Origin of the sequence: Streptomyces sp. NPDC048644, from assembly GCF_043199105.1 — a bacterium.
In the GTDB taxonomy this organism is placed as follows: domain Bacteria; phylum Actinomycetota; class Actinomycetes; order Streptomycetales; family Streptomycetaceae; genus Streptomyces.
The window spans coordinates 1-86,024 of record NZ_JBICVO010000022.1 but is presented as its reverse complement, the minus strand read 5'-3'; the positions used below and the strand labels follow the sequence as shown (position 1 = coordinate 86,024).

General features: G+C 71.2%; 83 protein-coding genes and 1 pseudogene. 58 read left to right on the top strand and 26 right to left on the bottom strand.

Annotated features, from left to right (window positions below; genetic code table 11):
* The first annotated feature begins 899 nt into the window (after nucleotides 1-899).
* The 4 genes from ACGFNI_RS33095 to ACGFNI_RS33080 all read left to right on the top strand — a co-directional run bounded on the left by ACGFNI_RS33095 (nucleotide 900) and on the right by ACGFNI_RS33080 (nucleotide 5,206).
* Nucleotides 900-1,889, top strand: a complete 990-nt coding sequence (locus ACGFNI_RS33095; RefSeq protein ID WP_393689028.1) for a malate dehydrogenase — start codon at nucleotides 900-902, stop codon at nucleotides 1,887-1,889.
* 395 nt (nucleotides 1,890-2,284) lie between these two features.
* Complete coding sequence (locus ACGFNI_RS33090; RefSeq protein ID WP_393689026.1) at nucleotides 2,285-3,943, top strand: hypothetical protein; 1,659 nt, start codon at nucleotides 2,285-2,287, stop codon at nucleotides 3,941-3,943.
* Nucleotides 3,930-4,301 carry a hypothetical protein gene (locus tag ACGFNI_RS33085; protein ID WP_393689025.1) on the top strand — a complete coding sequence of 124 codons (372 nt, stop codon included), beginning with the start codon at nucleotides 3,930-3,932 and terminating at the stop codon, nucleotides 4,299-4,301. Before ACGFNI_RS33090 ends, ACGFNI_RS33085 begins: the two co-directional genes overlap by 14 nt.
* 260 nt (nucleotides 4,302-4,561) lie before the next feature.
* The gene (locus ACGFNI_RS33080; RefSeq protein WP_393689023.1) at nucleotides 4,562-5,206 is read left to right on the top strand and encodes a hypothetical protein; all 645 of its coding nucleotides are present in this window, start codon (nucleotides 4,562-4,564) and stop codon (nucleotides 5,204-5,206) included.
* A gap of 49 nt (nucleotides 5,207-5,255) precedes the next feature.
* On the opposite strand, the gene ACGFNI_RS33075 is transcribed toward ACGFNI_RS33080, so the two are convergent.
* Nucleotides 5,256-5,462 (bottom strand): DUF5988 family protein, encoded by a 207-nt coding sequence (locus ACGFNI_RS33075; RefSeq protein ID WP_393689021.1) that lies wholly within the window; start codon nucleotides 5,460-5,462, stop codon nucleotides 5,256-5,258.
* A gap of 171 nt (nucleotides 5,463-5,633) precedes the next feature.
* Here ACGFNI_RS33075 and ACGFNI_RS33070 point away from each other — a divergent pair, with 171 nt between their 5' ends.
* Nucleotides 5,634-6,782 carry a DUF5954 family protein gene (locus ACGFNI_RS33070; protein WP_393689020.1) on the top strand — a complete coding sequence of 383 codons (1,149 nt, stop codon included), beginning with the start codon at nucleotides 5,634-5,636 and terminating at the stop codon, nucleotides 6,780-6,782.
* Nucleotides 6,783-6,819: 37 nt separating this feature from the next.
* Here the strand turns inward: ACGFNI_RS33070 and ACGFNI_RS33065 are convergent, their stop codons facing one another.
* Nucleotides 6,820-7,650, bottom strand: coding sequence for a hypothetical protein (locus ACGFNI_RS33065; protein ID WP_393689018.1), 831 nt, complete (start codon nucleotides 7,648-7,650; stop codon nucleotides 6,820-6,822).
* A 189-nt stretch (nucleotides 7,651-7,839) separates the two neighbouring features.
* Between ACGFNI_RS33065 and ACGFNI_RS33060 the strand changes: the two genes are divergently transcribed.
* From ACGFNI_RS33060 to ACGFNI_RS33035, 6 genes are all read left to right on the top strand, one after another.
* Nucleotides 7,840-9,342, top strand: coding sequence for an aldehyde dehydrogenase family protein (locus ACGFNI_RS33060; RefSeq protein WP_393689016.1), 1,503 nt, complete (start codon nucleotides 7,840-7,842; stop codon nucleotides 9,340-9,342).
* A gap of 206 nt (nucleotides 9,343-9,548) precedes the next feature.
* Complete coding sequence (locus tag ACGFNI_RS33055; RefSeq protein WP_393689014.1) at nucleotides 9,549-11,117, top strand: GMC family oxidoreductase; 1,569 nt, start codon at nucleotides 9,549-9,551, stop codon at nucleotides 11,115-11,117.
* The gene (locus tag ACGFNI_RS33050) at nucleotides 11,117-12,256 is read left to right on the top strand and encodes a glycine betaine/L-proline ABC transporter ATP-binding protein (protein WP_393689012.1); all 1,140 of its coding nucleotides are present in this window, start codon (nucleotides 11,117-11,119) and stop codon (nucleotides 12,254-12,256) included. Before ACGFNI_RS33055 ends, ACGFNI_RS33050 begins: the two co-directional genes overlap by 1 nt.
* Nucleotides 12,256-12,423, top strand: a complete 168-nt coding sequence (locus tag ACGFNI_RS33045) for a hypothetical protein (RefSeq protein WP_393689010.1) — start codon at nucleotides 12,256-12,258, stop codon at nucleotides 12,421-12,423. The genes ACGFNI_RS33050 and ACGFNI_RS33045 overlap by 1 nt, the downstream gene beginning before the upstream one ends.
* Complete coding sequence (locus ACGFNI_RS33040; protein WP_393689008.1) at nucleotides 12,420-14,414, top strand: ABC transporter permease; 1,995 nt, start codon at nucleotides 12,420-12,422, stop codon at nucleotides 14,412-14,414. The genes ACGFNI_RS33045 and ACGFNI_RS33040 overlap by 4 nt, the downstream gene beginning before the upstream one ends.
* Nucleotides 14,415-14,416: 2 nt before the next feature.
* A complete protein-coding gene (locus ACGFNI_RS33035) occupies nucleotides 14,417-15,427 on the top strand; it encodes an ABC transporter substrate-binding protein (RefSeq protein WP_393689007.1) in 1,011 nt (336 codons plus the stop codon).
* A gap of 91 nt (nucleotides 15,428-15,518) precedes the next feature.
* Here ACGFNI_RS33035 and ACGFNI_RS33030 read toward each other — a convergent pair whose 3' ends face one another.
* Genes ACGFNI_RS33030 through ACGFNI_RS33020 form a run of 3 tightly spaced genes read right to left on the bottom strand, consistent with a single transcriptional unit; the run spans nucleotide 15,519 to nucleotide 16,820 of the window.
* Nucleotides 15,519-15,731 carry a DUF397 domain-containing protein gene (locus tag ACGFNI_RS33030; RefSeq protein WP_393689005.1) on the bottom strand — a complete coding sequence of 71 codons (213 nt, stop codon included), beginning with the start codon at nucleotides 15,729-15,731 and terminating at the stop codon, nucleotides 15,519-15,521.
* Between the two features lie 52 nt (nucleotides 15,732-15,783).
* A complete protein-coding gene (locus tag ACGFNI_RS33025; protein ID WP_393689003.1) occupies nucleotides 15,784-15,993 on the bottom strand; it encodes a DUF397 domain-containing protein in 210 nt (69 codons plus the stop codon).
* Nucleotides 15,990-16,820, bottom strand: coding sequence for a helix-turn-helix domain-containing protein (locus ACGFNI_RS33020; RefSeq protein ID WP_393689036.1), 831 nt, complete (start codon nucleotides 16,818-16,820; stop codon nucleotides 15,990-15,992). The genes ACGFNI_RS33025 and ACGFNI_RS33020 overlap by 4 nt, the downstream gene beginning before the upstream one ends.
* Nucleotides 16,821-16,931: 111 nt before the next feature.
* Here ACGFNI_RS33020 and ACGFNI_RS33015 point away from each other — a divergent pair, with 111 nt between their 5' ends.
* Together ACGFNI_RS33015 and ACGFNI_RS33010 are read left to right on the top strand one after the other, a co-directional pair.
* Nucleotides 16,932-17,309 (top strand): hypothetical protein, encoded by a 378-nt coding sequence (locus ACGFNI_RS33015; RefSeq protein WP_393689001.1) that lies wholly within the window; start codon nucleotides 16,932-16,934, stop codon nucleotides 17,307-17,309.
* The gene (locus ACGFNI_RS33010; protein WP_393689000.1) at nucleotides 17,306-17,794 is read left to right on the top strand and encodes a hypothetical protein; all 489 of its coding nucleotides are present in this window, start codon (nucleotides 17,306-17,308) and stop codon (nucleotides 17,792-17,794) included. The genes ACGFNI_RS33015 and ACGFNI_RS33010 overlap by 4 nt, the downstream gene beginning before the upstream one ends.
* A 151-nt stretch (nucleotides 17,795-17,945) precedes the next feature.
* Here ACGFNI_RS33010 and ACGFNI_RS33005 read toward each other — a convergent pair whose 3' ends face one another.
* Nucleotides 17,946-18,236 (bottom strand): hypothetical protein, encoded by a 291-nt coding sequence (locus ACGFNI_RS33005; RefSeq protein ID WP_393688998.1) that lies wholly within the window; start codon nucleotides 18,234-18,236, stop codon nucleotides 17,946-17,948.
* A gap of 375 nt (nucleotides 18,237-18,611) precedes the next feature.
* A complete protein-coding gene (locus ACGFNI_RS33000) occupies nucleotides 18,612-18,866 on the bottom strand; it encodes a hypothetical protein (RefSeq protein ID WP_393688996.1) in 255 nt (84 codons plus the stop codon).
* Nucleotides 18,867-19,413: 547 nt separating this feature from the next.
* Between ACGFNI_RS33000 and ACGFNI_RS32995 the strand changes: the two genes are divergently transcribed.
* The 6 genes and pseudogenes from ACGFNI_RS32995 to ACGFNI_RS32970 all read left to right on the top strand — a co-directional run bounded on the left by ACGFNI_RS32995 (nucleotide 19,414) and on the right by ACGFNI_RS32970 (nucleotide 23,867).
* Nucleotides 19,414-20,607, top strand: coding sequence for an alpha/beta hydrolase family protein (locus tag ACGFNI_RS32995; protein ID WP_393688994.1), 1,194 nt, complete (start codon nucleotides 19,414-19,416; stop codon nucleotides 20,605-20,607).
* A 239-nt stretch (nucleotides 20,608-20,846) separates the two neighbouring features.
* A pseudogene (locus tag ACGFNI_RS32990) lies at nucleotides 20,847-21,112 on the top strand (hypothetical protein).
* A complete protein-coding gene (locus tag ACGFNI_RS32985) occupies nucleotides 21,093-21,611 on the top strand; it encodes a DUF6879 family protein (protein ID WP_393688993.1) in 519 nt (172 codons plus the stop codon). Before ACGFNI_RS32990 ends, ACGFNI_RS32985 begins: the two are co-directional and overlap by 20 nt.
* A gap of 3 nt (nucleotides 21,612-21,614) precedes the next feature.
* The gene (locus ACGFNI_RS32980) at nucleotides 21,615-22,463 is read left to right on the top strand and encodes a helix-turn-helix domain-containing protein (protein WP_393688991.1); all 849 of its coding nucleotides are present in this window, start codon (nucleotides 21,615-21,617) and stop codon (nucleotides 22,461-22,463) included.
* A 91-nt stretch (nucleotides 22,464-22,554) separates the two neighbouring features.
* Entirely contained in the window at nucleotides 22,555-22,692 is a 138-nt protein-coding gene (locus ACGFNI_RS32975; RefSeq protein ID WP_393688990.1) for a hypothetical protein, read from the top strand.
* Nucleotides 22,693-22,862: 170 nt separating this feature from the next.
* The gene (locus ACGFNI_RS32970; protein ID WP_393688988.1) at nucleotides 22,863-23,867 is read left to right on the top strand and encodes a methyltransferase domain-containing protein; all 1,005 of its coding nucleotides are present in this window, start codon (nucleotides 22,863-22,865) and stop codon (nucleotides 23,865-23,867) included.
* A gap of 66 nt (nucleotides 23,868-23,933) precedes the next feature.
* Here ACGFNI_RS32970 and ACGFNI_RS32965 read toward each other — a convergent pair whose 3' ends face one another.
* Genes ACGFNI_RS32965 through ACGFNI_RS32955 form a run of 3 tightly spaced genes read right to left on the bottom strand, consistent with a single transcriptional unit; the run spans nucleotide 23,934 to nucleotide 25,641 of the window.
* Nucleotides 23,934-24,668: an isocitrate lyase/phosphoenolpyruvate mutase family protein gene (locus ACGFNI_RS32965; protein ID WP_393688986.1), complete on the bottom strand. Its 735-nt coding sequence runs from the start codon at nucleotides 24,666-24,668 to the stop codon at nucleotides 23,934-23,936.
* Nucleotides 24,665-25,147, bottom strand: a complete 483-nt coding sequence (locus ACGFNI_RS32960) for a carboxymuconolactone decarboxylase family protein (RefSeq protein WP_393688984.1) — start codon at nucleotides 25,145-25,147, stop codon at nucleotides 24,665-24,667. The genes ACGFNI_RS32965 and ACGFNI_RS32960 overlap by 4 nt, the downstream gene beginning before the upstream one ends.
* A 5-nt stretch (nucleotides 25,148-25,152) precedes the next feature.
* Nucleotides 25,153-25,641 carry a carboxymuconolactone decarboxylase family protein gene (locus ACGFNI_RS32955; protein WP_393688982.1) on the bottom strand — a complete coding sequence of 163 codons (489 nt, stop codon included), beginning with the start codon at nucleotides 25,639-25,641 and terminating at the stop codon, nucleotides 25,153-25,155.
* Between the two features lie 47 nt (nucleotides 25,642-25,688).
* Here ACGFNI_RS32955 and ACGFNI_RS32950 point away from each other — a divergent pair, with 47 nt between their 5' ends.
* The 7 genes from ACGFNI_RS32950 to ACGFNI_RS32920 all read left to right on the top strand — a co-directional run bounded on the left by ACGFNI_RS32950 (nucleotide 25,689) and on the right by ACGFNI_RS32920 (nucleotide 33,134).
* Nucleotides 25,689-27,194 (top strand): PLP-dependent aminotransferase family protein, encoded by a 1,506-nt coding sequence (locus tag ACGFNI_RS32950; RefSeq protein WP_393688980.1) that lies wholly within the window; start codon nucleotides 25,689-25,691, stop codon nucleotides 27,192-27,194.
* 96 nt (nucleotides 27,195-27,290) lie between these two features.
* Nucleotides 27,291-27,668 carry a hypothetical protein gene (locus tag ACGFNI_RS32945; protein ID WP_393688979.1) on the top strand — a complete coding sequence of 126 codons (378 nt, stop codon included), beginning with the start codon at nucleotides 27,291-27,293 and terminating at the stop codon, nucleotides 27,666-27,668.
* A 7-nt stretch (nucleotides 27,669-27,675) separates the two neighbouring features.
* Nucleotides 27,676-28,866, top strand: coding sequence for a glutathionylspermidine synthase family protein (locus tag ACGFNI_RS32940; RefSeq protein ID WP_393688977.1), 1,191 nt, complete (start codon nucleotides 27,676-27,678; stop codon nucleotides 28,864-28,866).
* Nucleotides 28,867-28,922: 56 nt separating this feature from the next.
* Nucleotides 28,923-29,585, top strand: coding sequence for a hypothetical protein (locus tag ACGFNI_RS32935; protein WP_393688975.1), 663 nt, complete (start codon nucleotides 28,923-28,925; stop codon nucleotides 29,583-29,585).
* A 233-nt stretch (nucleotides 29,586-29,818) separates the two neighbouring features.
* Nucleotides 29,819-31,090, top strand: a complete 1,272-nt coding sequence (glyA, locus tag ACGFNI_RS32930) for a serine hydroxymethyltransferase (protein ID WP_393688973.1) — start codon at nucleotides 29,819-29,821, stop codon at nucleotides 31,088-31,090.
* Between the two features lie 231 nt (nucleotides 31,091-31,321).
* Nucleotides 31,322-32,335, top strand: coding sequence for a tryptophan--tRNA ligase (gene trpS, locus ACGFNI_RS32925; protein ID WP_393688971.1), 1,014 nt, complete (start codon nucleotides 31,322-31,324; stop codon nucleotides 32,333-32,335).
* Nucleotides 32,336-32,552: 217 nt separating this feature from the next.
* Nucleotides 32,553-33,134 carry a 2'-5' RNA ligase family protein gene (locus ACGFNI_RS32920; protein ID WP_393688969.1) on the top strand — a complete coding sequence of 194 codons (582 nt, stop codon included), beginning with the start codon at nucleotides 32,553-32,555 and terminating at the stop codon, nucleotides 33,132-33,134.
* Between the two features lie 25 nt (nucleotides 33,135-33,159).
* Here ACGFNI_RS32920 and ACGFNI_RS32915 read toward each other — a convergent pair whose 3' ends face one another.
* Nucleotides 33,160-33,915, bottom strand: a complete 756-nt coding sequence (locus ACGFNI_RS32915) for a decaprenylphospho-beta-D-erythro-pentofuranosid-2-ulose 2-reductase (protein ID WP_393688967.1) — start codon at nucleotides 33,913-33,915, stop codon at nucleotides 33,160-33,162.
* A 439-nt stretch (nucleotides 33,916-34,354) separates the two neighbouring features.
* On the opposite strand from ACGFNI_RS32915, the gene ACGFNI_RS32910 reads away from it, so the two are divergent.
* On the top strand, nucleotides 34,355-35,347 hold the full coding sequence (locus ACGFNI_RS32910; protein WP_393688965.1) for a YihY/virulence factor BrkB family protein: 993 nt from the start codon (nucleotides 34,355-34,357) through the stop codon (nucleotides 35,345-35,347).
* Nucleotides 35,348-35,425: 78 nt separating this feature from the next.
* Here ACGFNI_RS32910 and ACGFNI_RS32905 read toward each other — a convergent pair whose 3' ends face one another.
* A complete protein-coding gene (locus ACGFNI_RS32905) occupies nucleotides 35,426-36,868 on the bottom strand; it encodes a D-alanyl-D-alanine carboxypeptidase family protein (RefSeq protein WP_393688963.1) in 1,443 nt (480 codons plus the stop codon).
* Here ACGFNI_RS32905 and ACGFNI_RS32900 point away from each other — a divergent pair.
* The 5 genes from ACGFNI_RS32900 to ACGFNI_RS32880 all read left to right on the top strand — a co-directional run bounded on the left by ACGFNI_RS32900 (nucleotide 36,867) and on the right by ACGFNI_RS32880 (nucleotide 41,111).
* Entirely contained in the window at nucleotides 36,867-37,148 is a 282-nt protein-coding gene (locus ACGFNI_RS32900) for an SCO4848 family membrane protein (protein ID WP_393688961.1), read from the top strand. The genes ACGFNI_RS32905 and ACGFNI_RS32900 overlap by 2 nt on opposite strands.
* A gap of 315 nt (nucleotides 37,149-37,463) precedes the next feature.
* Nucleotides 37,464-37,775, top strand: coding sequence for a hypothetical protein (locus ACGFNI_RS32895; RefSeq protein ID WP_393688959.1), 312 nt, complete (start codon nucleotides 37,464-37,466; stop codon nucleotides 37,773-37,775).
* Between the two features lie 56 nt (nucleotides 37,776-37,831).
* On the top strand, nucleotides 37,832-39,223 hold the full coding sequence (locus ACGFNI_RS32890) for a hypothetical protein (RefSeq protein WP_393688957.1): 1,392 nt from the start codon (nucleotides 37,832-37,834) through the stop codon (nucleotides 39,221-39,223).
* Between the two features lie 115 nt (nucleotides 39,224-39,338).
* A complete protein-coding gene (locus ACGFNI_RS32885) occupies nucleotides 39,339-40,532 on the top strand; it encodes a S8 family serine peptidase (RefSeq protein WP_393688955.1) in 1,194 nt (397 codons plus the stop codon).
* A gap of 63 nt (nucleotides 40,533-40,595) precedes the next feature.
* Nucleotides 40,596-41,111, top strand: a complete 516-nt coding sequence (locus ACGFNI_RS32880) for an FBP domain-containing protein (protein ID WP_393688953.1) — start codon at nucleotides 40,596-40,598, stop codon at nucleotides 41,109-41,111.
* Here ACGFNI_RS32880 and ACGFNI_RS32875 read toward each other — a convergent pair.
* Complete coding sequence (locus ACGFNI_RS32875; RefSeq protein ID WP_393688951.1) at nucleotides 41,108-42,067, bottom strand: TetR family transcriptional regulator; 960 nt, start codon at nucleotides 42,065-42,067, stop codon at nucleotides 41,108-41,110. The genes ACGFNI_RS32880 and ACGFNI_RS32875 overlap by 4 nt on opposite strands.
* Before the next feature lie 167 nt (nucleotides 42,068-42,234).
* The gene (locus ACGFNI_RS32870; protein WP_393688950.1) at nucleotides 42,235-43,074 is read right to left on the bottom strand and encodes an alpha/beta fold hydrolase; all 840 of its coding nucleotides are present in this window, start codon (nucleotides 43,072-43,074) and stop codon (nucleotides 42,235-42,237) included.
* 183 nt (nucleotides 43,075-43,257) lie between these two features.
* Here ACGFNI_RS32870 and ACGFNI_RS32865 point away from each other — a divergent pair, with 183 nt between their 5' ends.
* Together ACGFNI_RS32865 and ACGFNI_RS32860 are read left to right on the top strand one after the other, a co-directional pair.
* On the top strand, nucleotides 43,258-43,671 hold the full coding sequence (locus ACGFNI_RS32865; RefSeq protein ID WP_393688948.1) for a MerR family transcriptional regulator: 414 nt from the start codon (nucleotides 43,258-43,260) through the stop codon (nucleotides 43,669-43,671).
* A gap of 195 nt (nucleotides 43,672-43,866) precedes the next feature.
* Entirely contained in the window at nucleotides 43,867-44,670 is an 804-nt protein-coding gene (locus ACGFNI_RS32860) for a hypothetical protein (RefSeq protein WP_393688946.1), read from the top strand.
* Here the strand turns inward: ACGFNI_RS32860 and ACGFNI_RS32855 are convergent.
* From ACGFNI_RS32855 to ACGFNI_RS32835, 5 genes are all read right to left on the bottom strand, one after another.
* Nucleotides 44,654-45,427, bottom strand: coding sequence for a succinate dehydrogenase iron-sulfur subunit (locus ACGFNI_RS32855; protein WP_393688944.1), 774 nt, complete (start codon nucleotides 45,425-45,427; stop codon nucleotides 44,654-44,656). The genes ACGFNI_RS32860 and ACGFNI_RS32855 overlap by 17 nt on opposite strands.
* A complete protein-coding gene (sdhA, locus tag ACGFNI_RS32850; RefSeq protein WP_393688942.1) occupies nucleotides 45,427-47,181 on the bottom strand; it encodes a succinate dehydrogenase flavoprotein subunit in 1,755 nt (584 codons plus the stop codon). The genes ACGFNI_RS32855 and sdhA overlap by 1 nt, the downstream gene beginning before the upstream one ends.
* Before the next feature lie 23 nt (nucleotides 47,182-47,204).
* Entirely contained in the window at nucleotides 47,205-47,684 is a 480-nt protein-coding gene (locus tag ACGFNI_RS32845) for a succinate dehydrogenase hydrophobic membrane anchor subunit (RefSeq protein WP_393688940.1), read from the bottom strand.
* A 9-nt stretch (nucleotides 47,685-47,693) separates the two neighbouring features.
* Complete coding sequence (sdhC, locus tag ACGFNI_RS32840) at nucleotides 47,694-48,074, bottom strand: succinate dehydrogenase, cytochrome b556 subunit (protein WP_037678497.1); 381 nt, start codon at nucleotides 48,072-48,074, stop codon at nucleotides 47,694-47,696.
* 180 nt (nucleotides 48,075-48,254) lie between these two features.
* Complete coding sequence (locus ACGFNI_RS32835) at nucleotides 48,255-48,881, bottom strand: 2-oxo-4-hydroxy-4-carboxy-5-ureidoimidazoline decarboxylase (protein ID WP_393688938.1); 627 nt, start codon at nucleotides 48,879-48,881, stop codon at nucleotides 48,255-48,257.
* Between the two features lie 377 nt (nucleotides 48,882-49,258).
* On the opposite strand from ACGFNI_RS32835, the gene ACGFNI_RS32830 reads away from it, so the two are divergent.
* The 5 genes from ACGFNI_RS32830 (at nucleotide 49,259) to ACGFNI_RS32810 (ending at nucleotide 55,413) form a co-directional block, all read left to right on the top strand.
* A complete protein-coding gene (locus ACGFNI_RS32830) occupies nucleotides 49,259-51,007 on the top strand; it encodes a glycoside hydrolase family 20 protein (RefSeq protein ID WP_393688936.1) in 1,749 nt (582 codons plus the stop codon).
* Nucleotides 51,008-51,377: 370 nt separating this feature from the next.
* Nucleotides 51,378-52,226, top strand: a complete 849-nt coding sequence (locus tag ACGFNI_RS32825; RefSeq protein ID WP_393688934.1) for an RNA polymerase sigma factor — start codon at nucleotides 51,378-51,380, stop codon at nucleotides 52,224-52,226.
* Nucleotides 52,226-53,245 carry a hypothetical protein gene (locus ACGFNI_RS32820; protein ID WP_393688932.1) on the top strand — a complete coding sequence of 340 codons (1,020 nt, stop codon included), beginning with the start codon at nucleotides 52,226-52,228 and terminating at the stop codon, nucleotides 53,243-53,245. The genes ACGFNI_RS32825 and ACGFNI_RS32820 overlap by 1 nt, the downstream gene beginning before the upstream one ends.
* A 319-nt stretch (nucleotides 53,246-53,564) precedes the next feature.
* The gene (locus ACGFNI_RS32815) at nucleotides 53,565-55,175 is read left to right on the top strand and encodes a methylmalonyl-CoA mutase (protein WP_393688930.1); all 1,611 of its coding nucleotides are present in this window, start codon (nucleotides 53,565-53,567) and stop codon (nucleotides 55,173-55,175) included.
* A gap of 25 nt (nucleotides 55,176-55,200) precedes the next feature.
* Nucleotides 55,201-55,413: a hypothetical protein gene (locus ACGFNI_RS32810; protein ID WP_030981280.1), complete on the top strand. Its 213-nt coding sequence runs from the start codon at nucleotides 55,201-55,203 to the stop codon at nucleotides 55,411-55,413.
* A gap of 31 nt (nucleotides 55,414-55,444) precedes the next feature.
* Here the strand turns inward: ACGFNI_RS32810 and ACGFNI_RS32805 are convergent, their stop codons facing one another.
* Nucleotides 55,445-56,146 (bottom strand): FadR/GntR family transcriptional regulator, encoded by a 702-nt coding sequence (locus tag ACGFNI_RS32805; RefSeq protein WP_393688928.1) that lies wholly within the window; start codon nucleotides 56,144-56,146, stop codon nucleotides 55,445-55,447.
* A gap of 133 nt (nucleotides 56,147-56,279) precedes the next feature.
* Here ACGFNI_RS32805 and ACGFNI_RS32800 point away from each other — a divergent pair, with 133 nt between their 5' ends.
* Nucleotides 56,280-56,789 carry a gluconokinase gene (locus ACGFNI_RS32800; protein ID WP_393688926.1) on the top strand — a complete coding sequence of 170 codons (510 nt, stop codon included), beginning with the start codon at nucleotides 56,280-56,282 and terminating at the stop codon, nucleotides 56,787-56,789.
* A gap of 44 nt (nucleotides 56,790-56,833) precedes the next feature.
* Nucleotides 56,834-58,246 (top strand): GntP family permease, encoded by a 1,413-nt coding sequence (locus ACGFNI_RS32795; RefSeq protein ID WP_393688924.1) that lies wholly within the window; start codon nucleotides 56,834-56,836, stop codon nucleotides 58,244-58,246.
* 211 nt (nucleotides 58,247-58,457) lie between these two features.
* Here the strand turns inward: ACGFNI_RS32795 and ACGFNI_RS32790 are convergent, their stop codons facing one another.
* Nucleotides 58,458-60,044 carry a DUF2079 domain-containing protein gene (locus ACGFNI_RS32790; protein ID WP_393688922.1) on the bottom strand — a complete coding sequence of 529 codons (1,587 nt, stop codon included), beginning with the start codon at nucleotides 60,042-60,044 and terminating at the stop codon, nucleotides 58,458-58,460.
* Nucleotides 60,045-60,243: 199 nt separating this feature from the next.
* Nucleotides 60,244-61,827 carry an FAD-dependent monooxygenase gene (locus tag ACGFNI_RS32785; RefSeq protein WP_393688920.1) on the bottom strand — a complete coding sequence of 528 codons (1,584 nt, stop codon included), beginning with the start codon at nucleotides 61,825-61,827 and terminating at the stop codon, nucleotides 60,244-60,246.
* Nucleotides 61,828-61,865: 38 nt separating this feature from the next.
* Between ACGFNI_RS32785 and ACGFNI_RS32780 the strand changes: the two genes are divergently transcribed.
* Nucleotides 61,866-62,558 (top strand): TetR/AcrR family transcriptional regulator C-terminal domain-containing protein, encoded by a 693-nt coding sequence (locus ACGFNI_RS32780; RefSeq protein WP_393688918.1) that lies wholly within the window; start codon nucleotides 61,866-61,868, stop codon nucleotides 62,556-62,558.
* A 21-nt stretch (nucleotides 62,559-62,579) separates the two neighbouring features.
* Here the strand turns inward: ACGFNI_RS32780 and ACGFNI_RS32775 are convergent, their stop codons facing one another.
* Genes ACGFNI_RS32775 through ACGFNI_RS32765 form a run of 3 tightly spaced genes read right to left on the bottom strand, consistent with a single transcriptional unit; the run spans nucleotide 62,580 to nucleotide 66,108 of the window.
* Nucleotides 62,580-63,785: an acyltransferase family protein gene (locus tag ACGFNI_RS32775; protein ID WP_393688916.1), complete on the bottom strand. Its 1,206-nt coding sequence runs from the start codon at nucleotides 63,783-63,785 to the stop codon at nucleotides 62,580-62,582.
* Nucleotides 63,782-65,131 carry an alpha-2,8-polysialyltransferase family protein gene (locus ACGFNI_RS32770; protein WP_393688914.1) on the bottom strand — a complete coding sequence of 450 codons (1,350 nt, stop codon included), beginning with the start codon at nucleotides 65,129-65,131 and terminating at the stop codon, nucleotides 63,782-63,784. Before ACGFNI_RS32770 ends, ACGFNI_RS32775 begins: the two co-directional genes overlap by 4 nt.
* Entirely contained in the window at nucleotides 65,131-66,108 is a 978-nt protein-coding gene (locus tag ACGFNI_RS32765) for a glycosyltransferase family 2 protein (protein ID WP_393688912.1), read from the bottom strand. Before ACGFNI_RS32765 ends, ACGFNI_RS32770 begins: the two co-directional genes overlap by 1 nt.
* Before the next feature lie 187 nt (nucleotides 66,109-66,295).
* Here ACGFNI_RS32765 and ACGFNI_RS32760 point away from each other — a divergent pair, with 187 nt between their 5' ends.
* From ACGFNI_RS32760 to ACGFNI_RS32695, 14 genes are all read left to right on the top strand, one after another.
* Nucleotides 66,296-67,648, top strand: a complete 1,353-nt coding sequence (locus ACGFNI_RS32760; RefSeq protein WP_393688910.1) for a DUF6716 putative glycosyltransferase — start codon at nucleotides 66,296-66,298, stop codon at nucleotides 67,646-67,648.
* A 53-nt stretch (nucleotides 67,649-67,701) separates the two neighbouring features.
* Nucleotides 67,702-69,012, top strand: a complete 1,311-nt coding sequence (locus ACGFNI_RS32755; RefSeq protein WP_393688908.1) for a cytidylyltransferase domain-containing protein — start codon at nucleotides 67,702-67,704, stop codon at nucleotides 69,010-69,012.
* Nucleotides 69,013-69,092: 80 nt separating this feature from the next.
* Nucleotides 69,093-70,025, top strand: a complete 933-nt coding sequence (locus ACGFNI_RS32750) for an N-acetylneuraminate synthase family protein (RefSeq protein WP_393688906.1) — start codon at nucleotides 69,093-69,095, stop codon at nucleotides 70,023-70,025.
* Between the two features lie 127 nt (nucleotides 70,026-70,152).
* On the top strand, nucleotides 70,153-71,247 hold the full coding sequence (locus ACGFNI_RS32745) for a hypothetical protein (protein WP_393689034.1): 1,095 nt from the start codon (nucleotides 70,153-70,155) through the stop codon (nucleotides 71,245-71,247).
* 159 nt (nucleotides 71,248-71,406) lie between these two features.
* Nucleotides 71,407-72,663, top strand: coding sequence for an amidohydrolase (locus ACGFNI_RS32740; RefSeq protein WP_393688904.1), 1,257 nt, complete (start codon nucleotides 71,407-71,409; stop codon nucleotides 72,661-72,663).
* 279 nt (nucleotides 72,664-72,942) lie between these two features.
* Nucleotides 72,943-73,809 carry an oxaloacetate decarboxylase gene (locus tag ACGFNI_RS32735; protein ID WP_393688902.1) on the top strand — a complete coding sequence of 289 codons (867 nt, stop codon included), beginning with the start codon at nucleotides 72,943-72,945 and terminating at the stop codon, nucleotides 73,807-73,809.
* Nucleotides 73,806-74,150 carry a hypothetical protein gene (locus tag ACGFNI_RS32730; protein WP_393688900.1) on the top strand — a complete coding sequence of 115 codons (345 nt, stop codon included), beginning with the start codon at nucleotides 73,806-73,808 and terminating at the stop codon, nucleotides 74,148-74,150. The genes ACGFNI_RS32735 and ACGFNI_RS32730 overlap by 4 nt, the downstream gene beginning before the upstream one ends.
* Nucleotides 74,151-74,425: 275 nt before the next feature.
* Nucleotides 74,426-75,457, top strand: a complete 1,032-nt coding sequence (locus ACGFNI_RS32725) for a BMP family protein (RefSeq protein WP_393688898.1) — start codon at nucleotides 74,426-74,428, stop codon at nucleotides 75,455-75,457.
* Between the two features lie 136 nt (nucleotides 75,458-75,593).
* The gene (locus ACGFNI_RS32720; RefSeq protein ID WP_393689032.1) at nucleotides 75,594-77,225 is read left to right on the top strand and encodes an ABC transporter ATP-binding protein; all 1,632 of its coding nucleotides are present in this window, start codon (nucleotides 75,594-75,596) and stop codon (nucleotides 77,223-77,225) included.
* Nucleotides 77,222-78,379, top strand: coding sequence for an ABC transporter permease (locus tag ACGFNI_RS32715; RefSeq protein ID WP_393688896.1), 1,158 nt, complete (start codon nucleotides 77,222-77,224; stop codon nucleotides 78,377-78,379). Before ACGFNI_RS32720 ends, ACGFNI_RS32715 begins: the two co-directional genes overlap by 4 nt.
* Nucleotides 78,376-79,656, top strand: coding sequence for an ABC transporter permease (locus tag ACGFNI_RS32710; protein WP_393688894.1), 1,281 nt, complete (start codon nucleotides 78,376-78,378; stop codon nucleotides 79,654-79,656). The genes ACGFNI_RS32715 and ACGFNI_RS32710 overlap by 4 nt, the downstream gene beginning before the upstream one ends.
* Nucleotides 79,657-79,709: 53 nt before the next feature.
* Nucleotides 79,710-80,054, top strand: coding sequence for a cytidine deaminase (locus ACGFNI_RS32705; RefSeq protein ID WP_393689030.1), 345 nt, complete (start codon nucleotides 79,710-79,712; stop codon nucleotides 80,052-80,054).
* A gap of 105 nt (nucleotides 80,055-80,159) precedes the next feature.
* Nucleotides 80,160-81,437: a thymidine phosphorylase gene (locus ACGFNI_RS32700; protein WP_393688892.1), complete on the top strand. Its 1,278-nt coding sequence runs from the start codon at nucleotides 80,160-80,162 to the stop codon at nucleotides 81,435-81,437.
* A 97-nt stretch (nucleotides 81,438-81,534) separates the two neighbouring features.
* Nucleotides 81,535-82,128, top strand: a complete 594-nt coding sequence (locus ACGFNI_RS32695) for a Uma2 family endonuclease (protein ID WP_393688891.1) — start codon at nucleotides 81,535-81,537, stop codon at nucleotides 82,126-82,128.
* Nucleotides 82,129-82,208: 80 nt separating this feature from the next.
* Here the strand turns inward: ACGFNI_RS32695 and ACGFNI_RS32690 are convergent, their stop codons facing one another.
* Entirely contained in the window at nucleotides 82,209-83,513 is a 1,305-nt protein-coding gene (locus ACGFNI_RS32690; protein ID WP_393688889.1) for an MFS transporter, read from the bottom strand.
* A gap of 62 nt (nucleotides 83,514-83,575) precedes the next feature.
* Here ACGFNI_RS32690 and ACGFNI_RS32685 point away from each other — a divergent pair, with 62 nt between their 5' ends.
* Both ACGFNI_RS32685 and ACGFNI_RS32680 read left to right on the top strand, forming a co-directional pair.
* Nucleotides 83,576-84,634, top strand: a complete 1,059-nt coding sequence (locus ACGFNI_RS32685) for a LysR substrate-binding domain-containing protein (RefSeq protein ID WP_393688887.1) — start codon at nucleotides 83,576-83,578, stop codon at nucleotides 84,632-84,634.
* A 196-nt stretch (nucleotides 84,635-84,830) separates the two neighbouring features.
* Nucleotides 84,831-85,214, top strand: a complete 384-nt coding sequence (locus ACGFNI_RS32680; RefSeq protein WP_393688885.1) for a hypothetical protein — start codon at nucleotides 84,831-84,833, stop codon at nucleotides 85,212-85,214.
* The last annotated feature ends 810 nt before the right edge of the window (nucleotides 85,215-86,024 follow it).

The window sequence follows — 86,024 nt, the reverse complement described above, 5'->3', positions numbered from 1 at the left end:
TGGGGGGGTGGGGGGGGGGGGGTGGGGGGGGGTGGGGGGGGGGTGGGGGGGGGGGGGGGGTGGGGGGGGGGGGGGGGGTCTGGGGGGGGGGGGGGGGGGGGGGGGGGGGGGGGGGGCGTGGGGTGGGGGGGGGGGGGGGGGGGCGGAGGGGCCGCACCGGGTCGTCTCCTCGACGCATGTGCCCTCGGGTACGTGTGAAGAGGCTGCCGGTGTTGGCACCTGTCGCTGCGGGGAGCGACCCGGTGCGGCCCCTCCGACCCACCGGGCCTCGTACGCGGCTGACTGCCGGTGGGCTGGCCCTGTCCTCGCCTCGCCCTTCGGGCCTCGTACGCGGCTGACCGCCGGTGAGTCCCATCTCCTGCGTCTCGCCCTACGGGCCTCGTCGGTGGCTGTGGGGCGGTGCCCCTGCCCCTGCCCCTGCGTCTCGCCCTTCGGGCATCGCGTTGGGAGGGGGCTGTTTTCGGCTGGGTGGGGGGGAGTTCACGGGGGTGCGTGTGGCTGGGATTCGACTGTGGGGCGGGGGTTGGTGAATTGCGGGGGGATTGCTCTGGCGGATCCCGGGCATGCGGAGCATTAACCCCCCACGGGTGTGGCACAACTCGGCGGTCGCCTGCGCTCCCCCTCCATCTGCGGGCGACCGCCGCACTTTTGGGTGAGGTGGCAGGGGGCGTCTCCGTTGGCGGAGCGTGGTGGGGGCGGCCGTACGGGGCACCGGTGAGGTGTTCCACACCGGCCCGTGGCCTGTGCCGGGCGGGGGTCCGATAGCCTGACCGACAGGTCTCTCGATACCAAGAGAACTCGATGAGACCCGCTCGATGGGCAGGACACCCACCGCCACCCATGGTGGTCCGGGGGCTTGCCCCCGGAAACCTCCAGAAAATATCGCGCAGGAGATCGCCATGACCCGCACTCCCGTCAATGTCACCGTCACCGGCGCCGCCGGCCAGATCGGTTACGCACTCCTCTTCCGCATCGCATCCGGTCACCTGCTCGGCGCGGACGTGCCGGTCAAGCTGCGCCTCCTGGAGATCCCCCAGGGCCTGAAGGCCGCCGAGGGCACCGCGATGGAGCTGGACGACTGTGCCTTCCCGCTGCTTCAGGGCATCGACATCTCGGACGACCCGAACGTGGCCTTCGACGGCGCCAACGTCGCCCTCCTCGTCGGCGCCCGCCCCCGTACCAAGGGCATGGAGCGCGGCGACCTGCTGGAGGCCAACGGCGGGATCTTCAAGCCGCAGGGTGCCGCCATCAACGCGCACGCCGCGGACGACATCAAGGTCCTGGTGGTGGGCAACCCCGCCAACACCAACGCGCTGATCGCGCAGGCCGCGGCGCCGGACGTGCCGCGTGAGCGCTTCACCGCGATGACCCGCCTCGACCACAACCGTGCGCTCTCGCAGCTCTCGCAGAAGACCGGCGTGCCGGTGAGCGAGATCAAGAAGCTCACGATCTGGGGCAACCACTCCGCGACGCAGTACCCCGACATCTTCCACGCCGAGGTCGCGGGCAAGAACGCCGCCGAGGCCGTGAACGACCAGGCATGGCTGGCCGACGAGTTCATCCCGACCGTCGCCAAGCGCGGCGCGGCGATCATCGAGGCCCGTGGCGCGTCCTCCGCCGCATCGGCCGCCAACGCCGCGATCGACCACGTCCACACCTGGGTCAACGGCACCGCCGATGGCGACTGGACCTCCATGGGCATCCCGTCGGACGGTTCGTACGGCGTCCCCGAGGGCCTGATCTCCTCGTTCCCCGTCACCACCAAGAACGGTGCGTACGAGATCGTCCAGGGCCTGGAGGTCAACGACTTCTCGCGCGAGCGCATCGACGCCTCCGTCAAGGAGCTGTCCGACGAGCGCGAGGCCGTGCGCGGTCTCGGCCTGCTCTGAGCCGTACCCGCTGCCCGTAGCCGAGGGCGCAGCAGCCACGAGCCCGCATGGTCCGCGACGGACCGTGCGGGCTCGGCTGTTTTCGCGGCACACGTTCCGACAACCCGCTGGCACGGGCCGTCCTCCTCCCTTATGCTGCGCCTTCCGTACCGCGCTCAGTTGCCGGGATCCGCACGGGCAACAAGGCCGCGGGACCGGCCTGTTGGCGCTTTGGGGGAGCGGTGACACCACAGACGAATGTGCCTCGGCAGGGTGGGGAGCCGGCCGGGCCGGGCAGGGATCCGGCGGGCGCCGGCGGTATAGCAGGGCAGCCGCCGCCACCGGCCGTGCCGCCGCAGACCGCGGTTCCGCCGGGTGCCAGTGAGGCGACCCGGTTGTTGTGTGCCGGGACGTATATGGATGACGCGTTCCGTGATGCCGTCATCGATGAGCTGTACGTCCATGAAGAGCGGTTCGCCGCGCCTTCCTTGGGCATCGACGCGGCGCGGGTGCTGGCGCATGCGCTGCGTGCCCGGCGGATACAGCTCTGCTGGGCGGGGGCCGTCCTGCTGTTGTGGGTGGGGGCCGTTCTCCTGTCGCAGGGGCTCGCCGCGCTCTACTTCGTTCCCGTCGTCCTGATGGCGCTGGCCCGTTTCGTGCGGCGGGCGCCGGTGCCGCAGTGGCTGTCCCGCCCTGTCGCCTTTCTGCTGCGCTGGTACGGCCGGATCAGTCTGGCCGTCACCCTGCTGACGTTTCTCTTCGCGGCGTTCGGCGGGTCGTTCCAGCTGATGGGGGGCCTTTCGGACCTCTTCGGCTGGTCGGACGAGGACAGTTACGGCACCTACAGCTCGGCTGGTGACTTCGCGTGGACCGGCGATGGGATGGGCGCCTCCGGGTACGGCAGCGGTCTTGCGCCGGTCTGGATCGCGCTGCTGTTTCCGGTGGCGGTCGCCGGCATCGTCGGTCTGCAACGCGGGAAGTTCGCCAGGGTGCTGGCCGCCGAGCTGTCGCGTGCGGAATTCCCCAACCTGCTGCGTGATCCGGCGGAGGGGTACACCGGCGCGCGGTTCCAGCGGCTGCGGGAGCGGGTGCGGGCCGAGCAGCACGGGCCGCTGGTGATGTACCGGCCGGCCGAGCCGTTCCGCGGCGCCGGTACCGCCTTCCGTACCTGGTCGCTGTCGGTGGAGCTGCGTCCCCGCAAGGACCGCGAGGTCGAACCGCTCGACAACAGCGCCATCCTGGCCCGTATCGTCCCGCTGGTCGCGGCGCTGCGGGTGCCTTCGCCGCACGGCTCGCCGCAGGCCCAGGCCGCGGTCCGGGACCGGCTGCGGGAGCTGGAGATGGACGAGTGTGTGTTCCTTCCGGCCGAGGGGCTGCCGCACCGCGGCGCGGCGCCGTACGCGCCGGCGGCGTTCGAGGAGCACCGGGCCGCCGCGGTGGAGGAAGGCGGCGAGCCGCGGCGGCACTTCCTGCGCATCCGGGTCGGCGGCTGGAACGAATCCATCGTCACCACGGTGTTCGTGCGGGTGCACACGCAGGGCGGCATGCTGATGCTGGAGGTCGCGCCCCATGTGCTGTGGTCGCTGCGGCAGTTGTTCCAGGACGCCGACCGGCTCGCGCACCAGTACCGCCACCTCAATCCGTTCGGCAAGGCGGTCTGGGCGCTGACCCGTACGCCGCAGGCCGCGGGGCGCGCGGTGAGCACACTGGCGCGCGGCCTGTGGTCGGTGTGGCGGCTGGCGACCGCCGGGTACGGCGCGGCGCTCCCGGACGGCCCCGCCGCGTCGGTGCGCGAGCTGGGCACGGACGAGGAGGCGTCGCTCTTCCAGGAGATGGACGTCGCCCGCTATCTGCGGACGATCGAGCAGCGGGTGGCGGCGGGGGTGACCACCGCGCTGCGCGAAGCCGGTTACGAGACGGACGAGTTCGAGCGGCGGGTCGTGCATGTCGCCGAGGGCGGTGTCTACGTCGAGTCGGCGCAGGGCGCGGTCGGCATCGGCGATCACAACACCATCACGAATCACGCGCAGCGCGGTAGCACCACGACGGAAGGGGCCAGGGGTGGCAACGGCTGACGAGCAGGGCGGCGGCATCCACATCGGAAGTGTCCAGGGCGCCCTGGCCATCGGGAACAACAACACTGTGACGCAGTACGGCGGCGGGGCCGCGTCCGTGGACGCGGCGCAGGAGGAGTTGCTGCGTGCCGTCCGTGCGCTCCGTGCCGATCTGGACAGGGTGGTGGAGAGCCCGCAGACCGTGGCGCTCGGCAGTGAACTGGCCGACACGGAGGCGGAGATCGCGGACAGCGGGGCGGCCGGGCCCGGTCGGCTGGCCCGGCTGCGTACGGCGTTGACCGACGCGAACGCCGTCGTCGGGCTGCTGTCCTCCGGCGCCGCGGTCGGCCAGGCGGTCGCCGCGCTGGTGGGAGGGTGACGGTGAACGGCGGTCCGGCCCGCTGGAACAGTGAGACGCAGAGCTGGGAGGACGGGGGGCCTCCTCCGGCGGCGTATACGGGGCCGTTGCCGCCCCGGCCGGTGTTCGCCCCGACAGCGACTGACGTGACGTCAGGAACGTTTCCTGTCGGCGGTGTTGCGGAGCCTGGCGTTCCTTCTCAGGAGCCGATGCGTAATTTGCCGGGCACGGTGGGGGATGAGGGGGCGCAGGCGGGCGGTGCTGCTCGGCCGCGTCGTTCCGTGCCCCTCATCGCGGGCGCGGCGGTGGCCGTGATCGCGCTTGCGGCGGGCGGGAGTTGGCTGTTGTGGGGGCGGGACGAGGGCGGCGCGGCCGTCGCGGGGCCGCCGGCCGTGCACACGTCGGCCGCGCCGCCGGTCACGGAGGCTCCCGGGACGACGGCCGGGCCGCCGTCGTCCCCGGCCGCGTCCTCCGAGGTCCCGGAGGGCTTCCGTCTCATCCGTGACGCGGAGAAGGGCTTCACCACCGCCGTTCCGGAGTACTGGGAGCGCAGCAAACGCAAGGACGGGGTGTTCTACACGTCGAAGGACGGCAGTCGGCTGGTGCAGATCTTCGAGATCGAGGAGCCGGACATCACGCCGCGGCAGGCTCTGGAAGAGGCGTCGAAGGGGCTGGCGGGCAATCCCGGCTACGAGGAGATCGCGCTCGGGCCGCTGGAAGGGCCCGCGCCGGGCTCAGCGGCGGCCCAGCTGGTCTACGCGTACGACAGTGAGCGTGCCGGCGGGCGCGTCAAGGTGGTGGACTGCGCCTTCACGGCCGATGACGGCCGTCAGTTCGCGGTGCTGGTGCTGGCTCCCGAGGACGCCTGGCCGCAGCAGGAGGACACCCAGCGGGTCGCGCTGGAGGCGTTCCGGCCGGACGCCTGAGTGCGGGAGGCCGGGGGAGCGGGGCGCCCGAGGGGTGGGCGCCCGGCTGCTACTCCGCGATTTCGGTGCGCTCCCACCACTCGTAGACGGGCAGCCGCCCCTGGGGGGTGTTCTGCTGCCGGCCGGTCGCCCGGAAGTGTTCGTAGCCGCCGCGGAACGGGATCTTCAGCTCGGTTCCGGGCGGGTCGAGCGGAACGATGCGCTCCGGCAGTTCGTCGGGGCCGCCTTCGAGCACTGCCTGCGTCGTGTCAGTCATGTCCGAATTGTCTTCCCGGCGTGCCTGGCTGCGGGCAGCGGCACGCCGACGGGCGGGCGTGACGGCGCACGGCCGTCGGCGTGAGCCGTGCCGGGCGCCGATGCCACCCCGACAGGTGGTTTGTCCGCCGATCAGCGCCGTACGGAGGCGGGTCGTGCACACACTGCGTGCATGACGGAACACGGTGAGGAAGTACCCGCGTACCGGACCATCAGGGTCACCGCACAGGACGGCCCGGTGGCGGCGTTTTCGGAGGAGGAGGCATGGCGGGCGCGGGAGCGCTATCCGGAGATTCTCGGCACCGGCGGGCCGGTCTTCGGGTGCGTGCGCGAGCGTGAACTGGGCGGCTGGGAGGTGCTCTCGTTCGGCGCGGGCGGACCGCAGGAGGCCAGGGACGGCATGGCGTCGCTGTTCCGGCGGCTCGCGCAGGTGGCGGGGGCGGCAGGGGACGCGGTGGGCGAGCGCGACTGCCTGGCGGCGGCGGGCCGGCTGGACTGGGAGAAGCTCGACGAGCTGACCGTGCTGGGGGACCGCTACCGGGTGGTGCGGTGCGAGGAGTTCGTACGGATGGGGCCCGACGGGCCCGAGCCGCCGCGGCCGTCGGACCCGGATCCGGCGGCGCCAGGTGAGGCGCACCGGGTGCCCGACCGCGCCAAGGGCTTCGTGCTGGATCCGGCGGTCGGCACGGGCATGTCGGAAGGCATCCTCAAGCTCGACCTGCTTCAGTTCGTGCAGGCGGAGGGCGCGGTGCCGCCGGACGTCCACCGTGACGCACAGCTCGCGGCCGATACGCATCCGGGCGGGGTGCTGCTGCCCGCCGCCTTCATGATCGCCGAGCGGGCCGACGGGGAGTGGCAGGCGCATACCGCCTCCTGCGGGACGCCGCAGGCCGCCAGGGACGCGCTGACGATGTGGCTGCGGGTGCTGGCGCCCGTGACGCTGAAGCTGAGCGCGGCGGAGCGGGACGCGTACGAGCGGGCGGGGAACCGGCTGGACGAGCGGCCGGGCGACGACGTGGTGATCGAGGGCTGGCCCGGCCGCTTCAAGGTGGTCAGGGTCGAGCGGCTGGTGCGGATCGGCCCGGAAGGGCCCGAGGGCCCGCGGCCTTCCGACCCGGACAGCGAACTGCCCGCCGCGCAGCAGGCGAGGCAACTGCGCGAGCAGGGGCTGCTGGGCGGCGAGGGCGGCGCGGGGTGCGGGCCGCGGGACCGTTGGGACGACCCCGCGGGGCGCACCGGGCACGAGCACGTCAGGCGTCGACCGGGGGGTGCGGAGTCCGGCGCGGACAGGACTGAGCGGGCGGACCGGTCGGAACCGTAAGGGAGTTGGGCCGCTGCCCCGTGCCGGGGCCGCTCGGTCAGGTGCCCTGTGACGGCTCCTGGGTCTCGCCGGGCAGCTTCCCCTTCAGGGTGGAGATGGCGAGGCTGTCGGCGGGGGACGGGGTGGTGGCGGCGACCGGCACGCCGTAGTTGCTCAGGAGCAGGGTCGCGGTCTCGTGGTCGATCTCGGTGGTGAGCCTGCGGGGGTAGTGCTTGCCCTCGATGGCGACGTAGAGGGTCTGGGTCGCCTGGCCGCGCTTCTTGATGACGGGCAGCACCCGGGTGCCTTCCTGGACGGTCGGCTTGCCCTTGCTGAGGGTCAGCTCGGGCGTGGGGCTGGCGCCGGGCGAAGGGGGTGTGGACTGCGGGTGTTCGGGGCCCGCGGTCTGCTTCTGGAAGGCGGCCAGATCGCAGGGCGCGGAGAGGGCGGACAGCATGGTGTCCGACGTGGTGCCGTGCAGGTAGCGGCCCTTGACGCGGGCGATGATGTCGGCGGCGGCGTCCGCGGGCAGCTGGCCCTTCCAGAAGGCGTCGTCCGGCTTCATCCAGATCTGCTTGCCGTGCTTGATGATGTCCACCCGGCCGTAGACGCCCTTGCTGAGGGTGCCGATGCAGTTCCCCGAGCGGTCGAGGCTGAGGTCGAGCTTGGTCTCGTCGACGCTGGTCTGGGTGCGCAGCCGCAGGGACGTCGCCGCCAGCAGTTCCTTCCGGGACGCGTCCGAGATCTGCTGGGCCGTCTTCCCGGCGAGGTCGCCTTCGTCGCCCGGGTCGTCCGCCACCGCGACACCCGTGCAGGCCACCCCGCTGAAGAGGGCTGCGCCGCAGGTCAGCGCGGTGAATTGAGTTGCGGTACGGCGTCTGCTGGTCATCTCGGCACCTCCGCACCGACGAGGGCGTACGGCTATTCAGCGTACTTTTCCGGACATTCGACCGCACATTGAGTGACTCGGGTCACTTTCCATGAATGTTTGGGCATAAGCAAGGGGCTTTCGGGGAGGGGTCCTCGTTGCTGGTGTGAACCAGTGCGAACAAATCGGTAAGCGGAAGGCAGAACAGACGTGTCGGCAATCGAGACCATTCACGTAGACGGGGTGTGGCGGGCCGCCGCATCCGGCGCCACGCGGGAGGTCCTCGACCCCGCCGACGCGACCGTCATCCAGCTGGTGTCCGAGGGTGGTGCGGAAGACGCCGACGCGGCCGTCGCCGCCGCCCGCCGCGCCTTCGACGAGGGCAGCTGGCCCGGTACGCCCGTCGCGGAGCGCTCCGCGCTGCTCCGCCGCGTCGCGGACCTGCTCCAGCGCGACCGCGAGGAGATCGCGCTCATCGAGAGCCGCGACACCGGCAAGACCCTGGAGGAGGGCCGGGTCGACGTCGATGACGTCACCAACGCCTTCCGGTACTTCGCCGACGTGGTGATGAACGAGAGCGGCGGCCGGGTCGTCGACGCCGGTTCGGCGGACGTGCACAGCGTCATCGTGCACGAGCCGGTCGGCGTCTGCGCGCTCATCACGCCCTGGAACTACCCGCTGCTCCAGGCCAGTTGGAAGGTCGCCCCGGCCGTCGCCGCGGGCAACACCTTCGTCATCAAGCCCAGCGAGGTCACCCCGCTGACGACCGTGCACCTCATCAAGCTGCTGGCCGAGGCCGGTCTGCCGGCCGGGGTCGCCAACATCGTCACCGGCGCCGGGCTTCCGGTCGGCCAGCGCCTCGCCGACCACCCCGACGTGGACCTGTTCTCCTTCACCGGTGGCCTGGTCAGCGGCACGAAGGCGGGCGCCGCCGCGGTCTCGGGCGCCAAGAAGATCGCGCTGGAGCTGGGCGGCAAGAACCCCAACGTCGTCTTCGCCGACTCCTGCGCCACCGAAGAGGGCTTCGACACCGCCGTCGACCAGGCGCTGAACGCGGCGTTCATCCACAGCGGCCAGGTCTGCTCGGCCGGTGCCCGGCTGATCATCGAGGAGTCGGTGCGCGACCGCTTCGTCGCCGAACTCGCCCGCCGCGCCGAGAAGATCAAGCTCGGCCGCGGCACCGAGGACGGCGTGGAGTGCGGCCCGCTCGTCTCCCAGCAGCAGCTCGACAAGGTCGAGGCGTACGTCGCCTCCGCGCTCTCCGAGGGGGCCCAGCTGCGCTCCGGCGGCTCCCGCCCCCAGCCGTCGGACGTGCGGCCCGCGAGCGGCTACTTCTACGCGCCGACCATCCTGGACGGCTGCCACCGCGACATGAAGGTGGTCCGCGAGGAGACCTTCGGCCCGATCCTGACGGTGGAGACCTTCACCACCGAGAACGAGGCCGTCGCGCTCGCCAACGACACCGAATACGGCCTGGCAGGCGCGGTGTTCTCCGGCGACACCGCGCGTGCCCGCCGGGTCGCCGCCCGCCTGCGGCACGGCACCGTGTGGATCAACGACTACCACCCCTACCTCCCGCAGGCGGAGTGGGGCGGCTTCGGAAAGTCCGGCATCGGCCGGGAGTTGGGCCCCACCGGCCTGGACGAATACCGCGAGAGCAAGCACATTTACGAGAACCTCCGGCCCGAGCCGGTGCGCTGGTTCGCCGGCTGACCATCCGTGACCGGCGGCGGGCGGGCCCCTGACCCGCCCGCCCGCCGCCCGGCATCCCGGCCGCCCCCGCGGCCCGAGCAGCACGCCCGCCCCTTTCCCCGCGGGCCGTGCGCAACTCCCCCCGTACGCCCCCGCTTGCAGCACCCGCCCTCACCGGCATCGCAGTACCGCAGCAGCTCACGCACTGTGCACGAAGGAGCACCCCCATGCCCCCCTCTTCCCCCGCCTCCCGCACGATCCAGGCCGACTACGTCGTCGTCGGCGGCGGCACCGCAGGATCCGTGATCGCTTCCCGGCTGACCGAGGACCCGGACGTCAGCGTCGTCGTCATCGAAGGCGGCCCCACCGACATCGACCGCGAGGACGTGCTGACGCTGCGCCGCTGGCTCGGCCTGCTCGGCGGCGACCTCGACTACGGCTACACCACCACCGAGCAGCCGCGCGGCAATTCGCACATCCTGCACAGCCGCGCCAAGGTGCTCGGCGGCTGCTCCTCGCACAACACGCTGATCTCCTTCAAGCCGCTGCCGTCCGACTGGGACGAGTGGGAAGCGGCCGGCGCGGCCGGCTGGGGCGCCAAGGACATGGACCCCTACTTCGGCAAGCTCCGCAACAACATCGTGCGGGTCGCCAAGAAGGACCAGAACGCCATCGCCACCGACTGGGTCGAGGCCACCAAGAGCGCACTCGGCGTCCCGGAGGTCGTCGGCTTCAACGACAAGCCCTTCGACGAGGGTGTCGGATTCTTCGACCTGTCGTACCACCCGGAGAACAACAAGCGTTCCTCCGCTTCCGTCGCCTACCTCCACCCGCACATCGAGGCAGGTGACCGCCCCAACCTCACGCTGCTGCTGGAGACCTGGGCGGACAAGCTGGTGCTTGACGGCAACCGCGCCAAGGGCGTGCACGTGCGCACCAAGGACGGCGAGGAGATCTACGTCGAGGCCGGGCGTGAGGTGCTGGTCTGCGCCGGTGCGGTGGACACCCCGCGGCTGCTGATGCACTCCGGTATCGGTCCGCGCAAGGACCTGGAGGCGCTGGGCATCGACTGCGTCCTCGACCTGCCGGGTGTCGGCGAGAACCTCATCGACCACCCCGAGTCGGTCATCGTCTGGGAGACCAACGGGCCGCTGCCCGGCAACTCCGCGATGGACTCCGACGCGGGCCTGTTCGTCAAGCGGGATCCGGAACACAAGGGCCCCGACCTGATGTTCCACTTCTACCAGATCCCGTTCACCGACAACCCCGAGCGGCTCGGCTACGAACGCCCCGAGCACGGCGTGTCGATGACCCCCAACATCCCCAAGTCCCGTGCCCGCGGCCGGGTTTACCTGACCTCCGCCGACCCCGAGGTCAAGCCCGCCCTGGACTTCAGGTACTTCGAGGACGAGGACGACTACGACGGCAAGACCCTCGTCGACGGCATCAAGCTGGCACGCAAGGTCGCCCAGGCCGAGCCGTTCGCCAAGTGGCTCAAGCGCGAGGTCTTCCCCGGCCCCGAGGTCACCGACGACGCGGAGATCAGCGAGCTGGTCCGCAAGGCCGCGCACACCGTCTACCACCCCGCCGGCACCTGCAAGATGGGCGCCGAGAGTGACGAACTGGCCGTCGTCGACCCGCAGTTGAAGATCCGCGGGCTGGCCGGCATCCGGATCGCCGACGCCTCCGTCTTCCCGACGATGCCCGCCGTGAACCCGATGATCGGCGTGCTGATGGTGGGGGAGAAGTGCGCCGAACTGCTCCAGGAAGCCCCGGCCAAGGGAGGTGATGCGTGATGGCGCACTCGTCCGCCGACACATCCGGCATATCCGCGTCCACCGCCACCGCTTCGAAGAGCAAGGAAGACACCAAGAGCGGCGAGAGCCGCGAGGTCGTCTTCTCCGCCCGCAACCTGTGGAAGGTCTTCGGGCCCAAAGCGGACCGCATCCCCGATGACGCCTCGGTCGCCGGTCTGAGCGCGCAGGAGCTGCGCGAGCAGACCGGCTGCACCGCCGCCGTGCGGGACGTCTCCTTCGACGTCCACAAGGGCGAGGTCTTCGTCGTCATGGGGCTCTCCGGCTCCGGCAAGTCCACCCTCGTGCGCTGCCTGACCCGGCTGATCGAGCCGACCAGCGGCACCCTGGAGATGGACGGCGAGGACGTCATCGGCATGGACCGCACCGCGCTGCGCGAACTGCGCCGCCGCCGCGCCTCCATGGTCTTCCAGCACTTCGGCCTGCTGCCGCACCGCACCGTCCTGGACAACGTCGCCTACGGCCTGGAGATCCAGGGCATGGGAAAGGCCGAACGCCGCGCCAGGGCCGCCGAGATGGTGGAGAAGGTCGGCCTGGCAGGGCTGGAGAAGCGCCGCCCCGGGCAGCTCTCCGGCGGTCAGCAGCAGCGCGTCGGTCTGGCCCGCGCGCTCGCCGTCGACCCCGAAGTCCTGCTGTTCGACGAGCCGTTCAGCGCCCTGGACCCGCTCATCAGGCGTGACATGCAGGAGGAGGTCGTCCGCCTGCACCGCGAGGAAGGCCGGACGATGGTCTTCATCACGCACGACCTCGCCGAGGCGCTGATGGTCGGCGACCGGATCGCCCTGATGCGCGACGGAAAGATCGTCCAGCTCGGCACGCCCGAGGAGATCGTCGGCTCCCCCGCCGACGACTACGTCCGCGACTTCGTCCGCGACGTCCCCCGCGAGCAGGTCCTCACCGTGCGCCGCGCGATGCGCCCCATCGAGGACGGCGAGAGCGGCAAGGGCGAGGAACTGGCGCCCGACACCCTCATCTCGGACGCCATCGAAGCCGTCGTCCGCTCCGGCGACGCGGCCCGCGTCGTCGAGGACGGGCGCTGCCTCGGCGTCGTCGACCACGCCTGCCTGCTGGACGTGGTCGCCCGCATCGACCGTCCCCAGCCCGACGGGGTGGCCGCCTGATGTATCCCGCCACCCCCCACGGCGGTGCCCTGCGCGCCGTCCGCGTCCCCCGCGACCCGGCCCCCGCGGCCCGGCTGCGCATCGCACTCAAGCGCCACTGGCGCGAGGCCCAGCGGGCCGCCGCGATGAACGTGCTCGCCGGCACGGTGAAGCGGGGCCGCGCATGAGTTCCGCCGCCACCACCACGCCGCCGGGCTCCCTCGGCGGCGCCACCGCGGGCGGCCCGCTGGCCGCCATCCGGCGCCACCGCGGCCTCGGCAAGCTCCTGCTGCTGGCCGTCGCCGCCGCGGTGCTCGCCCCGCTGCTGCACGCCCAGTGGCCCGGCGGCCTGTGGCCCACCGAGCTGACCGTCGACGTATCGGGGCCGCTCGGGAAGACCAGCGACTGGATCATCGACAACCGCGACAGCCACCCGCTGTTCGTCTACTTCCTCGGCCACCTCTCCAACGCCGTGGTGATCTCCGTACGCGGCGTCTACCTGCTGCTGCTCGCGCTCGGCTGGACCGGCGTCACGGCCGGCGTCACCCTGGTCGCCTGGCGCGTCGCCGGGCTCCGCATCGCCGCGACCGCCCTGGTCTCCTTCCTCGTCAGCGGTCTGCTGGGGATGTGGGTGCCGACCATGCAGACGCTCGCGCTGATGATCGTGGCGGTGATCGCCTCGGTCGTCGTCGGCGCGGTGCTCGGCCTGGCCGGAGGTCTGTCGGACCGCATCTTCAGGCTGCTGCGCCCGGTCCTGGACACCATGCAGGTGCTCCCGGCCTTCGCCTACCTCCTGCCCGTCGTGCTGATCTTCGGCATCGGCGTGCCGGCCGCGCTGCTGGCCACCGTCGTCTACGCGGCACCGCCGATGGCCCGGCTCACCGCGCTCGGCCTGCGCGGCGCGGACGCCGGGGTGCTGGAGGCCGTCGCCTCGCTCGGCGCCACCGGCCGCCAGCGGCTGCTGACCGCCAGGCTCCCGCTGGCCCGCAAGGAACTGCTGCTCGGCCTCAACCAGACGATCATGATGGCGCTCTCCATGGCCGTGATCGCCTCGATGATCGGCGCCGCCGGTCTCGGCGACCGCGTCTACCAGGCGCTCGCCTCCGTCGACGTCGGCACCGCGCTCGCCGCCGCCGTCCCGATCGTGCTGCTGGCCATCGTCATGGACCGCACCACGGCCGCCGCCGGTGAACGCCTCGGCTCCGACGCGCAGGCGTCAGGACCCGCCCTGCTGCGCGGCTGGCGCGGCTGGACGGGTGTCGCGGTGGTCACCGTCGTGCTCACCGCCGTCGGCCGGCTGGCCGGGTCCGAGGTCTGGCCCACCGGCTGGACCGTCGCCATCGCCCGCCCCGTCAACGACTTCAAGGAGTGGATGGTCGACCACCTCTACTCCGGCGTCCCCGTCATCGGCGGCACCGCCGACTGGGCCGCGCACTTCACCGACTGGGTGCTCAACCCGCTGCGGGACGGCCTGACCGCCCTCCCGTGGTACGCCACGCTGTTCATCGTCGCCGCGCTGGCCTGGCTCATCGGCACCTGGCGCACCGCCCTGACCGCCGTCATCGCGATGGCCGTGATCGGTGTGCTCGGCGTCTGGAAGCCGTCCATGAACACCCTCTCCCAGGTGCTCGCCGCGCTCGTGGTGACGCTGGTGATCGGCGTCGGCGTGGGCATCCTCGCGGCCGGCAGCAAGCGGATCGAAGCGATCCTGCGGCCGATCCTCGACGTCATGCAGACGATGCCGCAGTTCGTGTACCTGATCCCGGTCGTCGCGCTGTTCGCCGTGGGCCGCGCCCCGGCGGTCGCCGCCGCCGTCGTCTACGCGCTGCCCGCCGTCATCCGCATCACCACCCAGGGCCTGCGCCAGGTCAGCCCCGCCGCGATGGAGTCGGCGACGTCCCTCGGCGCGACCCGCTGGCAGATCCTGCGCCAGGTCCAGCTGCCGCTGGCCCGCCCGGCGCTGCTGCTGGCCGTCAACCAGGGCGTGGTCCTCGTCCTCGCCGTCGTCATCATCGGCGGTCTGGTCGGCGGCGGCGCCCTCGGCTACGACGTCGTCACCGGCCTTGCCACCGGCGATCTCGCCCTCGGCCTGGTCGCGGGTGTCGCCATCGTCTGCCTTGGCCTGATGCTCGACCGGGTCACCCAGCCGACGGAACGCCGCACCGGGAAGGGAGCGTGACCATGTCCCGCACGCATACGCGAACCCGTACCCGTACCCGGGCGAAGATCCTCGGCACGTCGCTGCTGGCGGGGGCGACGCTGCTCGCGCTCTCCGGCTGCGGCAAGGCCGACATGACCAAGCAGGCGTCGCCGTTCGCCGCGGCCAAGGGCACCAAGTCCGTGACCCTGTCCGTACAGACCTGGGTCGGTGCGCAGTCCGACGTCGCGGTGGCGAAGTACCTGCTCGAAAACGAGCTGGACTACCACGTCGACACCGTCCAGGTGGACGAGATCCCCGCCTGGGACGCGCTCAGCCAGGGCCGCGTCGACGCCATCCTGGAGGACTGGGGCCACCCCGACCAGGAGAAGCGGTACGTCCAGGACAAGAAGACGATCACCGACGGCGGGCCCAACGGCGTCACCGGGCACATCGGCTGGTTCGTCCCCAAGTACTGGGCCGACAAGCACCCCGAGGTCACCGACTGGAAGAACCTCAACAAGGTCGCCGACCAGCTGCGGACGTCGGAGAGCGGCAACAAGGGCCAGCTGATGGACGGTTCGCCGTCCTACGTCACCAACGACAAGGCGCTGGTGAAGAACCTCGATCTGAACTACGAGGTCGTCTTCGCGGGCTCCGAGGCGGCGCAGATCACCCAGATCCAGCAGTTCGCCAAGGAGAAGAAGCCCTTCCTGACGTACTGGTACGAGCCGCAGTGGCTCTTCAACCAGGTCCCGATGGTCGAGGTCAAGCTCCCGAAGTACACCGACAGTTGCGCGGAGAAGGGCGCGAAGGACCCCAAGTCCGTCGACTGCGCCTACCCGACCACCCCGCTCAAGAAGTTCTTCAACACCGACTTCGCGAAGAGCGGCAGCGAGGCTTCGCAGTTCCTGAAGTCCTTCAAGTGGACCAAGGAGAACCAGAACGAGGTCTCCGAGATGATCGCCTCCCAGGGCCTCTCCGCCGACGAGGCGGCCAAGCGCTGGGTCGAGAAGCACCCGGACGTCTGGAAGCCGTGGCTGCCGAAGAAGTGACCGTCGGCGGCGGCCGGTGAACGTGGCTGGGGCGCGGCCCGTATCCCTTAAGGGGGATGCGGGACCGCGCCCCGGTTGCGTTTCCGGCGGGTCAGACGGTGCCGAGCTGTCCGTCCTTGACGCCTGCCACGAAGGACGCGAACGAGCCGGTGGGGAAGGCGAGGGCCGGGCCGTGCGGGGACTTGGAGTCGCGGATGGGCACGACGCCACGCGAGGCGACGAGGTTGGCGGCGACCTCGATGCACTGGCCGCCGTTGCCGCTGTAGGAGGACTTGTACCAACGGGGGGATTCGGTCGGCGTCACGGGGGTGTCCTTTCGTGCCTGCTCGATCACGGCGATGGAGGTGAGGCGCGGGTCAGACGGTGCCGAACTGGCCGTCCTTGACGCCTGCCACGAAGGAGGCGAACGAGCCGGTGGGGAAGGCGAGGGCCGGGCCGTGCGGGGACTTGGAGTCGCGGATGGGCACGACGCCACGCGAGGCGACGAGGTTGGCGGCGACCTCGATGCAGGCGCCACCGTTGCTGCTGTAGGAGGACTTGAACCAGCGGGGGGATTCGGTCGTCACGGGGTGCCCTTTCGTACCTGCTCGATCATGGCCACGGATGCCATCTGGGAGAGCGCTTCAGCCTGTAGCTGATGGTAGGCCGTCAACAGGGGCTGCACGAACCGCATATCTCGCTCCAACCTGCCTTGTTGTGCGGACTCGGCGTAGGCGAGCTGGGCCCGGTCTGACAGCGTCAGCAAGTGCACCGGTAGGTCGAACGCCCTTCGCTCACCGAGATCGTAGGGGGCCACTTGGACGACCGTAGAGGGCAGTTCAGCGAACGCGGCGAGCCGTTCCATCTGGGCGGCCATGATTCGCTGGCTGCCCACCACGCGCCGTATGCAGCTCTCGTCAAGAACCACGTAAACCAGGGGCGCGGGAGTCCGGTCCAAGGACGCCTGCCGTCGAGCAAGGAGCGTCAGTCGTTCCTCTGCCTGCTGTTCCGTGATCGCTCCGCGTCGCACAGCGCCCGCGGTGATGGCCGTGGCGTACTCCGACGTCTGGAGCAACCCCGGAATGATGCCTAGCTCAAAGAGCCTGATCTCTGCCGCGCGTACCTCATGTGCAACGAACTCCGGGAATCCCTCAAGTATCGCGGTGTGCCATACAGCCCGCCCCTGACGCTGCAGCTGATCACCCGTCCCGAGCGCCCTGTCAGCACTCGCCGCGAAGCGGGGAGTTGGAGGGCGTCGGCCAGTTTCGACGGCGGAAATGTGCGTGCCTGAGCACCCCATGCGCTCCGCCAGCTCGTCCTGTGTCCAGCCGTGCTCGTCCCGCAGCGCACGTAGCAGCTGCCCGAAGCGCGCACGGGGTGACCTTTCGGGATCCAATTCCTTGCGGTTGACCATCCGGAATACCAACTCCCCGCTCATCCGGCGCAAGTTGAAGACAGCCCGACTGTAGGCCACGGTGAGTTGCCCCGGTAGTGGAGTCACTACCAAGAGTTAAGGAGGGCTCCTATGACCGAAAAGGCTTGCTCTGCCCTGGCGGTGCTCTACATCTGCGCCGCCCGTAGGGGTGTCGTCGCTGGAGTGGCTGAGGAGCGGGCGGAGCAGGAGGGTCGTGAATTCGCTGCCGCGCGCGGCCTGAAGATCGTCGCGGTGGTCACGGACCCGTTCGGCGATCCCGTCCCCCAGCAGCGCAGCGGGTGGCTGCGGGTGCGGGAAATGGCCGAGCGGGGTGAGGTGGGGGTGGTCATCGTCCGGTGGCCGAACGCCTTGTCCGTCGAGCATGAGCGGCGGTATCCGGAGCTGAAGCACCTCCGCGACTTCGGGTGCCAACTGCTGTTTTCCTGGGAGCCGTTGGCGGATATGGCCGGTCTCGGGGCCACCCGGTGACCCGCTACACCGAACAGGCCGTCACCCTGCGCCTGTTGGACGCCGCGGACGTGGCGCGCATTCGCATCGACGCCATCGGTGAACGCCAACTCCTCGCCCCCGACGGCATTACGCCCCTGTACCCGGGAATTCCACTCGGCACCGCTGAACCGCGAGTGGTGTCACGTATCTCGGAACTGCTCTGGAGGAGCCGCTATCTCAGCCCCAGCCGGCCGACCACGGCGGCCCGGCCCCCTGCCTCGGCACTGGAGGCCGAAGGGGTCATGGCGGCCCGGATGCTGCGCGACTCCCTGCTCGGCTTCGGCTATGCCGTCGAGGTGTGGGGCGCTGCCCGCCGCGACGGGGCGCCCCACGTGATGATCGACCGGCCGTTCCCGGCCGCGGCGGCTCAGCAGATCGCGGCGGCGCTCAACGTCTACGACCGGCTGGTGCCGGTGACGGATGACGCGCCCAGGCGGCCCCGTGCGGGCCGTGCGTCGCGATGACCATGGGGGCAATGGATTCGCTGCTGAATTCCGTTCGTGAATCTCGAATTCGTGACCCTGAAATAGGATTGCCGGGCCGGTGGAGCGCGCTCTGTTTCGAGTGCCCCAACCGGCCCGGCCCGCATTCCGCGTGCGATTCCGCGGAATATCCCTAGCCTGAGATGACGTCGAAGGGTATGGTGTTGGTCTGCCGGTCGCGTGATCCCTTCAGGAAGACCTGACCGCTTCCGACCGGCCACGCATTGGGAACCGTCGCTGTGGCCTTCGAGTTCTCGTTGGGCACGGGTGTGGCCGGAGTCGGGTATTCCTTCCCGGCCAGGATGTACACCGCCGTGGTTACCGAACCCAACTCTTTCCCGGTGAAGTTGATCCCCTTGCCGTGGGTGGTCTCATCCGGGGTGATGTCTTCGAGGGCCATGATTTGCTTGGTCGTGACTGTCATGAGCGCTACTCCTTTGTGTGCGCTTCCTGCATTGCGCAACCAAGGCTAGGGCGCCCCTGTGAGCCCAGCAAATGCCCAGATTTCTCAACGAATTTGTCGCCCGCATGGCCTACTCATTTCCGGCCTCGGTGGTGACGTCTGAGGGAGAGCGTTAAAATAAACGGCAATCTGCATTGATTCGATTTCAACGACCTCGCGCAAGCCCCGCCGGGATCTCCCGAGCCAGGCCGGCCACCGTCGTCATCGCCCGACGCCGCACCCCAGTGCGGAGTGCGACGTCTGTGCGCCCTGTCCGGCGGGCCAGACCCGCCCTTCGGACTCGACTCGGGCGGTGTGGGGCAGGTCCCCTGCCGCGACCTGCCCCACGGCCTTGGGTCAGCCCGTACGCGTGCCGCGGTATGCCACCGGGCCTTCGCCGGGGAACTGGGCAGTTCCCTGGAAGTTGCTGCCGCCGTCGAAGAACGTCACCGAGCCATTCCCCTCGTCACCGCTCCAGGTGACCGTTGTCCCCGTCGAGGGAGCGCCGCTCCCGGGGACGACCTCGTTGCGGTTCACGATGCTGAGCTTGAGCGGCGCGTCCGGCTGCCAACCGCCGCCCCCCGTCTGGATCTCCGTGTTGTACGTGGCCATGAGCTTCTCCTTGCTCCGTGGGCGATCGGGTGCCTGTCACGCACCCTCACCATGACGTTCACCTCATCCAACTCACGTAGTCTCAAAGTGAGTTGATTGCCATGCCAAACCACGCCTGTGAGGGATTCGCGCCGCACAGCGAAGAGGCGGGTTGACGAACGCCTCAACTCCGAGCGCCCACTCAGCTCCGAACACGAAGTTTCACCAGTCCAGGACGGGCGCTCCTGCCACAGACGCATGCCCCGGACAACACGCCGCGGCGGCCCGCCGCAGCTTCCCCCGCCCAGCCCTTTTCCCGCTCCCGCTCGGCCCTCTCGCATATGAACTCGCTTATAAAATCCGGCAGTTCCTCAACGTCCAGTCACCTCGGCAGCGGCTCCGGCGCCGACCGCTCAACCGGATCTGCCATGCCTTGACCAGCGACCGGCAAGCCCAAAAGGAACGATGCCTTAGGGGACCGTTGCCCAAATCCCCCGTGCTCTCAGGTGAAACCCTTACAACCCTGAGGGGACGTCAACTGCCGTACGGGCAGCCTACGGTCCTGCCCATGACCGGTACTCGTCGCACCGCCACCGTGGCGGCACTCCTGTTCGTGCTGCCGCTGTCCGTCGCCGCCGCCCCTCCCGCGTCGGCTGCGTCCACCGTCCCCGCCTCAGCCACCGCGCCTGCTCGGCCCACCGCGTCGGCGGGCGCCCACGTCGCTCTCCCGCGCCCGACCGGACCGTACGCGCCCGGCCAGGAGATCTTGCACCTCGTCGACCAGGACCGGCCCGACCCGTGGGTTCCGGCGGCGGGCCCGCGCCAGTTGATGGTGTCGATGTACTACCCCGCCAAGGAGGGGACGGGCGGTCCTGCCCCGTACATGACCCCCGAGGCCGCCAGACTCATGCTGGACGTGAAGGTGCCGGGCAACACCACTCCCACCGAGGTGGTCACCGGCACCCGGACGTGGGCCGAGTCCCACGCACACCCGCAGCCCGGCCGGTACCCGCTGGTGGTGCTCTCTCCCGGCTTCACCATGCCGCGCACCGAACTGACCAGCCTCGCCGAGGATCTGGCCAGCCGCGGGTACGTCGTCGCGCTCGTCGACCACACCTACGAGAACACCGGGACGACCTTTCCCGACGGCCGGACGCTCACCTGCGTCATGTGCGACAAGCTGAAGACGCCGGAGGAGTGGGCGGCCCTGAACGAGAGCCGGGCGAAGGACATCTCCTTCGTCATCGATCAGTTGACCACCCACCGGCACCCGGCCTGGCGCTACGCCGGTCTGATCGATCAAGACCGGATCGGCATGGCCGGGCACTCGGTCGGCGGCTCCGCAACCGTCCCTGCCCTGCTCACCGATGACCGTATCCGGGCCGGAGCGAACCTGGACGGCACCATGGACGTCCCGGTGCCCGCCACCGGACTCAAGGGAAAGCCGTTCCTGATGATCGGCCACCCGCTGGGCGACGGCCGCGAGGACCCCAGCTGGACGGAGAGCTGGGCCAACCTCGACGGCTGGAAGCGCTGGCTGACCGTCGCCGGCTCCCACCACGCCACCTTCACGGACACCCCGCTGCTCTTCGACGAGATCGGCTTCCCTGAGCCCCCCGGCACCACGATCGGCGCCGAGCGCGGGGTGCAGCTCACCCGGGAGTACGTGGCGGCCTTCTTCGACCTGCAACTGAAGGGAATCGACCAGCCGATCCTCAACGGTCCGACCCCCGAGAACCCGGAGATCAGCTTCCACCCGTAGCCATTGCCGTCACGCGTCGCTGTGCGGGGCCGCCGGAATACTGCGCGACGGCCTCAAGTCGCGCCCTTGATTCGATTTCAACGACCTTGGGCAAGCTCCGCCAGCACCTACTGCGCCAAGCTGAGCCAAGGAGTTGGGGAAGTTCGACTCTCAGGCGCCCAGGTCCTCTTGTGCTGATCAGCCGCAGGGGCGATCGTCGAGCAATCGGGCGCAATCGGACCGACGCAGGGGGAGAGCTCATGAGGTTGCGTTTCCTGGGAATCATCCCGAACACCGGCAAGGACGACTCGCCCACTATCTGCTGGACGAGGACACCGGGGATCTTCTGATCCAGTCGTACAAGGCCACGGAGGACGAAGTGAAGGCGTGCCAGGAGATCGGGTCAATCCCCGGCCATGGCACGGACGTTCCGGATCACGAGACGATCGTTCGACTGCCCAAGGTCCTGATCCAGTACATCCCGCGACCGGACGGAGACGCCGCAGATGAGGCCCCCGGCACGTGAGCCCCTGTCTCAAGCCCGAAGGTCCGCGATCCATCTGGAAGTGCGCGACCACTACCACAGCGAGGACCCGGACTTCCTTGCCTGGCGAGAGGGGCGCCGTCAGTTCACCCCGGACAACCAGGTGGAGTGGTGGGAGGGGTGGCACGACGCCGTACACGCCGCGGTGTCCCGAGGTGTGGCCGTCCGTCGTGCCCGCGTCGTCTCCGAGCCGCTGACCGAGTATGTGCGCTGGGAATACGACTACGCCGTGACTAACGTCGCCGCTGGGGAGCAAGTCCGTTGGCTGCCCCGGCGCAGGGCCAAGGATCTTGCGGTACCCGCCGTGGACTTCTGGGTCTTCGACGCTGAGTTGGTGCTGTTCCACCACTTCGGCGGGGACGGCACGTTGATCGAGCGTGAGTACGTCACAGACGCGGCGTTGGCTGCTTGGTGCGCCGATGCTTTCGATGCGATCTGGGAGCGGGCTACGCCGCACGAGGAGTACAAGCCGGTCCAGTGAGTCATGCCTCAATCAGCATCATTCAACGTCCAGCAAGCCCGACAGCTCCTTGCTGACCTCCTACGGGAGTTGGTCAAGGATGCCGGGCTCGACGGCAAGGATCTGGCCACGCTGTGCGGCTGGTATCCGTCCAAGGTGTCCCGGATCTCGACAGGTAAGGCCAAGCCCAGTGAGGACGACATTCGGGCGTGGTGCCGGGCGTGCGGCGCCGAGGACCGGACAGAGGACCTGATCGCCTCGCTGCGGGCTGTCGAGGGCACGTGGCTGACGTGGCGGCGGCTTGAGCGTGCCGGACTGCGACGGTCCCAGGAGGAACGCCTACCGCTGTACCAGCGCACGCGCCGGTTCCGTGCGTACAGCTCTTGGGCTCTTCCCGGCCTCCTCCAGACTTCTCAGTACACCGAGGACGTGCTTCGGACGATCCAGCGGCAACGGGTGCCGCTCGACGATGTGGACGACGCCGTTGCCGCCCGTATGGAGCGTCAGCGTGTGCTGACTGAGGGGCAACGACTGTTCGCGTTCCTGATCGAAGAGCCCGTTCTCCGAAACACGCTCAGCACCGGGGAGGCGCAAGAAGAGCAGCTGGAGCACCTGCTCACCGTGAGCGGTCTACCGAACGTCAGCCTCGGTGTGGTCCCGGTGACCCAGCAACGCCGCCAACTCCCGGTTGAGAACTTCTGGATCTACGACAGCGCCCAAGTCAACGTTGAGTTGGTGTCCGGCTATCTGACGCTGACGCAGCCCAGTGAGGTGAAGGCGTACGCCGAGACGTTCACGACGCTGGCCGGCATGGCGGTCTACGGGGCGGAGGCGCGCGCGCTGATCACGAAGGCTAGTGACTCGCTCGGGTAATCCGTGCGCAATTAGGCGCAATCGGCTAGGAGTTGAGATTCCGCTGTCCCTAGCGTGGTCGCTACCAGGGAGAGACAACGGAGGTAGCGATATGCGCAGGTGGTGGCTGACCAGGGCGACCGGGGGCAACCCGCAGGACGACAGCGACAGCGGGAACAAGCACGGCGGGGGTGGCTCCGACGAGGGTGGCAACACCAACGACGGCCAGGGACCGGCGGACGGCAAGTGACCGAGCGCGCCGCGAAGGAGGCGGGCCCCAAGGGGCTCGCCTCCGGGCTCATGGGAAAGGGAGCCCTCACGAGCGATTGGCTCCCTGCGTTCGAGGCGGTACCACGCCATCAGTTCATGCCTGACGCCATCTGGCCCGGCCGTGCCGGTATGAATCGCCAGAGTGACCGCGTGCTCCGCAGTGAGGAGCCCGACTCCTGGTGGGAGGCCGTCTACCGGGATGCGCCGATCACGACCCAATGGGATGACGGCGCGTACAGCGGACCCGGCAAGGGCAAGTCCCCGTCCAGCTCCAACTCCATGCCTGCGATGGTGTTTTCGATGCTGGATGCCCTCGGCGTCGAGCCCGGACAGACCGTGTTGGAGATCGGCACCGGGACCGGTTGGAACGCCGCGCTGCTGTCGCACCGGCTGGGCGCTGAAAGCGTCGTCAGCGTCGAGGTGGACGAGGCCAGCGCGGAGGGCGCACGTACGCGCCTCAACCTCGCAGGGTTCCGTCCGTTGGTGCACGTCGGCGACGGGGCGCAGGGCTACCCGGAACGGGCCCCGTACGACCGGCTGATCGCTACCTGTTCCATCGGCAGCGTGCCCCTGGCGTGGCGGGATCAGGTACGGCCAGGAGGCGTCATCGTGACTCCGTGGGGGCCGACGTATGGCGGGGAGGCGGTAGCGCGTCTGGCGGTCGCTGAGGGCGGTACGGCGTCCGGTCCGTTCATGGGGTCGTCGGCGTTCATGCGGATGCGGGCTCAGCGCAAGCAACTGCCGCCGACCGGTGCCTACCTGGACGGCAGGGAGTGGCCCGGTACGGGCGGCCGGTCCGATACCACGCTGTCCCCGGATGACGTGGGCGACTGGGTGCACATGTTCGCCATCGGGGTGCAGATCCCGGACCTGTTCTGTCGAGTCGAGTGGGGCGAGAACGGCGCCTACCGGCTGTGGCTCATGGACACGGGCGTCACGTCCTGGGCGACAGCGGACTACGAGAAGGGGCACGAGGCGTTCCCGGTCGTCCAGTCCGGGGCCCGGCGTTTGTGGAACGAGCTGGAGCAGGCGTGGCGCTGGTGGGCCGACGTCGGCCGCCCTGGATTCGACCGCTTCGGGCTCACGGTGGACGGCGACGGCGAGCGGGTGTGGCTCGACTCCCCGGACAACCCGGTACCCCTCCGGGCCGCGTAGCCGCTCCCTCAGCCGGCCCCCACCGGGAGGCGGGGTGGCGGCCTCCCAGCCGGCCGCCGCCCCCGCTCACCCCTCCCCGTCCAGCCCTGCAAGCACCTCCTGCGCGAGGTCCGCCACGGCTGCCGTCGCCCGGCGCTGCAATCCCGGGCCGAACGTCACGCGGGCGGCGCCCAGGGTGCCCAGTTCGCGGGGCGAGGGGCCGTCGGGAGTGGCCAACGCGTTGACGGGGAGGCCGATTTCGGTGGCCAGGGTGGCCAGGAGTGCGGGTGGGGCGAAGATCGGGTAGACGCAGTCGGTGCCTGCTGCCGCGTACAGCCGGCCGCGGCGTGCCGCCTCCTGCGTGTCCTCGGCGCCGTGCAGATAGGTGTCGATCCGGGCGTTGATCACCAGCGCGTCGCCCGCCTCGGCCCGTACCTGGGCCAGCAGGTCGGCCTGTTCCTGCGCGTCGCGGAGCGAGCCGGAGGCGTGGTCGGTGTCCTCCAGATTGCAGCCCACCGCGCCCGCGTCCGCGAGCCGCGCCACCAACTCGCGGGCGGGCAGCCCGTATCCGGCTTCTACGTCCGCCGATACGGGGACGTCCACGGCCCGTGCGATCCGGCCGATGGCGGCGAACATCTCGTCCGGTGGCGTCTGCCCGTCCACGTAACCGAGTGAGGCGGCGATTCCCGCGCTGGGGGTGGCGAGCGCGGGGAAGCCGGCGTCGGCGAACGCCTTCGCACCGGCCGCGTCCCAGGGGCCCGGCAGGACCAGCGGCAGCTTCGGGCCGTGGTGCAGGGCGCGCAGCGTGGCGGCGCCGCTCATGAGGCCGCGCCCCGGGAGGGAGCCGCCGCACCGGGCAGCAGGCCGCCGACGGGGGTGCGTGCCGCGACGTTCAGCCGGTTCCAGGAGTTCATCATGGTGATGACGGCGATGAGGTGGGCGAGTTCGGTGTCGTCGAAGTGGGCGGCGGCGCGGGTGTAGACGGCGTCGGGGACGAAGTCGTCGGTGAGGTGGGTGATGGCTTCGGTGAGGGCGAGGGCGGCCTGTTCCTTGTCGGTGTAGTAGCCGGTGGCCTCTTCCCAGGCGTTGAGGAGGTGGATGCGTTCTTCGGTCTCGCCTGCTTTGCGGGCGTCCTTGGTGTGCATGTCGAGGCAGAAGGCGCAGTGGTTGAGCTGCGAGGCGCGGATCTGGACGAGTTCGACGAGCGCCGGGTCGATGCCCTTCTTGGCAGCCTTGGTGAGGGCCAGCATCGGGGCGTAGAGGTCGGGCGCCGCCGTCATGAGGGAAAGCCGTTCGGTCATCGCGCTCACACCTGCCCCGGGGTCCGCCGGGTGGTCACGCCGAAGCGGTTCCAGGCGTTGATGGTGGTGATGGTGGCGATGAGGTGGGCGAGTTCGGTGTCGTCGAAGTGGGCGGCGGCGCGGGCGTAGACGGCGTCGGGGACGAAGCCGTCGGTGAGGTGGGTGACGGCTTCGGTGAGGGCGAGGGCGGCCTGCTCCTTTTCGGTGTAGTAACCGGTGGCCTCTTCCCAGGCGTTGAGGAGGTAGATGCGCTCCTCCGTCTCGCCTGCCTTGCGGGCGTCCTTGGCATGCATGTCGAGGCAGAAGGCGCAGTGGTTGAGCTGCGAGGCGCGGATCTGGACCAGGGCGACGAGCGCCGGTTCGAGGCCCTTCCTGGCCGCCGCGTCCAGCGCGATCATGGCCTTGAAGACTTCGGGCGCCAGCTCGGCCCAGCGCATCCGGGGGCCGCTGTGGTCCGGTGTGGCGGGCGCTGTGGAAGTGGTGTGGTTCGTCATGCTGACGACGCTACGACCCCAGTGGCGCAACTGTATGGTCCACTTCCATGGACAAATCCTGGGCCACTTTCGGGCGCGACCTCCACCTGGACCTCACCGGACCCGGCGGACTGCGGGCCGGCCTGACCCGCGCCCTGCGCGAGGCGGTACGCACCGGGCGGCTCGCCCCCGGCACCCGCCTGCCATCCACCCGCTCGCTCGCCGCCGACCTCGGCATCGCCCGCAACACCGTCGCCGAGACCTACGCCGACCTGGTCGCCGAGGGCTGGCTCAGCGCCCGCCAGGGCTCCGGCACGCACGTCGCCGACCGCGCCCAGCCGCACGCCGTACCCGCCCGCCGCCCCGCGGGCCCTGGCCACCGCGCCGCCCCGCGCTTCGACCTCACCCCCGGCACCCCGGACGTCTCCGCCTTCCCCCGCACCGCCTGGCTGGCCGCCGCCCGCCGCGCGCTGACCGCCGCGCCCCACGAGGCGTTCGGCTACGGCACCGCCCGCGGGCGCCCCGAGCTGCGCGCCGTACTCGCCGACTACCTCGCCCGCGCCCGCGGCGTACGCGCCGACCCCGAACGCATCGTCGTCTGCGCCGGATTCATGCAGGGCCTCGCGCTGGTCAGCCGGGCACTGCGGGCGGCCGGCGGCGGCCCCGGCAGGGCCGCGGGGCGGCGCGGCGCGGCGGACCGCGGGCCCGGCACCACACCGGACGGCTGGCGGCCAGGCGACGGCACGGTGGCCACCGAGTCGTACGGCCTCGACTTCCACCGCCATGTCATCGGCCGCGCCGGACTGCGCACCGTCCCGCTCACCGTCGACGCGCACGGCGCCCGCACCGCCGAACTGGCCGGTCTCGACGACGTCAGGGCGGCGCTGCTCACCCCCGCCCACCAGTTCCCCACCGGCGTGCCGCTGCACCCGGGGCGCCGGGCCGAAGCCCTCAACTGGGCGGCGGAGCACGGTGCGTTGATCCTGGAGGACGACTACGACGGCGAGTTCCGCTACGACCGGCAGCCGGTCGGCGCGCTCCAGGGGCTCGACCCCGACCGGGTCGTCTACATGGGCACGTCGAGCAAGAGCCTGGCGCCCGCGCTGCGGCTGTCGTGGATGGTGCTCCCCGACCGTCTCGTCGACCCGGTGCTCGCCGTCAAGAGCACCGGCGAATGGCAGTCCGGATCCCTGGACCAGCTCACCCTCGCCGAGTTCCTGTCGTCCGGCGCCTACGACCGCCATCTGCGCGGCATGCGGCTGCGCTACCGGCGCCGCCGCGACGCACTGGTGGCCGCGCTCGCCGCGCACGCCCCGCACGTACGGGTCTCCGGCATCGCCGCAGGACTGCACGCAGTGCTCGAACTCCCGCCCGGCACCGAGCAGTCCATCGTCACCGCCGCCCGCTGGCAGGGCCTGGCACTGGAAGGGCTCAGCCGCTTCCGCGACCCGGCGGCCACCGAACCCGCCCGCGACGGCCTGGTCGTGGCCTACGGACGGCCGCCCGACCACTCCTTCGCCGGGGTCCTGGACGCGCTGCTGCGGGCACTGCCACCGGAACCGCAGGCGGACTGAGGGGCATCGGACCGGCTGGCTAGGCTGGTTCCGTTCGTACGATCGTTCAACGCGGTTGCCGTCCTTCGGCACCGTTCACGGGGGAAAGGCAGAACATTGGCCGAGAAAGCACGCCGCAGGCTGCGGTCCAGCACGGTGATCCTGGGCGGCATGGGCGCGCTGGCCGCCGCCCTGACCTCCTGCGGATCCGAGCCCGACAAGCGCTGCGTGGACCGCAACAGCTACGACGCGGTCCAGGGCTACCGCGTCGTCGGCGACCGGCACTGCAACGCCGGCGGGACGACGGGAACCACCGGCGGCAACGGAAGCAGCGGCAACGGAAGCGGCGGCGCGCGCGGCAAGGCGCGGGTCGACGGGCAGTGGTACTACGGGCCGGAGAAGTCCAGCGGCTCCTACGCGGGCCAGGGCACCTTCAGCAAGGCCCAGGCCGTCGACCGCGGCGGCTTCGGCTGCTCCGGCACCGCCGGCGGATGAGGCGCACATGGAACGGCACACCCTCACACCCCGCCCCGGCTGGCAGCAGACCGTCGAGGCACAGGGGGTGATCTACCCCCTCACCCGCTACCCGGACGACTCGCTGCGCCCGTACTGGGACGAGAGCGCCTACTACTCCTTCACGCTCCCCGAGGTCGAAGCCCTGGAGGAGGTCGTCGACGAACTGCACGCGATGTGCCTGGCGGCGGCTGCGCACATCGTGGAGCGGGAACGCTTCGCCGACCTCGGCATCGATGACCCGCGGCTGGCCCGTCTCGTCGCCGAATCCTGGCGCCGCAGGGGCGAACTCCCGTCCGTCTACGGCCGGTTCGACCTGCGCTACGACGGCACCGGCCCCGCCAAGATGCTGGAGTACAACGCCGATACGCCGACATCGCTGGTCGAGGCGGCGAGCCCGCAGTGGTTCTGGATGGCGGACCGCTTCCCCGGCGCCGACCAGTGGAACTCGCTGCACGAACGCCTGGTGGCGGCCTGGAAGCGGCAGGCGGCCCTGCTGCCGCCCGGCGCGCCGCTGCACTTCGCACACTCCGCGGGCGACGAGTTGGGCGAGGACCTGATGACCGTCGCCTACCTGGAGGAGACGGCGCGGCAGGCGGGCCTGGAGACGGTGGCGATCTCCATGGAGGACATCGGCTGGGACCGCCTCTCCGGCCGCTTCGTCGACCAGCGGCTGCGGTTCATCCGCGGCTGCTTCAAGCTCTACCCGTGGGAATGGCTGGCCACCGACGCGTTCGGGCCGCACGTCCTGGACACCCTGGACAACGGCGGCGGCACCGGCTCCACCCTCTGGATCGAGCCCGCCTGGAAGATGCTGCTCTCCAACAAGGCGCTGCTCGCCGTCCTCTGGGAGCTGTACCCCGGGCACCCGAACCTGCTGCCCGCCTACCTCGACGGGCCGCGCGAGCTGGCCCGTTCGGCGGGCTACGTGGCCAAGCCGCTGCTCGGGCGGGAGGGCGCGGGGGTCACCCTGCACCCGCCGGGCGCGGAGCCCGTCCTGCGCGGTCCCGAAGACCCGTGCTGCTACCAGGAGTTGGCGCCGCTGCCGGACTTCGACGGCAACCGCGTGGTGCTCGGCGCCTGGGTCGTCGACGACGAGTCGGCGGGTCTCGGCATCCGGGAGTCGGCCGGTCCTGTCACCGACGAGTACGCCCGCTTCCTGCCGCACGTGATCCGCTGACCGGAGGGCGGGACCGTGCCGCCCCGCCCCCGGTCCGGCAGTGGGAGACTGCCGAGATGACGACGACGCAGCTGATCGCGGTGGCAGGCAGCAGCCCAGGAGTCGGGAAGTCGACGCTCTGCACCGCCCTGGCCGGGCACCTCGCCGCCACCGGCGCGGTGGTCGACCACTTCGAAGAGGCCGACATCCTCACCCGGCCCGCCTTCCGCCCGGTGGCCGACGAGTTCGCCGGCGGCAGCGGCTCCGTACGGCCCGCGACGCTGATCGACGCCACCCGGGCGTACGTCGACCGGGCCCGCGCGGACGGCACGGACACCCTGGTGACGGATGCGCTGCTGCCCTTCGTGCCCTCCCTGGTCGCCTGGGGCCACCGCGAGCCGGAGATCGCCGCCTTCCTGGCCGAGCTGGCCGGGGCCATCGCCCCCGCCCGGGTCAGCGTCCTCTACCTGCGCGACGACCCCGACGCTGCGCTGCGCCGGGCCGTCGAGCGCGAGGGGCAGGAGTGGGCGGACTGGTACGTCGGCAAGCTCGGCGGCTCGCCCGGCACCCGCGCCGTCGACAGCCTCCAGGCCGCCGCCCGGCACCTGCGCGAGGAAACCGAGCTGACCCTCAGGCTGCTCGCGGCGACCCCGTGGGACGTCCAGGTCGTGGACGTCGCCGGGCGCGACGCGGACGAGGTGGCGGCGACCGCCGGCGCGCGGCTCGGCCTGGACGGATAGGGCCTGTCGTTCGGGTCAGGTCGTTCGGGTCAGGTCCTCGCAGGTCACGGCGCGAACCCGGGCAATCGGCCCCCGCTCCCTTACCCCGCCGGATAGAATCGGCGCCGCGTGCCGCGACTGGCGTACGGGGAATCGACCCCGAGGGAGCGGTGCGCGGCGCTATCACGAGGTGTCGCCCCGCCTGGGCACCCCGGGAGCACGACCGGAACCGACCGATCGCCCCGGAGGACGCCATGACACCGCCCCTTTCCCACCCCGCCCTACAGGCCGCCGACCCCGAACTCGCCGCGCTGGTGGGCGCCGAGGAACAGCTCCAGGCCGACACGCTGCGGCTGATCCCCAGCGAGAACTACGTGTCGGACGCCGTGCTGGAAGCCACCGGCACCGTCCTGCAGAACAAGTACAGCGAGGGCTACCCCGGCCGCCGCTACTACGAGGGCCAGCAGCAGATCGACCGCGTCGAGACGCTGGCCGTGCAGCGCGCCAAGGCCGTCTTCGGCGTCGAGCACGCCAACGTCCAGCCGTACTCCGGATCGCCCGCCAACCTCGCCGCGTACCTCGCCTTCGCCGAGCCGGGCGACACGGTGCTCGGCATGGCGCTGCCGATGGGCGGCCACCTCACGCACGGCTGGGGCGTCTCGGCGACCGGCAGGTGGTTTTGCGGCGTGCAGTACGGCGTACGGCCCGGCACCGGCCGCACCGACCTCGACGAGGTGCGCGACCTCGCGCTCAAGGAACGCCCGAAGATCATCTTCTGTGGCGGTACGGCCGTCCCGCGCACCATCGACTTCGCCGCCTTCGGCGAGATCGCCCGCGAGGCGGGCGCCGTCCTGGTCGCCGACATCGCGCACATCGCCGGTCTCGTCGCGGGCGGCGCGCACCCGTCGCCCGTACCGCACGCCGACGTCATCTCCACCACCACCCACAAGACCCTGCGCGGCCCGCGCGGCGCCATGCTGATGTCCCGCGCCACCCACGCCAAGGCCCTCGACAAGGCCGTCTTCCCCGGCCTCCAGGGCGGCCCGCACAACCACACCACAGCCGCCATCGCGGTCGCCCTGCACGAAGCGGCCACCCCGGACTTCCGCGACTACGCGCACGCCGTCGTCGCCAACGCCAAGGCGCTCGCCGACGCCCTGCTCGCCCGCGGCTTCGACCTGGTATCCGGCGGCACCGACAACCACCTCGTGCTGATCGACCTGACGTCCAAGGACGTACCGGGCAAGATCGCCGCCAAGGCGCTGGACCGGGCCGGCATCGTCGTCAACCACAACACCGTCCCGTTCGACCCGCGCACGCCGTTCGACCCCTCCGGCATCCGCATCGGCACCCCGTCGCTGACCTCCCGCGGCCTGGGCGCGGACCGGATGCCGCTGGTCGCGGAGTGGATCGACCGCGGCGTACGGGCGGCGGGCCGGGGCGACGAGGACGCCCTGGCCGCGATCCGCGCCGAGGTCGCCGAGCTGATGGCGGCCCACCCGGCGCCCGGCCTCCCGGTGGGGTGACGGCGGGCCGGGCGACGGCGGTGACGTGCCGCCGTCGCCCGGTGACGCCGACGGGGCGCGCCGGACGACCGAGCGGGGCCGTACGACGCTCCGGCCTGATCCGCACGCGCGCCCCCGAGCCCCCGACTCCGCGCCCCCGCGCATCCGTTCCGGGGCCCCGGCGCTTCGGTTGCCCGTCCTCATCCGCCACCTCGCGCGGGGCGGATTCCCGGACCTGAGACAATCGGTGGCATGGCTCTAGATCGTCCGCGTGTGCTCTCCGGAATCCAGCCCACCGCCGGCTCCTTCCACCTCGGGAACTACCTCGGCGCGGTCCGCCAGTGGGTGGCCCTCCAGGAGTCGCACGACGCCTTCTACATGGTGGTCGACCTGCACGCGATCACCGTCCCGCAGGACCCCGCCGAGCTGCGGCAGAACACCCGCGTCGCGGTCGCCCAGCTGCTCGCGGCCGGTCTCGACCCGGAGCGCTGCACCCTGTTCGTGCAGAGCCATGTGCCCGAGCACGCGCAGCTCGGCTGGGTGATGAACTGCGTCACCGGCTTCGGCGAGGCGTCGCGGATGACCCAGTTCAAGGACAAGTCCGCCAAGCAGGGCCAGGACCGTACGACCGTCGGCCTGTTCACGTACCCGGTGCTGATGGTCGCCGACATCCTGCTCTACCAGGCCAACCAGGTCCCGGTGGGCGAGGACCAGCGCCAGCACCTGGAGCTGACCCGCGATCTGGCCGACCGCTTCAACACGCGGTTCGGCGACACCTTCACGATCCCGAACCCGTACATCGTCAAGGAGACCGCGAAGATCTTCGATCTTCAGGACCCGTCGATCAAGATGAGCAAGTCGGCGTCGTCGCCGAAGGGCATCATCGACCTCCTCGACGAGCCCAAGGCCACCGCGAAGAAGATCAAGAGCGCCGTGACGGATACCGACACCGTCATCCGCTTCGACCGCGAGGCCAAGCCCGGCGTCAGCAACCTCCTCACCATCCTCTCCACCCTCACCGGCACCGGAATCCCGCAGCTGGAGAAGGACTACGAGGGCAAGATGTACGGCGCGCTCAAGACCGACCTCGCCGAGGTGATGGTCGACTTCGTCACACCGTTCCGGGACCGTACGCGGGAATATCTCGACGACCCCGAGACGCTGGACTCGATCCTGGCCAAGGGCGCCGAGAAGGCCCGCGCGGTGGCAGCCGAGACCCTCGCCGCCACCTACGACCGGCTCGGATTCCTGCCGGCCAAGCACTGAGGCGACCGGCATCGTCCGGCCGCGCCGCCGCCCGGGGCCCCCGCCGCAGGGGGCCCCGGGGCCCGCGACAACAGGACAAAGGGCGCTCCCGCGCGGTGCGCCCACACGTCACACTGAACAACGGTGCGCGCTCTCGGCAGAGCGCGGCGCACCACCGCCGTGCGGCACCCCGGCAGGGTCCGCGCGACGCCACCGAAGCACCCGGAGGGAGAACGCAGTGGGGACCGTAACGCTGGGCGTTTCGATCGCGGTCCCGGAGCCCTACGGCAGCTACCTCCAGAGGCAGCGCGAGGGCTTCGGGGACGTTGCCGCACACGGCATCCCCACCCACATCACGCTGCTCCCGCCGACCGAGGTCCCCGAGGACGCGCTGCCCGCCGTCGAGCGGCACCTCGCCGAGGTCGCGGCCGGCTGCCGCCCGTTCCCGCTCCGCCTGGAGGGCACCGACACCTTCAGGCCGCTGTCGCCCGTCGTCTTCGTGAAGGTCGTCGAGGGCGAGGCGGGCTGCGCGGACCTCCAGGCCAGGGTCAGGGCCGCATCCGGGCCGTGCGCCCGGGAGCTGCACTTCCCGTACCACCCGCACGTCACCGTCGCGCACGGCATCGCCGAAGACGCCATGGACCGCGCCCAGGCCGGCCTGAAGGACTTCAGCGCCACCTGGACGATCGGCGGCTTCGCCCTCTACGAGCAGGGCGCCGACGCGGTGTGGCGCCTGGAGCGCGAGTACCCCTTCGGCCCCCGGCAGGCTTCGGTGCCCCGCCAGGCCGACCTCTCCAGGCCGCCCGCCCCGTCCTGCTGACGGACGGCGCCCGGCCGGACCCGCGTCACAGCGACAGCTTGCGGAACGTCCGGCGCGGCACATGCCGCAGCGCCGACATCACATAGCGCAGCACGCCAGGCACCCACACCATCTCGGCGCGCCGCCACAGACCGGTCTCGACGGCCTCGGCGACCGCGTCCGGCGTCGTCGACAGCGGCCCTGACCTCGACCCGAGCGTCAGCCTCGTCCGTACGAAACCGGGCCGGACGATCATGACGTGCACGCCGGAGCCGTGCAGGGCATCGCCGAGCCCCTGGGCGAAGGCGTCAAGACCGGCCTTGCTCGACCCGTAGATGAAGTTCGACCGCCGGGCCCGCTCGCCGGCCGCCGACGACAGCACCACCAGCGCGCCGCGGCCCTGGCGGCGCAGCGCCCGCCCGCAGACCAGGGCGGCGGAGACGGCGCCGGTGTAGTTGGTCTGGGCGACCCGCACCGCCTGCGCGGGATCGGCCTCGTCGCGGGGCTGGTCCCCGAGTACGTCGAAGGCCAGCAGCACCATGTCGATCCCACCACCGGCGAAGACCTTGCCGAGCGTCTCCTCGTGCGCCGCGGTGTCCAGCGCGTCGAACGGCACCGTACGGACGCCGGCGCCGAGCGCCCGCAGCCGTACCGCGGACTCCTCCAGGGCGGGCGAAGGGCGGCCGGCCAGCCAGACGGTACGGGTGCGGCGGGCGGCGAAGCGGAGCGCGGTGGCCAGCGCGATCTCGGAGGTGCCGCCGAGCACGAGCAGGGACCGCGGATTGTCGAAGACGTCCTTCATGGCGGTGCTTCCTTCGCGGGGAGGGGCGACACGGGGGGCCGCGTCAACTGGGTCTGCGAGGGCGGTAGTTGGACGTGTTCCGGGCGGCCGGCCGGCCGCCCGGGGGTTCCGGTGACACACCCGTGACCGTAATGCGGGAAGTCTCCCGATTCGCTCCCCTGGGGCGACGCCCGGCCGCCCCTCGCCGAAAAGGGTGATTATTGCGCTGTACGGGCTAAATGGACGGAAACTCGCCCGTGGTGTACGGAAGTTGAGGGGCGATGCGCCGCGGGCCGCTGCCGTGGCCGACGCGGGAATCGGCACCGTACCGGCCTTCCGGCGGCGATTCCCGGGTAGGCGGAGGCTAATGTTCCGGATCACTCCGGACGCCGGCGGGCCGAGCAGACGGCGTACGGCCGCCCGGCACGGCGCACGAAGCACGACGCAAGAGGGGAAGGCCATGGACTGGCTGAGCAGACTTCCGGTGATCGGACCGGCCGTGACCTGGCTGATGACCACCCACCTCTGGCGCGCCTACGAGCGCATGCAGCGGGTGCACTGGACCCGGCTGGCCGCCGCGATCACCTTCACCAGCTTCGTCGCCCTCTTCCCGCTGCTCACCGTCGGCGCCGCGATCGGCGCCGCGGTCCTCAGCACGGGCCAACTCCACACCCTGGAGGGCAAACTGGCCGAGCAGATCCCCGGCATCTCCGGGCAGCTCGACCTGGCGGGCCTGGTCGACAACGCCGCCACCGTCGGCGTCATCGCCGGTGCCGCGCTGCTCTTCACCGGCATCGGCTGGATCGAGGCGCTGCGCGACTGCCTGCGCGCCGTATGGGAGAAGTCCGACGACGGCGGCAACTTCTTCCTCAGCAAGCTCAGGGACGGCGTCCTGCTGCTCGGCCTCGGCGGCGTGGCCCTGCTCTCGGTCGCCTGCTCCGCCTTCGCAGCCGCCGCCGTCGGCAAGGTCGCCGACGCGCTCGGCCTCGCCCAGGGCAGCGCCGGCAGCGTGCTGCTCTCCGTCGCCGGCTTCTGCACCGCCGTCCTCGCGGACTTCCTGCTGCTCGCCTACGTACTGACCAAACTGCCGGGCGTCGAACCCCCGCGCCGCACCGTCGCCCTCGCCGCCCTGATCGGCGCGATCGGCTTCGAAGTGCTGAAGCTGCTGCTCAGCGGCTATCTGCAGGGCGTCGCTTCGAAGAGCATGTACGGCGCCTTCGGCACCCCGATCGCCCTGCTCCTCTGGATCAACTTCACCGCGAAACTCCTGGTGTTCTGCTCCGCCTGGACGGCCACCCAGGACCGGACGAGCGAGGGCGCCGAGCGCGAGGCCAGGGAGAGGGAGACGACGGCGCCCCAGGACCCGCCGGGCGGCGGCGCCCACGCGGCCCCACGGGAGCCGGGGAGCGGCCCGGCCCGGCCGGGGAGCGGACGCCCCACCGCCGACGGCTGACGACCCCGACGGCCCACCCGGGCCCGGCCGTTCGCCCGCCCCGCCGCCTGCCCGCCGCCTGCCCGCCGTTTCCCGCTCTCAGCCCCGCGCGCGCCGGGAGCGGTGGCGCACCCCGAGGGCGACGGCGCCCAGCACGATCAGCACGCCGCCGGTGACCCCCACCGCCGTCCAGACGCTCCCCGAGCTGTCCCCGGCCTCCAGCGCCGCCCGGGTCGTGCCGTTCTTCCCGTTCTTCCCGTCGCCGTCCGCGCCCTTGCCCGAGCCCGCGGCCGTCGCGTCGCCCTCCTCGCTGCGCGGCCCGACGAGCCGGCCGACCGGCTCCACCTTGCCCGCGGCCGAGAAGCCCCAGTCGAAGAGCTGGGCGGTCTCCTTGTACGCCTCGTTGTGCTCCTTCTTCTCCGGGTTCATCACGGTGACCAGCAGCTTGCGCTCACCGCGCTGCGCGACGCCGGTGAAGGTCGATCCGGCGTTCGTCGTCGAACCGTTCTTCACCCCGGCGATCCCCGGATACGGCTTGATGTCGTAGTCGCCGCTGAGCAGCCGGTTGGTGTTCTGGATCCCGAACGAGGCCCGCTTGCCGTCCTTGCCCTTGTCGCCGGGGAACTGCGCGCTCGCCGTCGAGCAGTACTCGCGGAAGTCGGGGTTCTGCAGCCCGGCACGGGCGAACAGGCTCAGGTCGTACGCGCTGGAGACCTGGCCGGGTGCGTCGTACCCGTCCGGCGTGACCACGTGCGTGTCGGTGGCGTTCAGTTCCTTCGCGTGCTTCTGCATCTCGGTGACGGTCGCCTGCGTGCCGCCGTTCATCGCCGACAGCGTGTGCACCGCGTCGTTGCCCGACCGCAGGAACACCCCGAGCCACAGGTCGTGGACGGAGTAGGTCAGGTTCTCCTTTATGCCGACGAGGCTGCTGCCCACGCCCATCCCCGCCAGGTCGGCCGGTTTGACCTTGTACTTCTCGCTCTTGGGGAACTTCGGCAGGACCGTATCGGCGAACAGCATCTTCAGCGTGCTGGCCGGCGGCAGCTGCCAGTGCGGATTCTTCGCCGCCAGCACCTCGCCGGACTCGGCGTCGGACACGATCCACGAACGCGCCGTGATGCCGTGCGGCAGCTTCGGCGCCCCGTCCTTCAGCTGCACCTGCACGCCGGGCGCGCTGAGCCGCTCCCCGCCGACGTGCGACATCTTGGCGGGCGGCGCGGCGGCCTTCGGCGGGGCCTTGCCGTCACCGGGCGCGGCATACGCGGTCCCGCCGGCCAGCACCACGGGCGGCACCACCAGAGCCGAGGCCGCGAGCACGGCGGCCACCCGAGCGGACAAAACCGTACGAAGGGGAGGAACTATCCGTACTCGCCCGCCTGCTCGCGCAGCGGTGGACGCAGTGACGGATGCGGACGTGGATGCGTGGGAGGTCGTCGGCACGTCGGTGAACGTACCCGCCCGCCGCCCGGCCACCGGCGGCACCCCACGCAAACGCGCCCCTGCCGACCGCCGGCCGGCACCGCTGCCCATACTGGAACCCATGAAGCTCTCTCGCCCCGTGTCCTGGTTCCTGCTCGCCTTCGGGGTGTGGAGCTGGTTCATCTGGATCACTTTCGTAAAAAACCTCTGGCAGGACGGCAGCGGCCTCGCCTTCGACGACGCGGGTGACCCGACCGCCTACTTCTGGGTCCATCTGCTGCTCGCGGTGACGTCCTTTCTCTTGGGGACGGCGATCGGCGTGATCGGGTTCCGCGGCATCCGTGCGCTGCGCACCACTCCGCCCACCTCCTCCGCCACGCCCCCCTCTTCCCTCTCGTCCTGACCCCCGGGCAGGGCAAGTCGCGCGCCCTTCGCCTTGCTTGCCCTGCCCGACGCTCGGGCGGCTCACGCTTCCCTCGCACTCCCCGGCGGCGCGGAGTGCGTGAGGCGTGGAGAGGCTGCTGTGGCCTTGGTAACGATGCGCCTACGAAGTGTGTCGCGATCCGGGGGTAAATCGGACACATCCTGACTTTCGACCTTGCTTGTTGGGGGCTCAACTCCCTAGTCTTTATTGACTTTACGGTGCTCTTACTGCTGAAGCTTCGCTGGGCGGCGTGGGGGTAACGCGCGGGGTGTGCGGGGAACGGGGAGAGTTGTCATGGCTGAGCAGTTCAGGGTCGATCTTGACGAGTTGGACGCAGTGGTACGCCAGCTCAAGCGCCTTCAAGGTGACATGGATGAACCAAGCCAAAAGGTCAAATACAGCACAAGCATCCCTAAGTCGGCATTCGGGGAAAATTTCATCGAATGCGGCAATTTGGCCGACGCTCACGACGGCATGCAGGCATACATGACGCAGGTCATCAATGCCCTGCAGGACCTCATCACCAAATTCGGCGAGAAGGCGGAAGCCAGCCGGGGTGCGTACGAGGACCAGGAGCACACGACCACGACTTCGATGAATGGCTGAACGTCGCCGCGGGGGCTCAAGCGCGGAGATGGTGATGACGGTGAAGGGGGGCCTGCATGGTTGACACCAGGCAGGAGTACGAGAGTGCCAAAGCGATGGAACGGCAGCGGAAAGAGGAGGAGCGGGGCAAGCGGCTCGAGTCCTTCAAGGGGCAGCATGTCACTCCTACCTCTCCGTCGGACTTCCATCACCACGGAATCAACGCACTACGCGCGATGATCGAGAGCGCCAACCCTGAGGCGATCGAGACATCCGGAACGCATTGGCGTGCCTCCGCTGACCGACTGGCGGGCGAGGACGGTCACGGTGGCATACGCAAGGCGTTCATGGCTGCTGTTGACCACGCTTCGGCGCACTGGGAGGGCTCTGCCTCTGAAGCGTTCCGCAGGGAGGCAGGCAAGGTCCTCGAAAAGGTGGACAAGACATATCGCCATGCGCGAATCGTCGAACGCACCTTGATCGGCACCCGGGAGAGCGGATCCCAAGCCGGTGTCGCGCACAACCTTCGCAAGGCCAAGGAGGCCATGTCGAAGATTCACGACCCCGGCAAGCTGGACAGCGCCCTGGACTCGAGCGGCGACGACAGCCAGTTCAAGCAGGACATGGCGAACCCGAAGATGGATGCTCGGCGGGCGCTGGAGCTCAACAGGGACAGCCTGTCCCTGAGCAAGGAACGCCAGGTTGAGGCTGTTGTCGTCATGGACGAGCTGGCGTACAACTACCAAGGCAATGCAGCGGTTCTCGAGGAGGGGACCGACCAGGGAGGTGTCTCGGGGGACTGGCCCAAAGAGCCTTCCACGAGGCCGGCGCAACCTCCGGTGCACATGCCTGTGACAGGCGGTACACACCCGCGCCCCACGGCGGCAGGGCGGGGCGCGTCCAACGGGGGTGGCGGCCACGCCGTGCCCCCCGGCTTCGACGGCCCCAAAATCAGTCGGCCGGAGCTGCCGGTGCACACCGGGCTCGACAGTCTGCAGGGCGGCACTCTCGCGCCGCCGGGTGATGGGGGCGTCGGCGGCGGAATGCAGGGTGGTGGGAACCACGCAGGCGGTAGCGGTGGCGGAGGAGGGTTCTCCGGAGGAGCTGTCCCGCCGGGAGTCATCGGCATGCCGGGCGTCGGTGCGACGCGTGGCGGCGGTTCCGGTGGGATGAAGGGTGGCGCGGCAGGCGGCGGTGCGGCTGCGGCCGGGCGCGGTGGCGCGCAGGCCCGCCCCCGCGGAGGCACTCCCGGCAAGCCTGGCGGCCCGGCAGGGGGCGCCAAGCAAGGAGGGGCGGGCCTGCACCGCAGCCGTGGCGGTTCGCAGGCAGGCATGGCTGGTGGAGTCGGCGCCAAGGGGGCGCGCAAAGACGGGAAGAAGCGCACCGGCAAACAGCGTCCCGATTACCTCGTCGAGGACGAGGAGACGTGGGCATCACAACGTAATGTGGCGCCACGTGTCATTGAGTAGCGCGATGGCACCGTCGCACGAAGGACATTGAGGCTCGGCTCCGCACTCTCCGGTGCGGAGCCTTTCGCCAGGCGGAACGCCACCGCTCGGACAGCACAGCAAGAAGGAGCGAAGCATGAGGGCCACCCGAACAGTGCGCGCGACGACGGGTGCTGCGTTGATCGGCGCGTTGGTGCTGGCCGCTAGCGGTACCGCCTCCGCGGACCAAGTCCGCAAGGACCTATGGCCGTTGGAGGCGTTCGGGGCTCAAGAACTCTGGCAGTCCGCCACGGGCAAGGGCGTGACCGTGGCTGTGCTGGACAGCGGTTTCCGGAAGACTCATCAGGATCTGACAGGGAAGTTCGTGCCCGGCGCGAGTTTCACGAACGGGCCGGAGGGTGACGGGTCCGACAAACTCTCCCCGGGCGAAGACATCCGGGACCACGGCACGGCCATGGCCGGGATCATTGCGGGGCATGGGCACGGTCCGGGTGGCGCTGACGGTGTCAAGGGGCTGGCGCCCGACGCCAAAATCATGCCGGTGCCGACATACAAGAACGAAGCGGCAGCGACGCGTTACGCAGTTGATCACGGCGCCGACGTGATCAACATGTCCTTCACGGTCAGCACTCCGTCCGCCGACACCTGCCCAGCGATCCACTACGCGCTGTCGAAGGGGGTCGTGGTGGTGGCCGGTGTCGGCAACGACGGTCTGCCGAAGAAGAATTTCCCGGCGGCCTGCCCCGGCGCGATCGGTGCCGGTGCGGTCGATGAGTTCGGTGAGGCGTCCGACGACAACAATGCCAACTCCACCCTTGACCTTCTCGCGCCCGGGGTGAAGGTACCCGTCGCCATGGGCAAGAGCGACTCGGACTATCGCACCGCGGACGGTAGTTCAGCTGCAACGGCCTATGTATCCGCTGCGGTTGCCCTCCTCAAGGAGAAGTACCCGGACCTCACGCCTGGCCAGATCGCCAACCGCCTCGTGAAGACAGCCGGCCTGGCACAAGCGGAGAAGGACAAGCAGCTCAAGCTTCCGGACGCGCACTACGGCTACGGCTTCATCCAGCCCGGCCCTGCCCTCAGGCGTGACATCGCGGCAGGGCCGGCTGCCGGTCCCTTGCCGATGCCGACGGGGGAGGCACCGCAGAAGACCGTGCTGCCCGGAGACGACAAGGGCTCAGACCCCAACCCCCCCATGGGCGGCAAGCAAGCCACCCTGCTCTACGGCGGCATCGGGCTCGGTGTCGTCATCGTCGCCGGTGTCGTGATCGGCGTGGTGGCCCTGGTGCGGCGGCGGAACGGCCGGGGCGGCCAGTCCTGGGGCTGAGGCGGCCCGGTCGGGGGAAACTCGGGCGACACGTCGCGGGCCCCGCTGTTAGCTTTTTGCGCCATGGACCCCGTTGGTGAAAAAGAGATACGCGCGTCATTCGTGAACTGCTCGAAGGGCGAGGCGAGCCGGATCAGCCTCCCCGTGCGGATGGCGGATCTCCCCTGGGGTGACCTGGACTTTCTCGGGTGGCGCGACCCGGGGGCGCCGGACCGTGGCTACCTGGTGGCGCCGCGCGGGGACGGCCTCATGGGGGTCACGCTGCGAGTGCCGCAGGGTGTGCGGCGGAGCTTCACGAAGACGACGGTGTGTTCGGTCTGTGTGACCGGTCACCCCGGCTCCGGCGTGAGCCTGCTCGCCGCGCGCCGGGCCGGTCCCGCGGGGCGCCAGGGGAACACCGTAGGGGCGTATTTCTGCGCCGACCTCGCGTGCTCGCTCTACGTACGCGGCCGGAAGCGGTCGCAGCTCGCCGCGCGGTACGAGGAGACGCTGCCGGTGGAGGACCGTATCCAGCGCCTGACGGGAAACCTGGAAGGGTTTCTGGACAAGGTGATGGAGGGGGAGGCGGCGAGGGCTTAGGCGCTGCCCGACGCGTCCGGCCGTCGCGGTCCGTCCGACGCGTCCGGCCGTCCGTCCGGCGCCTCCCGCCGTCCGTCCGACGTACCCCGCCGTCCGCCCGGGGATTCCGGGCCTTTGTCCGTCGTCGGCAGCAGGAACTCGGCCAGGACGTCGGTGACTTCGCGTACCAGGGGGCGCAGCACGCGGAAGCGGGAGGCGGCGATGGCACGGGCCACCAAGGGGGAGGTGCGTTCGACCAGACGGCGGGTGCGGGCGCAGTCAGGGGAGCGGTCGTGGACCCAGAAGAGGACCATGCCCATCTGCTGGAGCCAGAGCAACTGCGGTAGCTGCGCGGCGAGTTCGGGGTCGGCCGAGACCTTGGTGCCGGCCAGTACCTGGCGTTGCAGGGCGATGGAGGCGGTGCGTGGCCCCTGGGACTCGTCGGAGAACGGGCTGAGCGGGCTCGCCGGGTCGGCGGCGTTCTTGAAGAACTGTGCGGCGAACTCGTGGTACGGCGCGGCGATGTCGAGCCAGGCGAGCAGTACGCCGCTCAGCCGCCCCGACAGGTCAGTCTCGCGGGCCAGGACGCCCTCGACCGCCGCTGCGTGCTCCTTCGCGATCCGGTCGTAGAAGCCCTGGATGAGGTGCTCCTTGGAGGCGAAGTAGTAGTACGCGTTGCCGACGGAGACCCCGGCTTCCTGGGCGATGGCGCGCATGGTCGTCCGGTCGTAGCCACGCTCCTGGAAGAGACGCATCGCGGTCTCCAGGATGAGTGCTCTGGTCTGCTCGCTCTTGGGGGTGGGGTGGCCGGGCCGGGTGGCTGCCTCCGGCTTCGGCGGCGTGGCCTTCGTCGGCGTTCTGCGGCGTGACCGCTTCGGGGCGGCGGCCGGGTCCGGTGCCTCCGCCGAGCCCGCCGCCCCGTCCCTCTCCTCCGGCCTGCGCCCCTGCCCCTGCCCCGCCGGCGTCTCGTCGCTCACGTCCGGTCCACGCCCTCGTCCACGCCCTCGTCCTGGTCCTCGTGTCGTCATGCGCCCGCTCCGGTGTGCGGGGGCGGGCCTGCCCTGAGCCTATGGCCTTTGCCGCGGCGGGCGGCAAGCCGTGTGCCCGGGGTGTGGGGGCCGGGCCGTACGCCCCGGGCGCGGGGTCACAGGTCCTGTTCGGCGAGGAAGCCGGTGATCAGGGCCGTCCACTCGTCGGGGCGCTCGATCATCGGGAGGTGGCCAGTCGCGATCTCCGCGTACCGGGCGCCGGGGATGTGGTCGGCCAGGTAGCGGGACGCGGACGGGTGGACCAGGGGGTCGAGGGCGGTGGCGATGACCAGGGTGGGTACCGCGATGCCGGGCAGGTCGGCGGTGGTGTCCACGGTGCCGACCAGCGCGGCCTGTTCGGCGGAGCCGGGCGGCGGGGCCGTCGGGTCGTCGTCGAGTGCGGCTGCCAGCGCGGCCGGGGGCAGCGCGTTGAGGTGGTCGGGGGCGAAGGCGGCGAGCGTGCGGGCCTGGGCGAAGCCCGCGTAATCGCCGCGCTCCAGCAGGCGCAGCCACAGGTCGAGCCAGATGTGGATGCGCTGGTCGGGGCGGGCGAGACCGGCGGTGAGCACCAGCCCGCGCACCCGCTCGGGGTGGCGTGCCGCGGCCCGTACGGACACGGCCGTGCCGAGCGAGTAGCCGACGAGGGTGAAGGTCTCCACGCCGGCCGCGACCGCCTCGGCGACGAGGGCGTCGGCGAGCGCGTCCAGGGACAGCGGCCCTCCGGCGCGGGGGGTGGTGCCCGAGCCGGGGTAGTCGGGGGCGACGACGGTGTGCCCGGAGGCGGCCAGCGGCGGGATCAGGGAGGCGAAGTTGTCGGCGATGCTGCCGGTGGCGCCGTGGGCGAGCAGGATGCCGTGGCCGGAGCCGTGGGGCGGTCGGGCCGCGGCCGGCGGGCGGGTGACCGACGTGGCGAGCGGGGAGAGCGGGGATGCCGGGGGTGCGGGAATCTGTGTCATGGAGGGCAGGTTGCCCCCTGACACCGGTGTCAAGGTCAAGTTGCCGGGCGCGCTCTCTCTCGATATGCGGGGAATCCGGTGGAATTGGGGGCGGGGGGCCGGAGCGCGGGAAGGGTGTGTGGTGTGCCGTGCGGCGGATGGAGTCGGGTGTGGGGGAAGTGGCGGCTGTCCAGGGGGGCGGGTGTGCGAGGGCAGGAGGCGTGGCGGATAGGGCAGTTGGCGGACCGTACGGGGGTCAGCGCGCGGTCGCTGCGCTATTACGAGCAGCAGGGGCTGCTGCGCGCCGAACGTGACGCGAACGGCTACCGCCGCTACCGCCCGGAGGCCGCCGATACGGTCCTGCGGATCCGTGAGCTGCTCGCCACCGGGCTGAGTACGGACGCCATCCGCGAGCTGCTGCCGTGCGCGCAAGGTGGCCCCGGCCTCCAGTCGTGTGCGTTCTCCTGCGGGGTGGTGGAGGGTCAGCTCGCGCGGCTTGATGTGGAGATCGCCGAACTCCTGCGCCGGAGGGAGGCGTTGGGACGGTACGCGGGCGTGATGCGCGAACGCCGGGAGCAGGACGAGGCGTTGGCCGCCCGCGCGCTCCGTTCGGCCTGAAACCCGTCGCCGTCCGGTCGGCGCCGGCCTCTCCTCCCTCTGCCGTCCCGCTCGCCCCGACCTCGCCGCCCGCCACGGGAATGACGCGATCCCCGCCTGCGGGTTGCGGAAACCGGCCATGGAGTCGGATCCTCGTGTGCACCGCGCTCGGGGGGAGCGGCGGAGGCCGGACGGCGGGGGGTTGGCGTGCTGCGAGTGCACTTCACGAGGCAGGATCTGGCGCGTACGAGAGTCGCGGACGGGGCGGACCCGCTGTGGGAGACCGCGCTGAGCCTGCACAGCCTGCGGGGCTCCGGGGCCGATCCGGCGCTGGACGCCTGGCGGCAGCACGCCGTACGGCACGGCCCCGGGCCGCTGCGGATCCTGCTGCCCCTGGTGCCGCGGCACGGCTACTTCCCGGACTTCCTCACCCCGTACGCCGGTTCGGAGGGTGTCGAGCCGGGCCTCGAAGCGGTGATGCGGACGCCGCGGCAGCGGCTGCGGGAGGAGCTGGCGGTGCTGGCGGAGAGCCATCCGCTGCCGGTCCTGGCGCGGGATCTGGCGGACGGTGAGCCGGCCGCGCTGCGGCAGCTCGCGCGCGGTCTGCGCACCTATCACCATCTGGCGATCGCGCCCGGCTGGTCGCGGATAGCGGAGCGGGTGGCCGCCGACCTGGCGCTGCGGCAGCACGCGCTGGGGCAGTCGGGCACCGAGGCGCTGCTGCGGACCTTCGGGGCGGCGATGCGCTGGCGTCCGCCGGTCCTGGAGGTCCGCTACCCGGTGGAGCGTGACCTGCATCTGGAGGGCCGCGGACTGCTGCTGGTGCCCTCGTACTTCTGCGACGGGCCGGTGGCGCCCGCCGACCCGGGGCTGCCGCCGGTGCTGGTGTACCCGGCGGGCGCGGACGCGGAAGGGCCCCGCTTCCGTACGGAGCGAAGCGGGGCCCTCCGGGGCGTGCAGACCCGGATCGGTACCGTCATCGGCACCGGAACCGGGGCAGGGGTCAGAAGCGTCGCGTGATCAGCGCGCGCTTGACCTCCTGGATCGCCTTGGTGACCTCGATACCGCGCGGGCAGGCGTCCGTGCAGTTGAAGGTCGTGCGGCAGCGCCAGACGCCGTCCTTGTCGTTGAGGATTTCGAGCCGCTGCTCGCCACCCTCGTCACGGCTGTCGAAGATGAAGCGGTGCGCGTTGACGATCGCCGCCGGGCCGAAGTACTGGCCGTCGTTCCAGAACACCGGGCAGGAGGACGTGCAGGCGGCGCAGAGGATGCACTTCGTCGTGTCGTCGAAGCGCTCGCGGTCCTCGGCGGTCTGCAGCCGCTCACGGGTCGGCTCGTTGCCCTTGGTGATCAGGAAGGGCATCACGTCGCGGTACGCCTGGAAGAACGGCTCCATGTCCACGACCAGGTCCTTGAGGACCGTCAGGCCCTTGATGGCCTCGATCGTGATCGGCTTCTGCGGGTTGATGTCCTTGATCAGCGTCTTGCACGCCAGGCGGTTCTTGCCGTTGATGCGCATGGCGTCCGAGCCGCAGATGCCGTGGGCGCAGGAACGGCGGAACGTCAGGGTGCCGTCCTGGTCCCACTTGATCTTGTGGAGGGCGTCCAGGACGCGCTCCTTGGGATCGATCTCCAGCTGGAAGTCCTGCCAGCTCGCCTCGTCCGAGACCTCCGGGTTGAACCGGCGGATCCGGAAGGTGGCAGTGATCATCTGCGAAGCGGTGTTCTCCGCCGCGTCCAGTGCCGCGGAGTGCTTCTCAAGCGTGGGGCTGCTCATCAGTACTTACGCTCCATCGGCTGGTAGCGGGTCTGCACGACCGGCTTGTAGTCGAGGCGGATCGACTCCGAGCCGTCTGCGCCCACCTCGCGGTACGCCATGGTGTGCCGCATGAAGTTGACGTCGTCGCGGTTGGGGTAGTCCTCGCGGTAGTGACCGCCGCGGGACTCCTTGCGGGCGAGTGCGGACACGGCCATGACCTCGGCCAGGTCGAGCAGGTTGCCCAGCTCGATGGCCTCCAGCAGGTCGGTGTTGAACCGCTTGCCCTTGTCCTGGACGGACACGTTCAGGTACCGCTCGCGCAGCTCGCCGATCTTCTCGACCGCGGTCTTGATCGTCTGCTCGGTGCGGAACACCATCACGTTGGCGTCCATGCACTCCTGGAGTTCCTTGCGGATGTCCGTGACCCGCTCGGTGCCGTGGGAGTCGCGCAGCCGCTCGACCTGGTCGATGACCTGCTGCGCCGGGTTCTCGGGCAGCTCGACGAAGTCGTGGTCGGCGGAGTACTCGGCCGCGGCGATGCCGGCCCGGCGGCCGAAGACGTTGATGTCCAGGAGCGAGTTGGTGCCCAGGCGGTTGGCGCCGTGCACCGAGACGCAGGCGACCTCGCCGGCGGCGTACAGGCCCGGCACGACGGTGTCGTTGTCGCGCAGCACCTCGCCCTCGACGTTGGTCGGGATGCCGCCCATGGCGTAGTGCGCGGTCGGCTGGATCGGGATCGGGTCCGTGTAGGGCTCGATGCCGAGGTACGTCCGCGCGAACTCGGTGATGTCGGGCAGCTTGGCGTCCAGCTGCTCCGGCGGCAGGTGCGTGAGGTCCAGGTAGACGTGGTCGCCCTCGGGACCGCAGCCGCGGCCCTCCCGGATCTCCGTGTAGATGGAGCGGGAGACGACGTCACGGGACGCGAGGTCCTTCATGACCGGCGCGTACTTCTCCATGAAGCGCTCGCCGTCCTTGTTGCGGAGGATGCCGCCCTCACCACGGGCGCCCTCCGTCAGCAGGATGCCCATCCGCCAGATGCCGGTCGGGTGGAACTGGAAGAACTCCATGTCCTCCAGCGGCAGCCCGCGGCGGTAGGCCGCGGCCTGGCCGTCACCGGTCAGCGTGTGGGCGTTGGAGGTCACCTTGAAGAACTTGCCGGTGCCGCCGGAGGCGAAGATGATCGACTTCGCCTGGAAGACGTGGATCTCGCCGGTCGCCAGCTCGTACGCGACGACGCCTGCGGACTTCTTCACGCCGTCGACGTCCTGGAGCAGCAGGTCCAGCACGTAGAACTCGTTGAAGAACTCCACGCCCTCCTTGACGCAGTTCTGGTACAGCGTCTGGAGGATCATGTGGCCGGTGCGGTCCGACGCGTAGCAGGACCGGCGGACCGGGGCCTCGCCGTGGTTACGCGAGTGACCGCCGAAGCGGCGCTGGTCGATCGTGCCGTCCGGGGTGCGGTTGAACGGCAGGCCCATCTTCTCCAGGTCGAGGACCGAGTCGATGGCCTCCTTCGCGAGGATCTCGGCGGCGTCCTGGTCGACCAGGTAGTCGCCGCCCTTGATCGTGTCGAAGGTGTGCCACTCCCAGTTGTCCTCCTCGACGTTGGCGAGGGCGGCGGCCATGCCGCCCTGCGCCGCGCCGGTGTGGGAGCGGGTCGGGTAGAGCTTCGTCAGGACCGCGGTGCGGCTGCGCTTCGTCGACTCGATGGCCGCGCGCATGCCCGCGCCGCCGGCGCCGACGATGACGGTGTCGTACTTGTGGATCTTCATTGGTCGTTACCTCAGCCCCGGCTTCAGGCGATGTTCGGGTCGAAGGTGAAGATCACCAGCGTGCCCAGAAGGACGGTGAACACCGTGGCGGTGTAGAGCAGCATCTTCAGCCAGAAGCGGGTCTTGTCCCGCTGCGCGTAGTCGTTGATGACGGTACGCAGGCCGTTGGCGCCGTGCAGCATGGCGAGCCACAGCATGCACAGGTCCCAGGCCTGCCAGAACGGCGAGGCCCAGCGGCCGGCCACGAAGGCGAAGCCGATCTTGGAGACGCCGCCGTCCAGCACGAGCTGGATCAGCAGGTGACCCAGGACGAGGACGACCAGCACGACGCCGGACAGCCGCATGAACAGCCAGCCGTACAGCTCGAAGTTGGTGCGCGTCGACTTCGGGGTCTTCTTGGTGCGCTTGCGCGGCGGCTCGATCACGGGCGCGGGGTTGTCCACGTCGTAAAGGCTGACGTCGTTCACGGTGGCACCTGCGGGGGAAGTTGTTTCAGCAGACATCTCGCGTCATCAGCTCCCGAACAGCGTGCGCAGGGTGTGCTGCAGCACGGGGTAGAAGGCACCGGCCATCAGCACGACCCAGACGCCCACAACGGTCCACAGCATCTGCTTCTGGTACTTCGGGCCCTTCGACCAGAAGTCCACCGCGATGACGCGAAGGCCGTTGAGCGCGTGGAAGAGGATTGCGGCGACGAGGCCGTACTCCAGCACGTTGACGATGGGTGTCTTGTAAGTCGCGACGACGTCGTCATAGGCCTCGGGAGAGACCCTGACGAGAGCGGTGTCGAGGACGTGTACGAACAGGAAGAAGAAGATGAGGACGCCAGTGACTCGATGAGCCACCCAGGACCACATGCCTTCCCGGCCGCGGTACAGCGTTCCAGCCGGCACGGAAAAACCCTCCGGGAGCGGGGATTGGGGCCTGCCGGCTTCTCTGTCGGTCTGGCCCGGCCGGGTACGGTCCACCGGCCCTGGCCATCGTAGCGACGCGCTGTCGGTTCCTTACGCCGGGGCCCTTAGGTGTGATCAAACAGGCACCAACGGGCTATCACACAAGAGCGAATCGGGATGTTATGGACATTCAGCAGCAAAGCGTGCCAGTCGGCCACGGGCCAGGCGGCGCATCTCGTCCGCGGTGACCGCGCGCTCCTCGTCCGGGTCGTTCCCCAGCCGGGTGCGGATACCGGCCAGCATCTGGTCGAGCTGCTCGTCGTCGCGGTAGCCGTCGAGGCAGATGACGAAGGCGTGCCGGAAGCGTCGCTCGTACTCGGCGTGCGCGGCGCGCAGGGCGGTGTGGGCGGCGAGCGTGCCGGGTCCGGTGGCGACCGGCAGCGGCAGCGGGGCCGCCGACTCGGCGGCCAGCGCCTCGTCCAGATCGGCCGGGGTGAGGTCGTAACACGCCTCGTCGGACGCGGCGAGCAGCGAGCCCAGGTCGGGATACGGCCGGTGCGCGGCGATCCGCGCGACCCACCTGCGGCTGCCGCAGCAGTCCGGCAGCGCGGCCGTGGCGGCGTCCGGCGACAGGGCGTTGAAGGCGGCCGGTTCCCCGGTGTCCGAAAGTGGCAGGGGCGGGCCGGGGGTCTGCGAGGGTATTCCGCGCCGCGGAGCGTGGGACAGGTGCAGCGTCGTCGGCCGGGCGGCCGGAAGGTCACCGGACAGCGTGGGCTCCTCGGACGGGACGGACGGGACGGGGCGCACCGGGTGGGTGCCGGGCGCGCGGCCGGCGGTGCGTCGACGGGTGCGGTGCGGACTGCTGACGGAAGCTGGACGGGCGGCGTACCGATCCCGGACGGGTGCGGAAGCGGAGGTGAGGGCCGTGACGACTGGTGTGCGGCGCGCGACCCCGGTGCGATTCCGGCGGTCCGGGAGCCCGGTGCGCGGGCTGCCGACTGGAGACGCCACCGTAACGACGGCCGTTGGGCACTGTCCGACGGATGCGCGCTTTTCACCCGGATGAGAGACGTTTCACGTAGGCGATGGGTGTCGGGCGGTGTCGTGATCTTGCGTTTCCGCAGTGTGTGCCGTCAACGCCGCGCACTTTCCGTGTCTTCGCCCAGAAAAGTGAGGATTGCACGATGTTGAACCCGAGTCGGCCGAGGCGCCCCGAATGGCCCAACTTGGCGCCGCGGGTGCAGCGGACCCGCAACCAGGGCCCTGACGCACCCACAGGAACGGCGCGCATATCCCGTTCCCCCGGATCCCGCGCCGCCCTCCCCGCCGCCCTGCTGGCCTCCGCGCTGGCGCTGGCCGGCTGCTCGGACGCCGCCGACGCCGATCCCCCCGGCAGCACCGGATCCTCGCCGTCCGCCGCCCCCACCCCCACCTGGAAGGCGGTGACGGGCAAGCCCCGCACCATCCCCGCCGTACGGGACTTCCGGCCGGCCGACGGGCGCGGCTGGCGGCCGTCCAAGGGCGCGCGGATCGTGGTGCCGGCCGGCGAGAAGAGCACCGTCGCCGACGAGGCGCGGCTGCTCGCGCGGGACCTCGGCGGCATCCCCGTCGTCTGGGGCGAGCAGACCGTACGGCCGGGCGACATCGAGCTGAAGCTCACGGGCAAGGGCGGCGGGCTGCCGGACAACGCCCCGGCCCGCTCCACCGCCGACGAGGCGTACACCCTCACCGCCCGCGGCACCCGGCTCACCCTCAGCGCCCCCACCGACGCCGGCATCTTCCAGGGCACCAGGACCGTCAAGCAGGCGGTGCGCGCCGCGGGCGGCCTGCCCGAGGGGACCATCGACGACCGCCCTGACCGGCTCCAGCGCGGCATGCTGCTGGACAACGCCCGCAAGCCCTTCGACGCGCAGTGGATCGAGGCCAGGATCCGTGAGCTGGGCGACCTCAAGCTCAACCAGCTCCAGCTGCACTTCTCCGACGACCAGGGCTTCCGCATCGAGAGCGACACCCACCCGGAGATCGTCTCCAAGGACCACCTGACCAAGGCCCAGGTCCGCCACTTGGTGAAACTGGGGCAGTCCCGGCACGTCACCGTCATCCCGGAGATCGACTCGCCTGGACACCTGGGCGCGGTGCTCGACAAGCACCCCGACCTCCAGCTCCGCAACGCCCAGGGCACCGTGCTGCGCGGCGCCATCGACATCTCCAAGCCCGGATCCGCCAAGATCATCGACGACCTGCTGCGCGAGTACGCCCCGCTGTTCGGCTCGCCCAAGGGCGCGCCCGCCTACTGGCACCTCGGCGGCGACGAGTACCAGGCGCTCATGGTCTCCGACCCCGCGGCCTCGTATCCCGGCCTCGCGCAGGCCGCCCGGAAGAAGTACGGGCCGCAGGGCACCATCGAGGACCTGGCGACCGGCTGGCTCAACGACCGTCAGAAGACGGTGGAGAAGGCAGGCAAGAACCGGATCGAGGCGTGGAACGACGGCTTCTTCCCGGACGCGAAGGTCAAGGCCGACAAGAACCGCACGGTCGGCTACTGGACCGGCAAGGAGATCGGCAAGCGCGACCCCGCGGAATTCCTGCGCGAGGGCCGCAACCTCGTGAACCTCAACGACGAGTACCTCTACTACGTCCTGGGCGAGCCCAACGAGTTCGTCTACCCGACCGGTGAACGCATCTACCGCAGCTGGACCCCGGCGGTGCTGCGCCACACCTCGCCCGTGGACGTGCCGAAGAGCATGACGGGTCCTGACCGCATCCAGGGCGCGCGGTTCGCGATCTGGTGCGACCTGGCCGGATCGCAGACCCCGGAGCAGATCGCACGCGGCATCCGGATGCCGCTCGCGGCGCTGTCGCAGAAGGTGTGGGATCCGCGGACACCCGCGATGAGCTGGGCGGACTTCCAGGCGCTGGCCGACAAGGTGTGAGCGGGCGACGGCCCCGAACCGAGGTGACGCGAGGGACGGCCGGGGCCGCCACCCCCCACAGGAGAGGCCCCGGCCGTCGTTCACGGAGGGGCCGGTGACGGCCCCTATTCGTTACAGCGCCGGACGGCCCGAAAGCGTCACAGGGGGTGTGGGCGGGGGCACCGCTCGTGGTCTGGACGGCGGCAGGTCCCGGCCCGTAACGTGCCACGGCCCGGCCCGGGTGCGAAGCCGATGACCAGGCGGGTTACCGTCAGCGGGAACATCCGGGTTACCGGCGGTTCCGGGGCCACCCCGGCGCCGGGGTGACCTGCGGGGCAGTGAATCAGCAAGGACCGGGCAGCGGACGTTCCGCATGCGACAGGATGGATCCGTGCGAGGGGACGACATTCAGCCGGACGACAGCCGGCTGACCGTTGCCGTGCAAGCGGCACAGGACGGTGACGAGGCGGCGTTCCGCGTCGTCTACCGTGCCGTACACCCCCGACTTCTGGGATATGTGCGGACGTTGGTGGGCGAAGCGGACGCGGAGGATGTGGCCTCCGAATCCTGGCTCCAGATCACCCGCGACCTCGCCCGCTTCAGCGGAGACGCGGACAGATTCCGCGGCTGGGCCGCCCGCATCGCCCGCAACCGCGCCCTCGACCACATACGGATGCGCGGCAGGCGCCCCGCGACCGGCGGCGACGAAAGCGAACTCGCCGATACGCCCGCCGCGTCGGACACCGCGGGCGAGGCGCTCGAAGCCCTCGGCACCGGCCGGACCCTCCGGCTGATAGCCCGCCTTCCGCAGGACCAGGCCGAGGCGGTGGTGCTGCGGGTGGTGGTCGGACTCGACGCCAAGAGCACCGCCCAGGTACTCGGCAAGCGGCCGGGCGCGGTCAGGACCGCGGCCCACCGCGGACTGCGCAGGCTCGCCGAACTGCTCACCGGCGACCCCGGCGACTTCGGCGCGGAGGACGGCGCGGGAGCGGCGGGCAACGGCGCGGCAGCACACACGGACGGCACACGACCCGGCGCGAACGGCACGTCACCCGCCCCGGGCAACGACACGGAACAGCGCGCAGGCACCCCATCCGACCGGCCGGAACGCGGTCCGCGCGGGGGTGGTGGAACGATGGGCGGGGTGCCCGCACAGGGACGAAGACGCCGGGACGGCGTCGCGGAATCGTACGTACCCGGTGTGACGGAAACGGCCGCGCGAACGCAGAAGGACATGTGATGGCCGACGACCGGTACAGCTGGCTCGACGACGATGCCGCGGAGCGACTGCTGCGCGGCGAGCCGGTCGGTTCCACCACAGGCGACGGCTCCAGGGAACTCGCACAGCTGCTGGCCGACGCCGCGGCGGGCCGGGCGGACGCGGCGGCCACGGCGCCGCTGCCGGGGGAGGAAGCCGCCGTCGCCGCCTTCCGCCGGGCACACGCCGGGCCCGTCGGAGCCGGTGCGACGGCGACGGAGGTCCGCCCCGCCCCCGCGGCCGGCCGCCCCGAACCCACCACATTCGCCCGCCCCTTCCGGCGCGGTCTCGCCGTGGCGCTGGCCGCCTGCGCCATCGGCGGGGTCGCCGTCGCCGCCGGCACCGGCGTGCTGCCCACGCCGTTCCGCGGCGGCGGCACCGAACCCGAGCCCGGATCCAGCGTCTCCGCCGCGGTCACCCCCGGCATCCTGGAGAGCGAGGAGCCCGGCACGGTCCCCGAGGGCGGCACGCAGTCACCCGGGACGACGCCCCCCGGCCAGGACCCGACCGACCCGGCGGCTTCGGAGACCCCCGACACCTCGGCGGGCGGCACCTCGGGACCGCCGGCCGATGGCCATACCCCCGGCGACGGCTCCGACGGCGACGGCTCCGACGACGACGGCGCCACCGCGGGTACCGGCAACGGCGGCGGGCACTCCGGCGGGGACGACCGGCACGCCGTCATCGCGTCGCTCTGCCGCAACTACCAGGCGGGCAAGCGCGGCGAGATGGACGCCAACACCCTCCACCGCCTCGAACAGGCCGCCGGCGGCCCGGCCAAGGTCCACGCGTTCTGCCGCGCCTACCTCAAGAAGTACCCGTCGGGCTCGGGCGGCCACGCCGGTGGCGGACAGAACGGCGGCCACGACGAGGACGACGATCACCACCCGTCACCCGGTCCTGGCTCCACCCCAGGTCAGGGCGGGAACGCCCCGGGCCCGAGGCCCTCGGGCAGCACCACGGTTCAGGCCCCGAAACCCCAGGCCCTCCGTACGGTGTGACGTTTTTCCGGCGCCCGGCGCAGTACTGGATGAAGCCGACTGGTCATCGGCTGCGCGCAGGCCCGGGTTCCCCCCGTACCCACGGCTTGGCGCATTCGGCGCGGGCGGGGCACGTTCCCCCGGCCCTGCCCGCGCCCCCCACTTCCCCGGCAGCTCCCGCACCCCGCCGCCCCGGCGCTGCGCCGCGTCGCCCTTGCGGGCAGGCTGGGACATGCGGCCCCGGTACGCCGCCCCGAGGCGCGGGGCCCGCCGCTCCGGCCCCTCGCGGCAGCCGCCGCCCCGTACGGAGCGCCCCGTACGTCCGGCAGGAGGCGGAACCATGGCAGGTGAGTCCGACAGTGTCCGGCACACCGAGAGCGGACTGCCGATCGCGCCGGTGTACGGGCCCGAAGCGCTCGACGGCTGGGATCCGCAACGCCGCATCGGCGTTCCCGGCGGCTACCCGTTCACCCGCGGCGTCCACCCGTCGATGTACACCGGCCGCCCGTGGACCATGCGCCAGTACGCGGGCTTCGGCACCGCGGCCGAGTCCAACGCCAGGTTCCGGCAGCTGATCGCCCATGGCACGACCGGCCTGTCGGTCGCCTTCGACCTGCCGACGCAGATGGGGTACGACTCGGACGCGCCGCTCGCGGGCGGTGAGGTCGGCAAGGCCGGCGTCGCCGTCGACTCGGCCGACGACCTGCGCGCCCTCTTCGACGGCATCCCGCTGGACCGGGTCTCCACGTCGATGACCATCAACGCCCCCGCCGCGCCACTGCTCCTCCTTTACCAACTCGTGGGCGAGGAACAAGGAGTGACGAGCAGTCAGCTCACCGGGACGATCCAGAACGACGTGCTCAAGGAGTACATCGCCCGGGGCACCTACATCTTCCCGCCCGGCCCTTCCCTGCGGCTGACCGCCGACATCTTCCGGTACTGCCGGGCCGAGATCCCGCGTTGGAACACCATCTCCGTCTCCGGCTACCACCTGGCGGAAGCCGGCGCCTCGCCCGTGCAGGAGGTCGCCTTCACCCTCGCCAACGCCATCGCCTACGTCCGCACCGCCGTCGACGCCGGCATGGACGTCGACGACTTCGCGCCGCACCTCTCGTTCTTCTTCGTCGCGCGCACCACCCTCCTCGAAGAGATCGCCAAGTTCCGTGCCGCGCGCAGGATGTGGGCGCGGGTGATGAAGGAGCAGTTCGGCGCGGAGAACCCCAGGTCGCTGATGCTGCGCTGCCACACCCAGACCGCCGGTGTGCAGCTCACCGCCCAGCAGCCGGAGGTCAATCTCGTACGGGTCGCCCTCCAGGGGCTCGCCGCGGTGCTCGGCGGCACCCAGTCGCTGCACACCAACGCCTTCGACGAGGCGCTCGCGCTGCCCACGGACACCTCGGCGCGTCTTGCGCTGCGCACCCAGCAGGTCCTCAGGTACGAGACCGACATCACGGCCACCGTCGACCCGTTCGCCGGTTCCTACGCGGTCGAGTCGATGACCGACGAGCTGGAGGCGGCGGCCGACCGGCTCATGGGGAAGGTGGCGGAGCTTGGCGGCGCGGTGGCCGCCGTCGAGCAGGGCTTCCAGAAGGGCGAGATCGAGCGCAACGCGTACCGCATCGCGCGGGAGACGGACGCAGGCGAGCGGGTCGTCGTCGGCGTCAACCGCTTCCGGCTCGACGAGGAGGCGCCCTACGAACCGCTGCGCGTCGACCCGGCGATCGAGGCCGGGCAGGTCAGCCGCCTTGCCGCCCTGCGGTCCGTACGGGACGGCGCCGCGGTGACGGCGGCGCTGTCCCGGCTGCGGCGGGCCGCCGAGGGGACGGGCAACGTGCTCTACCCGATGCGCGAGGCGCTGCACAGCTCGGCGACGGTCGGCGAGGTCTGCGACGCGCTGCGCGAGGTCTGGGGGACGTATGAGCCGAGGGCTCAGGGCTGTGAGCTGACCTGATCCGGGGTTGCGTCAAACTGGTCCCATGTCGTCACCCCGCCGCGCGTGCCCCGTCTGCACCCGAGAGATCGCCGTCGTCGGCGGCCGTTTCGCCCGTCACGACCCGCCGGGGCGCCGTACGGTGCTGGAGCTGATCTCCTGCCCGGGGTCGCGCCGGATCGCCCCGATGATGGCGCCGGCGGAGAAGCTCTTCGACCCGGAAGAGCCGCCGATCCCCGGGCAGCAGCCGCTGTTCTGAGGCAGGCCAGGAGAGGCGGCAGCCGCCTCGACTACGGTGCCAGGACGTCCAGTTCGGCCATCGCGCCCACCGTGATCTCCCGCGTCAGCGACTCGGCCCGCGCCGCGTCGCCGACCCGTACCGCCTCCGCCACCTGCACGTGCAGGGAGACCGCCGCCGGGTCGGGGTCGGTGAACATCACGTGGTGCTGGGTGCGGCCGGTCAGCACCGCGGCGACCACGTCGCCGAGCCGCGCGAACATCTCGTTTCCCGACGCGGTCAGCACCACGCGGTGGAAGGCCGTGTCGTGCACCAGATACGCGTCGAGCTGCTGGCCGCGTGAGGTGGCGACCATGCCCATGGCCTGTTCGGTCAGGTCGGCGCACTGTTCGGGGGTGGCGTGGGTGGCCGCCAGGCCCGCCGCGATCGGTTCGACGGCCGAGCGCAGCACGGTCAGGGACCGGAGCTGCCGGGGGCGGTCCCGGCCGGCCAGGCGCCAGCCGATCACCCTCGGGTCGTAGACGTTCCACTCCTCGGTGGGGCGGACGGTGACGCCGACCCGGCGGCGGGACGCCACCAGCTGCATGGACTCCAGGACGCGGATGGCCTCGCGGATGACCGTGCGCGAGACGTCGAAGCGCTCTTCGAGTTCGTCGGTGCGCAGGACCGTGCCCGGAGGGTAATCGCCCGCGGTGATCGCCGGGCCGAGGGATTCGAGCACCCGAGCGTGCAGTCCCTTCCCCTGGTTTTCCATGGGGATCACCCTACTTTCCGGGCCCGCCGCCTTTAAGTATGACGTTTTCGCCACAGGGTCTTGAATAAGTCGTACCTAATGGGTTTCAGTGGGGTGTCATACCGAGGTCGAAGAAGACAGCGAGGTACACGGGATGAGCACGCCCCACGTCATCGTCGTGATGGGAGTGGCCGGCACCGGCAAGACGACGATCGGCCCGCTGGTGGCCGCCGAACTCGGTGTCACCTACGCCGAGGGCGACGACTTCCATCCCCCGGCCAACATCGCCAAGATGTCGGCCGGTACCCCGCTGGACGACACCGACCGCGGCCCCTGGCTGGACGCCATCGGCGCCTGGGCGCACGAAAAGGCAGGTAAGGGCGGTGTGGTCAGCTGCTCCGCACTCAAGCGCCGCTACCGCGACCGGCTCCGCGCCGCCGCACCAGGCGTGGTCTTCCTGCACCTGACCGGCGACCGCGCGCTGATCGAGGCGCGGATGACCGAACGCCAGGGCCACTTCATGCCCACCGCGCTGCTCGACTCGCAGTTCGCCACCCTCGAACCGCTCGGCCCCGACGAGCGCGGCGTCGGCGTGGACGTCGGCGGCACGCCCGAGGAGATCGCCGCACGGGCCGCCGAAGCGCTGCACGCTCTGGCGGTCTGAACCGCCGAGGGCCTCCCTTCCCTTCCCCCCTTCAAGGAATCGCCGTGACTCATCTCAGCGTGGAGATGCTCGCAGCGGACGTGGCCCCGCCGATCACCTCGGCCGGTCATGCACAGCTGGGCATCGCCGTTCTGGCCGGCATCGCCGTCATCGTCCTGCTCATCACCAAGTTCAAGCTGCATGCCTTCCTGTCGCTGATCATCGGCTCGCTGGTGCTCGGGGCGGTCGCCGGTGCGCCGCTCGACAAGGCCATCGCCAGCTTCTCCGCAGGTCTCGGCGACACCGTCGCGGGCACCGGCGTGCTGATCGCCCTCGGCGCGATCCTCGGCAAGCTGCTCGCCGACTCGGGCGGCGCCGACGTGATCGTCGACACGATCCTCGCCAGGGCGAGCCGGCGGTCGATGCCCTGGGCGATGGTGCTGATCGCCTGCGTCGTCGGGCTGCCGATCTTCTTCGAGGTCGGCATCGTGCTGCTGATCCCGGTCGTGCTGCTGGTCGCCAAGCGCGGCAACTTCTCGCTGATGCGCATCGGCATCCCCGCGCTGGCCGGTCTGTCGGTCATGCACGGCATGATTCCGCCGCACCCGGGACCGCTGGTGGCGATCGACGCGGTGGGCGCCAACCTCGGCATCACCCTCGCGCTCGGCGTCGTCGTGGCGATCCCCACCGCGATCATCGCGGGACCGGTCTTCTCCCGTTACGCGGCCCGCTGGGTCGACATCGCGCCGCCCGAGAAGATGCTCCAGGACTCCGACGGATCCGGGCGGCCTTCGGACACCCTGACCCGGCGCCCCGGCTTCGGCATCACCGTCGCCACCGTGCTGCTGCCGGTCGTGATGATGCTGGCCAAGGCGCTGGTGGACATCGTCGTCGACGATCCGAAGGACTCCGTCCAGCGGGTCTTCGACGTGGTCGGCTCGCCGATGATCGCGCTGCTGGCCGGTGTCATCGCCGCGATGTTCACGCTGGGCCGGCCGGCCGGGTTCAGCAAGGGGCGGATCGCCTCGACGGTGGAGAAGTCGCTCGGCCCGATCGCCGGTGTCGTGCTGATCGTCGGCGCGGGCGGCGGCTTCAAGCAGACGCTGGTGGACGCCGGAGTCGGCCAGATGATCCTGGAGATCTCCAAGGACTGGAACATCTCCGCGCTGCTGCTCGCCTGGCTGATCGCGGTCGCCATCCGGCTCGCGACCGGCTCCGCCACGGTGGCCACGATTTCCGCGGCAGGTCTGGTCGCCCCGCTCGCCGCGGACCTGAGCACCACCCACGTCGCCCTGCTGGTCCTGGCCATCGGCACCGGCTCGGTGTTCTTCAGCCACGTCAACGACGCCGGATTCTGGCTGGTCAAGGAGTACTTCGGGATGAGCGTCGGCCAGACGTTCAAGACCTGGTCGATCATGGAGACGCTGATCTCGGTCGTCGGCATCATCTGCGTGCTGCTGCTGTCGCTGGTGTTGTAGCCGAGATCCGGCACGCCAGACCGCCGGTCCCAGGACCGGCGCGGAACCCACCGGGCGGCACCCGAGCCGCCCCGGGCGTCACCCCCCGGCGCCCGTCCTCTCCGGGCCCTCGTTCCCCCCGCGAGGGTCCGGAACCCCGCACGGGGCCGTACCGGCCGAACCGCCGCCGGTACGGCCCCGTGCGCGTTGCGTCACCCGCCCCGCCGGGCGGTCACCGGGCCGCCGGCGGCCGTTTCAGGAGGGTGATGCCGTCTTCCTCGGCGACCTCGCGGTAGCCGTGGGCGCGGTAGAGGCCGAGCATGCGGGCGGTGCCGGCCACCGGGCACGGTGTCTTGACGGTGGGGTCGTGCCGGTCGGAGACGACCCAGTCGGGCGGTGTGGCCGGGAGGCCGGTCGGTGCGGCCGGGTCGGGTCCGGTGCCGAAGCAGACCAGGCTGACGGTGGTCCGGCCGGTCAGCATCGGCGCCAGCCGGTTCGATGAGGCGACCCGGGCGCCGTCGGGTATGTGCGCCAGCACCCGCTCGGCGGTGCGGACGTGGGCGGGGGTGCGCCAGGCCGACGGCAGCACCAGGTCGTGGAAGGGGTAGACGGCCGCGGCGATCACCGTGAACGCGGCGGAGAAGGCCAGGACCCGGCGGCGCCGGCGTCCCGGCAGCAGCTCGGGCCGCCGGTGCAGCACATCGATCAGGCCCGCGAAGACGATCGGCATCAGGACCGCGTTGTAGTGGAAGTTCGGCTGCCAGTAGTGCTCGTTGCCGGCGAACAGCCGCCAGCCGATGGTGGGCAGGCACAGCAGCGTCAGCGGGGAGCGCAGGCAGAAGAAGGCGGTGGGCGCGGCCAGCATGAACAGCAGCAGCCACTTCATCGGCGGCCAGAGGAGGTGCAGCCCGGCCGATACGAGGCCGGCCGGGCCACCGGAGGGTGACGCGCCGCCCGGCATCTGCTGCCAGTAGTCGAAGCCGCCGTGCGGATTCATGGCGGGCAGCAGGACGAGCATCTCCACCGCCGTGCCCGCCACCCCGGCCAGCGCCGCGGCGAGCCCCAGCCGCCACGGCCAACGGGGCTGATCCTGCGGCGAGTTGCGCCGGTCGCGGGCCGCCTGCCACATCACGTAGCCGCCGATCGCGGCCAGCGTGAGTCCGAGATCCTCCTTGACCAGCAGCAGCGGCAGCGCCCAGGCCACCGCGGCCCGCCACCGCCGCTGCCCGAGCGCCGTCACGCTGAAGGCGAGCAGCGGGACCGCGAAACAGATCTCGTGGAAGTCCTTGGTCACCGCCGCCGCGATGCCCCACGAGGCGCCGAATCCGCAGCCGACGACCAGACCCGCGACCGGACCGGCCGCGCGGTGCGCCCACCGGGTGAGCGGATAGCAGGCCAGTGCCATCAGGGCGGCCTGCACCACGAGCAGCGTGACGGCGCCGGGGAACAGCCGGTACACGGGGGCGACGAGCGCCAGGATCGGGTGGAAGTGATCGCCGAGCAGGTTGAACCCGGGGCCCTTCAGCTCCACGACCGGCGCCTGGCCGTGGGCGTAGGCGCGGATCGCCTGCTCGAATATCCCCAGGTCGTAGCCCGCGTTGAGCATGCGGTCGTGCCTGAGGAGCGAGACGACGGTGTAGAGGGCGAAGCAGATCGCGGTGAGCGACCAGCCCATGGCGCGCGGCCCGGGGAGGCGGTCGCGGAACGCCGGGTGGCGCTCGGCGTCATCCGCGGGTTCCCGGGCCGCGGGTATCCGCCCCGTCCACGGACGTGTGCCCTTCGCCCGCGGCTCACCGGCGCGTTCCGCTGCCTCCGTCATCGCCCCACCTGTGCTCGGCCCGCCGGGAAGTCCCGTCACCCGCCGCGGGCTGACGAGGTGTCCGGTGCTCGGCCGCCACGCTGTCCGCCGCGACGCCGCCACGGGAGTTTAGGTCGCGGGCGCGGGCCGTCGGCCGGGGAGGGACGCGTCGGGGGACCGCCCGTACGGGACCGGGGCCGCCGGGTTCGCGGGACCGGCCTCAGCGCGCCGTCCGGACGGTGGCGTCCGCGAGGTACGGGCGCAGGGCATCGGTCGCGTGGGCGGTGGCCCCTGCGGCGGGGATGGCCGCGGCGATGTAGCCGTCGGGGCGGATGAGGTAGAGGCCGGGGGCGGTGCCGTAGGCGTCGCTGAGGTGGCCGTCGGGGTCGGTGAGGTCGGGCGATGGGCCGGCCGCGCGGACGGTGCGGAGCAGGGTCAGGTCGGTGGGGAGCGCGGTGGTGTCGAGGTCGGTCTCGCCGAGTACCAGCAGGGTGAAGTGCGGGCCGCGGAAGAGGTCGAAGAGGCGGACGGGCGTGCCGTCGGGGGTGGCGCAGGGGGCGTCAGGCGCGCGGTCGCCGGCCCGCGGGGCGCCCTCGGGTACGGCGGGGCGCAGTTCGCGGGTGAGCGGGCCTTCCGGGTAGCCGATGTCGAGCTGGTGGAGGTCGCGTCCGCGCTTCATCGTGCCGGAGCGGTGCAGCCGGGAGCTGGTCTCCAGGATCCGGGCGGCGATGGGGCGGCGCTCGGCTTCGTAGCTGTCGAGCAGCGAGTCGGGGGCGCCGTGCCGCAGGACCTGGCCGAGCTTCCAGCCGAGGTTGTAGGCGTCCTGGACGCTGGTGTTGAGGCCCTGGCCGCCGGCCGGGGAGTGGATGTGCGCGGCGTCGCCCGCGAGGAAGACCCGGCCGGCGCGGAAGCTGTCGGCCATCCCGGCCTTGGGGCGGAACACCGAGGACCAGACGACCTCGCGGATCTGCTCCACCGTCAGGTGGGTGTGGGCGGCGACCGCGGCGCGTACCGCGTCCGGTGCGGTGTCGGGCTCGGATCCGTCGACGACGTAGCACTGGAAGTGGTCGGTGGTGCCGGCCAGCGGGAGGAGCATGACGAAGCCGCCGTTCGGCTGCTCCCAGCGGTGCCAGTGCTGCCGGTCCAGGCCCTCGATGGCGAGGTCGGCGAGGAGGGCAGCGCCGGTCGGCAGCGAGGGGCCGCCCATGCCGACGCCGATCGCCCTGCGGATCGTGCTCCGGCCGCCGTCGGCCGCCACCAGGTAGCGCGCGTGGGCCGTGCGGAGGCTGCCGTCGGCGGCGCGGAGCAGGCCGCGTACGCCCTCCGCGTCCTGCTCGAAGCCGGTGACCTCGGTGTTCAGCAGCACGCTGCCGCCCAGTTCCGTCAGGCGGTCGCGGAGCACTTCGAGGTTGCGCCACTGCGGGATCATCAGGGCGCTGGCGTACGGCGCCGCGGGGGTCGGCTCGCCGCCGATGATCATGTCGGTGACCTCGGTCATGCGGCCGTCCTCCCAGCGGGCCATCTTCGGGTACGGGCCGCCGGCCGCCCGCGCCGCCTCGATGACGCCGAGGTCTTCGTAGACCTCCTGGGTGCGCGGCTGCACGCCGGTGCCGCGGGCGCCGGGGGAGAGGCGGTCCTGGCGCTCGACGAGCAGGGCGGTGACGCCGCGCCTGGCGAGGTCGATGGCGAGGGCGATGCCGGTGGGGCCAGCGCCGGAGATCAGTACGTCGACGGGGGATGCGGCGGTGGCGGCCGGTTCGGCGGGAAGGGCGGCGGGTACGTCCTTAACGTTGTTAAGTTCCATGTTTCCGAGCGTGTCCTTAACGGTGTTAAGTTGTCAACATGGCATCGCGAATTGACCGGAAGCAGGTGGTCGACACCGCCCTGCGGCTGCTGAACGACGTGGGTCTCGACGGCCTCACGCTGCGCCGCATCGCGAAGGAGCTGAACGTCCAGGCGCCCGCGCTGTACTGGCACTTCAAGAACAAGCAGGAGCTGCTGGACGAGATGGCCACCGAGATCTTCCGGCGGATGACCGCGCCGTTCCTGGCCGGCTCCTGCGTCCCCGACGCGTTGGGCGTGACCTGGCAGGACGCCATGCGCCTCACCTGCTCGGCGCTCCGCCGCGAACTGCTCGGCTACCGCGACGGCGGCAAGGTCTTCAGCGGCACCCGGATGACCGACGCGGGATACGCGCCGCTGCTCGACGCCATCCTCCGCCGCTTCACCGACGCCGGATTCACCCTGCCCGACGCGGTCCGCGCCTGGTGGACGGCGTACAACTACACGATCGGCGTGGTCATCGAGGAACAGTCGATCTACCCCGAGCCGGGCGCCCCGGAGCAGCGCAGGCCCGAAAAGCGCGACCCGGCCTACGACGTCGACGACCGGGAGCGGCGGATCGGCGCCACGCATCCGCTCGCCGCACGGGCCGGGCGGGTGCTCTTCGACGACCTGGACGCCGGCTTCGAGCAGGGGCTGCGGATGATCGTGGCGGGGGCGGCTGCCACCCTGGCGCCCGGGGCGGGCGGCTGACCCGCGCGCCCCGGACGCAGGTCAGCGGCGCGGGGCGACGGCCCGCTTCAGCACGGGGGCCAGCGGGCGCTCCACCCAGCGGTGCAGCAGCCACGCGAGCGCCAGCATCGCGGCGACCGTCAGGAGGAGCGTCGCGTACGACGGCAGCCCCGCGCCGACGTGCAGCGCGTGGACGACGACCCAGCCCAGATGCTCGTGCACGAGGTAGAACGGGTAGGTCAGTGCGCCCGCGACGGTCAGCCAGCGCCAGTTCGCCCAGTGCAGCTTGCCCAGCGCGACGGCGGCGACCAGCGCGAAGCCGACGGTGACGACCGCGATGATGCCGGTCGCCGAACGGTAGGAGAAACCGCCGGCCGACGCCGGGTGCCACAGTCCCGCGACCGCGTAGTGCTGCCCGATCAGCCAGCTGACCAGCACGATCGACCAGGCGATCGGGTCGCGGGCGCCGTAGCGGTGCAGCAGGTAGAGGCCGACGCCGCCGATGAAGAACGGCGCGTACTCCGGCATCAGCACGACGTCGAGGAACGGCTGGTGGGCGGCCTGCGCGAGCGCGGCGGCCAGCGTCCAGCCGGCGCAGAAGAGAACGACGCGGGTGCGGGTGGCGCCGGGCAGCACCACGCAGAGGGCGAACAGCGCGTAGAACCGCATCTCGGCCCAGAGCGTCCAGCACACACCGAGCACCCGGTGGACACCCAACGGCATCTGCAGCATCGTCAGGTTCGTCAGCACGTCACCGGGCGGCAGCGCCTTGTACGCCACCCACGGCAGCGCGAAGACGAAGGTGACCAGGAGGACGGCCACCCAGTACGCGGGGTAGAGGCGCGAGATGCGGGAGGCGATGAAGGAGCGCAGATGTCGCAGACCGGGCGAAGCCCGGCCCGATGAAGGGTGGCGGTGGGCGACGGGTGGGGCCCAGCCGCTGAGGGAGATGACGAAGCCGCTGATCACGAAGAAGATCTGCACGCCCAGGCAGCCGTACGCGAACAGGCCCGAAGCGGTGGGGAATTGGTGCGCGGGCGAGCTGCCCCAGGCCGCCGCTATCTCGCCGTCCCGGCCGCCGTAGTGGTACCCGGCGACCATCAGCGCGGCCAGCAGCCGCAGCCCGTCCAGCGCCCGCAGCCGGGACGGGCCCCGGGGTGCGGACGGTAGGCCGGACGGCGCGGCCCCGGCGGGGGCGCCCGCCGCTTCCGGGGCCGCGGGCGCCGCGGCCGTCAGCTGACTGGTCATCCGAACGCGGCCCGCTTCTTCAGGCGCCGCTGCACGGCCCGCGCGCGGCGCGCCACCCGGCGGACGGCGGCATTGCGCGGCAGGAACGACAGCTGCGAGGGGATCGCGCCCGGCAGTGCGAGCGCGGTGAGCCTGCGGCGCTTGAAGTAGCGCCAGGTGTGCTGGTTGAGATGGGCCGTCAGGTACCGCTCGGCTGCCGGGCGCAGATCGGGGTAGATCTGGTGCTGCATGGCGTAGCCGACGGCCTGGACCAGGCCGGTCGGCGGCGCGGTGGCCGGGCGGGCGCCGCCGTCACCGTCGCCGAGGTCGGGTACCAGCGCGTCCACGATCGTCACCGGCACGCGGTTGCTGTTCTGGTACGGCGTGAGCCGCTCCAGCAGCAGTCCGGTGCCGGTCCGCGCGGTCGGCAGGCCGTAGAAGGCGGACGCGGTCAGCAGCGCGGTGGAGAAGCAGCCGACGACCAGCGCGGGCCGCATCCGCGCGTAGAGCACTTCGGCGAGCACCGGCTCGTCCAGGACGGTCAGCGTCACGTCGAGCTTGCCCGCCTCCCGCTCAAGGAGGCGCGACCAGCTGGCAGGCGCCGAGGGGTGCGGCTTGAAGACCACCTCGCGGTGGCCGCGCGCCACGGCGCCGCGCACCATCCGCACATGCAGGTCCTCCTCCTCCTGCGGCGTGAGGATGCCCAGCGCGGAGAGGTACTGCCCCAGGAGCAGCGCGCCGCCCTCCGGTACGTCCAACTCGCCGCTGGCCGCGCCGATTTCGGTGAGCACATCGGTGAACGCGTCGGTCGGCACGGTGTGCGCCCGCACGCCGAACTCGGTGAGCAGCAGCGGGCTCAGGCCCGGCACCAGATCCAGGTGCAGCAGCCGGCCGATGCGGGTGCCGACGAGCGGATCCAGCTTGTTGCGGGTCGGGCCGTAGCTCATCAGGCCGTCCGCGTAGACGTCGATCGGCGCGTCGGGGAACAGCTGGGCGACCGCGAGTGCGGGGTTGACCTGGATGGACTCGACGACCAGCTCGACGCGGTCGTCGCCCAGGCCCCACAGCAGCCGCAGATACCGCTCCCACAGCGGGACGTCGTCGGCGCGCGGCGACCAGCCGCCGGGGTGGAACGGGCTGATCGTCTCGTTCCATGACAGCACCCGGTCGAACCGGCCGCGCAGCCGCTCGAAGCCCGGCATGGCGTCCACCGCGGGGGCGGTCTCGGGGGTCGTGGCGTTGTTGCAGACCAGCAGCAGCCTGCGGTCGGCCGGGGCGAAGGCGCCGCTGTCCAGGGCAGCGGCGAGGGTCGCCGCGCCGTACAGGGTGGACGCCAGGAAGATCTGGGTCAGGGGGCGGCCGGGCATCAGGCGGCGACCCCCGTGGCGACGGGCCTGCGGCGCAGCCGCCGCAGCCGGGACGCACGCTGCACATCCATCGATTCCAAGGCTTCCTTCAATACGTCCTGCGGCATGCGTTTCATGGCCGCGGCGCTCATGTCGCGCAAAGTGCGGGCGACCTGCGGTTCGAAGCGTTCGATCGAACCGAGGTGGTGGGAAATGATCGCGCAATACGTACGGACCGCCTTCGGCAGCAATTCCGCCGCGTCACGGTCCCGTGCGGTTTCCTCGATTACTTGATCGAAAGCGCGAATGAAGTCCAATTGCCGCACATCCCCGATCTGGGTCAGCGAAGACGCCACCCCGCGCCGGTAGAAGACGCCGAGCAGCCCGACCACCGCCATGGACGACGCCTCGCGGTGCAGCCGCCAGATCCACGGGCGGTCCTCCGCGGTGCGCAGCCCGTCCCGGAAATGCAGCACGCCCTCGTCGAGCAGCCTGCGGTGGTACATGCCGGCCCAGGCGTAGGCGTAGTCGACGGACGTGGAGCGGTCGGCCGGCAGGATCAGCGCCCGCGGGTCCATGACCACCCCGCGCCTGCCGTGCGGCACGCGGTGCACGGTGCGGGTGCGCCCGGTGCACTGAACGTGGTCGGTGCGCACGAAGTCGCAGCCCAACTCCTCTATGACTGCGAGGAGTTCGGCGAAGTAGCCGGGCGCGAGCCAGTCGTCGCCGTCGAGGAAGGTGAGGTACTCGCCGCGGGCCGCGTCCAGCCCGGTGTTGCGCGCGGTGGCGAGGCCGCCGTTCTTCTCGTGCCGCAGCAGCCTGGCGCCCGGCAGCTCGCGCTCGGCGCGTTCGAGGATCTGCGGCGTCTCGTCGCGCGAGCAGTCGTCGACGAGCAGGAATTCGAAGTCGTCGCGGGCATTGGCCGCGAGGCTTTTCAGGGTGTCGGGCGCATATGTCTGCACGTTGTAGAACGGCACGATGACGGAGAGCTTAACCACCCGGGTGACGTTAGGTGCGCCGCCGCCATTCGTCTTTACGGGAGGTGAACTTCACGGTGAACGAAGAATGGCGGGATGGTTAACCAGACCATTTCCGGGGCCGGTTCGCCATTCGGCGGCCCGCTGTTAACCCTTTGTTGCGTCCCAGTTGGCCCGCCGAGCCCCGTGCCTTCCTAGCGTCATCGACGTGCCATCACGTACCACTTCTACGCCGCGAGTTGCCGTACTCGCCGACTCGGACACCCGGTGGAAATGGGGCGCTTTGACAGCGTACCGAATCCAGCCAGGTGCCCGGCTCGACGGCTACCTCCTGCGCGGCCGAGCCACTCCCACGGTCCGCCAGCTCGACGAGGTCGGCGCCCGTGCGGAGCAGCTGCGCGAAATCCGCGGCGTCGACTTCCTCGACCTGATGAGGGACGACGCCACATCCGACGCACCCTACGACGTCGTCGTGCTGGCCTGCGTCGGCGGTGCGGTCCAGGCGATGCTGCACGGCCTCGCCCACGCCTGGGAGGGCGCCGCTGACCGCCGCCCCGTCGTGGTCACCGGCTACGTCGGCGTGGTCTACGAAAAGCTCACCGACGGGCTGCTGCTGCGGCACGGCGCGGACGTCGTACTCGCCAACTCCCGGCACGACGCGGACCGCTTCCGCGACGTCTACCGCGGCGTCGGCGCCGACCCCGGCAGCGTCGTCGAATGCGCCCTGCCCTTCCTCGGCGGCGCGCCCTACACCGGCGCCCCCGACGGCAAGGACCGGCCCTACAGCGTGGTGTTCGCCGCCCAGCCCTCCGTACCCGACAGCCGCGCGGACCGTACGTACCTGCTGCGCAGGGCCGTCGAGCACGCCCGCAGGCACCCCGACCGCGAGGTGCTGATCAAGCTCCGCAGCAAGCCGGGCGAGCACACCACGCACATCGAGGAACTGCCGTACCAGAAGCTCGCCGCCAAGGCGCCCGGCGGACTGCCCGCCAACTGCCGCCTGGTGTACGGCAACATGGGCGAGGTCCTGGACCGCACCGACCTGATGGTCACGGTCAGCTCCACCGCAGCCCTGGAATCCCTGCACCGCGGCATCCCCACCGCCGTCCTCACCGACCTCGGCGTCCGTGAAGTGCTCGGCAACCACCACTTCACCGGCTCCGGCTGCCTCGCCTCCTGGGACGAACTCGACGCCGGACACCGGCCCGAGCCCGACCCCTCCTGGCTGGCCAGGCAGGGCGTCGCGGCCGACGGCGGATACGAGCGGGCCTTCGACGCGGCCCGCGACCGGGTCACCGCGCTGCGCACCGCAGGACCGCTGCCGCCGATCACCCCCTACTACACACCGCGCACCGCCCCCGGCTACCTCCCCGGCATCCTCGCCCGGCACGGCCTCGACCCGCACGGCGCCCCGCTCGCCGGATACCGGGCCGAAGGACCGCAGGCCCCCGGCGGCCTGCGCAAGGTCGCCCGCGACACGGTCCGCGAAGCCGCCCGCGGGGCCTACCGCCACGGCGTGCAGCGCGTCGCCCCCGCCATCCGCCGCTGGGGGCAGCTCTGAACACCCCGCCCGCCCGCACCCGCAGCCCGCACCGCCCCCGGAAGGAGCCCGACATGCCGCACAGCCCGCAGAGCAGCCCGGCGACCGTCGTCGCCGTCATCCCCGCCCGCGGCGGATCCAAGGGCGTACCCGCCAAGAACCTCGCGGCCGTCGGCGGCGTACCCCTCGTCGCCCGCGCGGTCCGCGCCTGCCGCGCCGCCCGCCTGGTCACCGACGTCGTCGTCTCCACCGACGACAGCGCCATCGAGGCGGCGGCCCGCGGCGCGGGAGCCGTCGTCGTCCGCCGCCCCGGCGAGATCGCAGGCGACACCGCCACCAGCGAGGCCGCGGTCCTGCACGCCATGGACGCCTACGAAGCCGAACACGGCACCCGGATCGACACCGTCCTCCTCGTCCAGTGCACCAGCCCCTTCCTCACCGGCGATGACATCGACGGTGTCGCCGCCGCGATCGTCGAGCAGGGCGCGGACAGTGCACTGACCGTCGCCCCCTTCCACGGCTTCGTCTGGCGGGACGCCGACGCGGTGGCCGAAGCGGTGGACGCGCTGGAGCCGACCGGCGGGCGCAGCGGGTCCTTCGGCGCCGGATCCATACCGTCCCAGCAGGCCACCGCCACCGCCACGGCCGTCGCCACGTCCGGCGGCTACGGCGTCAACCACGACTCGTCCTTCCGGCCGCGCCGCCAGGACCGCCCGCAGGACCTCCTGGAGACCGGCGCCGCCTACGGCATGGCAGCCGCCGGATTCCGTACCGCGCGCCACCGCTTCTTCGGCCGCACCGAACTCGTCCGCACCGACCCGGCCCGCGTCCTGGAGATCGACGACCCGCACGACCTGGCCCGCGCCCGCGCCCTGGCACCGCTGCTCGACGCGCAGCTGCCGGGCGCGCTCCCCAGCGCCGACGACATCGACGCGGTCGTCCTCGACTTCGACGGCACCCAGACCGACGACCGGGTACTGATCGACGCCGAGGGACGGGAGTTCGTCTCCGTGCACCGCGGTGACGGGCTCGGCATCGCCGCGCTGCGCAAGGCCGAACTGAAGCTGCTGATCCTGTCGTCGGAGCAGAACCCGGTCGTCGCCGCCCGCGCCCGCAAGCTGCGGATCCCGGTCCTGCACGGCATCGACCGCAAGGACCTGGCACTCAAGCAGTGGTGCGAGGAGTCAGGAGTCGCCCCCGAGCGGGTGCTCTACGTCGGCAACGACGTCAACGACCTGCCCTGCTTCGACCTCGTCGGCTGGCCGGTCGCGGTCGCCGGGGCGCACGACGTGGTCCGCGGCGCGGCCCGCGCGGTCACCGCGACCCCGGGCGGCAGCGGAGCGATCCGCGAGATCGCCTCCTGGCTGCTCGGCCCGTCCCTCTGACCCACCCGCAACACCCGGGCCCACCGGCCCGCTTCACGCCCCTTACCCACGCCTGACCCATCCCTTAAGGAACCCTCCCCATGAGCAGCACCTCCCGCATCCGTACCCTCGGCAACCGCGAGGCCGGCCCCGGCCGCCCCGTCTACGTCACCGGCGAGATCGGCATCAACCACAACGGCGACCTGGAGAACGCGTTCGCGCTGATCGACGCCGCCGCCGAAGCCGGCTGTGACGCCGTGAAGTTCCAGAAGCGGACCCCGGAGATCTGCACCCCGCGCGACCAGTGGGACATCGAGCGCGACACCCCCTGGGGCCGGATGACCTACATCGACTACCGCCACCGCGTCGAGTTCGACGAGGACGGCTACCGCGCCATCGACGAGTACTGCAAGAAGCGCGGCATCGCCTGGTTCGCCTCCCCGTGGGACGTCGAGTCCGTCGCCTTCCTGGAGAAGTTCGACGTGCCCTGCTACAAGGTCGCCTCCGCCTCCCTCACCGACGACGAGCTGCTGCGCGCGATGCGCGCCACCGGCCGCACCGTCATCCTCTCCACCGGCATGTCCACCCCCAAGCAGATCCGGCACGCCGTCGAGGTCCTGGGCAGCGACAACATCCTGCTCTGCCACGCCACCAGCACCTACCCGGCCAAGGCCGAAGAGCTGAACCTCCGCATGATCAACACCCTCCAGGACGAGTACCCGAACGTCCCGATCGGCTACAGCGGCCACGAGACCGGCCTCCAGACCACCCTCGCCGCGGTCGCCCTCGGCGCCACCTTCGTCGAGCGCCACATCACCCTCGACCGCGCCATGTGGGGCTCCGACCAGGCCGCATCCGTCGAGCCGCAGGGCCTGACCCGCCTGGTCCGCGACATCCGCACCATCGAGGAGTCGCTCGGCGACGGCGTCAAGAAGGTCTACGAGAGCGAGCTGGGCCCGATGAAGAAGCTGCGCCGGGTGGGCGGCGTGGTCGCCGAAGCGGAGGCCGCCGACCGCGCCCCGGCCTCGGTCTGACCGGCGGGAAGGACGGCGGGAGAGCACCGTGAGCGCATCCGAAGGGGCCTGCGCCACGCCGCCCGACGGCGAAGCGGCGGCCCCGCCCCAGGAGACCGCGGACACTCCCGCCCACGGTCTCCTGGGGGTGCCCCGGCAGCGCAGGAGACCCGGAACCGGCGAGCCGGGACCGGAACCCGGCGGCGGCACCCTCGCCTTCGTCGAGAGCCCCGTCCAGCTCCTCAACGTCCTGGAATGGGCACACACCCAGCAGGCAGCCCAGGTCACCGTCGTCGTCCTCGCGCCGTACGACCCCATGACCCGCGGCCAGCTCCGGCGGATGGCCGAACTCGCCCGCGAAGAGGGCCACACCGTGCGCTGGGAAGAGGCCCGCGGCGGCGCGAGCGCCCCGCTGCGCACCATCGGCGGCCTCACCCCGCTGCTGCGCCGCGCCGGGCGCGTCGTCATCGGCGACCCCTTCTCGCGCTACGTCCAGCTGCTGCTCACCCTCACCCGCGCCCGGGACCTGGTGGTGGTCGACGACGGCACCGCCACCATGGAGTTCATCGCCCAACTGGCGCGCGGCGAACGGCTGGTGCGCTGGCACCGGCACGGCAGCGGACGCGGCGTGCGCGACCTGCTCTTCGCGCCGTTCTCGGCCACCGCACGCCGACGGCTCACCCCGCCGCCCGAAGGCGGCCGGCGCGCCGTCGGCGTGTTCAGCTCGATGCCCGTCGAACCGCCGCCCGGTGTCCGCGTCACCGCCAACGAATTCGCCTGGACCCGCGGCCGGTTCGGCCCGCCCCGGCTCACCCGCGCCGCCGACATCGTCGGCACCTCGCTCGTCGAGACGGGGGTCGTGGACACCGAGCGCTACCTGAAGGCGGTCGCCGCCCTGGCCCGCGCGCACGGCGCCACCCGCTACTTCGCGCACCGCAGGGAGCACACCGACAAGCTGCACCGGCTCGCGACCGAGACCGGGCTGGAAGTGGTACGCCCCGACCTGCCCCTGGAGTTGATCGCCCGCCGCGGCCCCATCGGGGCGCTGATCCTCAGCTTTCCCTCCACCGTCGTGCACACCCTGCCGCTCGCGCTGCTCGGCACCGGCGTGCGGGTCGCGGTCTGCGATGTGGATCCGGCATGGCTGACGAGCAACGCGTCGCCGCGGGCCCAGGGCTTCCTCGACGGGGTCACCGGCACCGCGCGTGACGTGCAGCGACTGCCTCCGGGTCAGGGCGTGTGACGGGAGCCGCGGAGCCCCGAATCCGCCGAATGAAGCGATAGGTGATACCCCTCGGACGGATGGCTCATGCGCCGGGCGGCCCTGAATTTCTCCCCTATGGGGTTGAACTTTTGTTGATCTAGGGCCAGTTGCCCCGGCCGGGCCCGTAACCTTCCCCGCGTGAACCAACTGAAGTCCCGCGCTGCCGATACCGACGACGTCCCCGCGAAGGAGTTGTTCCCCGGCGCCCTGCCCGACCCGCTGCGCGGCGAACTCATCGCCTTCCGCCGCGACTTGCACATGCACCCCGAGCTGGGGAACCAGGAATTCCGGACCACCGCGGCGATCAAGGACCGCCTGGAGCGGGCCGGTCTGCGGCCCCGCGTCCTGGACATCGGCACCGGCCTGGTGTGCGACATCGGCACTGCCCCCGGCAGCCTCGCCGCCGACCCCGAGGCCCGCCCCGTACTGGCCCTGCGCGCGGACATCGACGCGCTGCCCATCCCGGACACCAAGACCGTCTCCTACCGCTCCACGGTCACCGACCGCGCGCACGCCTGCGGCCACGACGTGCACACCGCCGTCGTGCTCGGCGCCGGCCTGGTGCTCGCCGGTCTCGCCCGCGAAGGGCTGCTGCCCCGCCCGGTCCGGCTGATCTTCCAGCCCGCCGAGGAAGTCCTGCCGGGCGGCGCGTCGGACGCCATCGAGTCCGGCGTGCTGGACGGCGTCGGCCGCATCCTGGCCGTGCACTGCGACCCACGGGTGGACGCCGGACGGATCGGCCTGCGCACCGGCCCCATCACCTCGGCCTGCGACCGCCTGGAGGTCGCCGTCGACGGTCCTGGCGGCCACACCGCGCGCCCGCACCTGACCACGGACCTGGTCACCGCCGCCGCCCGGATCGCCGTCGACGTCCCGGCCCTGGTCGCCCGCCGCGTCGACGCACGCTCGGGACTCGCCGTCACCTGGGGCCGGCTGGACGCGGGCCACGCCTGCAACGTCATCCCGCAGCACGCCGAACTGTCGGGAACGGTGCGCTGCCTGGACCTGGACGCCTGGCGCAGGGCCCCCGACCTCCTGCACGCCGCCATCGACGAGACCGCGGCCCTGCACGGCGCGAAGTCCCAGATCACCTACATCCGCGGGGTGCCGCCTGTGGTCAACGAAGCAGGTTCGGCCCAGCTGCTGCACGACGCGATGGCCGCCCGCCGCGGCCCGGCCGCCATCGAGGACACCGAACAGTCCCTGGGCGGCGAGGACTTCTCCTGGTACCTCGAACACGTACCGGGCGCGATGGCCAGGCTCGGCGTACGGCCGCCCGGCGATCCCGCGCGGCTCGATCTGCACCGCGGCGACTTCGACGTGGACGAGCAGGCGATCCAGGTGGGTGTGGAGCTGTTCACGGCGGCGGCGCTGCTGGACGCGGCGCGCGGCTAGCCATCGCCGTTTTCCCGGCCGGGGCGTCCGGCGCGTTGTGCTGCCGCGTGCCCCGGCCCTTTCATCCGACCGGCTCTAGCAAAGGTCATGCCGACGTATGGATGAAGTAAAGGGAAACCCATGGCGTGTTAAAGCGATTCGGGCGGGCCATCGTATAGATATGCCTCTGGCCCGTTCTTCATGCGAGCGGGCTGTCCGCGGCGCCGGGACAAATCGGCGCGCCTATCAGCGTGCCCGTACGCCGGGCCGTACCCCGCCCGTTCCATGAGGAGCAACACCATGCGTTATGGACAAGCACTGCGTAACGAGATCGCGTCCGAGGGGACGACGCCCCTCATCGGTGTCTACGACATGTACTCGGCGTCCGTCGCCGCCGCCCACTACAACGGATTCTTCGTGTCCGGCTTCGGCTTCGCCGCGTCGTACTACGGACTCCCCGACATCGGATTCATCGCCTGGCCCGACATGGTGGCCTTCGTGGAACGCCTGCGCGGCGCCTTCCCCCGCCACCACCTGCTGGTCGACATCGACGACGGCTACGTCGACCCCGAGGTGGCCTGCCACGTCGTGCGGCGCCTGGAGCGGATCGGGGCGACCGGCGTCATCCTGGAGGACCAGAAGCGCCCCCGCCGATGCGGGCACGCCGACGGCAAGATGGTGCTGCCGCTCGACGAGTACCTGGAAAAGCTCAACCTCGTGCTGGCCAGCCGCAGCGACCTGCTGGTCGTGGCGCGTACCGACGCCACGGAGGAGGCCGACATCCTGCGCCGGGCTGCGGCGCTGGCCGAAACCGAAGCGGACGTGGTGCTCGTCGACGGGGTGCGCAGCGTCGACTGGATCCGCCGCATCCGCAAGGTCGTCGGCGACAAGCCGCTGCTGTTCAACCAGATCGCCGGCGGGAAGTCCCCGCGCCTCTCGCTGACCGAGCTGACCGAGCTGGGTGTCGACGTGGCCATTTACAGCACCCCCTGCCTGTTCGCCGCGCACCGCGCGATGGAAACGGCCATGGCGGAGCTGAAGTTCGCCGACGGCAGGCTGCCGGCCGCCGGGGCGGACGGCGGCGACATCGGCGTCAAGGAGGCAACGGACCTGCTGGCCAGGAACATCGGGCGGCAGCACCCGCAGCGACAGACCGTCCTGGCATGACGGACGGAGCCGGGCCGCGGCACGCCCGCCCGCGGCCCCGGCACCTGAAGCGCCTGGTGGGCGGGGCCACCGTCGCCGTCGCCGTGGCCGGGGACGTGCTCGGCGCCGGGGCGCTGACCGCCGAGGCCGCGGTCCCCAGCTCACTGATCGTGATCGACAACTCCCACGCGGATTCCTGGCTGGAGATCGACCGGGCCTTCAACCTCCAACTGGGCGGCGGAGTCACCGGCAGTGACCTCGACGGCGGGGGGACGCACCTCACGCACACGCTGCTGTCCCCGCTGACCCGCGGCGACCAGGGCAACCACGGCGAGCTGGACTCGGAGAAGGAGGAGGAGTGACCGGGTGACCCGGCGGCCCTTCCCGCCGGTGTGACCTGACGACCCCGATGGGGCGGTGGCGCAAGCCCCCGCCCCATCACGCATGCCGGGCGCGCGAGCCGGCGGAGGACCGCACGGCGTGCGCGCCCCCCGCCCCATCGCGTGTGCGCCCGCGCCGCCCCTTCGCGACGAATCGATAACGGCCGCGTCGTGGAGGGTTTTGCGCCATGTCTACGCGCGTTAATCTCCCGCTAAGCCGGTGCCACCGAAGGTGCCGGGAGCGAAGGGAAGGCCCCGTGCGCCGGGTCATCAGGATTGCCGCCGCGGCCAGTGCCACCGCGGTTCTCGCGCTCACCGCCACCGCGTGCGGGCAGAGTTTCGCCGAGGCCAACCGTGCCAAGCACGCCGGTGTCGGGCTCGCCTTCGACATCGGAGGCCGGGACGACCATTCGTTCAACGAGGCGGCTGCGCGTGGTACGGAGAACGCCAGGAAGGCGCTCGGCGTCAAGGTCAAGATGCTGACGGCCAAGAACGGCGAGACGGAAGCCGACCGCGAGCAGCGGCTGACGTCCTTCGCCGAGGCCGGCTACAACCCGGTCATAGGCGTCGGCTTCGCCTACAGCCAGTCCGTGCAGAACGTCGCCGAGGACTTCCCCGCCACCACGTTCGGCGTGGTCGACGCGGTGCCGACGGGCAAGAACGTCGACGCGATGGTCTTCGCCGAGCACGAGGGTTCCTATCTGGCCGGTGTCGCCGCCGCGTTGAAGAGCAAGACGCACCGGGTCGGCTTCATCGGCGGCGTCAACAACGCGCTGATCCAGAAGTTCCAGGCCGGCTTCGAGCAGGGGGTGCGGGCCACCGACCCGAAGGCCAAGATCACCTCGCAGTACCTGTACCCGAACAACGACAAGGGCTTCAACGACCCGGCCGCCGCGAAGGCCAAGGCGTCCGGCATGCTCGACAGCGGGATCGACGTGATCTACTCCGCGGCCGGGCAGTCGGGCGCCGGATCCATCGAGGCGATCAGCAAGCGCAAGGGCGCCTGGGCGATCGGCGTGGACTCCGACCAGTACCGCCAGGCGGGCCTGGCGAAGTACCGGAACTGCATCCTCACGTCCGTGGTCAAGAACGTCGACGTCGCGGTCTACGACCTGATCAAGAGCGTCGAGCACGGCAAGCCGCTCACCGGAGTGCACAGCTACGACGTGCGCAAGAACGGCGTCACGCTCGCCACGTCGGGCGGCTTCATCAAGGACATCCAGCCGCAGATCGACGCGGCCAGGAAGCAGATCGTCGAGGGCAAGGTGAAGGTCAAGGAGACGCCCTAGATGAGTGAGCCCGAAGCCATCTAGCCCGGGAAACGGGCGGCGCGGCGGCGGCCCCCGAGGCCCGGCCCGCGTCCCCGTCCGGTCTTCCGCATCACACCCGCCCCTTCCGCTCCTTCATCCCCGAGGGGAGTGCGCCATCAACGCAGCACCCACGAGCAGCAGTCCGGCGAGCCCGGACGCCCCTGCCGTTGAACTCCGCGGCATCACCAAGCGGTTCCCCGGCGTCGTCGCCAACCACGACATCCACCTCACCGTGCGCCGCGGCACCGTCCACGCCCTGTGCGGCGAGAACGGCGCGGGCAAGTCCACCCTGATGAAGATCCTCTACGGCATGCAGAAGCCGGACGAGGGCACCATCACGCTGGACGGCCACGACGTCACCCTGCACACACCGGGCGACGCCATCGCCCGCGGCATCGGCATGGTCCACCAGCACTTCATGCTCGCCGACAACCTCACCGTCCTGGAGAACACCGTCCTGGGCGCCGAGAAACTGCACGGCATCTCCGGCGGCGCCCGCGCGAAAATACGGGAGATCTCCGACGCGTACGGGCTGAACATCCGCCCCGACGTGCTCGTCGAAGACCTCGGGGTCGCCGACCGGCAGCGCGTGGAGATCCTCAAGGTCCTCTACCGGGGCGCCCGCACCCTCATCCTCGACGAACCGACCGCGGTCCTCGTCCCGCAGGAGGTCGACGCGCTCTTCGACAACCTGCGCGAGCTGAAGTCCGAGGGCCTGACCGTCATCTTCATCTCCCACAAGCTCGGCGAGGTGCTGTCGGTCGCCGACGACATCACCGTCATCAGGCGCGGCACGACCGTCGCGTCCGTCGAACCGTCGGCCACCACCCCCAAGCAGCTCGCCGAGCTGATGGTCGGCAGCGAACTGCCGTCCCCCGAGACCCGCGAGTCGACCGTCACCGACCAGCCGATGCTGGAGGTCGACGGCCTGCACCTGACGGCCACCGACTCCGACGGCGTGGTCCGCACGGTCCTGGACGGCATCGGACTCACCATCCACCAGGGCGAAGTGCTGGGCGTCGCAGGCGTGGAGGGCAACGGCCAGGCCGAACTGGTCGAGGCCATCATGGGCACCAGGGCACCCGACCACGGCACCGTCACCCTCGACGGCACCGACATCTCGCGCACCACCACCCGCAGGCGCCGCGAGGGCGGCATCGGCTACATCCCCGAGGACCGGCACCGCCACGGCCTGCTGCTGGAAGCCCCGCTGTGGGAGAACCGCATCCTCGGGCACGTCACCGAACGCCCCAACAGCAAGGGCAGGCTCCTCGACCTGGCAGGCGCCCGCAAGGACACCGCCCGCATCGTCGACGCGTACGACGTACGCACACCCGGCATCGAGGTCACCGCCGCCTCGCTGTCCGGCGGCAACCAGCAGAAACTGATCGTCGGCCGCGAGATGAGCCACCACCCCAAGCTGCTGATCGCCGCCCACCCCACCCGCGGCGTGGACGTCGGCGCGCAGGCGCAGATCTGGGAACAGATCCGCGAGGCACGCCGCGAGGGCCTGGCGGTGCTGCTGATCTCCGCCGACCTCGACGAGCTGATCGGCCTGTCCGACACCCTGCGGGTGATGTACCGCGGCCGGCTGGTCGCGGACGCCGATCCCGCCGTCATCACCCCGGAGGAGTTGGGCTCCGCCATGACCGGTGCCGCCAGCGGCCACCTCACAGCGGACGGGGACACCGGCACCGGCCACCCCGCGTCCGACGGCACCGACGCGACGGGCGGTGACCAGGCATGAGCACCGCGACCAAGCTCCCCGCCGGGGACGCCGCCAGGAGCGCCACCCGCGACAAGGTGATCCTCGCGGTCGCCGCGCCGCTGCTGGCCATCGTCGCCGCTGTGGTGATCAGCTCGCTGGTCTTCCTGGCGTCCGGCGAGAACCCGTTCCGGGCCTACGGGATCATGGCCGATTACGGCCACTACAGCGACAGCCAGGTCTGGATCATCAACAAGTCGGTGCCGTACTACCTTTCGGCACTCGCGGTCGCCATCGGCTTCCGGATGAACCTCTTCAACATCGGCGTCGACGGCCAGTACCGCCTCGCCGCCTTCGCCGCCGCGGCCGTCGGCGGCGCCATCGCACTGCCGGGCGCGCTCCAGATCATCCTGCTCATCGTCATCGCGATGCTGGTGGGCGCCATCTGGTCAGGTATCGCCGGCCTGCTGAAGACCACCCGCGGCGTCAGCGAAGTGATCACCACGATCATGCTGAACTCCATCGCCGCATCGGTCATCGGCTACTTCCTCCAGGACGGCCGCCTCGCCGTCAAGGACGGCAACCTCCTGCACACCGAATTCCTCCCGGAATCCAGCCACTTCTTCTCCTTCCCCACCCACCCCAAGCCGGTCTACGGCTTCGTGGTGATCGCGGTGGCGGCGGGCGCGCTCTACTGGTTCCTGCTCTCCCGCACCCGCTTCGGCTTCGACCTGCGGACCGTCGGCGCATCCGAACCCGCAGCCGAGGCCAGCGGCGTCAGCGTCAAGCGGATGGTCGTCATCAGCATGCTGCTGTCCGGCGCAGCGGCAGGGCTGGTCGGCATGCCCACCCTGCTCGGCGAGTCCTTCCAGTACGGCACCGACTTCCCCGCAGGCATCGGCTTCACCGGCATCGCCATCGCCCTCCTCGGCCGCAACCACCCCGTCGGCATGGCCTTCGGCGCCCTGCTGTGGGCCTTCCTCGACCGCACCGGCTCCCGCCTGGAGTTCGAGGGCTACGCCCAGGAAATCGTCGGCGTCATCCAGGGCGTCATCGTGCTGTGCGTGGTCATCGCGTACGAGATCGTGCGCCGCTACGGACTGCGGCTCCAGCAGCGCAAGGTCGGCGAGGAACTGGCAGCCGCGGCCCGTACCGCGGGCGTTGACAACAACGACAAGCCGGAGGTGTCGGCGTGAGTACGGACCTCAAGCCCGCGGCGCAGCCCGCGGCCACCGCGAAGGGCGGCCGGCGCCGGCTGACCTACCCCTGGGTCCTGCTGATCATCGCCGTCGGCCTGCTCGCGGTCTCCGCGCTGCGGGCCGTCACCGGCACGGCCGACCTCACCTCCACCGGCCAGTTCGGCGCCGCGCTCAGCGCCGCTGTGCCGATCGGCCTGGCGGGCCTCGGCGGCCTGTGGTCCGAGCGGGCCGGCGTGGTCAACATCGGCCTCGAAGGCATGATGATGCTCGGCTCGTTCGCGGCCGGCTGGATCGGCTGGCAGCACGGGCCGTGGGCCGCGGCGCTGGCCGGCGTCATCGGCGGCGCGCTCGGCGGCCTGATCCACGCGGTCGCCACCGTCACCTTCGGCGTCGACCACATCGTCTCCGGCGTCGCCATCAACATCCTCGCCCTCGGCGCCACCCAGTACCTCGCCACCCTGTGGTTCGGCAGGGAGGGCAGCGCGGCCCAGGCCGCGGGCGGCAACGACAAGCAGTCCCCGCCGATGCCTGACATGCCGACCTTCACCGTCCCCGGCCTCTCCGACTGGCTCAACTCCATCGAGGCGCACCACTGGTTCGCCGTCTCCGACCTCGCCGGCATCCTCGGCGCCGCCGTCACCAACGTCTCCTGGCTGACGGTCGCGACCATCGGCCTGTTCGTCGGCAGCTTCTACCTGCTGTGGCGCTCGCCGTTCGGCCTGCGGCTGCGGTCCTGCGGCGAGGCCCCGCTGTCCGCCGAGACGCTGGGCGTCAACGTCTACCGGTACAAGTACGCGGCGGTCCTGGTCTCCGGTGCGCTCGCCGGACTCGGCGGCGCCTTCCTCTCCATCGGCGTGCACTTCTACCAGGACGGCCAGACCGGCGGTCGCGGCTACATCGGCCTGGCCACGATGATCTTCGGCAACTGGCGCCCCGGCGGCGTCGCGATGGGCGCCGGACTCTTCGGCTTCATGGACGCCATGCAGCTGCGCAGCGGCGGCCCCACCGTGCACGCCCTGCTGCTCGGCCTCGCCGCGCTGCTCGCCGTCCTCGCACTGCTGCGGCTGCGCGCCGCCAAGCGCGGCCAGGCGGCTCTCGCCGCCGTCATCGCCGTCGCGCTGGTCGCCTGGTACTTCGTCGCCGACACCGTGCCGCTCGAACTCGTCGAGGCCAGCCCCTACATCGCTACCCTGCTCGTGCTCGCCCTCTTCTCCCAGCGGCTCCGCCCGCCGAAGGCCGGTGGCAAGCCCTATCGCCGAGGACAAGGCACTTGACCCCACAGACGCAGGTCGACTGGACCGCACTGCGCGCGCAGGCCCGGGACGCCATGTCCCGGGCCTACGCCCCGTATTCCGGCTACCCCGTAGGCGCCGCCGCGCTCGTCGACGACGGACGCACGGTCACCGGCTGCAACGTCGAGAACGCCTCGTACGGCCTCGCGCTGTGCGCCGAATGCGGCCTGATCTCCGCCCTGTTCGCCTCAGGCGGCGGCCGGCTGACGGCCTTCACCTGCGTCGACGGCGCGGGCGAGCTGCTGGTCCCGTGCGGTCGCTGCCGCCAGCTGCTGTACGAACACGGCGGCGGGCCGCTGCTCGTCGACACGGCGGCCGGCATCCGCACGCTGGCCGAGCTGCTGCCTGACGCCTTCGGCCCCGGACACCTGCGCGACTGACACCCGAAGGCGGCGGCGCACCGGACGGCAGCCCGGTGCGCCGCCGCCTTCGCACCCCGGTGTCTCTGCGTGGAGAACTTGACCAACCGCCCGAAAGGAAGCCCCATGGACGTCATCTCCGTCATCCGCACCAAGCGCGACCGCGGTGAGCTGACCGCCGATCAGATCGACTGGGTGATCGACGCCTACACCCGCGGCGAGGTCGCCCACGAGCAGATGTCGTCCCTGGCGATGGCGATCTTCCTCAACGGCATGAACCGCACGGAGATCGCCCACTGGACCGCCGCGATGATCAACTCCGGTGAGCGGATGGACTTCTCCGCACTGTCCCGCCCCACCACCGACAAGCACTCCACCGGCGGCGTCGGCGACAAGATCACCCTCCCGCTCGCCCCGCTCGTCGCCGCCTGCGGCGCCGCCGTACCCCAGCTCTCCGGCCGCGGCCTCGGCCACACCGGCGGCACCCTCGACAAGCTGGAGTCCATCCCCGGCTGGCGCGCCGGGCTGTCCAACGACGAGATGCTGGCCGTACTCCACGACGTCGGCTCCGTGATCTGCGCCGCGGGCGACGGCCTGGCCCCCGCCGACAAGAAGCTCTACGCGCTCCGCGACGTGACGGGCACCGTCGAGGCCATCCCGCTCATCGCCTCCTCCATCATGTCCAAGAAGATCGCCGAGGGCACCGGATCGCTCGTCCTCGACGTCAAGGTCGGCTCCGGCGCCTTCATGAAGCACCTCGACGACGCCCGCGAACTCGCCTCCACCATGGTCGAGTTGGGCGCCGACCACGGCGTACCCACGGTCGCCCTGCTCACCGGCATGGCCACCCCGCTCGGCCTGACCGCGGGCAACGCGCTCGAAGTCCGCGAGTCCGTCGAGGTCCTGGCGGGCGGCGGCCCCCAGGACGTCATCGACCTCACCCTCGCCCTCGCCCGCGAGATGCTCGACGCCGCCGGCCTGACCGACGCCGACCCGGCCAGGGCCCTCGCCGACGGCTCCGCCATGGACCACTGGCGCCGCATGATCAGCGCCCAGGGCGGCGACCCCGACGCCGCACTCCCGGTCGCCCGCGAACAGCACGTCGTCACCGCGTCCGCCACCGGCACCCTCACCACCCTCGACGCCTACGCCGTCGGCCTCGCCGCCTGGCGCCTGGGCGCAGGACGCGCCCGCAAGGAGGACCCCGTCCAGGCGGGCGCAGGTGTCGAACTCCACGCCAAGCCGGGCGACCCGGTCACCGCGGGACAGCCACTGCTGACCCTGCACACCGACACCCCCGAGAAGCTCCCCTACGCCCTGGAGGCCCTGGAAGGCCAGGTCCTCGTCGGCCCCGCCGACACGGCCTTCGCCGCCCCGCCCGTGGTGCTGGAACGTATCGGCTGACCTGGGGGTTTCCCGTATGGGTGAAGGGTGTTTGTGGACGGGGTCGGGGGCCGTTGGGCATGCTGGGATCGGTGACGTACCGATAGAGGAGACCGCCATGAGCGCACTCACCGTCGAACATCAGCCGCAGTATGGCAGCGGCTGGGACGGCCTCGTCCGTCTCTGGGAGGAGTCGGACGGCCCCGAGGGCAGCAGGGTGGAGATCATTGAGGGGATCGTCACCGTGTCACCACCGCCCGATGGCATGCACAACGATATCGCCGACGAGCTGGCGGAACGTCTGTATGCGGTCAAGCCCAAAGAGTGGGGGATTTACCAGACGCTCGGTGTCGCTGTGCCGTCGCGCGAAGGGCTGTACGTCCCGGACCTCGTCGTCGCACCGAAGCAACTGGTCCGAAGCGAGCCCCTCGGCTACCTGCCTGCCGCCGCGTCCGAACTCATCGTTGAGATCACGTCGAAGTCCAATGCGGTCCACGACCGGATCAGCAAGCCCGCTGGATACGCCCGAGCCGGAGTCCCGTTCTACCTGCTCATTGACAGGTGGGCTCCGGTCGAGCCGACCGTCACGCTCTTCGGCGACCCGCAGAACGACGTCTACCGCCCGCTGAGCACGGTCAAGTTCGGCGAGCCGTTTCACCTCCCTGAGCCGTTCGACCTCACCATCGAAACCGCTGCTTTCTCACCGGACTGACCACCCTGACACGACGAAGAAGGGGCCCGCTTCCACCAGGACAGGTGGTGGAAGCGGGCCCCTCCGGCTTGTGGTGGCCGCTACGCCGCCCGCTCCAGCCGCAGCAGCCGCTGTTCGGCCAGGGCCTTGCGGGTGGCGTACAGCGTGATCGCGGCGGCGCCGACCATGGCGGCCAGACCGAGGGCGATGGTGCCCTCCCAGCCGGCCGCGTGGAAGGCGAAGGCGCCGAGCGCGCCGCCGATGCTGCTGCCGATGTAGTACGCGCACTGGTACAGCGCCGACGCCTGGGCGCGTGCCGTCTTCGCCGTGCGGCTGACCGCGGCCGACGCGACCGCGTGGCCGGCGAAGAAGCCCGCGGTGATCAGGATCAGCCCGGCCAGCACGGCGGCGACCGAGTCGGCGAGGGTGAGCAGCAGACCTGCGGACGTGGTGCCCAGCGCGAGGTAGAGGGCGCCGCGGCGGCCGAGACGGCCGACGAGCTTGCCTGCCGCGGCCGATGAGGCCGTGCCGACGAGGTAGACCAGGAAGATCGAGCCGACGATGCCCTGCGGGAGGTTGAAAGGTTCGGCGACCAGGCGGTAGCCGATGACGGTGTAGACCGCGCCGAACACCGTCATGAACAGCGCGCCGATGCCGTACAGGCGGCGCAGCAGCGGATCGGCGAGATGACCGCCGAGGGTGCGGGCGAGCGCCCGCGGGCCGACCGAACGGGACGCGAAATGCCGGGCCTTGGGGACCAGGAGCTGGAACGCGACCGCGCACACCACGGCCATCAGACCCACCGAGCCGAGGCCCACCCGCCAGCCCCACGCCTGGGCGACCCAGCCGGACACGATCCGCCCGGACATGCCGCCGATGCTGTTGCCCGCCACGAACAGGCCGATGGCGGCGACCAGCGCCTTGGGACGCACCTCCTCCGCGAGGAAGGCCATCGCCGAAGCCGGGAGACCGGCGAGTGCCACGCCCTGGACGACGCGCAGCGCGATCAGCCAGCCGAGCGACGGCGCGAACGGCACCGCCATGGCGATCAGCGCGGCGACCGAGAGCGAGGCGGTCATCATCGTGCGGCGGCCGAAGCGTTCGGAGAGCGCGCTCAGCGGGATCACCGCGAGCGCAAGTCCGAAGGTGGCGCCCGACACCGTCCAGCTCGCCTGGTCCGCCGGTACGTGCAGACCGTCCGAGATGGCGGGCAGCAGCGCCTGCGTCGAATAGAGGAGCGCGAAGGTGGCCAGACCCGCGGCGAAGAGGGCGAAGCTCATCCGGCGGTAGCCGGGGCCGCCGGGGTGCAGTTTCGCCGCGTCGGGGTCGGCGGCGGTGTCGGCGGATGACGGGGAAGAGGCGACCGCGGGAAGGGTGGCGGACGCCCCGGTATCAGCGGGAGGCATGGTTCGAAGGTAGACACACAGGTTTTATGCGTCCAATGCATGGAAACGCCATAATCGATGCTGTGACGCATGATCGCAGTTCACGCGGGTCTGTGTCACAAGACGGCAAGAGAAAAGACATCCTGGGAAGGAACCGGCCGGTGGGAAAGGACGGTACGCGAGGGGGCCGTGGGGCTCAGCGGACGGCGGAGATCGCCGAGACCGCGGAAGTCGGGGCCGACTCCTGGGCGTTGACCCTCGCACCCCGGCTTGCCCAGTTCACCGCCGTCGCCCGGCACGAACACGTCACCCGCGCCGCGCACGAACTCGGCATGCCGCAGCCCACCCTCAGCCGCGCCCTCGTCCGCCTGGAGGACGACCTCGGCGTCGCCCTCTTCGCCCGGCACGGCCGCACCCTCTCGCTCACCCCGGCGGGCCGCGCCTTCCGCGCCTGGACCGAAAAGGCGCTCGCCGACCTGGAACGCGCCACCGAATCCGTACGCGCCGACGCCGACCCCACAGCCGGCAAGGTCGCCTTCGGCTTCCTGCACACCCTCGGCTCCGAAACCGTCCCCGGCCTGATCCGCACCTTCCGCGCCGACCACCCCCGGGTCCGCTTCCAACTCGTCCAGAACTACGGCGAGGCGATGATCGAACGGCTGCGGGCCGGCGACCTCGACCTGTGCCTGACCTCGCCGGTGCCCGACTACCCCGACCTCGTCGCCCGCCGCCTCGACGAACAGAAGCTGCGCCTGGTCGTCCCCGACGACCACCCGCTCGCCAAGCGCAAGCGGATCCGGCTGGCCGAGGCGTCCGGCGAACTGTTCGTCACCCTCGAACCCGGCTACGGGCTGCGCCGGATCACCGACGCGCTGTGCGCCGAGGCCGGGTTCACGCCGCGCGTCGCGTTCGAGGGGGAGGAGGCGGAGACCCTGCGCGGCCTGGTCGCGGCCGGCCTCGGCGTGGCCCTGCTGCCGCCGCCCGCGGTCCCCAGGCCCGGCGTCGCCGAACTGACGGTGACCGCACCCCGCGCGGTCCGCGAAATCGGCGTGGCCTGGCTCGACGGCCACCAGGACACGCCCCCGGTGGCCGCGTTCAAGAAGTTCCTGCTGGGACGGCGCGGGGTGCTGCTGCCGCGGTAGCGACCGTACGGCGGCCTCCCCGCGCGCCCCGCCGCTCACACCTGCCCCCGGCGACCGGCCTTCCCGGTCCCGCTGCCCGCGCGGGCACCCGGCGTCTATGTTTGCCGGGAGCCGCCGCGGCAGGGCGGGACACCGCAGTACACGACGCGGCGCCGCAGCGGCAGCGATTCCGGACACCGAGTGCGAGGAGCAGGACATGCTCGACGGGGGACTCGAACTGCTGGTTCGGGTGGGGCTCACGGACACCGACGACCCGGACGAGCTGGACGACGCGACGCTGTCCCTGCGCCGGCTCCTCGACACCCTCCCGGAGGTCGGCGCCCGCGAACTCCGGTCGCCCGGCGCGCCGTCCGGCTCGAAGGGCACGGCACTCGAACTGGGCGCGATGGCCATCACGGTGCTGGGCGCCCACCGGGGACTGCGGGTGCTGGTGGACGCCCTGCGGGTATGGGTGCACCGCGCGGACAACCGCTCCGTGGTCGTCCGGCTCGGCGACGACAGCGTGGAGATCAACGGCATGTCGCCGGAACGCACAGCGGAGCTGGCCGAGTCCTTCCTCCAGCGCCGCACCACGGACTAGGGCGTTTCTGACGGATCTCCGCGGCCATCGAAACCCGCAAGACCCTGTTCGCCACGACCGTCGCCCTGCGCCGCGCCGACACCGCGGTGGTACGCCGCCTGGTCCTGGCCGCGCCCCGCAGCCACTGGCCGTTCGGGCCGCCCGGCTTCGACCAGCACGTCGCGACGCTGCGCCACTGGTCGCTGCAACGCGGTTCCCCCGCACCCGTCCACCACGGCACGATGTGGCTCCCGTTACGCGGCGCCGGCGCCGTCATCCTCGTCGGGCTGACGCTGTTCGTCGGCATCGACCGGCCCTGGACGAGAGGCGGACCCGACGTGGCGACGGTGCCGCGGGCCTGCTCCCAGCTCGACCACGACGCGGCGGCGAGCCTGTCCCTCACGTACCCCATCGTCTCGCCCGACAAGGGCACCGATACGGTGCGGCGAAGTCGGACGCCTCCCGCGCAGGCCGCGTCAGCGAGCCACCCGGCCTCGGCGCCGACGGTTTCGCGGCCGAGTCCGACGACGGCCACACCCGCAGCCTCGTCAGTGCGCAGGGCAACATCGCCGTCACCCTGGTCTTCCACAGCCGGGCACGGGAACAACTGCCCCTCCCCGACGCGGACAAGCTCCTGCGCATCCAGAAGCGGGCCTTGGCGGCGGCCGATCACGGCTGACGGGGAGCGCGAAGGGCCGCGCGTCGGGGGAGTTGACCCTCGGACACGCCCCCTAGTGCGTGTTTGAGATATTGATCAAGTCTGTGAAACGGTCTTGATATGGCTCGTGGAGATCTGACGGACGAACAATGGGCCCGACTGGAGGTGGTGTT

Coding starts and splice junctions, on each gene's coding strand:
- ACGFNI_RS33095 (WP_393689028.1), top strand. CDS start 900: ATGACCCGCACTCCCGTCAATGTCACCGTCACCGGCGCCGCCGGCCAG.
- ACGFNI_RS33090 (WP_393689026.1), top strand. CDS start 2,285: ATGGATGACGCGTTCCGTGATGCCGTCATCGATGAGCTGTACGTCCAT.
- ACGFNI_RS33075 (WP_393689021.1), bottom strand. CDS start 5,462: ATGACTGACACGACGCAGGCAGTGCTCGAAGGCGGCCCCGACGAACTG.
- ACGFNI_RS33070 (WP_393689020.1), top strand. CDS start 5,634: ATGACGGAACACGGTGAGGAAGTACCCGCGTACCGGACCATCAGGGTC.
- ACGFNI_RS33065 (WP_393689018.1), bottom strand. CDS start 7,650: ATGACCAGCAGACGCCGTACCGCAACTCAATTCACCGCGCTGACCTGC.
- ACGFNI_RS33055 (WP_393689014.1), top strand. CDS start 9,549: ATGCCCCCCTCTTCCCCCGCCTCCCGCACGATCCAGGCCGACTACGTC.
- ACGFNI_RS33050 (WP_393689012.1), top strand. CDS start 11,117: ATGGCGCACTCGTCCGCCGACACATCCGGCATATCCGCGTCCACCGCC.
- ACGFNI_RS33045 (WP_393689010.1), top strand. CDS start 12,256: ATGTATCCCGCCACCCCCCACGGCGGTGCCCTGCGCGCCGTCCGCGTC.
- ACGFNI_RS33040 (WP_393689008.1), top strand. CDS start 12,420: ATGAGTTCCGCCGCCACCACCACGCCGCCGGGCTCCCTCGGCGGCGCC.
- ACGFNI_RS33035 (WP_393689007.1), top strand. CDS start 14,417: ATGTCCCGCACGCATACGCGAACCCGTACCCGTACCCGGGCGAAGATC.
- ACGFNI_RS33020 (WP_393689036.1), bottom strand. CDS start 16,820: ATGGTCAACCGCAAGGAATTGGATCCCGAAAGGTCACCCCGTGCGCGC.
- ACGFNI_RS33015 (WP_393689001.1), top strand. CDS start 16,932: ATGACCGAAAAGGCTTGCTCTGCCCTGGCGGTGCTCTACATCTGCGCC.
- ACGFNI_RS33005 (WP_393688998.1), bottom strand. CDS start 18,236: ATGACAGTCACGACCAAGCAAATCATGGCCCTCGAAGACATCACCCCG.
- ACGFNI_RS33000 (WP_393688996.1), bottom strand. CDS start 18,866: ATGGCCACGTACAACACGGAGATCCAGACGGGGGGCGGCGGTTGGCAG.
- ACGFNI_RS32995 (WP_393688994.1), top strand. CDS start 19,414: ATGACCGGTACTCGTCGCACCGCCACCGTGGCGGCACTCCTGTTCGTG.
- ACGFNI_RS32985 (WP_393688993.1), top strand. CDS start 21,093: ATGAGGCCCCCGGCACGTGAGCCCCTGTCTCAAGCCCGAAGGTCCGCG.
- ACGFNI_RS32980 (WP_393688991.1), top strand. CDS start 21,615: ATGCCTCAATCAGCATCATTCAACGTCCAGCAAGCCCGACAGCTCCTT.
- ACGFNI_RS32975 (WP_393688990.1), top strand. CDS start 22,555: ATGCGCAGGTGGTGGCTGACCAGGGCGACCGGGGGCAACCCGCAGGAC.
- ACGFNI_RS32965 (WP_393688986.1), bottom strand. CDS start 24,668: ATGAGCGGCGCCGCCACGCTGCGCGCCCTGCACCACGGCCCGAAGCTG.
- ACGFNI_RS32960 (WP_393688984.1), bottom strand. CDS start 25,147: ATGACCGAACGGCTTTCCCTCATGACGGCGGCGCCCGACCTCTACGCC.
- ACGFNI_RS32955 (WP_393688982.1), bottom strand. CDS start 25,641: ATGACGAACCACACCACTTCCACAGCGCCCGCCACACCGGACCACAGC.
- ACGFNI_RS32950 (WP_393688980.1), top strand. CDS start 25,689: ATGGACAAATCCTGGGCCACTTTCGGGCGCGACCTCCACCTGGACCTC.
- ACGFNI_RS32940 (WP_393688977.1), top strand. CDS start 27,676: ATGGAACGGCACACCCTCACACCCCGCCCCGGCTGGCAGCAGACCGTC.
- ACGFNI_RS32935 (WP_393688975.1), top strand. CDS start 28,923: ATGACGACGACGCAGCTGATCGCGGTGGCAGGCAGCAGCCCAGGAGTC.
- glyA (WP_393688973.1), top strand. CDS start 29,819: ATGACACCGCCCCTTTCCCACCCCGCCCTACAGGCCGCCGACCCCGAA.
- trpS (WP_393688971.1), top strand. CDS start 31,322: ATGGCTCTAGATCGTCCGCGTGTGCTCTCCGGAATCCAGCCCACCGCC.
- ACGFNI_RS32915 (WP_393688967.1), bottom strand. CDS start 33,915: ATGAAGGACGTCTTCGACAATCCGCGGTCCCTGCTCGTGCTCGGCGGC.
- ACGFNI_RS32910 (WP_393688965.1), top strand. CDS start 34,355: ATGGACTGGCTGAGCAGACTTCCGGTGATCGGACCGGCCGTGACCTGG.
- ACGFNI_RS32900 (WP_393688961.1), top strand. CDS start 36,867: ATGAAGCTCTCTCGCCCCGTGTCCTGGTTCCTGCTCGCCTTCGGGGTG.
- ACGFNI_RS32905 (WP_393688963.1), bottom strand. CDS start 36,868: ATGGGTTCCAGTATGGGCAGCGGTGCCGGCCGGCGGTCGGCAGGGGCG.
- ACGFNI_RS32895 (WP_393688959.1), top strand. CDS start 37,464: ATGGCTGAGCAGTTCAGGGTCGATCTTGACGAGTTGGACGCAGTGGTA.
- ACGFNI_RS32890 (WP_393688957.1), top strand. CDS start 37,832: ATGGTTGACACCAGGCAGGAGTACGAGAGTGCCAAAGCGATGGAACGG.
- ACGFNI_RS32885 (WP_393688955.1), top strand. CDS start 39,339: ATGAGGGCCACCCGAACAGTGCGCGCGACGACGGGTGCTGCGTTGATC.
- ACGFNI_RS32880 (WP_393688953.1), top strand. CDS start 40,596: ATGGACCCCGTTGGTGAAAAAGAGATACGCGCGTCATTCGTGAACTGC.
- ACGFNI_RS32870 (WP_393688950.1), bottom strand. CDS start 43,074: ATGACACAGATTCCCGCACCCCCGGCATCCCCGCTCTCCCCGCTCGCC.
- ACGFNI_RS32855 (WP_393688944.1), bottom strand. CDS start 45,427: ATGAGCAGCCCCACGCTTGAGAAGCACTCCGCGGCACTGGACGCGGCG.
- sdhA (WP_393688942.1), bottom strand. CDS start 47,181: ATGAAGATCCACAAGTACGACACCGTCATCGTCGGCGCCGGCGGCGCG.
- ACGFNI_RS32845 (WP_393688940.1), bottom strand. CDS start 47,684: ATGTCTGCTGAAACAACTTCCCCCGCAGGTGCCACCGTGAACGACGTC.
- ACGFNI_RS32830 (WP_393688936.1), top strand. CDS start 49,259: ATGTTGAACCCGAGTCGGCCGAGGCGCCCCGAATGGCCCAACTTGGCG.
- ACGFNI_RS32820 (WP_393688932.1), top strand. CDS start 52,226: ATGGCCGACGACCGGTACAGCTGGCTCGACGACGATGCCGCGGAGCGA.
- ACGFNI_RS32815 (WP_393688930.1), top strand. CDS start 53,565: ATGGCAGGTGAGTCCGACAGTGTCCGGCACACCGAGAGCGGACTGCCG.
- ACGFNI_RS32810 (WP_030981280.1), top strand. CDS start 55,201: ATGTCGTCACCCCGCCGCGCGTGCCCCGTCTGCACCCGAGAGATCGCC.
- ACGFNI_RS32805 (WP_393688928.1), bottom strand. CDS start 56,146: ATGGAAAACCAGGGGAAGGGACTGCACGCTCGGGTGCTCGAATCCCTC.
- ACGFNI_RS32800 (WP_393688926.1), top strand. CDS start 56,280: ATGAGCACGCCCCACGTCATCGTCGTGATGGGAGTGGCCGGCACCGGC.
- ACGFNI_RS32790 (WP_393688922.1), bottom strand. CDS start 60,044: ATGACGGAGGCAGCGGAACGCGCCGGTGAGCCGCGGGCGAAGGGCACA.
- ACGFNI_RS32785 (WP_393688920.1), bottom strand. CDS start 61,827: ATGGAACTTAACAACGTTAAGGACGTACCCGCCGCCCTTCCCGCCGAA.
- ACGFNI_RS32780 (WP_393688918.1), top strand. CDS start 61,866: ATGGCATCGCGAATTGACCGGAAGCAGGTGGTCGACACCGCCCTGCGG.
- ACGFNI_RS32775 (WP_393688916.1), bottom strand. CDS start 63,785: ATGACCAGTCAGCTGACGGCCGCGGCGCCCGCGGCCCCGGAAGCGGCG.
- ACGFNI_RS32770 (WP_393688914.1), bottom strand. CDS start 65,131: ATGCCCGGCCGCCCCCTGACCCAGATCTTCCTGGCGTCCACCCTGTAC.
- ACGFNI_RS32755 (WP_393688908.1), top strand. CDS start 67,702: ATGCCGCACAGCCCGCAGAGCAGCCCGGCGACCGTCGTCGCCGTCATC.
- ACGFNI_RS32750 (WP_393688906.1), top strand. CDS start 69,093: ATGAGCAGCACCTCCCGCATCCGTACCCTCGGCAACCGCGAGGCCGGC.
- ACGFNI_RS32735 (WP_393688902.1), top strand. CDS start 72,943: ATGCGTTATGGACAAGCACTGCGTAACGAGATCGCGTCCGAGGGGACG.
- ACGFNI_RS32730 (WP_393688900.1), top strand. CDS start 73,806: ATGACGGACGGAGCCGGGCCGCGGCACGCCCGCCCGCGGCCCCGGCAC.
- ACGFNI_RS32715 (WP_393688896.1), top strand. CDS start 77,222: ATGAGCACCGCGACCAAGCTCCCCGCCGGGGACGCCGCCAGGAGCGCC.
- ACGFNI_RS32705 (WP_393689030.1), top strand. CDS start 79,710: ATGTCCCGGGCCTACGCCCCGTATTCCGGCTACCCCGTAGGCGCCGCC.
- ACGFNI_RS32700 (WP_393688892.1), top strand. CDS start 80,160: ATGGACGTCATCTCCGTCATCCGCACCAAGCGCGACCGCGGTGAGCTG.
- ACGFNI_RS32695 (WP_393688891.1), top strand. CDS start 81,535: ATGAGCGCACTCACCGTCGAACATCAGCCGCAGTATGGCAGCGGCTGG.
- ACGFNI_RS32690 (WP_393688889.1), bottom strand. CDS start 83,513: ATGCCTCCCGCTGATACCGGGGCGTCCGCCACCCTTCCCGCGGTCGCC.
- ACGFNI_RS32680 (WP_393688885.1), top strand. CDS start 84,831: ATGCTCGACGGGGGACTCGAACTGCTGGTTCGGGTGGGGCTCACGGAC.